A 115,343-nucleotide genomic window follows, 5' to 3' on the forward strand; every position below is an offset into this window, starting at 1 on the left:
AACTGACAAGCATTACGCCATTTATGGCGGCCTTTTTTATTCGGCGATTTTTTCATTTCCCTTTCCAAATAAAATTCCTGATGACAACCCGGCACGCTCTGTGCAGGATAGTTTTTTTATTTTCAGGGAATCACCATGAGTGCAAAAGCGGCAACGTTAGAGGGCCGGATACAACAGCACTGGGATCAACTCTCCAGCCATGAGCAGCGACTGGCCGACGTGCTGCTGGCGGCACCTGGCCAGCTGGCGATGAACACCGCGACCGAACTGGCACAGAGTGCCGGCGTTTCCAAAGCCACCACCACGCGTTTTTTCCGTCATCTCGGTTACGAAAGCTATGAAGCCGCCCGCCGTCAGGCGCGTGACATGCAGAGCAGCGGCTCACCGCTCTATCTGCAAGCCGTGCCGACCGCATCACCGCTCGCCAGCATCATGCAGCAGCACCTGGAAAAAGAGATCGCCAACCTGGTCAACAGCTATCGCACGCTGGACAGTGAACAGCTGCAACAGGCGGTGAGCGCCATTGCGCAGTCACGCCGCGTGGTGGTGATGGGCTGGCGTCACAGTCAGACCATTGCACAGCTGATTTACCGCGATCTGGTGCATATCCATCCCGATGTGCGCCTGTTGCCGCGTCCCGGCGATTCGCTGGCGGAGCATCTCGCCGCCCTGAATCAGCAGGATGTGGTGATCTGTGTTGGCCTGCGTCGGCGTATGCCTGCGCTGGAAGCGGCAATGAACGCGCTGGCAGAACGCGCCGTGCCGATGCTGTATATCGCCGACGTACTATCCGGTAAACCGGCGCGCCATGCGCAATGGGTAGTGCGCTGCCACACCGACAGTAGCCTGATGTTCGACAGCACCGCCGCGCTCTCGGGTGTTTGCAATCTGCTCTGTTCACTGGTGGCCCGACAAATGGGCAAAACCAGTAACGATTACCTCGCGCAGGTTGAAGCGTTGCACCAGTCCCTCGACGAACTCGAATAATGCCCCGTTCTGGCGCGCCATGCGCCAGCGTTCGCACTAAAAAGGTGCAATCATTCCCCCGTGTTATCAGTCCATTTTTGCCTGCGTGAAATCTAAGAAATTTAATTTTTAATTAAAGAAACATATGTTTCTCACTGATTTTATTCAGTAATACCCCTTGTACCTCAAAGGTGTTACCTGGAGGGTGAAAAAGCTGGCACAAAATATGCTCAGTAGAAAAAGACATTTCACCAACACCAGGGAAACACCACAATGAAAAAAACAGCACTGCTGATCGCCGCACTTCTCTCCGTTGGCACCATGGCGCAGGCGAAAGCCGACACCCTGAGTGACATCAAAAGCAGCGGCAAAATCACCGTTGGCATCGATCCAACCTTTCCTCCATACGAATACACCAATGATTCAGGTGAGATCACCGGCTACAGCGTGGCGATCATGCAATCCTTCGCCAAAGATCTCGGTGTGAAACTGGAGTTTCAGAAAACCGCCTTCAGCGGCATTTTGCCGGGCCTGATTTCTGGCTCGTTCAACGCCGAAGGCTCTTCCCTTAACATCACCGCTGAGCGTGCGAAAAAAGTGCTGTTCACCGTGCCTTACAGCAAAACCGTCAACGGTGTGCTGGTGCGCGAAAGTGAAGCCAGCACCTTCAGCGGCAAAACTCTCAGCCCGGAAAGCCTGTCCGGACTGCGTGGTGCAGTGAAAACCGCCAGCGTGCCCGAGCAGTTGCTGAAAGGCTTTAACGAGCAGCTGAAAAAAGAGGGTAAAAAACCCATTACCATCATCAACGTGGATTCGCTGGATCAGACCGTCAGCACCCTGATGACTAAACGCGCGGACTTCGTTTATGACGACATCTCGGTACTGGCGCCGGTGGCGAAAAAATACGCCGGTAAAGTGGCGCAGGTCGGCGAAGTCGGTCCTTCACAGTGGATGGGTTGGGCAACACGTAAAGAAGACGGCAGCCTGAATAAAGCCATCAGCGACCATATTCTGGCGATGCAGAAGGATGGCGAGCTGACCAAACTGCAGCAGCAGTATCTCGGCACCACCTTTACCGTGCCCGCCAGCGATTTCATTCCTCAGGAGTAATTATGTGCCAGTGCAATCTGACTGTGCCTGCGGGCCATGGCAAAACCTTCCGCGTGCGTAAGGGCCAGTTTATTACCGTGATTGACAGTGAAGGGCAGCAGGCGGCGGATTTCGTCGCCGTCAACGCCGATGATTTAAATGAAAAGCTGTCGCCGGTGCATACCCGCCAGCACTTGCGTTCGTTGTTCTTCAAACCCGGCGACGCGCTGTGGTCGAGTGAAAACCGCCCGATGCTGCGTATCCTGGCGGACAGCATCGGCATCCACGATGCGAACGTGCCAGCTTGCGATCGCACACGTTTCAGCGTCGATTTCGGTGTCGAAGGCCACCGCAACTGCGTCGATAACCTGCTGGAAGGGATGAAGGCCTTTGGCGTGACGTATTTCTCGTTACCTGAGCCGTTCAACCTGTTCCAGAACGGCCCGGTGACCGCCGATGGCCGGATGGAAGTCACCGATCCCAATAGCAAGGCAGGCGACAGCATTACTTTTGAAGCGCTGTGCGATCTGATTTGTTCGGTGTCGTCATGCCCGCAGGACATCATTCCCGGCAACGGTTTGCAGGTCACGCCGATTGATATCGTGGTGAGTGACGAATTTCACGCAGAGGAGATGAATCATGCTGTTAATGCGTGAAAGTTATGAAGAGACCGCTGAGCGCACGCTGGCACAAGCGTTCACGGTTGAACCGGGCAGCGTTGGGTCGATAAAGGTGCTGCGCGGCCAGTTGCTGCGCATCACGGCTCAAGCCGACGGCGCGGTGGCTTCTCTGTTTGGCTTCAGCCTTGCCGATCCGGCGGTGTGGTTGTCCGTGCATCACACTCGCGTGTTCAGCAACAGCTATCTGCTCGGCTCGGGCATGCGTCTGGTCAACAACCGCCGCCGCCCGATGATGGTATTAGGCAAAGACAGCGTGAAGCGCCATGACCTGCTGCTGCCAGCCTCCACCCGCGCATTCCTGGCGGAAAAAGGTTATCAGGGCGAAGGTTGCCTGGAAGCGGTGAGCGGCGAGCTGGCGCGATTGGGCATGGTGGTGCCGAAGCTACCAGACCCGATTAACCTGTTTATGCACGTCAAATTGACACGTGCGGGCGACATCCTGCCAGAGCCGAACCTAACTAAAGCCGGCGACAGCATTACCTGTCGCGTGGTGATGGACACCCAGTTCATCGTCTCGGCCTGCAACACCGGCATTGAGGGCAACGATCAACCCGCACCGCTGCTGCTGTCTGTAGCGGAAAACCTGCACGACTTTAACGCGGAGTAACGCATGGGGCTGGATCAACAGGTAGTGGCCGCGCTGCCAGAACTCGGACATGGCCTGCTGATGACGCTGCTACTGACCGTGCTGGCGTCGTTGGTTAGCGTGGTGATGGGGCAGCTTGGTTGCTTCCTGCAACTGCGTCGCGCCTGGATCTGGCGCGCCATCGGTCGACTGTACGTCAGCCTGATGCGCGGTACACCGGCCATCGTGCAACTGTTCGTAGTGTTTTTCACCCTGCCGCGTTTGGGGCTCGGCGGTCAGCCGATGCTTGCCGCCGTGATCGCCATCGGCCTCAACAGCGGCGCCTACGTGGCGGAGATTTTGCGCGTGAACCGTTCGCTGGTCACGCGTGGGCAACTCGAAGCGGCGCGGACCTTAGGTCTGAGCCGTTTCCTGACCTGGTGGTATGTGATTAACCCGCAGGTCATGCGCGCCAGTCTGCCGATGCTGGTCAACGAGTTCACTATTCTGCTGAAAACTACGCCGCTGGCATCGGTGGTGGCACTGACCGAGTTGACCTACGCCGGGCAAATTGTGATTGCGCGCACCTATGAAGCCACTCAGGTGCTGTTGTTAGTGGCGGCGGGATATCTGTTGATTGCCATGCCGTTGATTGCCGCCGCACGACGTCTGGAAGCCAAACGGAGGATCGCCTGATGGATTGGCAAGCTATTTTGACCTCCTTGCCTTCACTCGGTGACGGCATGATCGCCACGTTGAAGTTGTGCCTCATCGCCGCCTTTTGTTCTTTGGTATGGGGCGGGCTGATGGCGTTACTGCTGATGCGCGCTTCGCCGTTCTGGTTGCGCTTGCTCAACCTCTACAGCGGACTAACACTCGCACTGCCGCTGCTGGTGGTGATCTATTTGCTCTATTTTGTGCTGCCAGAGTACGACATCACATTGTCATCGCCGGTAGTGGGCGTACTGGCCCTGACGCTCTATTACGCGCCCTACATCGCGCAGGTTATCCGCTCGGCCATCGAGGCGTTGCCGAAAGGGCAATGGGAAGCGTGTCGCGTGCTGGGCCTGAGCCGCAGCGAGCAGTTACGCGATGTGGTGCTGCCGCAAACCCTGCCGCAGATGTTGTCGCCGCTGGTCGGGCTGATGATTGGGTTGATCAAAGACTCTGCGCTGCTGTCGATTGTCTCGGTGCAGGAGTTTATGTACGCCGCAAAACAGGCGATTTCGGATACCTACGCGCCGCTGGAGATCTATCTCACCGTGGCGCTCTGTTACTGGCTGCTCAACAGTCTGATCGACTGGCTGGCACGCGGCCTTGAATCTCGCATGACGCGCTATCGTCGCGGCATGCAGCATTAATCAGGAGAACACTATGTCGGCTGAATATCAGCATCGTGAAGCGATAACCATTCCCGCGCGCTACGGCAAAGCGGTGCGTTTGAAGAAAGGGGAAGCGGTGCAGGTGATCAATCTGCACGGTACGCAAGTGGTGGATTGCTGGGCGTACAACGCCGAAGACGTCACTGAATATATGTGTATGGAAGCGACGCGTGTGTGGAACCAGCGTCTCAATCCCAAAGTCGGTGACAGTTTTATCACCAGCCAGCGCCACCCGATTTTAACGCTGGTGGCGGATACCTCACCGGGCGTGCATGACTCCTTCATGGCCGCCTGCGATGCGCGTCGTTATGAGTTGTTGGGCTGCACCGAGTATCACCGCAACTGCCACGATAATCTGTTTGAAGGCATGCGTGAGTTAGGTGTCGAGCTGCCGCACGGCAATCTGGCGTCATTGAATATTTTTATGAATATTCAGGTGCAGCCGGACGGTATTACTCTGAAAACATTGCCGGTGGTGACCAAGCCGGGCGATTACATTGTGTTGCGCGCCGAGATGGATTGCTTCGTGGCATTCTCGGCCTGCCCGCAGGATATCGTTAGCATTCAGGGGCAGGGTGATAACACCCCGCGCGATGCCGAACTGCGTATTCTGACCGCCGGTTTCCCGCAGGTGCAGTTAAAAGGGGCTTGGGTGCCTGCGTAAGCGCCTTTTTCTTTCCCCTCTTCCACTGGAAGAGGGGAGTGATCCCGTTGAGGGATTGGCATTTCAGTGAAAGATAGCGGATTCAGACGCATCAGCGGGATCGAGACTCTCGGATGCTTTACGACTTAATCACCTGATCCAGCCACACCTGGAAACGTGCGTAAGGCACATACAGCGCCACATCCTTATACAAGGTCTTACCGCTTTTATTGTCGTCAATCGCGCTGCTGTAGCCGACAATCACCCCCGCCAGCGTATCGTCGCTGGCGTTGTACACCGCACCGCCTGACATGCCTTTCACTACACCGGCATTTGCGGCCACCACCACACAACTCGGTTTATTCCAGTCATTCGCCAGTGTGGTGTTGATTAAATTCTTGCCGCTTGAGGCCACCGGCATGGCCGAGATAAAGCTGTAACCGTATAGATTGATGTTGTCGCCAATATGGCTGTTGCGGAACGGTGGGGGCAGATTGGGTTCGGTGTTCTTGTGATACACCACAGCGATATCGCACTCAGGATGCCAGGCTTTCACCCGATACATGGAGTATTTCGCCACGTGTGCGGCCGTCAAACTGTATTCAGGTGTTAGTGGAATGGTGGTGCCCAGCGCGCCAATACCCAGCACGGTAGGAATGCCAGTCACGGTCATATCGACGCGTTTTGCGGCTTCTTTGCTGTACTCGTAGTGACCCACGGAGCAGCCACTCAGGCAACCCACTGTCAGTGCGATCAGCCATCGCATAGGTGTTCCCCCTGCATTTTTTGACACCGCATCACCGCGTAACTGGTTGAGGTATCGGCAATGCGCGCGCATCCTTTACTGATTGATTTCTCGCCGAAAGCTGAATTGCTGTGACAACGATCACAGCTGAATCAAGCGTAGCGTGAAAAGTGCCATCTGTCTCAGTGGTCAGCTGCAGTCACTTTCCCGCGCAGGGATTATTGCGTTGCAAGCAAAAATGCCTTGCAGCACAGAGGCTGGTTGAGCTGCCAAGCCTGTGCTTTAATCAGAATGTGACGCAGTTCAAATAATAAAACCCGTCATCGTTTGGGTTGCAGGTAAGTTGGCTGATATCGCTCACTCTAATCACTGATTTAAGCCAGCTCATCGGGATTGTCTCGTTTGCCCCTGCCTGCAACTCAAAAGAATGAGGGTATGCGTCCGTTGTAACCGCATTGCGTCCGCCGTGCGGCCCGCCTGTAAAACATTTTAGGAGAGTGTGTTATGCCTGTTGCATTACTGGCGCTGGCGCTGAGTGCGTTCGCCATCGGCACCACGGAATTCGTGATTATGGGATTGCTGCCGGAAGTGGCGGGCGATTTACAGGTGTCGATTCCTTCAGCAGGATGGCTGATCAGTGGTTATGCACTGGGCGTGGCCATCGGTGCACCGATCATGGCGTTGCTGACGGCGAAGCTGCCGCGTAAACGTACTCTGATTCTGTTGATGATCATCTTTATTATCGGCAACGTGCTGTGTGCGCTGGCGTACACCTATAACCTGCTGATGCTGGCGCGTGTGGTCACCGCACTGTGCCACGGCGCCTTCTTTGGTATCGGCTCGGTGGTGGCAGCGAGTCTGGTGGCACCCAGCCGTCAGGCATCGGCGGTAGCGTTGATGTTCACTGGCTTAACTCTCGCCAACGTGCTGGGCGTGCCGCTTGGTACCTGGTTTGGTCAGCTGTTTGGCTGGCGCGCCACCTTCTGGGGCGTGGCGATCATCGGCATCCTCGCCTTTATCGCTTTGATTGTCAGTCTTCCGACCAACAAAGAAGAGAAACCGGTGCATCTGGCGAGTGAAGTCAGCGCGCTGGCGAATGGCAAACTGTGGCTGTCGCTGCTGATGACGGTGTTCTTTGCTGCAGCGATGTTTGCGCTGTTTAGCTACATCGCGCCGTTGCTGTTGCAGGTGACGGGCATCACCGATCGCGGCGTGAGCTGGACGCTGTTCCTGATTGGTGCGGGCTTAACCGTCGGTAACATCCTCGGCGGTAAACTGGCCGACTGGAAAGTTTCCTTCAGCCTGATCCTCAGTTTTGTGCTGATCGCGGTGTTCTCGCTGCTGTTCAGTTGGACCAGCCACGCGCTGTGGCTGGCAGAAATCACGCTGTTCCTGTGGGCGATGGCGACCTTTGCGACCGTGCCCGGCTTGCAGATTAATGTGGTGCGCCACGGTAAAGACGCACCTAACCTGGTCTCCACGCTGAATATCTCTGCGTTCAACGTCGGTAATGCGCTCGGTGCCTGGGTCGGCGGCGCGGTGATCGATAAAGGCTACGGCCTGACGTCAGTGCCGGTCGCCGCCGCTGCACTGGCGGTGGTCGGTCTGGTCATCTGCCTGATCACCTTCCGTAAGTCGGGCGGGCAGGGCGAAGCGGTACGCGCTTAAGCCAGACGCTCAGCAATGCGTTGGTTAAAGGTGGCCACCTGCTGTTGCAGATGGTCGCAGAAGTGATCAACCAGCGCTGAGGCCGGGCGATGCTGTGGCCGCACCAGGCTCACGGTGAAGGGCACCGCAATACTGAACTTGCGCATCACCACACCGCTGTCGGCGTAATCCAGCGCCGTCAGCGGATTCACAATCGAAATCCCCACGCCAGCGCGCACCATCGCACATACGGAAGCCGCACTGTGCGTCTCCAGTACCAGACGACGCTCCACTTCTTGTTCATGAAACAGCGAATCTAACAGCTGACGATAGCTATCACTGCGCGACAAGCTGACGTAATTCTCCCCCTGAAAATCCTGCGGCGTCAGCACCTCACGCTGGCACAGCGGATGGTTTGGCGGCAGCACGCACACTTCATCGCAGGTCAGCAGCGGTACGCGCTCGGTGCCTGCCGGGGCATGCTGGGTTTCGGTCAGACCCAGATCGTAGCGCTGTGCCGACAGCCACTCTTCCAGCAGCGGCGACTCCTGCGGAATGATGTTCAGGCTGACCTGCGGATAGCGTTGCAGGAAAGGCTGTAGCAAGGGAGGTAACAGCGATTGCGAAAATACCGGTAAACAGGCAATCGACAGCTCACCCTGGCGGAACTGGCGCAAACCTTCGGCGGCATCCATGATGCGGTCTAAGCCGTACCACGAGCGTTGTACTTCTTCATACAGCCGTAAACCCTGCACCGTGGGCTGCAAACGTCCGCGCACCCGTTCAAACAGTTCCAGCCCCAGCTGCTGCTCCAGCCGCGCCAGCTCACGGCTCACCGTCGGCTGTGAGGTATGTAGCAATGCAGCCGCCTGCGTCAGGTTGCCGCTGGTCATCACCGCATGAAAAATTTCGATATGTCGCCAGTTAATTTTTGCCATAAATCCTCTCTGCAATTCCATATCATATTTGCATAGCTGACGCTAAAACAGATATTTTTCTGAATTGAACGGCTGTGGCTAAATAGTGGCAAAGACACAGGAGAATTAAGATGCCACGTCCACTGAACAACACCGAAACGGCACTGACTGCCGACAATTTATTGCCGCTGGCGCAGCGCTATGCTGGGCCATTCTGGGCTTACGATGCCGCGATTATTCAGCAGCGTATTGCGCAGTTGAGCGCCTTTGACGTGGTGCGTTTCGCGCAAAAAGCCTGCTCAAACATTCACATTCTGCGTCTGATGCGTGCCGCTGGCGTAAAAGTAGATTCCGTTTCACTGGGTGAAATTGAACGCGCCCTGGCCGCCGGTTTCCAACCGGGTGGCGAAGATATCGTCTTTACCGCTGACGTTTTTGATCAGCCAACCCTGGCGCGTATCGCGGAATTGAAAGTGCCGGTCAACGCCGGTTCCGTAGACATGTTGCATCAGCTTGGGGCTGTATCACCAGGCCATAAAGTCTGGCTGCGCATCAACCCGGGATTTGGTCATGGTCACAGCCAGAAAACCAACACTGGTGGTGAGAACAGCAAGCACGGCATCTGGCACAGTGATCTGCCGCTGGCGCTGGCGGCGATTCAGCAGCACGGCCTGAAACTGGTGGGCCTGCATATGCACATTGGTTCCGGTGTCGATTATGGCCACCTGCAGCAGGTGTGTGACGCGATGGTCGATCAGGTCATCGAATTTGGCCAGGATCTGGAAGCCATTTCAGCGGGTGGTGGTTTGTCGATTCCATACCGTTTCGGCGAAGAAGCCATTGATACGCAGCACTATTTCGGCTTGTGGAGTGGTGCGCGTGACCGCATCGCGGCGCATCTCGGTCATCCGGTGAAACTGGAAATTGAACCTGGCCGTTTCCTGGTGGCAGAGTCTGGCGTACTGGTGTCTCAGGTGCGTGCGGTTAAGGAGATGGGCAGCCGTCACTTTGTGCTGGTGGATGCCGGTTTCAGCGATCTGATGCGTCCATCCATGTACGGCAGCTATCACCATATTTCCGTGCTGCCAGCCGATGGTCGCGCGCTGAGCGACGCAACCGTTGAGAGCGTGGTGGCCGGTCCGCTGTGCGAGTCGGGCGATGTGTTCACCCAACTGGAAGGCGGTAAAGTCGAAACCCGTGCGTTGCCAGCCACGCAGGTCGGCGATTATCTGGTGTTCCACGATACCGGCGCGTACGGCGCATCGATGTCGTCCAACTACAATAGCCGTCCATTGATCCCTGAAGTGCTGTTTGAGAACGGCACATCACGTGAGATTCGTCGCGCGCAGACCATTCAGGAGCTGCTGGCGCTGGAGCTGATGTGATTAAAATTGTTGCGCTCAGCGAGGTGCCGCACCACGCCAGCCATATCACCGACTGGCTGTGGCAGGCGTTTGGCGAGGGAACATCCCGCGAATTTTACGACAGCATTGTGCGCAGCAGCCTGAACGGCGCCGAATATCCGGTGACTTTTGTGGCACTGGATGGCGATGTGCCGTTGGGCACGGTGGGATTCTGGCGCTGTGACTTGATCAGCCGTCAGGATCTCTATCCGTGGATTGCCGCGTTGTATGTGGATGAACCTGCGCGCGGCAATGGCTTGAGCGAAGCGCTGCAGCAGCATGTGTTGAATTATGCCCGCGAGCGCGGGCATGAAAAACTGTGGCTGTGGTCAACGTTTGGCGGCTACTACGAGCGCTTTGGCTGGCAGTATCAGTGTGACGCGCTGGAGTTCCCGGATGTGCGAGTGAAGGTTTATTCGCAGGCGTTATAACCCGGGCGGCATAAATGCCGCCCCTACGGTGTTTAGAGAGATTCGCACGCCAGATTGAGCATCGGGTCGATAGACGGGTATCCGCGCACCACATTTTTCATCGGATCGAGAGGCCGTTTTTCGTAGAGTGCGCATTAATGCGCACCGGAAAATCAACCTGGCCCACTCACCGAATGGCGTCTCACCAACGTCGGGCTAAACATGTTGGTCACCTCCGGCATCTCTGTGCCGTTGGCTAACGCCAGTGCCAGCTGCGCCGCCTGCTGCGCCATAGTGACAATTGGATAACGCACCGTGGTGAGTCGTGGACGCACATAGCGCGAGACCAGCACATCATCAAAACCAATCAGCGACATCTCTTCTGGCACGCGAATACCGTTGTCGCTCAGCACTGCCAGCGCACCGGCGGCCATCGAATCGTTGTAACAGGCCACGGCGGTGAACTGCTTACCGCGCCCCAGCAGCTCGGTCATCGCCTGCTCGCCACCGACTTCATCCGGCTCGCCCCACGCCACTAAGCGGTCGTTAGATGGTAAACCGTGCTCTTTCAGCGCATCGTAATAGCCCTGCAGGCGGTCTTCGGAGTCAGAAATCGGGTGGGTCGAGCAGATAAAGGCGATTTGCGTATGGCCTTGTTGGATCAGATGGCGTGTCGCCAGCCAGGCACCGTAACGGTCATCGAGCGCGATACAGCGCGACTCAAAGCCTTTCAGCAGGCGATTCAGCAGCACCATACCCGGCACCTGCTTCATCAGCACTTCTAAATCGGCGTCAGGAATTTTCTTGGCATGCACCACTAAGGCATCGCAACGATGCCGCATCAGTTGCTCAATCGCCTGACGCTCTTTTTGCTCAATGTGGTAACCGTTACCAATCAGCAGGAAGTTGCCGGTGGCACCTGCGACTTCATCGACAGCTTTCACCATCGCGCCGAAAAACGGGTCGGAAACGTCACCCACCACCAGACCAAGGGTTTCGGTGGATTGCTGCGCCAGCGCGCGTGCATTGGCGTTCGGGTGATACTGCAACTGCTCCATTGCCTGGGTCACGGCGAGGCGTGAACTCTCGCTGGCTTTGGGCGAATTATTGATGACGCGGGAAACGGTCGCGACCGATACCCCAGCCATGCGGGCAACATCCTTAATGGTAGCCATGCGGTTACTTGCATCCGGGAAAACGTTTACACATCCCATCAGTGTTACGGAAAACAGTACCTGTAGCAACCCGCGAGAATGCCAGCGCTGTCGCAAAAGTGCGGAAAATCAGGCGCTCACAGACTGGCTTTAGCCCTGCTATCGCCTCATGGTATGCTGCCAGCACGATTCAGACCTGCCTGCCGGACCCAATAACCATGAAAACACGCGTGCCACACCTGGCGCACTGGGGCGCATTTACTGCCGTCACGGAAAACGACCGCCTGATTGGCTGTGAACCCTTTTTTGCTGACGCCGATCCGTCGCCGATGCTCAACACCATCCCGGAACTGGTCTACTCGGATAAGCGTATCCGCCAGCCAATGGTACGTCGTTCATGGCTAAAGTCGCGTGAGAACAGCGATCGCACGCTGCGTGGTCGTGAAGATTTTGTCGCCGTGGATTGGGATACCGCACTGGATCTGGTGGCGGAAGAGAATCGCCGCGTGCGCGAGCGCTACGGCGCATCGGGTATTTTCAACGGTTCCTACGGCTGGTCATCGGCTGGACGCGTTAACCATGCGCGCACCCTGATCCGTCGTTTCTACTTCCAGGGCGGCGGCGGGGTGGACCAGCAGGGCAACTACAGCTGGGGCGCAGCGCAGTTCTTCCTGCCCTATGTGATTGGTACCTACATGCCGCTCACGGGCCGCGTCACCGACTGGCCGAGCGTGGTGGAACATGCCGACATCTTTATCGCCTTCGGTGGCCTGGCGCTGAAAAATGCCCAGGTGGCATCGGGCGGAGCCGGGCAGCACAGTCTGAAACCGGCGCTGGAGCAGTTGAGCGCTAAAGGCACACCGATCATCAACATCAGCCCAATGCGTGATGACTGCCCGGCGTTCGTCAATGCCGAGTGGATTCCGATTCGCCCGAACACCGATGTGGCGCTGATGCTGGCGCTCGGTTATGAGATTACGCGCCGCAATGCGCTGGACGAAAGCTTCCTTGCCAGCCACTGCACCGGCTGGCCGCAACTGCGAGAATATCTGTTAGGCGAAAGCGACGGTATCGCCAAAACGCCGGCATGGGCGAGTGCCATCACCGGGATTCCGGCGGCGCGTATCGCGTTGCTGGCACAGCAGCTGATTGGCAAACGCAGTTTTATCACCTGTTCTTACTCGGTACAGCGTGCTCATCGCGGTGAGCAGCCGTACTGGATGATGACTGCGCTCTCCTCGATGCTGGGTCAGCCAGGCTTGCCGGGCGGCGGTTTCTCCTTTGGTCACGGTTCGATGAACAGCGTCGGTAATCCGCGTCAGGAAGGGCCCGCGCCGATGATGAGCACCGGGCCGAATCCCGGCAACTTCTCGATTCCGGTCGCACGCATCAGCGATATGCTGCTGAATCCCGGCCAGCCTTACCATTTCCAGGGCGAAACCCTGCACTATCCCGATATCCATCTGGTGCACTGGGCGGGCGGTAATCCGTTCCACCACCATCAGCAGCTCAACCGCCTGGTGGAAGGCTGGCAGCGCCCGGATACCGTGATCGTGCAGGATATCGTCTGGACCCCGGCGGCGCAGATGGCGGATATCGTGTTACCCGCCACCACCACGCTGGAGCGCAACGACATCGGCGGCTCTTCACGCGATCGTTTTGTGTTTGCGATGCATCAGGCGGTGAAACCGCAGCACCAGGCGCGCAACGACTTCGATATTTTCGCCGATATTGCCGATCGTCTCGGTTATCGCGATGTCTTCACCGAAGGGCGAAATGAGATGCAGTGGATTGAACACCTGTATCAGCAGTGTGCGGTGGCGCACGCGCGCAAAGATATTCACTTCCCGGAGTTTGGTGAATTCTGGCAGCGCGGCTTTGTTGAGATCCCGGAAGGCGGCAAGCCGTACGTGTTTATGGATGATTTCCGCGCCAACCCGCAGGCCCATCCGATCCAGACCGCCAGTGGCAAAATCGAGCTGTTCTGCCAGACCATCGCCGATTATCAACTGGAAGATTTTGCCGGACATCCTGAATGGCGTGAGCCGCAGGAGTGGTTGGGCGCACCGATGAGCGAGGATTTCCCGCTGCATATGATCTCGATTCAGCCCTCGGATCGGCTGCACAGCCAGATGGACGCGACTGCCACGGTACAGGCGAATAAAACTGCCGGACGTGAAACCCTGTATATGCATCCGCAGGACGCCAGTGCGCGTGGGATTGTGGATGGCGACGAAATCGAAGTCAGTAATGCGCGTGGCCGTATGCTGGCCGGTGTGCGTCTGACCGATGGCTTAACGCCAGGTGTGGTGATTATCTCCACCGGCGCCTGGTTTGATCCCGGATTCGGCCGTGCCTGGCAGCCGTGGGACCGTGCCGGTAACCCCAATGTGCTGACGCTGGATATCGGCACCTCGTCACTGACGCAAGGCCCTAACGCCATGAGTTGCCTGGTGGAAATCAAAAAACACCTGATGTGAATGGGGTGCTAACAATCTCACCGCTGGTTACATTTTGCGGGTAACTGTTGCGTTTGAGAGATGGAGAACCGTCATGCCACCTTGCTACAGTCAGGGTCCCAGAGGTATTGATGGGTGAGCATCAAAAAGTTTTCTTGATTACACCGACCTGCGCAGATGCGCAGGTTTTTTTTGCCTGTCGCTCGCGCTAACGAACTGAAACACAGTTTTCCTGTCAACTCGCTTTACCTTTCTTTATAACTGCGGATAACAAGCTTGAAAAAACTGTTTATTGCAGCGGAATGCTATGCCCCGTATAAAAAAACTTCTGGGAAAAGACCAGATCAAAGCCCCATTTAACCCGTTTCGTTTTCGCCTGATTTGTCTGGGTGTCTTCAGTTGCATGGTGTTGCTGCTGATCTTCGTCGGCGACCTGCAACTGATTAAGCATCCGATGCTGGAGCACGAGGCCGATCAGCGTTCACTGCGCACCGTCACCTTACCTACCAACCGTGGCACCTTACTGGATCGTGATGGCCAGGCACTGGCACTGAGCGTACCGGCGCGTGATATCATCGCCGACCCGATGCGCGTGCTGGAAGCCAATCCCGACTTCACCAACGCCAAATGGACATATCTTGCCTCGGCGCTGAACTTACGTCCGGAAGAGTTGCGTGAGCAGATCACCGCGAACCCGAAAAAACGCTTCCTCTATCTTGGCCGTAAGATCGAACTGGGCATCGCCAAAGACATCGCCGAACTGCACCTGAAGGGCATCAGCTCGGTATACAACGACAGCCGCTTCTATCCAATGAGTGAAGCCGCTGCGCCGTTGATTGGCATTGTCGGAGCTGACAGCAATGGCCTGAACGGTCTGGAGAAAGGTTTCGACCACGTGCTGCAAGGCGAGCCGGGCAAAGAGGTTTATCGTCAGGACAAAGAGGGCAACATCGTTGCCATGCTTGATTACGAGCCGCCGAAGCAGCCGCCAACGGTACAGCTGAGTATTGATAAGTTTGACCAGTTCACCCTCTACAGCAAACTGCGCGATGGCGTGTTGCTAAATAAAGCGGATTCCGGTGCGGCAGTGCTGATCAAGATCGATACCGGTGAAATTTTGGCGATGGCATCTTATCCCTCATTCAACCCGAACAATTATGAAAACGCTACGCCAGCACAGATGCGTAACACCGCGATCAATGACAGCTATGAACCGGGTTCGACGGTCAAACCCCTGGTGGTGCTGGAAGGACTGGAGCGTCATTTAATCCGCCCTGACTCTGTGCTGGATACCTCGCCTTACACGGTAAATGGCCATTTGATTCGTGACGTTGGCCACTGGCCGCGACTGACGGTGACCGGTATCCTGCAAAAATCGAGTGATACCGGCGCCTCTCATATTGCGCTGGCGATGCCTGCCGACGCGCTAGTGAATACCTATCAGGCATTTGGTCTGGGCAAACCCACAGGATTAGGGCTGACAGGCGAAAGCGTGGGGTATTTCCCGCTGCATCGTCAGCGCTGGGCGGATATCGAACGTGCGACCTTTGCCTTTGGTTACGGCTTGCGTGTGACGCCGCTGCAAATCGCGCGTGAATACGCCACGTTAGGCAGCTATGGCATATACCGCCCTCTCTCAATTACCAAAGTGACACCGCCGGTGGTGGGCACACAGGTGGCGAATCCAGTGACCGCAGAAATCGTGGTGCATATGATGGAGAGTGACGTACTCCCAGGGGGATCGGGACTACGTGCCAACGTACCGGGCTATCGTCTGGCGACCAAAACCGGTACCGCTGAAAAAATGGGCCCAACTGGCAAATATGATGGTGGTTACGTTAACTACACCGCCGGGGTTGCGCCGGCCAGTCATCCTGAAGTGGCGCTGGTGGTACTCATTAATCATCCCACTGCGGGCGACCACTTCGGGGGTACGGTGGCGGCACCGACCTTTGGCAACATTATGGGGCCGGTGTTGAAGCATATGAACATTGCGCCTGACGCCATCTACAGCAAACCGAATTCGGATAAATCTTAGTAAAATCAGGATGTAACTGCCGCGAGGTGCTTTTCACACCTCGTTGCATTTCGCCGAACTCCGTTGCGATTTGCGGCTGTTTTCTCACACCACTTTCGGCGACGATAAAAGTCCCAGAGGTATTGATTGGTGTGAAGATCGGCTGCTGCGGCAGCAATACCTGTCCTCAGGTATTCACCCTGTTCGGTTGCACCGACCCACGCGGATGCGTGGGTTTTTTTTACCTGAAATTTACCGCTGAGCGAACTCGCTCACACCTCTTGTCTGAGTCTTAACACTTCCCCGCCAACATAAAAATATCTTGCTGTGTAACCTATGCGTAACGCACCGCGATGCCGCATTCCATTTCGGTTCGCCAGCCCCTTGCCGTGTTGGTAGCGCGGCTTTGGGGCGTTTTTTATTGCCATTCGTTGAGGTGTGTCCCGATGCCAAAAACCAAAGACCGAACGCCAAAAGGCGGGGGCCGCTCCTCGGCGTTTCAGTTACGCATTCATCCGGAGTTGCATGACCAACTGCGCGAAGTCACCGAAGATGAAAACATCACGCTATCGTGCTGGTTGAAAGATTTGGCGCGCCGCGAATTGCGTCGTCGCGGGATTGAGCCTAAAGGTTAGCGCGGTCGAGATGAAGGGGGAGCGTAATGAACCACTTTGCACTATCGGGTCGCGGCGCGATTCATCGCGGGAGTTGAAGTCATGTTGCCAGGGCAAAACGCACAATAAATTGCACCGCCATGTCGAAGAAAACCCGCAAAAAGCTAAATTTCACAGCCATTTATGGCACGAAAGGTTTACCATTTTCCTTTGGAAAATATATTTTACGCAACCTTAACAACCGCCTTATCACTCCCTCCCTACAATGATTTTTTGCATGTCATCACATCAGTGACTATCCCTCCTTTCATCCAGAGAAAAATTATGCGCCTGAAACTTCTTTCTGCCAGCGTGGTGTTTTTACTGGCAGCCTGTGACCAGGGCGGAGCAAAGCCCGCTGCATCCGCGACACCCCAGGTGGGTGTCATCGCCCTAAAATCTGAGCCCGTCACGCTGGTGACACAACTGCCTGGCCGCACCACGGCGGTCCGCACCGCGCAGGTGCGCCCACAGGTCAGCGGCGTGATCCAGAAAATCCTGTTTACCGAAGGCGGAGAAGTGAAAGCGGGCCAGCCGCTCTATCAGATCGATCCGGCAACCTATAAAGCCGCTTATGACAAAGCTATGGCGACCTGGCAAAACGATGCCATGGTGGCAAAACGCTATCAGCCGCTGGCTTCTGCCCATGCCATCAGCCAGCAGACTTACGACGATGCCGTCGCGGCCGAGCGTGAAGCACAAGCCGATGTGGAAACCGCTAAGGTCAATCTTGATTACACACTGGTGAAAGCGCCGATCTCGGGTCATATCAGCCGTTCGCTGTATACCGCCGGTGCCCTGGTGACTAACGGCCAGACCGACTATCTCGCCACCATCACTCAACTTGATCCGATCTATGTCGATGTCAGTGAGTCATCCACCGACTTGCTGCGTCTGCGTCGTGCATTAGCCGACGGCAAAATTGCCAAAGTGGATGACAACACCGCTGCGGTTGGCCTCTCTCTGGAAGACAACAGTCAGTACGGGCAGCAAGGCAAACTGGCGTTCTCGGAAGTGAACGTCGATACCGCCACCGGCACCGTGGTGCTGCGCGCCGTATTCCCGAATCCCCATAACGAGCTACTCCCGGGCATGTATGTGCACGCCAGCTTCCCGCAGGGTATTCAGCAGCAGGGGATTCTGGTGCCGCAGGAGTCGATCATGCATGACACCAAAGGCCAGCCGTATGTCTACGTGGTGAAAGGCGACAACACCATTGAGCAGCGCAGTATTCACACCGGCGAGATGATCAAAGGTGAATGGCTGGTGACGTCTGGGCTGAGTGAAGGTGAACAGGTCGTGGTGAACAATCTGCAAAGCGTGCGTGCTGGGGCGAAAGTCACTACCACTGCCGCCAGCACCAATGACACGCCATCCGCCAATGCCGTCAGTCTGTCGATGACCGACGCAGCGGCGCAATAAGGGGGCGGCATGTCGAAGTTTTTTATTGAACGTCCCATATTTGCCTGGGTTATCGCGATTATCGTGATGCTGGTGGGCGGGATTGCGGCCATCAGTTTGCCCGTCAATCAGTATCCCAATATCTCGCCGCCAGCGGTGTCGATCTCAGTGACCTATCCGGGCGCCAGCGCCGAAACCACGCAGAACACCGTGGTGCAGGTGATTGAGCAACAGCTGAACGGCCTGGATGGTTTGCGCTATCTGGAATCCAGCAGTGCCTCGGACGGCAGTGCGCAGATCATCGCCACCTTTAACCAGGGCATCAATCCGGATATCGCCCAGGTGCAGGTGCAGGACCGCGTCTCGCTGGCGGAATCACAGTTGCCAACCGACGTGACCCAGCAAGGGATCCGCATCCGTAAGTACCAAAAGAACTTTATGATGGTCATCGGGCTGATCTCTAAAGACGGCAAGCTGAGCAACGGCGATCTCGCGGATATGCTGGTGTCGAAGCTGGAAGATCCGATCTCGCGTACGCCAGGCGTCGGTGACTTTATGGTGCTGGGTTCGGAATATGCCATGCGCATCTGGCTCGATCCCGCCAAATTGTACAAGTACAACCTGATGCCGAGCGATGTCACCACCGCCATTGATAATCAGAACGTGCAGGTGTCGTCCGGTTCACTCGGCGGGTTACCGACCATTCAGGGCGCAAAAACGCAGGCTACGGTGCTGGGTAAAACCCGCTTCACCACCGTGCAGCAGTTTGAAAACGTGCTGTTGAAAGTGAACAGTGACGGTTCGCAGGTGCGTTTGAAAGACGTCGCCAGCGTGGCGCTCGGTCCGCAGAGCTACGGCATTGATGCCACCATGAACGGCAAACCAGCGGCAGGTATTGCGCTGCGCCTGGCCACCGGCGCGAACGAGTTGGATACCGCTAAAGCGGTGCGCCAGACCATTGCCGATCTGAAAGACTCGCTGCCGGATAATGTTGAAATTCAGTATCCGTATGACACCTCCCCGGTGGTCAGCGCCTCGATAGAAGAAGTGGTGAAAACGCTGATCGAAGCGGTGGTACTGGTGTTCTTCGTGATGCTGCTGTTCCTGCAAAACCTGCGCGCGACTCTGATTACCACCCTGGTGGTGCCAGTGGTGTTGCTCGGTACCTTTGGCATCCTGTCGGCCTTCGGTTACAGCATCAACACCCTGACCATGTTCGGTATGGTGCTGGCGATAGGGCTGTTGGTGGATGATGCCATCGTGGTGGTGGAGAACGTCGAGCGTGTGATGCACGAAGAACATCTCGATCCGAAAACCGCCACCATCAAGTCGATGCAGCAGATACAGGGCGCACTGTTTGGTATCGCGCTGGTGCTGTCAGCGGTGCTGCTGCCAATGGCGTTCTTCTCCGGCTCGACCGGGGTGATTTACCGCCAGTTCTCCATCACCATTGTGTCGGCGATGGCGCTGTCGGTGATCATGGCGCTGATCTTCACCCCTGCACTCTGTGCCACTCTGCTCAAACCTTCGGCGGCGGAGCACAAGACCACCGGTTTTGCTGGCTGGTTTAACCGTAAGTTCGACAGCGGCGCGATGCACTATACGCGCGGCGTTAACAACGTTATTTCCCGTCGCGGCCTGTTCCTGGTGATCTACCTGGTGATCGTCGGCGTGACGGGCTTTTTGTTCACGCGTGTGCCCACCACGTTCCTGCCTGCCGAAGATCAGGGTTTGATGATGGTGCAGATGACGCTGCCGGTTAACGCCTCTTCACAGCGTACGCAGCAGGTGATCAACGATCTCAATGACTATCTGCAGAAGAATGAGGCTTCGGTGGTCACCACCACCTTTGGCGTGGCGGGCTTTAACTTTGCGGGTCGTGGTCAGAGTAACGCCATGGCGTTTGTGCGCCTGAAGGACTGGAGCGATCGTACCCACAGCGGGCAAAGCGTGCAGGATCTGGCGAACCGTGTGATGGCGCATTTTGCCAACTACAAAAACGCCAAAATCTTCGCCATGGTGCCGCCTGCGGTCATGGAATTGGGTAACGCCACCGGCTTCGATCTCTATCTGCAGGATACGGGCGCGCACACCCATCAGCAGATGATGGATGCTACGCACCAGTTAATCGATCTGGCCAACAAAGATCCGCATCTGGCGCAGGTGCGCATGAACGGGCTGGAAGATGAGCCGCAGTATCAGCTGGAGATCAATGACGAGAAGGCCAGCGCGTTGGGCCTGAGCATGACTGACATCAACAACACACTGTCAGTGGCGTGGGGTTCCAGCTATATCGATCAGTTTATGTATAACGGCCGTGTGAAAGAGGTCTACCTGATGGGTAAAGCCGATTCACGCGTGACGCCATCCGATCTCGATAAATGGTACTTCCGCAACAGCAGCGGCACCATGGTGCCCTTCTCCGCCTTCGCCAGCGGCAAATGGGTTTACGGCTCGCCACACTTCGAACGCTTTAACGGCCTGACCTCTGAAGAGATCCTCGGATCGCCTGCGGCAGGGCAGAGTACCGGTGAAGCGATGAAAGCCGTGGAACAGTTGGCGAAGCAGTTGCCAAAAGGCTTCCGCGTGCAGTGGTACGGCATTTCCTATGAAGAGCAGGCTTCCGGCAACCAGACCACGCAGCTGTATATCATCTCGATTATGGTGGTATTCCTGTGTCTGGCCGCGCTGTATGAGAGCTGGTCCATTCCCTTCTCGGTGATCATGGTGGTGCCGCTCGGCATTCTCGGGACCATCAGTGCCGTGCTGCTGCGCGGCTTGCAGAACGACGTCTTCTTCCAGGTGGGCTTACTCACCACGGTGGGACTGGCGGCGAAAAACGCCATTCTGATTGTGGAATTCGCCAAAGAGTTGCACGAACGGGAAGGCAAAACGCTGGTCGAGGCAGCGGTGGAAGCCGCGAGGCTGCGTATCCGACCGATTATCATGACGTCGATGGCGTTTATTCTCGGCGTGCTGCCGCTGACTATCTCTAACGGCGCGGGCGCAGGCAGCCAGCACTCAATTGGTACGGCGGTAGCAGGCGGGATGATCACCGCCACTTTCCTCGCCATCTTCTTTGTTCCGATGTTCTACGTGGTGGTATCGCAGTTCTTCGCCCGAAAGAAAAAAGCATCCGCAGAGGTGACAACGCATGAACACTAAAACTTTCCGTATGGCGCTGCTGCCGCTGGCCATGGCGCTGGCTGGATGTACGCTGGCGCCCCATTATCAGCGCCCCGCAATGCCGGTAGACGCGAAGTACGATCAGCCCACGCCGGTGGGCAACGTGGCGGATCTGCCGTGGCAGAACTTCTTCACTGACGCCACGATGCGCAGCCTGATTCAGCTATCACTCGACAACAACCGTGACCTGCGGGTCGCGGCGCTCAATGTCGAAGAGGCGCAGCAGAGCGTCACGGTGCAGCGCGCGGCGTTAATGCCGTCAATCAATGCTACCGCCAGCCAGACCTCGGCGCATGAACCGGCCAACCTCTACAACACCAAGACCACCGGAGCGGTGACCTATCACGAACTTAACGCCGGACTGAGCGTCACTTCGTGGGAGCTGGACTTCTTTGGTCGCTTGCAGAGCCTGCGGGATGAGGCGCAGGAAACGTACCTGTCCACCGCCGCGACCGAACGCGCCACGCGCATCTCGCTGATTTCTGAGGTGGCAACCGCCTGGCTGACCTTGAGTTCGGATAACGATCTGCTGCATCTGGCGCAAAATACCGCCAAAAGTCAGCAGGAGTCGTATCGTCTGACGCAACTCAGCTATAACGGCGGGGCCAGTAGCGATCAGGATCTGGCGCAGGCAGAGAGCACCGTGCGGGCTGCCCAGGCGGATGTGGCAAGCTATACGCGTCAGGTACGTCAGGATGTGGATGCGCTGCGCTTGCTGGTGGGCACCGATCTGCCCGCCACCTTGCTGTCCCACGCGACGCTGGACGCCAACTGGCAGTTCCCGGCCACGCCGGCGGGCTTGCCATCTGATCTGCTGACGCGTCGCCCGGACATTATGGCGGCGGAACATAGCCTGAAAGCGGCGAATGCCAACATTGGCGCAGCGCGCGCGGCGTTCTTCCCGAGCATCACCCTGACGGCCTCTGGCGGCTCAACCAGCAGCTCGCTCGGCAGTTTGCTGGGCGGCGGCACCGGTGCCTGGTCGTTCGTGCCATCGATAGATCTCCCCATCTTTGACGGCGGCAAAAACGAGGCAAATCTCAACATCGCGCACATTGAGAAACGCATTGAAATTGCTGACTATGAGAAAGCGATTCAAACCGCCTTCAAAGAGGTCAATGATGCGTTGGCCGGTCAGGATACCTGGCAGGATCAGCTGACAGCGCTGCAACAGGAGGTCGGCGCCAACCAGCGCGATTACGACTATTCCGAAATGCGTTTTAAGCAAGGCGTAGACAATTATCTCAATGTATTAGTGGCCCAGCGATCGCTTTACAGTTCGCAGCAGTCGTTAATCAGTGCGCATCTGGGCCAGTTGAGCGAGAAAATCACCTTGTATAAGGCGTTGGGAGGCGGCTGGAAGGCCTGAGTGCCTTAACGTTACCCTTACGGTTTCTCCATGGAAATTCCATGGCACTTCAGCTGATAATACAAGCAGTGATGATTTCTTTTGAAATAATCCCCTGACATTGCAGGGGATTTTCCATTTTCCTGTTTATCTGAAGAGTCCGATGACAATTAATTCCCCTCGCAGATCGCGTTTCCACTGGCTGAAATGGCTACTCATTTTACTTGTTGTGTTGATCGTGGCTGGCGTGATTTGGCGCATAGTGGGCGGACACGGCGGTGCGCCGGGTGGTATGCCGCCAGGGGGAGGAAAGGGTGGTCATCGCGGGGGCGCAGGCGGCCCGCCGGGTATGGCGATGATGGGCGGCGGTGCCACGCTGGTGCATAGCGGTGTGGCCACCACGGCCAATGTGCCGGTGTATCTCAATGCGCTGGGCACGGTGATCCCGAATGCCAGCGTCACCGTCACCAGCCGTGTGGCGGGTCAGCTGGAAAAAGTCTTCTTTACCGAAGGGCAAAAAGTCGAGGCCGGACAGCTGCTGGCGCAGATCGATCCGCGCAGCTATCAGGCGACACTGGCGCAGTATCAGGGCGATCTCAATCAAAACCAGGCGTTACTGAAAAGCGCTGAGCTGACCTTGGCTCGCTATAAAAAGCTGGCGGCCCAGGACTCGTTGTCACGCCAGGATCTCGACACGCAAACGGCCACCGTTGGGCAGTACAAAGGTGCAGTGGCAGCCGATCAGGCGCAGATCGCCAGTGCAAAGCTGGATATTGAGTACGCGCGCATCACCTCGCCAGTCAGCGGCCGTGTTGGCCTGCGTTTGGTTGATCCGGGCAATATGGTGCAAACCACCGATACCACCGGCATTGTGGTGGTGACGCAGATGCAGCCCGCAGCCGTGACCTTCAGCGTCCCGCAAAGCAATATCGCGCAACTCACCAAAGCGCTGCACAATGGGCAGAGTTTGCCCGCAGTGGCTTTTGATCAGGACAATAGCACCCAGCTGGCTCAAGGCAGCGTGCAGTTCATCAGCAACCAGATCGATACCAGCACTGGCACCATTGAGCTGAAAGCCACTTTCCCGAATGAAGATGAATCGCTGTTTGCTAATCAGTTCGTCAACCTGCGTCTGCAAACCAACATCCTGAATAACGCCACGGTGATCCCGGCGCAGGCGCTGCAACTGAGCAGCGACGGCAGCTTTGTGTTTGTCATCAGTAAAGACAACACCGTGACGCGCAAAGCCGTGACTACTGGCCCGGCGTTTGGCGAAGATCAGCAGTCGATTCTGAAAGGCGTTGAGCCGGGCGATCGTCTGGTTACCGAAGGCATCGATCGCCTGACCAACGGCAGTAAAGTCTCTCTGGCCGATGACAGCAAAACTGCCACAGCGGCCAAAAAATGAATCCGTCTCGTCTGTTTATCCAGCGTCCCGTCGCCACCATCCTGCTGATGGTCGGCGTACTGATTTCCGGGATCTTTGCCTATAAGTTCCTCTCCACCTCGGCGCTGCCGCAGGTGGATTACCCGACCATTCAGGTCACCACCTTGTATCCTGGCGCCAGTCCGGATGTGATGGCGTCGTCCGTTACCTCGCCGCTGGAGCGCCAACTCGGGCAGATGGCGGGTCTGAGCCAGATGACGTCAACCAGTTCGGGTGGTTCCTCGATCATCACTCTGAAGTTCAGCCTCGATCTGTCGCTGGATGTCGCCGAGCAGGAAGTGCAGGCGGCGATCAATGCCGCCAACAACCTGCTGCCGAGCGATCTGCCCAATCCGCCGACCTATAAAAAGGTCAACCCGGCAGATACGGCGGTGATTACGCTGGCGGCCAGCTCGGATAACCTGCCGCTGACCCAGGTGCAGGATCTGGTGAACACCCGCGTGGCGCTGAAGCTGTCGCAGATAAACGGCGTCGGTATGGTGACGCTGGCGGGCGGCCATCAACCGGCAATCCGCGTGCAGATGGACCCGAAAGCGCTGGCGGCGCATAAGCTGTCGCTGGAAGACGTCAATACGTTGATCAGTAACAGCAACGTCAATGGCTCAAAAGGCGGCTTCGACGGCAAATATCACTCGGTGACCATCGACGCCAACGATCAGCTGCGCACCGCCGATGAGTACGGCAATCTGATCATCACCTATCAGAACGGTGCTGCACTGCGCCTGAAAGATATCGCGCACATCGAACAGGGGCCGGAGAACAGCTTCCAGTCAGCGTGGGCCAATAACAGTCCGGCAATTGTAATCAGCGTGCAGCGCCAGCCGGGTGCCAACGTGATTCAGGTGGTGGACAGCATCAAAGCGCAACTGCCAACCTTGCAGGCCGCGTTACCCGATGGCGTGAAGATGAGCATATTGTCGGATCGCACCCAAACCATTCGTGCTTCCATCAGCGACGTACAGTTTGAGCTGATGCTGTCGGTGGCGCTGGTGGTGATGGTGACCTTCCTGTTCCTGCGCAATGTGGCGGCGACGTTGATCCCAAGCGTGGCAGTGCCGCTGTCACTGATTGGCACTTTCGGCGTGATGTACCTGGCCGATTTCAGTCTGAACAACCTGTCACTGATGGCGCTGACTATCGCCACTGGCTTCGTGATTGACGATGCGATTGTGGTGGTGGAGAACATCTCTCGTCGGCTGGAAGAGGGCGAAACGCCGATGCAGGCGGCGCTGAAAGGGTCGCAGCAGATTGGCTTCACCATCATCTCACTGACCTTCTCGCTGATTGCGGTGTTGATCCCGCTGCTGTTTATGGGCGATGTGGTGGGGCGCTTGTTCCGCGAATTTGCCATCACACTGGCGGTGTCGATTTTAGTGTCGATGGTGGTGTCCCTGACACTAACGCCAATGCTGTGCGCTTACCTGTTGCAGCATATCCCGGAAGAGAAGCAGTCGCGCTTCTCGCGTAAGGGTGGGCAAATTTTCGATAAGCTGGTGCGCGGCTATGACCGTCTTCTGACCGTGGTGCTGAACCATCAGAAGTTGACGCTGCTGGTGGCGCTGGCAACCTTTGCGCTGACGGCGTTGCTGTATATCGCCATCCCGAAAGGCTTCTTCCCGACGCAGGATACCGGTTTGATTCAGGGTGTGACCGTGGCGTCGCAGGATGTGTCGTTTAGCGAGATGTCGAAGCGTCAGCAGGCGCTGGCGAAAGTGATTCTGCAAAATCCGTCGGTGGACAGTTTGTCATCGACCATTGGCATCGACGGCAGCAACACCAGCCTCAATAGCGGCCGCATCCAGATTAACCTCAAGTCATTTGATGAGCGTGATGATAAAGCCGATGTGGTGATCAAGCAGCTGCAACAGGCGGCACAACAGGTGGCGGGCATTCAGCTCTACTTGCAGCCAGCGCAGGATTTGACGGTCAACGATCAGGTCACGCCGAGCCAGTATCAATTTACCCTCGACGATGCTGACAGTGAAAATCTGGTGAGCTGGACGCCGAAGATGGTGGCGGCCCTGCAGCAGCGTCCGGAATTTAACGGCGTGGTCAGCAATCTGCAGGATCAGGGCCGTGTTGCCTACGTCGAGCTAAACCGCGACAAAGCGGCGCGTTACGGCATCACCGCTTCGGATGTGGATACCGCGCTGTACAACAGTTTCGGTCAGCGTCTGGTTTCCACCATTTTTACCCAGGCCAATCAATATCGCGTGGTGCTGGAAGTGGCGCCGCAATATCAGCAGTCGCCAGCGTCGTTTGATGATGTCTATCTGCCGGTGAGCAGTAGTTCAGGTACCTCAACCAGCAGCAGTTCGGGCACCACATCCAGCAACAGTTCGAGCAGCAGCTCAACCACCAGTACCGATAGCGACACCACCACCGGGATGGTGAAACTGACCTCGATCGCCACTATCCATCAGCGTACCGGTTCACTGATGCATATGCGTCTGAATCAGTTCCCGGCGGTGATGGTGTCGTTCAACCTCAACAGCGGCTACTCGCTGGAGGATGGGCAGAAAGCGATTGCGGAAGTGACACAGCAGTTGAATCTGCCGTCCAGCATCACGCTGCGCTATCAGGGGGAAACCTCGGCCTTCCAGAGCGCCACTGGCAACACGCTGTGGCTGATTCTGGCCGCGCTGATCACCATGTATGTGGTGTTGGGCATCCTGTATGAGAGCTTTATTCATCCGGTGACCATTCTCTCGACGCTGCCATCAGCGGCGGTGGGCGCACTGTTGACGCTGTTGCTGGCGGGCAGTGAGTTTAGTTTGATTGCGCTGATCGGGGTGATCCTGCTGATCGGCATCGTGAAAAAGAATGCGATTATGATGATCGACTTCGCGCTGGAGGCCGAAAACAAGCAGGGCATGAGTGCGCGTGATGCGATTCATCAGGCTTGTCTGCTGCGCTTCCGTCCGATCCTGATGACCACCATGGCGGCACTGCTCGGTGCACTGCCGCTGATGCTGGCCTCCGGATCCGGTGCCGAACTGCGTCAGCCGCTTGGTCTGGTGATTGTCGGTGGTTTGATTGTCAGCCAGGTGCTGACGCTGTTCTCTACGCCGGTGATTTATCTGTGGTTCGATGGCATCGCGCAGCGCGGCAAGCGCTATATGCAGCGTAAACAGCAGCAGGCGCGGAGCGAGTAATGAACCTCACCAGACTCTTTATCTTCCGCCCGGTCACCACGTTGCTATTAACGTTGTCGATCATGCTGCTGGGTCTGCTGGGCTATCGGCTGTTGCCGGTGGCCCCGCTGCCGCAGGTGGATTTCCCGACCATTATGGTCAGCGCCAGCTTAGCCGGTGCCAGCCCGGAAACCATGGCGGCCACGGTGGCCACGCCGCTGGAGCGTTCGCTCGGACAGATCGCGGGCGTCACTGAGATGACCTCGACCAGCTCGCAGGGCTCCACCAGCGTGATTTTGCAGTTTGATCTCGACCGCGATATCAACGGTGCGGCGCGTGATGTGCAGGCGGCGATCAACGCCGCACGCAGTCTGCTGCCGAGCGCCATGGAATCGCTGCCGACCTATCGCAAAGCCAACCCGTCCGATGCACCGATTGTGATGCTGGCGCTGACCTCTGCCACGCGCACGCCAGGTGAACTCTACGACCTGGCGGAAAGTAAAATCGAGCAGGCGATGGGGCAGGTGAAGGGCGTGGGTGAAGTGTCGCTGATGGGGAGTGCGTTGCCCGCCGTGCGTATCGATCTGCAACCGCTCAAGCTGGCGCAATACGGCATCTCGCTGGACACGGTGCGGGAAGCTATCGCCAACAGCACCACCAACAAACCCAAAGGCATTCTGCAGGGCAGCCAGCAATCATGGGTAGTGGACAGCAATGGTCAGTTGGATAAAGCGGCGCAGTATCAGGATCTGATCGTCAGTTATAAAGACGGTAAAGCGGTACGTCTGCACGATGTCGCCACCGTGTACGATTCGGTGGAAGATCAGTATCAGGCCGGTTTCCTCAATTCGCAGCCATCAGTCATGGTGGGCATTAAGCGCCAGGCCGGTGCCAACATGCTCGACACCATTGATGCCATCAAGGCGCAGTTGCCCGCGCTGGAAAAAGATCTGCCTGCGGATACCCAACTAAAAGTGGTGGTGGACCGTTCCCCGACGGTGCGTGAATCCCTTTACGACACCGAAGAAACGCTGCTGATCGCCATGCTATTGGTGATAGCCGTGGTGTTTGTGTTCCTGCGCAACGTGCAGGCGGTGGTGATCCCGGCGCTGGCGCTGCCGGTGTCGTTGATTGGTACCTGTGCGGTGATGTATCTGCTGGGCTACAGCCTTGATAACCTGTCGCTGATGGCACTGATCATCGCCACCGGCTTTGTGGTTGATGATGCCATCGTGGTGCTGGAAAACATCACCCGCCATATCGAAGAAGGTTTGAGTCCGCTGCGTGCGGCACTGAAAGGCGCGCAGGAAGTGAGTTTCACCGTGCTGTCGATGACCATGTCGCTGATCGCGGTGTTTATCCCAATCCTGCTGATGGGCAGTATTGTCGGGCGTCTGTTCCGCGAGTTTGCCGTGACGCTCACCGTGTCGCTGTTGATCTCGATGTTTGTTTCACTCAGCCTGACGCCGATGCTATGCGCGCGCCTGCTGAAGCCTAAACCGAAAGTCAGCAAGCGCCCCCATCCGCTGTATCAGTTTATTGAAAATCAGCTCAATGGCTTGCTGGCGGCCTATTCGCGTGGCCTGGCGTGGGTGATGGCGCACCAGAAGATCACCATGTTCAGCCTTGTGCTAACGGTATTACTGAACCTGTTCTTGTTCACCGTGGTGCAGAAGGGGTTCTTCCCCAATCAGGACACCGGGCTGTTGATGGGCGCACTGCGTGCCGATCAAAACATCTCGTTCCAGGCGATGAAACCGAAGATGCTGGAGTTCACTAAAATCATCCAGTCCGATCCGGCGGTGGACAGCGTGATGTCGTCGATGGGCAGCGGAATGTTTGGCTCGCGCAACAGCGCCAACTTCTTTGTGCGTCTTAAAGACTTTAGCGATCGCGATGCCACGGCCACCGAGGTCGCCAACCGGCTGAGCCTGAAGACCAGCCATATCGCCGGGGCGCAGATGTTCCTGATGGCGGCGCAGGATCTGCATATCGGTGGGCGCAGTGCTAACGCCACTTATCAATACAGCCTGCAGGCGGACGATCTGGATGTGCTGCGAGAGTGGACGCCGAAAGTCCAGGCCGCGCTGGCGGCGATCCCGCAGCTCAACAGCGTGGACTCTGATTCGCAAACCGGCGGCCAGGAAGTGGTGATCAATATCGATCGCGATCGTGCGCAACGGCTGGGCGTTAACGTGCAGATGCTGGATACCATGCTGAATAATGCCTTCAGCCAGCGCCAGGTCGCCACGCTCTATCACACGTTGAATCAGTATCATGTGGTGATGTCATTGCAGGACAGCTACACGCGCGATCCGGAGATTCTGAAAGAGCTGTATGTGATTAACGATAGCGGCGACCGTGTGCCGCTCTCTGCTTTCGCCAGCTTCAAGGGCGGTAATGCACCGCTCTCCGTGGCGCATCAGGGGCAATCGGCCACCAGCACCGTGGCCTTTAACCTGAATGATGGCGTGTCACTGGAGCAGGCGCAGGCGCTGATTAAGCAGGCAATGGCGCAGCTCGGCCTGCCGTCCACCATCCAGGCCGGTTTTGCTGGCACCGCAGCCGCCTTTGCGCAGCTGACCGCCACCATGCCGTGGCTGATTATTGCGGCACTGGCGGCGGTGTATATCGTGCTCGGCGTGCTGTATGAGAGTTATATCCATCCCATCACCATCCTCTCTACGCTGCCTTCTGCGGGGGTTGGCGCGCTACTCCTGCTATTGCTCACCAATACGCAACTGACGGTGATTGCCCTGATCGGCATCATTTTGCTGATCGGCATCGTGAAGAAGAACGCCATCATGATGATCGATTTTGCGATCCACGCCGAGCGCACGCAGGGGATGTCGCCGAAGCAGGCGATCACGCAGGCCTGTTTGATGCGCTTCCGCCCTATCATGATGACCACGCTGGCTGCCTTCTTTGGTGCTTTGCCGCTGGCATTGGGCAGCGGCGGTGATGCGGATTTACGCAGTCCGCTCGGCATTGCGATTGCAGGTGGTCTGGCGCTGAGCCAGTTGTTAACCCTGTTTACCACGCCGGTTGTTTATCTCTGGCTTGATAGTTTGAGTCGCGCCACTAAACGTCAGTGGCAGCGGTTGCGTCATGTGGAATCCTGATCGATGAAAAATGTCCTGAAATTTACCCCGATGGTGATGGCACTGTTGCTGGCGGGCTGCGCGGTGGGCCCGGATTATCAGCGCCCGACCATGACGATGCCGACGCACTTTAAAGAAGCCAAAGGCTGGCAGCAGGCCACGCCGCAGGATGAGCAGAGCAAAGGCGACTGGTGGTTGGTGTATCACGATGCCACGCTGGATAGCCTGTTGCGTCAGGTGAGCGTCTCCAACCAGAACGTGGCGAGCTATGCCGCGCAGTACCGTGAAGCGCAGGCGCTGACCTCACAATCTCGCGCGGCGTTATTCCCTTCGGTGAGCTACGACGCCAGCAGCACGCGCAGCGGCAGTCGGGCCAGCACCACCGGCCAGCGCAGCGTCAGCAATGCGCATGCCGCCGATCTCAGCGCCAGCTGGGAGCTGGATTTGTGGGGCAAACTGCGCCGCACACTGGAAGAGAACAAAGCCAGTGCGCAGGCGAGTAAGGCCGAGTTGGCGAATATCACGCTGAGTGCGCAGTCAGAGCTGGCACAGGATTACTTCCAGCTGCGCATCCTCGACGAGAAGATTGCCCTGTATCAGCGCAGTATCGATGCCTATCAGCGTTATCTGACGGTGATACAGAACAAGTACTCGGCGGGCAGCGAATCCCGCGCCACCCTGGCACAGGCGCAGATGCAGCTGGAGAGCGCACGCGCCTCGGCACAGGATTATCAGTGGCAGCGTGCCCAATCGGAACACGCCATTGCGCTGTTGCTGGGCCGTGCGCCGGCTGATTTCTCGCTGCCAGTGGCGAAGCTGGAGGCTAAGTTACCCGCCATCCCTCATAGCCTGCCTTCTGCGCTGTTGCAGCGTCGTCCGGATATTGCCTATGCCGAGCGGAATGTGTCAGCAGCCAATGCGGCGGTGGGTGTCGCCATCGCCGGTTACTATCCGGATTTGACCCTGAGCGCCAGCGGCGGCGTGAGTTCGTCGGCCATTAATAGCCTGTTCTCACTACCCAATCGCGTCTGGTCATTAGGGCCGGAGTTGAGCGGTACGCTGCTGGACTTCGGTGCGACCTCGGCCAAAGTGGAACAGGCACGCGCCGCCTATGACGCCAGCGTGGCGGATTATCGCCAGTCGGTGCTGACGGCGATGGGGGAAGTGGAAGATTATCTGGTGCAGCTTAATACGCTGCAGGGCGAAATTGCTTCACAGCAGCTGGCGACCAGTGCCGCCCAGGAGTCAGCCCGCGTGACGCGTAATCAGTATGATGCCGGGATGATTGATTACCTTGATGTGGCCACCACCGAAAACAGCAGTCTGAGCGAGCAGCAGAGTTTGTTGTCACTGCAGAGCACGCAGTGGGTAAGCAGCGTTGAGCTGATTGCCGCACTGGGCGGGGGTTGGCAGGGTTAAGTGTTATTCGTTCTGGCAGGGATGAGTTTTAGCAGCATAGATGAGGGTTGTTTTGCAGTTTAGAGCAGCTAAGTATGAGGCTGTTGATTCTGTTGTGGGCCTTTTGGGTGCGGAGTGGTGGGCTATAGCGTCTCTGTTCAGTGGACTGCTTTGGCGCGCGGATGGGCCATAGCCCCTCTGCGGCGGCCGGGCAGTCCTCGCGCCGCTGACGCGGTGCCTTCGGCTTCCACGTCGTGCCTACGGACCGTTCGGGTAAGGCCGTCCTGGCCAACCCGAACTGCCTGTCGCATCCATGCGACTGGCTCCTGGCCCAACGTAAAAGCCTCAGCGCTGCGGATAGCCCGGCCACCGCAGAGGGGCTTTGGCCTCAAGCATCGTGCCCTTTTTGAACCAAACACCGAGCATATGCACGATCAGGTTCCCTTCTACCTAAACTCACATAAGCCAATGTGCAGCCTGTTCTCTTTGGCGAAGCGCCCCCAGTCTGCGTCAGCACCTGTTTACCACCCCAGATTGCGCTCTCACCTTTAAGCCAGTGCAGCCATGACGGCATTAGCACTGAGCAGCATTTCACAATTATCAGCACCCCAACGGTAAATTTTTACAGGCTACACACCACACCTGCCTCAATTCCTCACCATAAATCACCGCGCCACTTGTCGAAAATCGCCAGATCCTGCAAGGTAAGCGCCATATTTAAACGCTGCTAAGGAGCTGGCATGCTTTTCACTGTTCTGCGTTTCCTGTTTCGCCTGTTATGGCGGGTGGAACTGCGTGGCGATCTCACCGCACTGCACAAAGAAAAAGTGCTGATCACCCCTAACCATATGTCTTTCCTTGATGGCATTTTGGTGGCGCTGTTTTTGCCGATTAAACCGGTGTTCGCCGTCTATTCCTCGATCAGCGATCAATGGTTTATGCGGCTCCTTAAGCCGATTATCGACTTCGTGCCACTCGATCCCACTAAACCGATGTCGATCAAACATCTGGTGCGCATGATCAATGAAGGTCGTCCGGTGGTGATCTTCCCGGAAGGGCGCATCACGGTGACGGGATCGCTGATGAAAATCTACAGCGGAGCGGGCTTTGTCGCGGCGAAATCGGGTGCGACCGTGGTCCCGATGCGCATTGAAGGCGCGGAGTACACGCCGTTTGGCAGACTGGCGGGGGTATTTAAGCGTCGCCTGTTCCCGCGCATCACTTTAAGCGTGCTGCCCGCCACGTTCATCCCGATGCCGGAAGCCAAACGCGCGCGCGATCGTCGCATCTTAGCGGGTGAGCACTTACATCATGTGATGATGGAAGCACGTATGGCGGTGCGTCCGCGTGAAACCTTGTTCGAAGCCTTTCTCAATGCGCGCCAGCGTTATGGCCTGACTAAACCCTGCATTGAAGATATCAACTTCAAACCGGACAGCTACACCGGGCTGCTGAAAAAATCGCTGGGCGTGGGGCGTATTCTCGAGCGCTACAGTCAGCAGGGTGAATATGTTGGCCTACTGCTGCCGAATGCCACGGTCACGGCGGCGGCGATCCTCGGGGCATCACTGCGCGGGCGCATCCCGGCGATGCTCAACTACACCGCGGGCGTCAACGGCATGCGCGCGGCGCTCACTGCTTCGCAGGTCAAAACCGTCTTCACTTCGCGCCAGTTTCTGGAGAAGGGCAATCTGGGGCATCTGCCGCAGGGCTTAACCGAAGTCCAGTGGATCTACCTCGAAGACCTCAAAGACACCGTTACCCTGAAAGACAAGTTGTGGATTCTGGCTCACCTGCTGATGCCGCGTCGTGCGCAGGTTCCGCAGCAGCCGGAAGAGGCGGCCATGGTGCTGTTCACCTCGGGTTCCGAAGGCAACCCCAAAGGCGTGGTGCACTCACATAAAAGCCTGTTGGCTAACGTTGAGCAAATTCGTACTGTGGCAGATTTCACCCCGCGCGATCGCTTTATGTCGGCGCTGCCGCTGTTCCATGCTTTCGGCCTCACGGTGGGCTTGTTTACGCCGCTGCTCACCGGCGCGCAGGTGTTCCTCTATCCGAGTCCGCTGCATTACCGCATCGTGCCGGAACTGGTGTATGACCGTAACTGCACCGTGCTGTTTGGGACGTCGACTTTCCTCGGCAACTATGCGCGCTTTGCCAATCCGTATGATTTTGCACGCCTGCGCTATGTGGTGGCGGGTGCAGAGAAGTTGCAGGAAGGCACGCGCCAAATTTACGCCGAGAAATACGGCATCCGTATTCTCGAAGGCTACGGCGTCACCGAGTGTGCGCCAGTGGTGGCGATCAATGTGCCGATGGCGGCGAAACCTCACACCGTGGGTCGTATTCTGCCCGGCATGGATTCACGTTTGATCTCCGTGCCAGGTATCGAGCAGGGCGGTCGTCTGCAACTGCGTGGTCCGAACGTGATGAACGGTTACCTGCGCGTGGAAAATCCGGGTGTCTTAGAGAAGCCCGTAGCGGACAACGGCGAAGGTGAAATGGAAGCCGGTTGGTATGATACCGGCGACATTGTTAGCTTCGATGAAGGTGGCTTCTGCCAGATTCAGGGGCGGGCCAAACGCTTCGCCAAAATCGCCGGTGAGATGGTGTCACTGGAAAGCGTCGAGCAGATCGCGCTGAAAGCCTCGGGTGAGAAGCAACATGCCGCCTCGCTGCGTCCTGATGGTCATCGCGGTGAAGCCTTAGTGCTGTTCACTACCGACAGCGCACTGAACCGCGAGCAACTGCTTAAAGCCGCGCGTGACATCGGCGCGCCAGAGCTGGCGGTGCCGCGTGACATTCGCTTTATGAAACAGCTGCCGCAACTGGGTAGCGGTAAACCAGACTACGTCAGCCTGAAACAGCTGGCCGAAGAGGAGCAGGCATGAGTCAGGCGGTTAATCCCGATTCACCGTTACTGTCACGCAATATGATGGCGGTGATCGTGGCGCAGTTTTTCTCCGCGTTTGGCGACAACGCGCTCCTGTTTGCCACGCTGGCGGTGCTGAAAAGTCAGCTCTATCCTGACTGGAGCCAGCCGATTCTGCAGATGATGTTTGTGGCCACTTACATTCTTCTGGCACCGTTTGTCGGGCAGATGGCTGACAGTTTTGCCAAAGGCCGGGTGATGATGTTCGCCAATAGCCTCAAGCTGCTGGGTGCGCTGATTATCTGCTTCGGCTTCAATCCATTCCTTGGCTATACGCTGGTGGGCATTGGTGCGGCATCCTACTCGCCGGCGAAATACGGCATCCTGACGGAGATTACACGCGGTGAAAGGCTGGTCAAAGCCAACGGCTTGATGGAGTCATCGACGATTGCTGCCATTCTGCTGGGTTCGGTGGCTGGCGGTATTCTGGCTGACTGGAATCTGCTTGCCGCGCTGGTTATGTGTGCACTCACTTACGCGCTGGCGGTGGTGGCGAATATCTTTATCCCTAAACTTATGGCGGCACGCCCGGGCCAGAGTTGGCAGTTTGGTGCCATGTTCCGCAGTTTCAGGGACGCTGCGCTGCTGCTGTGGCGTAACGGCGAGACGCGTTTTTCCCTGCTCGGCACCAGCATGTTTTGGGGCGCGGGGGTAACGCTGCGTTTCCTGCTGGTGCTGTGGGTGCCCGTCGCGCTGGGTATCACCGACAATAAAACGCCGACCACGTTAAATGCCATGGTGGCTATCGGGATTGTAATTGGCGCCGCCGCAGCGGCGAAACTGGTGACGCTACAAACCGTGCGCCGTTGCATGCCCGCCGGGATATTGATTGGCGTAATGGTGGTGGTGTTCTCACTGCAAACCAGCTTGCTGAATGCCTATCTGGTGCTGATGGTGATTGGTGCGCTGGGAGGCTTCTTTGTGGTGCCACTCAATGCGCTGCTGCAGGAACGCGGCAAAGAGTCGGTTGGCGCAGGTAACGCGATTGCGGTGCAAAACTTCGGTGAAAACATCGCGATGTTGGTGATGCTGGCGCTGTACACCATCGCGGTGAAGTTGGGTGCACCTGCGGTGGCAACCGGTATTGGGTTCGGTGGGATTTTTGCTGTGGCGATTGCGGTGCTGTGGTGGAAATCGCGCCGATAAGACGGTGCGTAGAAAAACCAGGTCACCAGTCATGGCGACCAGAGATCCGAAATGCGCGCCTTCACGGTACTCAGGCAAAAACCGCGTCATACGCCAATAGGGTGCGCATCCAGGCTCATCGGGCCAAAGTCTTAACCACCAGTCCATCCATGCTGCAGGTCGTTGCGACGCAAACCGTTGCGCCGCAACGATGGCATCCCGTTAAGGTGCCGGGTAAGTATACTGACGATGAATCGCTTCCAGTTCCTCTAACACATCGGCATTCAGCGTCAGGTTGAAACTCTCCACGTTAATCTTCAGCTGTTCCAGTGTGGTGGCGCCCAGCAGTGTACTCGCCACAAACGGCTGTTGACGCACGTAAGCCAGCGCCATCTGTGATGGATCCAGATTGTGCTTCTTCGCCAGACCAACATAAGCGGCAATCGCCTGATTCGACTGCTCACCACTGTAGCGGGTGAAGCGGCTAAACAGGGTGTTACGCGCACCGGCAGGTTTAGCTCCATTCAGATATTTGCCGCTCAGAGTCCCAAACGCCAGGCTTGAGTAGGCCAGTAGTTCAACCCCTTCATGCTGGCTGATTTCCGCCAGACCGACTTCAAAGCTACGGTTCAGCAGGCTGTACGGGTTCTGAATGGTCACAATACGCGGCAACTCGTGCTTCTCAGCCAGCTGCAGATAGCGCATCACGCCCCATGCAGTTTCGTTAGACACGCCGATGTAGCGAATCTTACCTGCGCGCACCTGCTCATTCAGGGCTTCCAGCGTTTCCAGCAGCGTCACGTTGGCGGTGGTTTCGCTGTACTGGTAGCCCAGTTTGCCGAAATAGTTGGTTTGACGTTGCGGCCAGTGCAGCTGGTAGAGATCGAGATAGTCGGTGTTCAGACGCTTCAGGCTGGCATCCAGCGCTTCGCGAATGTTTTTGCGATCCAGCGCCTGATTAGGGCGAATCGACGCATCTGCGCCGCGCACCGGACCGGCAATTTTGCTGGCCAGAATGATCTTGTCACGGCTGCCGCGCTTCTTCAGCCAGCTGCCAATGTACTGTTCGGTTAATCCCTGGGTTTCCGGGCGTGGCGGCACCGGATACATTTCAGCGGTATCAATCAGGTTGATGCCACTGCTAATCGCGTAATCGAGTTGCGCGTGGGCGTCGGCTTCGCTGTTTTGCTCACCAAACGTCATGGTTCCTAACCCCAGTTGGCTGACTTCCAGCGTACTGTGGGGGATGCGGTGATAATGCATTGCCGGCTTCCTTTTTTCATTATGAAAGGGAATGTTGTGTCCTCTGGGACTATATCCTGTGAAGCGGCGCGGAAGGAAGGGGGGAAAGTTCGGGAAATCGCCTGCACTGGGGAAAAAATCGTGCAGGCAATCGAATTTGGCACTTAACGCTCAATGATGGTGGAGACCTCATCACCATTGATCTGCATCACATGACCTTGATCGTCAGTGTACTGCACCAAACCTGTCTCTTTATCGATGGACGGTTTGCCATCAGTCTTAATCATACGGCCATCTTTGGTCGCCATCACGTAATCACTGCTGCAACCACTCAACGTCAGCGCGACCAGCATAACACCCACGACACTCACCAACCCTTTCATTCTTATCTCCCTCAACCTACTTCAACTGCAAAAGTGTAGTAATAAATGCTTTCGCTGGCTGACGTAATCGCATCATTCCTAAAATTAAAGGGCGAGATGCGCTCGCCCTTGACATCGTTAAGCCGCGCTTTTCTTGCTGCGCATCAGGTTCAGGCACTCCACGGCCATGGAGAAGAACATGGCAAAATAAATGTAACCTTTTGGTACATGGATGCCGAAACTCTCCAGAATCAGGGTAAAGCCGACCAGAATCAGGAATGCCAGCGCCAGCATTTTCACCGATGGATGACGTTCAACAAATTCACCAATGGCGCGTGCGGCAAACATCATCATCAACACGGCAATGACCACGGCAGCCATCATGATGAACAGATGATCGGACAAGCCGACAGCGGTGATCACCGAATCGAGGCTGAAAATAATGTCCAGCAACATGATCTGTACGATTGCGCCGAAGAAGGAGTGGACGTTGGTTTTGTGTTCACCTTCGCCGCCTTCAATGGTTTCATGAATCTCCATACTGGATTTCCACAGCAGGAACAGACCACCAAACAGCAGGATCAGGTCGCGCGCCGAGAAGCTGTGATCCATCAGGGTAAACAGCGGATTGGTGAGGCGGACTACCCAGGCGATGGACGCCAGCAGGCCCAGTCGCATCAGCATGGCGCCCATTAAACCGAGGCGGCGAGCTTTGTTTTGTTGGTGTTTCGGCAACTTAGCGACAACCAGCGACAGGAAGATAATGTTGTCGATACCCAAAACCACTTCCAGAATGGTCAATGTTCCCAGTGCCAGCCAGGCATTGGGATCAGCAATCCAGTCAAACATGAATCATTCAATCCTAAACGAAAATTAAACGGCGATTATACGCACCCGATACGCCTGACTTACAGTAGAAAATGGCGTGCCAGCAGCGGTCCGGTGAAGCTTTTCTTGAGATAAAAACCGCGCGGTAGCGTCATTATAGGTTCTCCACGCTCACCGATGGCTTCCGTCAGCGCTTTGCTGTTGGCCGCTTTCGGGCGGATCTGCAGCCAGGCGCCGTGACGGGCGGTAATGCGTTCCACCTGGCCCAGCACGATCATATCCATCAACTCTTCCCAGTCTTCACGCAACTGCTGATCTTCTTCTTCGCTCGGTTGCCATAACAGCGGCGATCCCACACGACGGTCAGCGAGGGGCAAAGCACGGTCGCCCTCAATCGGGATCCATAACACCCGCGCCAGCTTGTGGCGCACATGGCTGGTCTCCCAGGTTACGCCGCTGTTGCCAGTCAGGGGCGCAACGCAGACAAAGGTGGTTTCCAGCGGTTTGCCCAGCGCATCCACGGGGATGGTCTTGAGTTCTATACCGAGATGGGCGAAATCCTGCTCCGCTTTGCTACCCGCGCTGGCACCCAGGTGCTGCTCAATCAGCATGCCAACCCAGCCTTTATCCCGCCGCAAATCAGCCGGCACCGGTAAACTCAGCTGTGCTGCCAGTGCTGCAAACGTCTGGCCTGCCAGTTGTTGTGCGCGCTGCAGTAATTCAGCTTCATCTTGTGGTGGCGTCGGCAATAAAACGGGGGAATTCATGGCAAAACTCATATTGGTTAAAGGATGTACAGCGCTGGCGGGTGTGAGTTTTCCACATGTGCGCAGCGTGAATAACCGTGATAATAGCATGATTAAGCGTGCTTTTTTATTTGCATTGCCGGACGACAGTGAATGCTATGGCAAGGTTATCCCAGTTTGTTATCGACAATGAACAGGATCTCCAGCCTACTTATCCACAGAAAGGTGGGATAACCCCCCTTGCTGAACACCCCTGTTTCCATTTACAGCCTTGACTTTAGCGATTTGAACGCTTTTTTTCCTTTCTTTGACCAGGTTTAGGGCATTCTCTGTGGATAAAAGCGACGCTGGTGGATCTTTGAGCAGCGAATGGAACCTGAGGTTAATTAGAAAGTGATCCGCGTTGAAACAGCACTGTCATTTTTTCCTATCACTATGATTAATGGTGTTTTTAGTGCTATTCTTTATCTGCCTTATGAGAATTTTCCGAAGTGGTTATTCAACTCATTCCCGTGTTCTGCACAAAGCTATCCACAGAAAAGGTGAATAAGATCGCCCTGAAAACCACTCTGCTGTTTATAACTTGGCTAAACTCTGTGAGTTATCCTGTTTTTATACTGCTATCACCCCGGATATCCAGTGGTTTACCGCCTGTAAGGAGTGTGAAACAATCAGGCTATTCAAATTTAGCTTTGAGGTAGTCCAGTGATCGATGATGATGGCTACCGCCCGAATGTTGGTATCGTAATCTGTAACAGGCAAGGACAAGTGTTATGGGCCAGGCGCTTTGGACAGCACTCCTGGCAATTTCCTCAGGGAGGCATCAATCCGGGTGAAACCGCTGAACAGGCGATGTATCGCGAACTGTTCGAAGAAGTGGGTTTACACCGCAAAGATGTTCGAATACTTGCTTCAACCCGTAACTGGTTACGTTACAAGTTGCCAAAACGTTTGGTGCGTTGGGACACAAAGCCGGTGTGTATCGGCCAGAAACAAAAGTGGTTTCTTCTGCAGTTGATGTGTAGTGACGCGGAAATCAATGTGCAACACAGCAGCACACCTGAGTTTGATGGTTGGCGCTGGGTCAGCTTTTGGTATCCGGTGCGTCAGGTCGTCTCTTTCAAGCGCGATGTCTATCGCCGCGTGATGAAAGAATTCGCTGGCGTGGTGATGTCTATGCAGGAGAGTGCGGGGCAGCGTAACAACAATGCTGCTCATCGACGTAAAAGAGGATAGGCCACGCCCTTTATGCTCACTCAGTTGCGCGAAATAGTAGAGAAAGTGGCGAGTGCTCCGCGTCTGAATGAAGCACTCGACATTCTGGTAAACGAAATTTGCCTTGCGATGGAAACCGAGGTCTGCTCGGTTTATCTCGCAGATCACGATCGTCGTTGCTACTACCTGATGGCGACGCGCGGGCTGAAAAAGCCGCGCGGTCGCACTGTCACGCTGGCGTTTGATGAAGGGATTGTCGGGCTCGTCGGACGTTTAGCCGAGCCGATCAACCTTGCCGACGCGCAAAGCCATCCCAGCTTTAAATACATTCCCTCGGTCAAAGAAGAGCGCTATCGCTCTTTCCTCGGCGTGCCGATCATCAGCCGTCGCCAACTGCTTGGCGTGCTGGTGGTACAACAGCGCGAACATCGTCAATTCGACGAGAGCGAAGAATCATTCCTGGTGACGCTGGCCACGCAAATGGCGGGCTTGTTGTCGCAATCACAACTTGGTCAGCTGTTTGGTCAGTTCCGTCAGACGCGGGTCAAAGCCATCGCAGCGGCGCCTGGCGTGGCGGTCGCCCCCGGTTGGGTTGATGAAACTCAGCCGTTGCTGGATCAGGTCTCTGCGGCCTCGACGCTGGATGTGCAGCGTGAACGCGAGCGTCTGGTGCTGGCGATGGGCGAGGCCGGCAATGAATTTCGCCGCTTCAGCAAACGCTTTACTGCCAGTGTGCAAAAAGAGAGTGCGGCGATCTTCGATCTCTACTCGCACCTGTTAACCGATGCCCGTTTGAAAAAAGATCTGTTTGCCGAGATCGATCGCGGATCGGTTGCCGAGTGGGCGGTCAAAACGGTGATCGAGAAGTTCGCGGAACAGTTTGCCAGCCTACAGGATCAATATTTACGTGAGCGCGCGGGTGATTTGCGCGTGCTCGGGCAACGTCTGCTGTTTCACCTCGACGATACGCTGGTGGGGACGAATGCCTGGCCTGAACGCTTCGTGCTGGTGGCGGATGAACTCACCGCGACCACGCTGGCAGAGCTGCCACCGGAGCGTTTAGCTGGTGTGGTGGTACGCGACGGTGCGGCCAATTCCCATGCGGCCATTCTGACGCGCGCGATGGGCATTCCCACCGTCATGGGTGCGGATATCATCCCTGCACAGCTCAACAAACGCCTGCTGATTGTCGATGGCTACCGCGGCGAGCTGTTAATCGATCCTGAACCTGTGTTGGTGCAGGAGTATCAGCGTTTGATCAGCGAAGAAAACGCGCTGAGCAAAATGGCTGAAGGTGTGGTGGAGCAACCCGGCGAGCTGAAAAGCGGCGAACGGGTGCAGGTGATGCTGAACGCGGGCCTGAGCCCTGAACACGAACAGAAGCTGGATAACTGGGTGGATGGCATCGGCCTGTACCGCACAGAGATTCCGTTTATGCTGCACAACGGCTTCCCGTCGGAAGAGGAGCAGGTCGCGCAATATCAAGGCATGCTGCAACTGTTTTACGATAAGCCGGTGACGCTGCGTACGCTGGATGTCGGCGCGGATAAACAGCTGCCTTACATGCCGATCAGTGAAGAGAATCCTTGCCTCGGCTGGCGTGGCATTCGTTTGACGCTCGACCAGCCAGAGATCTTCCTGGTGCAGGTGCGCGCCATGCTGCGTGCGAACGTGGCATCAGGCAATCTCAGCATTCTGCTGCCGATGATCAGCCATATCGATGAGATTGACGATGCGCGTCGTCTGATCGATCGTGCCGGTCGCGAAGTGGAAGAGATGCTGGGTTATGTGATCCCGAAGCCGCGTATTGGCGTGATGATCGAAGTGCCTTCCATGCTGTTTATGATCCCGCATCTGGCGGATCGTGTGGACTTTATCTCCGTTGGCACCAACGATCTGACGCAGTATTTGCTGGCGGTGGATCGCAACAATACCCGGGTGGCGAATCTCTACGATCCTCTGCATCCGGCGATGCTGCGCGCGCTGCAAAGCATTGCCTATGAAGCCCGCCAGGCCAAACTGGAACTCTGCCTGTGTGGTGAAATGGCGGGTGATCCAATGTGCGTGGCGCTGCTGGTGGGCATGGGTTATCACCATCTCAGCATGAACGGCAAAAACATTCCGCGCGTGAAGTATCTTTTGCGTCACCTCGATCACGAGGAAACGCAAAAGCTCAGTGAAAATGGCGTGGCGGCGCATACCGCTTCTGAAGTGCGCCATCTGGTATCCGCGTTCATGGAGCGACGTGGACTGGGCGGTTTGATTCGCGGCGGTCGTTAACAGCGTTTACATTTCCGCGGCAATTGTGAAAAGCGGCTGTGCTATCATGCGCAGCCTTTTATGGTATGACCCCTTAGCCAGACCCGTTTCAGGGCAGAAAAAACGATGGTGAAAGATGACTAACGGCTACATTTCGTTTCCCCAATTCGATCCGGTAATTTTCTCCATCGGACCGATTTCGCTTCACTGGTACGGTTTGATGTATCTGGTGGGCTTTGTATTTGCTATGTGGCTGGCGGTGCGCCGTGCCAACAAACCCGGCAGCGGCTGGAAAAAAGAAGAAGTGGAAAACCTGCTGTATGCGGGCTTCCTCGGCGTGTTCCTTGGTGGCCGTATTGGTTACGTGCTGTTCTATAACTTGCCGCTGTTCCTCGATAATCCACTCTATCTGTTCAAAGTCTGGGATGGCGGTATGTCGTTCCACGGTGGCTTGATTGGGGTGATCGTGGTGATGCTGGTGTTTGCGCGCCGTACCAAACGCACCTTCTTCCAGGTGTCCGATTTCATTGCTCCGCTGATTCCGTTTGGTTTGGGTGCCGGTCGTCTCGGCAACTTCATCAACGGCGAGCTGTGGGGCCGTGTCGATCCCAACTTCAAATTCGCCATGCTGTTCCCGGGATCGCGCAGTGAAGATATCGCGCTGGCGGCGAACAATCCGCAATATCAGCAGCTGCTGAGCACTTACGGTGTGTTGCCGCGTCATCCTTCGCAGCTGTATGAGCTGTTCCTCGAAGGCATCGTGCTGTTCATCATTCTCAACCTGTTTATTCGCAAGCCGCGCCCGATGGGCAGCGTCTCTGGCCTGTTCCTGATTGGCTATGGCGCTTTCCGCATCATCGTCGAGTTCTTTCGCCAGCCGGATGCCCAACTGGGCCTGTTTGAAGGTGGCATCAGCATGGGGCAGATTCTCTCCATCCCGATGATTCTGGCCGGTGTGATTATGATGATCTGGGCGTTCCGTCGTCGTCCGCAGCAACAAACTCGTGAGGTAAAATGAAACAGTATCTGGATTTAATGCAACATGTGCTGAATGAAGGCGCAGAGAAAGCCGACCGAACCGGTACGGGCACCCTGTCGATTTTCGGCCACCAGATGCGTTTCAATTTGCAGGACGGTTTTCCACTGGTCACCACCAAGAAAGTGCACCTGCGTTCCATCATTCATGAGCTGCTGTGGTTCCTGAAAGGCGAAACCAACATCAGCTACCTGAAAGATAACAAGGTGACGATTTGGGACGAGTGGGCTGATGAGAATGGCGATTTAGGTCCGGTCTACGGCAAGCAGTGGCGCAGCTGGGGCAGTGCGTCAGGTGAAGAGATCGACCAGATTAGCAAAGTGATTGAGCAGTTGAAGCGCGATCCCGATTCACGCCGCATCATTGTATCGGCATGGAACGTGGGTGAACTGGACCAGATGGCGCTGGCACCGTGCCATGCGTTCTTCCAGTTCTACGTGGCGAACGGCAAGCTCTCTTGCCAGCTCTATCAGCGCTCCTGCGATATCTTCCTCGGCCTGCCGTTTAATATCGCTAGCTATGCTCTGCTGGTGCATATGGTGGCGCAGCAATGCGATCTGGAAGTGGGTGATTTTGTCTGGACCGGTGGCGATACTCATCTGTACAGCAACCACCTGGAGCAGGCGCAGTTACAGCTAACGCGCGAGCCGCGCCCGCTGCCGAAGCTGGTGATCAAGCGTAAGCCTGCTTCTATCTTCGACTACAACTTCGAAGATTTTGAGATCGAAGGTTACGACCCGCATCCGGCCATTAAAGCGCCAGTCGCGGTGTAAACTGACTCGCATCAACCCTGAAGCCCTGCCACTGTGCGGGGCTTTTTTTTTATCTCTGTTATCTGCATCCGCCTCACAAAAATTTGTCTCTTCATGTACCGAGTGAAAATAGCCTGCGCGACGCTTTCGATCCTGCTTGATGTTGCCTTGTTACCCGCCGTGAAGACGCGCATCTTTATCGCCATGAACAAACACGCAAACCTCGGTTTCACCTTGCCGGAACTGCTATTGGTGATGGTGATCGCTGGCATACTCAGCCTCGGCGCCCTGCACAGTTGGCAGCGCTGGCAGCAGCATCAGCAGCTGCGCGATAGCGTGCAGCAACTACAGGGTTTTCTGTTACGGCTGCGCGCCCATGCGAACTGGCATAACAGCGATCTCAATTTGTGGTTGATTCCCGGCGAACGCGGCTGCCTCGGCGTGGGGGTAAAACCGTCGGAGGGCTGTGAGCTGCCTTCACGCTGGAGGTTAGCGCCGCCGCACACCGGGGTGCGCTTCAGCGCGATCATCGGTGAGCCGGGTTTCTTTGGGCGGCGTGACGTGGCGCGGCCTGGCAGCATTGAGGTTGAAAGCGCGGTCGGTCGCTGGCGGGTGATTATCTCTGCACGAGCACGCCTTCGCGTCTGTCAGGCGGGAGAAAAAGGGTGCGAATAGCGGAGGCCGGCTTCAGCCTGTTGGAGATGCTGATTGCGCTGGCGGTAGGGGCAATATTAATGGTCAGCGTGGGCCGGTTCTTGCCGCTGCTGCTGGAACAAAATCTGCGCCTGCAGCAGCGTGTGCAGTTGCAACAGGAGCTACAGCAGCTTTCCCATACGCTGCAAAAGGCGTTACAGCGCGCGGGATATTGTCGCGGGCAATGCAGTGGACCGGCGCTCACGCTCGCTGCTGGTGGCAGCTGTGTCCTGCTGCGCTGGGATGAAAACAGCAATGGGCGCTGGGAAGATGTGGGCAGCAGTGACAGTGACTTTTACGGCTATCGATTGCGCAGTGGGCAACTGGAAATGCAGCGCGCGGTGGATAGCTGCAACGGCAACGGTTGGGAGCGCCTGACCGATCCCGCTTTTCTCACGATTGAGCATTTCAACGTGGTGCGGCAAGGAACCCGGTTAGTTCTCCATCTGACGGGTCGAGCGGGTGCGCAAAGCCTGCAGGTTGAGCACTGGATTGAAGGACGAAATTTATGAGTCAGCACGGCAACAGTACGTTGGGCATGGTGTTGATGCTGTTACTGCTCGGCAGTCTGACGCTTCATGCCACGCGCACGCAGTTGTCACAGGGCATGGTGCTGGTGGCCGATACACAGCAGTATCATCAAGATTTTGCGCAAGCACAGGCTGCGCTGCAATGGGGGCTGATGCAGAGTTGGCCTGCAGCGTCCGGTTGGCAATGTCAGCAACAGTCCGTACACCAGTGGTTAAGCTGCTTATTACATACGGAGGAGGGTAATGCGCTGTTATCGGGTCAGGATGAAAAGAGTGAACTCCGCCTCTGGCAATGGGTCTCGCCACGCAGCCATCGGCTGCATCCCCGGGCGCACGGCTGGATTGACTACTGTCCATTGTCTAAACCGGAGCACTGCCAGCCGCAGGAAGGATCAGCAGGGCTTTAGCCTGGCTGAAACGCTGGTGGCGATGCTGCTACTGGCGATGACCATCAGCACGCTGTTGCAATACCATCGAGCGCTGGCCTTTGGGTTTAGTCAACAGTGGCAGCAGCGCCAGGCGTGGCAGGTTGCCGGGCAAGCCTTGCTGGGGCGTGAGGTGGCGGGCTGGCACATCGAGCGTCAGCAGCAGAGTGTGGGCATAGGATGCGTGCTGGAGCGCATCACGGTGACGGGCTCGCAACAACGCAGCGCCAGCCTGGCTCAGCTCAATTGTCACTAAGGTGACCTCGGCGATAGGCATCGTTAGCGATACAGGGTAGAGTGACCAGGCTGCGCTGTTTTCCCTCTCAAGGAGATTTATGTTCCGGGTTTACCACTCCAATCAGCTTGATCTGTTGAAAAATCTGGCAGGTATTCTGATTGAAAACCAGCCGCTGAACGATGCGTTCGCGGCCGAACAGGTGCTGGTGCAGAGCCCCGGCATGGCGCAGTGGCTGCAGATGGAACTGGCAAACAGTTTTGGTATTGCAGCGAACATCGACTTTCCGCTCCCTGCGACCTTTATCTGGAACATTTTTGTCAAAGTGCTGCCCGGCATTCCAGAGGAGAGCGCTTTCACCAAATCCAGCATGAGCTGGAAATTGATGCATCGCTTGCCCACCTTGCTGGAGCAGGAGGCGTTTCAGCCGTTGCGTCACTACCTCAATGATGACGATGACAAGCGCAAGCTGTATCAACTCAGCGCCCGCGTTGCCGATCTGTTTGACCAGTATCTGGTGTATCGATCTGACTGGCTCAACAGTTGGGAGCGCGGAGAACTCATCGACGGCTTGAGCGATGCCCAGCAGTGGCAGGCCCCGCTGTGGCGCGATCTGGTGGCGTTCACCGAACAATTGGGCCAGCCGATGTGGCACCGTGCCAACCTATATGCGCGCTTTATCCACGCGCTGGAGCAGGCAACGACGGCACCAGCGGGGTTGCCGCAGCGCGTGTTTATTTGTGGTATCTCTGCGTTGCCGCCCGTCTATTTGCAGGCTCTGGAAGCGCTCGGCCGCCATATCGATATTCATCTGCTGTTTACCAATCCCTGCCGCCACTACTGGGGCGATATTCAGGATTACGCGTTCCTCGCGAAATTGCAGAGCCGCAAGCGTCGCCGCATGCAGTCTGAAGAGGCACAGCCGCTGTTCCGCGATCCCGAAGCAGCACCGACGCTGTTCAACGAACTCGGCGAGCAACAACTCACCAATCCGTTATTGGCCTCCTGGGGCAAACTCGGGCGCGATAACCTGTTCCTGCTCAGTCAGATGGAATCCGCCGCCAACGATATTGATGCCTTTGTTGAGATGCCGCAGGACAGCTTGCTACACAGTCTGCAAGCCGATCTGCTCAACCTGGATGACCACGCCGTGATCGGTTTGCACGCCGATGAACTGGGTAACAGCCACAAAAAACGGGTGCTCGATCCTGACGATCGCACCATCACGCTGCAGGTGTGTCATAGCGCTCAGCGTGAGGTGGAAGTGTTACAGGATCATCTGCTGGCGCTGATGGAGGCCGATCCCGATCTTAAACCGCGCGACATCATCGTGATGGTGGCGGATATCGATAGCTACGCGCCATTCATTCAGGCGGCGTTTGCCAGTGCGCCTGCGGATCGTTATCTGCCGTTTGCCATCTCGGATCGCCGCGCCAGCCAGGCACATCCGGCAATTCTGGCCCTGCTGAGCTTGCTGGCATTACCGGACAGCCGTTTCGCTTCTGAAGAGGTACTGGCGCTGCTGGAAGTCCCTGCGCTGGCGCAGCGCTTTTCGGTGGATGAAAGCGGTCTGCGCCTGCTGCGTCGCTGGGTGATGGAATCCGGTATTCGCTGGGGGCTGGATGATGCCAGCGTCGAAGCATTGGCACTGCCCGCCACCGGCCAACATACCTGGCGCTTTGGTTTACAGCGAATGCTATTGGGCTACGCACTGGAAAGTCGTAACGGTGACTGGCAGGGCATTCTGCCTTACGACGAATCCAGTGGATTGATTGCCGAACTTGCCGGACATCTGGCCGAATTACTCTCTCGCCTCGAAGCATGGCGCACCCGATTGGCCGGCGAGCGTACGCTGCCAGAATGGCTGCCGCTGTGCCGTGAGCTGATTGACAACTTTTTCAACGGCGATGCCGAAAGTGACGCGGCGTTACTGCTGGTTGAAACCCAGTGGAAACAAATTATTGAACAGGGCATGCAGGCTGACTATCAGCAGCCGATTCCTGTGACCTTATTACGTGATGAGTTGCGCTCGCGCCTTGATCAGCAACGTATTAGCCAGCGCTTCCTTGCCGGGCCGATTAACTTCTGTACCCTGATGCCAATGCGTTCCATTCCGTTCAAAGTCGTCTGTTTGCTGGGGATGAACGATGGCGTCTATCCACGCACGTTGGCGCCGCTCGGTTTTGACCTGATGCAGCAGCAGGCACGCAAAGGCGATCGTAGCCGCCGTGATGATGACCGCTACCTGTTCCTGGAAGCCCTGATTTCTGCACAGCATCAGCTCTACATCAGCTATATCGGTCGTGCAATCCAGGACAACACCGAGCGTTTTCCCTCCGTGCTGGTGACGGAGTTGGTGGATTATCTTGGTCAGAGTTTTTGTCTGCCAGGCGATGAAGCGTGCGAACCCGACGTCAGCGAGCAGCGTGTTCGTGAACATTTACAGAAGCTCCACAGCCGCATGCCCTTTGCAGCTGAGAACTTCCGCCCTGACGCTTACGGCCAGAGCTTCGCGGCAGAATGGTTGCCCGCTGCCACCGGCAGTGGCGTGGCGCAGCCAGACTTTGTGCAACGGTTGCCGCCACTGCCGCTGGAAACGCTCTCGCTGGAGCAATTGCTGCGCTTCTGGCGTCATCCGGTACGGGCCTGGTTCCAGCAGCGGCTGGGCGTGGCTTTCTGGATGGAAGAGAGCGAATTGCCGGACAGCGAGCCGTTTGCCCCGGATAGTCTGGAGCGTTATCAAATCAATGCTCAGCTACTGAATACCCTGGTCAACGGTGATGATCCCGCGCAGCTTTATGCACGTCATCGTGCAGCAGGCAATCTGCCATATGGTGCTTTTGGGGAACTTTTCTGGCAGAGCCAGACCGAAGAGATGCAGGAAGTGGCCGCCGAAGTGAGTGGACAGCGCCAGCCCGCAGAGAGTTGGGAAATCAATCTGCCGTTGAATGGGGTGCAGTTGACCGGCTGGTTAACCCAGGTACAAGCTGATGGATTGTTACGCTGGCGTCCGGGTGTGCTGAACATGAACGATGGCCTGCTATTGTGGCTGGAGCATCTGGTGTACTGCGCGTTAGGCGGCAAAGGAGAAAGCCGCATGTACGGGCGCAAACAGAGCCGCTGGCGTTTTAAAGCCATCGACGCTGAACCCGCGCTGTCCCTGTTGAGTGAATACGTGGCGGCTTATCAGGCGGGGATGATGGAACCGCTGATGTTGTTGAACAAATCGGGTGGCGCCTGGCTGGATGCCAGTTTTGATCGAAAATCCGGACAGTTGCTGGACGATGACGCCACGCAGAAAAAAGCATTTAACAAATTGCTGCAAGCCTGGCAGGGTGGTTTTCAGGTGGAGGGCGAAGGCAGCGATCCTTATTTGCAGCGCCTGAGCCGTACGCTGGATGATGAGGCGGTGCAGCTGATTGTTGCCGCCGCTCGCCAGTGGTATTTACCGGTGCGCCTTGCGCATCAAGATGATGAATAGCAATCGGGTAACGCCGCTTTTGCGGGTGTTCCCAAAATCATAAAAAGTTGTCTATTGCGCCGCTGGGCACACAGCCAGCGGTAAAGGGTAAAGAAAGGGGTTTAAATGCGGATTTACGCACGCTGGATTGGAGCGCTGCTGCTGAGCATGCTGGCGCTGAATGCCTTTGCCGATAGCGATCGCGGCTGGCAGCCCATCAATGAAACGATTCGAAAAAGCGATCACGATCCGCGCAGTTATCAGGCCATCACGCTGACTAACGGTATGACGGTGTTGCTGGTGTCGGACAAAGAAGCGCCTAAATCACTGGCCGCACTGACGTTGCCTATCGGCTCGCTGGACGATCCCAATCAGCAGCTTGGGCTGGCGCACTATACCGAACATATGGTGTTAATGGGCTCAAAACGCTATCCGCAACCGGATAATCTGGCCGAATTCCTGAAAAAGCACGGCGGCAGTCACAATGCCAGTACCGCGTCTTATCGCACCGCGTTCTATCTGGAAGTGGAGAATGATGCACTGCAACCGGCGGTGGATCGCCTGGCCGATGCTATTGCAGAGCCTTTGCTCGATCCGGTCAACGCCGATCGTGAGCGTCATGCAGTTAATGCAGAACTCACTATGGCGCGTTCGCGCGACGGCCTGCGTATGGCGCAGGTCGGGGCGGAAACCCTGAACCCAGCGCATCCAGCTTCCCGCTACTCAGGCGGCAACCTTGATACGCTGCGCGATAAGCCAGACAGCAATTTGCATCAGGCCTTGACGGATTTTTATCACAGCCACTATTCCGCCAATCTGATGAAAGCGGTGATATACAGCAACAAATCGCTGCCAGAAATGGCCGACATTGCGGTCCAGACTTTTGGACGAGTGGCTAACCATCAGGCCATCGTGCCGAAAATCGAAGTGCCGGTGGTAACCGATGCGCAGAAAGGCATCATCATCCACTACGTGCCCGCCCAACCGCGTAAACAGCTGAAAGTTGAATTCCGCATCGCCAACAACAGCGACCACTTCCGCAGCAAAACCGATACGTTGATCAGTTACATCCTGGGCAACCGCAGTAAAAACACCCTTAACGACTGGCTGCAAAAGCAGGGGCTGGCCGACGGTGTGAATGCCGGTGCCGATCCGATGACGGACCGCAACAGCGGCGTGTTTGCCATCACGGTCTCCCTGACCGACAAAGGCCTGGCACAGCGTGATGAAGTGGTGGCGGCGATCTTTAGCTACCTCGACATGCTGCGTAGTAAAGGCATCGATAAGGGCTATTTCGATGAGGTGTCGCATGTGCTGGCGCTGGATTTCCGCTATCCGTCGATCACCCGTGACATGGATTACATTGAATGGTTAGTGGATACCATGCTGCGCGTGCCGGTGGATCATACGCTGGATGCACCTTATCTCGCGGATAACTTTGATCCGGCGGCGATCAAATCTCGTCTGGATGAGATGACACCGCAAAATGCCCGCATCTGGTATATCAGCCCAAATGAGCCGCACAACAAAGAAGCCTATTTTGTGAATGCGCCTTATCAGGTCGATAAAATCAGTGATGCACAGTTCAGTGACTGGCAGCAGCGCGGCGCGCAGATCCAACTGTCGATGCCGACGCTGAATCCGTACATCCCTTCTGATTTCTCCATTATGCCTGGCGATGGCAAAACGTATACGCATCCGGTGGCGCTGACCGACGGTGACAGCATGCGCATCTACTGGATGCCAAGCCAGTTCTACGCCAGTGAACCAAAGGCAGCCATTACTCTGGCACTGCGCAACAAAGCGGCAATAAGCGACGCGCGTCAGCAGGTGTTGTTTGGTCTGAATGATTATCTCTCCAGCGTGGCGCTGGATGAGCTGAACTCGCAAGCGTCAGTGGGGGGGATCAGTTTTTCTACCGGTGAAGATGACGGCATTGTGTTCAGCGCCAGTGGTTTTACCCAGCGTCTGCCGGAGTTACTGAAAAAACTGGTTGAGGGCTATGCCAGCTTCCAGCCGGACGCACAGCAACTGGAACAGGCGAAATCCTGGTATCTGGATCGACTGGAAGCAGCCGAGAAGGGCAAAGCCTTCGAGCAGGCGATTCAGCCGATGCAGATGCTGTCACAGCTGCCGTATACCCAGCGTGAGACGCGCCGCAAGTTGGTGAAAGACCTGACGTTGAAAGACGTGACGGATTACCGTGATGCCTTACTGCGCAACGCCACGCCGGAAATGATGGTGGTGGGCAACCTCTCCGCCGATCGCGTTAAACAGCTGGGCACCGATCTGCAACAGCAGTTGCACAGCGATGGTCACAGTTACTGGCACAGCGATTACGTGGTGATCGATAAAGCCATGAAGGCCAACCTGCAAACCGCAGGAAGCAGCACGGATTCTGCACTGGCAGCCCTCTACGTGCCACTGGGTTACGACGAGTATCAAAGCATGGCCAACAGCACCATGTTGAGCCAGATTGTCCAACCCTGGTTCTATAACCAACTGCGCACCCAGGAACAGCTGGGCTATGCGGTGTTCTCGTATCAGATGCCGATTGGTCGCCAGTGGGGGATTGGCTTCCTGCTGCAAAGCAACAGCAAGCAGCCGGCCTATCTGATGCAGCGCTTTGAGGCGTTTTATCCGCAAGCTGAGCAACGCCTGCGCGATATGAAACCGGAAGATTTTGCCCAGTATCAGCAGGCGCTGATCAACGACTTAAAACAGCGCCCGCAAACTCTGGATGAAGAAGCGAATCGCTACAGTCGTGACTTTAACCGGCAGAATTTTGCTTTCGATACGCGTGAAAAAGCCATCGAGCAGATTCAAAAGCTCACGCCGCAGGGCGTGGCCGATTTCTTCCATAAAGCGGTGCTGGAACAGCAGGGCATGGCGATGATTTCGCAGATTGGCGGCAGCCACGATGGCGCCACCAAAGATGATTATGCACCTCTGCCAAGCTTCACAACCTGGGATCAGGTGGAGAAGCTACAGCAATCCCTACCGGTTAAGAGTGACGCGCAATGAGCCTGATTCAGCCGCCAGAACCGCTTAATCCGCTGACGCTGCCGTTGCGTGGCGAGCGGCTGATTGAGGCGTCTGCCGGAACCGGCAAAACCTTCACTATTGGTCTGCTTTATCTGCGGCTTTTGTTGGGGCTGGGCGGGCAAAATGCCTATGCCCGGCCACTGTCGGTCGAAGAAATTCTGGTCGTGACCTTTACCGAGGCGGCCACCGCAGAGTTGCGCGGACGTATCCGTGCCAACATCCATGAGCTGCGGCTGGCCTGCATTCGCGGTACCAGCCGCAATCCGATGCTGATGCAGTTGCTACAGGAGATGCCGCAACCAGCAGAAGCGGCATCGCTGCTGCTGGCTGCAGAGCGGCAGATGGATGAAGCGGCGATCTTTACCATCCACGGCTTTTGTCAGCGCATGCTCAATCTCAACGCCTTTGAATCCGGCATGCTGTTTGAACAGCAGCTGATTGAAGATGAACAGCAACTGCTGCGTCAGGCCACTGCCGATTTCTGGCGTCGCCACTGTTATCCACTCTCGCTGGATATCGCCCGCGTGATTGTCAGTGAGTGGAATGGCCCGGAGCAATTGCTGGCGACGTTGCGGCCATGGCTGCAAGGCGAATCACCTCACCTACGTTTAGCGCCCGCTGACGACGAAACGCTGACGATGCGCCACAACGAAAACCTGGCGCGCATTAACGCGATGAAAGCCGAGTGGCGCGCGGTGGGTGAAGAGGTGCTGACGCTGGTGGGACAGTCCGACGTGGACAAACGCAGCTACAGCAGTAAAAATCTGCCGGTGTGGGTGAGTAAAATCAGTTTCTGGGCACAGAGTGAAACCCTGGATTACCAGGTACCCGCAGAGCTGGCGCGCTTTGGTCAACGGGTGCTGGAGGAGAAAACCAAAAAAGGCCATCCTCCGCACCATGCCCTGTTTGCGGCCATCGACCTGTTTCTGTCCCAGCCCATTTCACTGCGCGATTTGCTGATTGCGCGCGCGCTGGTGGACATCCGCGCCGCCGTGCGGAAAGAGAAACGCCAACAGGCGCTGCTGGGTTTTGATGATCTTCTGAGTCGGCTGGATGATGCTTTACAGCAGCCAGCAGGAGATATGCTGGCGCAGGCGATTCGTCAGCGTTTCCCGGTGGCGTTAATTGATGAGTTTCAGGATACCGATCCGCAGCAATACCGCATTTTCCGTACGCTCTACGGCAATCAGCCTGACCATGCATTGCTGTTAATTGGCGATCCAAAACAGGCTATTTACGCCTTTCGTGGCGCAGACATCTTTACCTATATTCGCGCGCGCAATGAAGTGAGCGCACATTACACCCTGGACACAAACTGGCGCTCTTCGCCAGCGATGGTGGAGAGCGTCAATCAGCTGTTCACTCGGCTCGATTCGCCCTTTGTCTTTGATGCCATCCCTTTCTTGCCGGTGCGCTTCGCTGAACCGAATCAGACGCTCTCACTAACCCTTGATCACCAGGAGCAAGCGGCACTGCGTTTTTGGCTGTTGCCGGGAGACGGGTGCAGTGTAGGCGATTATCAGCAGGCGTTAGCACGACAGTGTGCGGCTGATATCAGCCACTGGTTACAGGCAGGGCAGCAACAGCGTGCATTGCTGGGTAGAGCGGCCGCGCAGCGCCCAGTGCAGGCATCGGACATTACGGTGCTGGTGCGAAGCCGCAACGAAGCCAATCTCATCCGTGAAGCACTCAACCAGCTTGGCATTCCCTCGGTCTATTTATCGAATCGCGACAGCGTGTACACCACGCCGGAAGCGCGCGAGTTGCTGTGGTTATTGCAGGCGGTACTGGCACCCGAACAGGAGCGCATGCTGCGCACGGCGCTCGCCACCTCGCTGTTTGCCTTTGATGCGGCACAGTTGGATGCATTGGATCAAGATGCGCGCGGCTGGGATGAACTGGTAGAGACCTTTGCCCGCTGGCAACTGCTGTGGCAGCAGCGTGGCGTATTACCCATGCTGCGCCAGCTGATGCAGGAACGTCAGTTGGCAGAAAATCTGCTTGCCTCAGAAAATGGCGAACGCCGCCTGACCGATTTGCTGCATCTGGGCGAGCTGATGCAGGAGGCAGCGGCACAGCTCGATAGCCCGCATGCATTGGTGCGCTATCTGGCGCAGCAGATTGCCAGCCCGGACAGTCAATCGTCCAGCCAGCAGTTGCGTCTGGAAAGCGATCGCCATTTGGTGCAGATCGTCACCATCCATAAATCTAAAGGACTGCAATATCCGCTGGTGTGGCTGCCGTTTGCCGCCGGGTTCCGCGAGGCGGATACCGCGCTGTATCACGATCGCGACAACTTTGAAGCGGTGCTGGATCTGCAGGCCGATGATGCAAGCCTGGCGATGGCCGAGCAGGAGCGTTTGGCCGAAGATCTGCGCTTGCTGTACGTGGCACTCACCCGTTCGGTGTATCACTGCAGCGTCGGCGTGGCACCGCTGTTTCGCGGTACGCGTAAAAAAGAAGGTGAGAGCGATCTGCACAAAAGCGCTCTGGGCCATCTATTACAGCGCGGTGAAGCGGCGACAGCGGAACAACTGGGCGCTTTACTCAATCAGCACAATGTCGCGGGTACCGAGGTGATGTACGTGCAGGATCTGGGGGCCGAACGCTGGCAAGCGCCTGATCCCGCTCATGACACATTGGCTGCCCGCACCGTTAGCCGCACGCTGGTGGAACCCTGGCGCGTCACCAGCTACTCCGGCTTGCAGCAACACGGTAGCCAGCGACTACTTGATGTGATGCCGCGTTTCGATCTGGAAGCCGCAGGCGAAGAACAGCAGGAAGAGATCGCTGAAGCCGCAATGACGCCGCACCATTTTCCACGCGGCGCCGCACCAGGGACTTTCCTGCATGAACTGTTCGAATCACTCGATTTTCCTCAGCCTCCCACGGCGGCATTGCTGGAGCAGCATCTGCAGCAGAATGGGTATCCATTGTACTGGCAACCGATGCTGACTGATTGGATCGCGCGCGTGGTGAGCACGCCGCTCAACGATCAGGGGATACAGCTCGGTCAGGTACAGGCCAGCGATCGACTCGTGGAGATGGGCTTCTACTTGCCGATTGACGGTTTGCTGACCGCGAATGATCTGGATGCGCTGATCCGTCAGGATGCTTTATCGTCCGATGCGCCGCCGCTCGATTTTCGTCAGGTGCAGGGCATGTTGAAAGGCTTCATTGACCTGGTGTTCCGCTGGCAAGGCAAATACTACCTGCTGGATTACAAATCCAACTGGCTGGGCGACAGCCACGAAGCTTATACGCCAGCAGCGATGAGACAGGCGATGATCGACCACCGCTATGATTTGCAATATCAGCTCTACACGCTGGCGCTGCATCGCTATCTGCAACATCGCCTGGCAGATTATGACTATGAGCAGCACTTTGGCGGCGTGTTTTATCTGTTCCTGCGTGGCATGGATGGCACTTCACCGGCCAACGGCGTATTCCACACACGGCCAACTCTGGATTTTGTTTCACAACTGGATAGCCTGTTTCGCGGGCAGGGAGCCACGGCATGAATGGCATTACAGCGCTATTGCAACAGGCGGTTGAGCTGCGTTTACTGCGTTCACTGGATGTTCAGTTCGCACTGTTACTGGCGGATGACACGCAGCCAGCACGCCTCCTTGCGGCTGCCTGTCTCAGTGCGGAAGCGGGTGAGGGGCACGTCTGTTTACCGCTGTCACAGTTGAGCCGTGAAGGGTTATTCAAGGGCCGTCACCCTGAACTGGCGCAGGCCATCTGGCTGGCGGCGGGCGAACCGCAGGACTGGACGCAAATTCTGGCTGGCTGGCCTGCTCTGAGCGACAGCAACAACGAGCAGGCAGCACCGATTGTACTAACCGAAGGCCGTCTTTATCTGCATCGTCTCTGGCACCATGAAGGGCAGGTGGCGCGTTTCTTTCAGGCGCAGTCTGCTCCGCAGGCATTTCCTGATGGAGAGGTGCGTGCTGTACTGGATAACCTGTTTGGTACCGAGCCAGATGACTGGCAAAAAATCGCGGCGGCGGTGGCGCTAACGCAGAAAATGGCGGTGATCTCAGGCGGCCCCGGCACCGGGAAAACCACCACCGTGGCAAAACTGCTGGCGTCCTTGATTCGCCTGAGCCACGGCGCGCTGCGCATTCAGTTGGCAGCCCCGACCGGCAAAGCGGCGGCGCGTTTAACCGAATCGCTCGGTAAAGCGTTGCAAAAACTGCCGGTCAGTGACATTGAGCGCCAACGCTTCCCTGCGGAAGCTACCACGCTGCACCGTTTGCTCGGTGCCCAGCCCGAAACCCAGCGCTTGCGCTATCACGCCGGTAACCTGCTGCATCTGGATGTGCTGGTGGTGGATGAAGCCTCAATGGTTGATTTGGGCATGATGGCCAATCTCATCGCCGCACTGCCACCCCAGGCGCGCGTGATTTTTCTTGGTGACCGCGACCAGTTGGCGTCAGTAGAAGCCGGTGCGGTACTGGGCGATATTTGCCGCTGTGCGGAAGCGGGATACAGCGTCGCGCGTGCCGCCCAGCTGAGTGCGTTAACCGGTTGCCAGGTTGAAGGCCACGATGATGACAGCGCGCCAGCCGTGCGAGACGCCATCTGCTTATTACGCAAGAGCTATCGCTTCGATGCTAACTCGGGCATCGGCAAGCTGGCGGCTGCGGTCAATGCAGGCGAGCCAAAGGCGGTTGAGGCTGCATTTAACGCGGGCTTCAGCGATATATCACGCCAGCCACTCAATGATGGCGAGGCCTATCAGGCAATGCTGAATGATATCGCGGAAGGCTACCGTCCGTTCCTGCGGCTGGTGAGCCAGCGAGCACAGCCCGCAGAGATACTGCACGCATTTGGGCGATATCAACTGCTGTGCGCACTGCGAGAAGGGCCGTTTGGCGTGCAGGGATTGAATCAGCGTATTGAGCAAAAACTGATGCAGCTGCAGCTGATTCGTCGTCCACAGGGTGGCAGCCGCTGGTATCAGGGGCGCCCGGTGATGGTGACACGCAATGACAGTGCACTTGGGCTGTTTAACGGCGATATCGGGATGACTTTGTTAGATGACGAAGGGCTACTGAAGGTTTTCTTCCCGTTACCCGATGGCAGCATTAAAGCGGTGCAGCCGAGCCGGTTACCGGCGCATGATACGGCCTGGTCGATGACGGTGCATAAATCGCAGGGGTCGGAGTTTGACCATACTGCACTGGTGATGCCGGCGCAGTTTTTACCGGTGCTCACTCGCGAACTGATCTACACCGCCATTACCCGTGCGCGCAAGCAGTTAACGCTCTACAGCGATGAAAGCGTGTTTCGCCGTGCGGTGCAGTTACGCACCCAGCGCCGCAGTGGATTGCTGGATCGGTTAAGCGGGGGAGTCATTCTGAGCAAGAGTTGAGGTCGGTAAAGAAACCGACCTCAGGTCAATGCAGATGTTTTATTGGATGCGCGTGGATGCGCATCCTTACAACGTTATCAGTCAAATGCGTTGGGCAATTCCAGACCTTCTAGCGCAGCCTGACATTCTCTGCTCTTCTGCCGCATTCACCGCCGTTAGCGCAAATCCGCCATCAGCACTTTCGAACGGCGCTGATAGTTATACATCTGCTTCTTACTCTCCGGCAGTGATTCAATATCAACCGGCGTAAAGCCGCGTTCCTGGAACCAGTGAATACTGCGGGTGGTCAGCACAAACAGCTTCTTCAACCCCATCTGGCGTGCCTGCAGCGCCACACGCTCCAGCAACAGCTCGCCGCGTGAAGAGCTGCGGTAATCGGGATGCACCGCTACGCAGGCCATTTCACCAATTTGCTCATCCGGGAAAGGATAGAGCGCGGCACAAGCGATGGTCAGATTGTCGCGCTGAATAATGGTGAATTTGTCGATCTCCATTTCCAACTGCTCGCGCGAACGACGCACCAGAATGCCTTGCTGCTCCAGCGGGCGAATCAATTCGAGAATGCCGCCAATATCGTTGATGGTGGCGCGACGAATCTGCTCAGCGGACTCCATCACAATCTGCGTACCAATACCGTCACGCGAGAACAGTTCCTGAATCAATGCGCCATCTTCCTGATAACTGATCAGGTGGCTACGACGTACGCCGCTGCGGCAGGCTTTCACCGCGCCACGCAGGAAACGCACGGTGCCCGACAGGAAATCACCGTCGTTTTCTATCTCATCAATACGTGCCTGCGCTTCGTTGGGGAACAACTCAGAGATAATGGTGCCTTCGCGGTTGGTGACGCCTTGTTCAGAGCAGAAGCCAATCATTTTCTCGGCTTTTAGCTTGATCGCCAACTGCGTGGCCACTTCTTCGGATGTCAGGTTAAAGCTTTCACCCGTCACCGACACCGCGACTGGGCCGAGCAGCACAATGGCATCATTATCCAGCTGACGATGAATGGCTTCTTCATCGATACGACGAATACGGCCGCTGTGGCAGTAGTCCACGCCATCATCGACGCCCAGCGGCTGGGCAATAATAAAGTTACCGCTCACCACGTTGATGTGCGCGCCTTGCAGTGGGGTGTTATTCAGGCTCATCGACAGTCGCGCGGTAATGTCGAGTTGCAAACGTCCGGCGGCCTGCTTCACCAGTTCCAGTGATTGAGCATCAGTAACGCGCGTATGTTTGTGGTAAATCGGTTCCAGCTGCTGTTGCGCCATGCTGGCATCAATCTGCGGTCTGGCACCATAGACAACCACCAGGCGAATGCCGAGACTATGCAACAAGCCAATGTCGTTAACGATGTTGGAAAAGTTCTCATGCTCGATAGCTTCGCCGCCAAGCATGATGACAAAGGTCTTGTCACGGTGGGCATTTATATAGGGAACGGTATGGCGAAAACCCTGAACCAGTTCAGTACTACGTTCCTTCACGGCAAACCCTCTATGAATGTTTATTCGTAATTTGTGTATTTTTATGCTCTTTTGCCGACTATTGCAAGCGCCGGGCCTGACGTTACTTTACGATTTTCCTGATGCAACCCATGCTAACAGCCTGCATTATCTGGTTTTTCTGGCAAAACAACCCACGGCTTGCTAAGCAAAGTTTTCGCCTTCCTTTCGTCAATTGACGATATTTTAGACACTACACGGCAGTTGGAGCGGCATGTCTCAGGCTTTTACACGACGACGATTATTGCAGGGCGCAGGTGCGCTCATGCTATTAAGCGTAACGCGAACCGGGCTGGCAGCCAGTCAGCATATTGTGGCGGTGCGCATCTGGCCTTCGTCAACATACTCCCGCGTGACGCTGGAATCGAATGTTCCCCTAAAGTACAAACAGTTCACTTTGAGCAATCCCGATCGCCTGGTGATCGACATCGATAACCTGCATATCAATCCGGTTCTGAAAGGGGTGGATAAGCAAGTGCGCGTTGACGATCCCTATATCAAACATGCGCGAGTTGGCCAGTTTGATGCCAACACGGTGCGCGTGGTGCTGGAACTGAAGCGCAACGTTGCACCGAAGATCTTCACGCTGGCACCGGTTGCGGGCATCAAACATCGCTTAGTGGTCGATCTCTATCCGAGCCAGCCCTCGCCGGAAGAGGATCCGCTACTGGCGTTACTGAACGATTACAACCAGGGCGACCTTGAGCGCGATCAGCCGGCGCAAGCGCCTTTACCGGGCAAAGCGGGGCGCGATCGTCCGATCATCATCATGATCGATCCTGGCCACGGCGGCGAAGATCCCGGCGCGCATGGCAAATACAAAACGCGTGAGAAAGACATTGTGCTAAAGATTGGTCGCTACCTGAAGGCGTTGATCGACAAAGAGCGCAACATGAAAGCCTATATGACGCGTAACGAGGATGTGTTTATCCCGCTACGCGTGCGGGTAGCGAAAGCGCGTAAACAGCGTGCCGATCTGTTTGTCTCGATTCATGCCGATGCCTTTACCAGCCGTGCGGCGCGGGGTTCGTCGGTGTTTGCGCTCTCGACCAGCGGTGCAACGTCTACGGCTGCACGCTTCCTGGCGCAGACCCAGAACGAATCAGATCTGATTGGTGGTGTAAGCATGAGCGGTGACCGCTATCTGGATCACACCATGTTCGACATGGTGCAGCGGCAGACCATTAGCGATAGCCTGAAATTCGGCAAAGAGGTGTTATCGCGTATGGGTCACATCAATCATCTGCATAAACGCACGGTGGATCAGGCGGGGTTTGCGGTGCTCAAAGCCCCGGATATTCCATCGATTCTGGTGGAGACTGCGTTTATCAGCAACGTCGAGGAGGAGCGAAAGCTGCGCACACCGCGTTATCAGCATCAGGTGGCTGAGGCGATTCTGCATGGGATTAAAGCGTATTTCGATAAAGGTGCGGTGCTGGCGCGTCGCTAAGAAGAGGGCGGCCGCTGTGCCGCTTTTTTACGGGAAGCCAAAAACAAAAAAACACCCGTTAAGGTGCTTATCTGTAATTGGTTGCGGGGGCCGGATTCGAACCGACGACCTTCGGGTTATGAGCCCGACGAGCTACCAGGCTGCTCCACCCCGCGTCCGTCTGCCGCGTTAAGCGACTTTTCACATTGTATTCTTCTTTAGACAATTGGTTGCGGGGGCCGGATTCGAACCGACGACCTTCGGGTTATGAGCCCGACGAGCTACCAGGCTGCTCCACCCCGCGTCCGTGGATGCGCACTATACTCTCGACGCGCGGCGATGCAACCTCTTTTTGTGTTAAAGCCTTAAATTTACAGCCAGTTGGTGATTAATAGTGCCATTGGGCGATTAATTGTACAGATGTGAGCGCGGTATCTCGTGGCGGATTTCATTCTCTCTGCCCCTTTGCTATCGTCGCGGTGCAAATAACCGAGAAAAAGAGAAAGTGATGAAAGGACATTGGGCGAAGTATGCACTTACTGGCGCGTTTCTCGCGCTGTTAGCGGGTTGTAGTTCGAAACCGACTGACCGTGGTCAGCAATATATCGATGGCAAGCTGGAGCAACCGCTCGGGCTGGTCAATGAACCGAATGCCAAAGGGCGTCCGGTGAATGGCAGAGATTTTGGTGTGCAGATCCAGCAGATTCAGAGTGCCTCAAGCGGCTTATACAGTCGCAACACCGGCACTTACAGCGCCATCCAGAACTGGTTGCTCTCCGGCGCGGATACCCGTCAGCTGAGCCAGTTTGGCCTTAACGCTTATCAGATGGAAGGCACTGATAACTACGGTAACGTGCAGTTTACCGGCTACTACACGCCAGTGGTGGAAGCACGCTACACGCGTCAGGGAGAGTTCCAGTATCCCATTTACCGCATGCCACCGCGCACACGCGGTCAGAAGTTGCCGAGCCGTGCTTCTATATACAGTGGCGGACTTGATGATCGTTACGTGATTGCCTGGAGCAACTCGCTGATCGACAACTTTATGATGGACGTGCAGGGCAGCGGTTACGTTGACTTCGGTGACGGTCGTCCACTGCGCTTCTTCGGCTACGGCGGCAAAAATGGCTGGGCCTACCACAGCATCGGCAAAGAGCTGATCGATCGCGGTGAAGTGAAGCGTGAAGATATGTCGATGCAGGCGATTCGTCAGTGGGCACAAGAACATACGCCGGAACAAGTGCGTGATGTGCTGGAAACCAACCAATCCTTCGTGTTCTTTAAGCCGGAAGAGTACGTGCCGGTGCGCGGTGCCAGTGCGGTGCCGCTGATTGCCAAAGCCTCGGTGGCATCCGATCGTTCATTGATTCCCGCAGGCACGGCATTGTTAGCGGAAGTGCCGCAGTTGAACGAGAAGGGCAAATTTAACGGCAAGTATGAGATGCGCCTGATGGTGGCACTGGATGTGGGTGGGGCGATTAAAGGCCAGCACTTCGACATCTATCAGGGTGTCGGTCCGGACGCTGCGCACCTTGCCGGATTCTACAACCACTATGGCCGCGTTTGGGTGCTGAAAGCCGCGCCTGGAGCAGGACAACCGCTGTTTAGTAATCCGCAAAATGGCAATAATGGTTCACTGATTATCGGGGCGAATTGATATTCTTCTCTGCGGCAAATCAGCGGGAGTATTCAGCTGATTTGCCATGGGTCGACAGTCTTCGCGATCCAACGCGTCCATCACTGTTTCTGTAGGGTGCGCATTCATGCGCACCGCATCAAAAGGTTTGATATGAAAGTAGTCAGCGATGCCTGGCGGCAACGTTTTGGCGGTACGGCACGTCTGTATGGGGAAGAGGCGCTGCAGCGTTTTGCCGACGCCCATTTTTGTGTGATTGGTATAGGCGGTGTCGGTTCGTGGTCTGCCGAAGCGTTAGCGCGCACCGGGATTGGTAAAATCACGCTGATCGATATGGACGACGTCTGCATTACCAACACCAATCGCCAGATCCACGCTCTGCAAGGCAAAGTAGGACATGCGAAAACCGAGGTGATGGCGGAGCGTATTCGCGCCATAAATCCTGAGTGCGAAGTCATCTGTATTGATGATTTCATCACGCCGGATAACACCGCTGAGTTACTGTCAGCGGGTTTCGATTACGTGATTGATGCGATTGACAGCGTGCGCCCGAAAGCGGCGTTGATTGCCTGGTGTCGCCGTAACAAGATTCCGTTGATCACCACTGGCGGTGCGGGCGGGCAGATCGATCCGACGCAGATTCAGGTCAGCGATTTAGCCAAAACCATTCAGGATCCGCTGGCGGCGAAACTGCGTGAGCGTCTGAAAAGTGATTTTGGCGTCATCAAGAACAGCAAAGGCAAGCTAGGGATTGATTGCGTATTTTCCACTGAGGCACTGGTCTATCCGCAGTTGGATGGCAGCGTCTGTAGTTCGAAAAGTACCGCTGATGGCCCCAAACGCATGGACTGTGCGGCGGGCTTCGGTGCGGCCACTATGGTGACCGCCACTTTTGGTTTTATCGCAGTCTCGCACGCGTTGAAAAAATTCCTTGCACGCGCGGCGCGTCAGGCGGCTTGATGTGTCCGCGCGTGGCGCTGCACTGCATCTGCTAACGCCTTTAAACCACTGCTGCGCGAGGCGCTAAGCTGCGCACGCAGGCCTAAGGTATCAAACAACGCCAGCGGATCTTGTGCTAACAGATCCGCTGGCGTTTTGCCTTCAACCGCCGTCAGCAGCACCGCCAGCAAACCGCGTACGATGCGGCCTTCACTGTCACCGTAAAAGTGCAGCGTGCCGTTCGGCAGCCGTTGGCTGCTCAGCCAGACACGATTTTCGCAACCGCTCAGCTCAATAGCTGCCGTCTTCACCTCATCTTCCAGAACGGGCAACTGGCGGCTGAGCTGGATCAACTGGCGATAGCGATCTTCCCACTGATGAAAATGGGTAAACTTTTCGGTCAGGCTGGCTTCAGTAATCACATCGCCAAAAGGATGTGGGCCGATCAGGGTAGTCATAACGTTATTCACTCAACAGGTCTACGGCATGATGCATGGCGCGCACCAGCGCATCCACATCCTGCAAATTATTATAGGGCGCGAATGACACGCGCAAGGTGCCGCTGACACCCAGTGCCGCCATTAATGGCTGGGCACAATGCTGTCCGGCGCGCAGGGCGATGTCTTGTTCTGCCAGCAGCGTGACAATATCGCTGTGGTGAATCTCCGCGATATCAAACGCCAGCAGACTGGCATTACCACAACGAAAACTGCGGAAGCCGGGAATCTCGCTTAATTGCTCTTCGGCGAGGCTGGCCAGTTGCTGGCTCCACATCTCTGCTTTCTCAGCGTGGTGATGCGACAGCCATTCCAGCGCCGCGCTTAGGCCCACCACACCAGCCACATTGGGTGTGCCTGCTTCGAACCGCCATGGCACCGCCTGCGGTGTAAAGCCATCGAAGTCGACGTGCGTCAGCATTTTGCCGCCGCCTTGCCACGCATCCATCTCGTCCAGCAACTCGGCTTTGCCATATAGCGCGCCAATGCCCATTGGGCCATACAGCTTATGCGCGGAGAAGGCATAAAAGTCGATGTCCAGCGCCTGAACGTTGGGGGGAGCATGCACCACGCCCTGTGCGCCATCTACCATCACTTTGGCGCCAACATGATGCGCCAGGGTAATTGCCTGTGCCAGATCCGGGCAGCCACCGGTGACATTCGACATTTGCCCAATCGCCAGCAGCTTAGTGCGTGCATTAAGTAGATCAGGCAGCAAGCGGATATCGGGTAGACGATCTGCACCAATCGGCCATTTCACCACCTTCGCGCCAGCAGCTTGCGCCACCATTAACCACGGCACCAGATTGGCGTGATGCTCCGCCTCGCTCACCACAATCTCATCACCGGGTTGTAAGCGCGGTGCCAGCCAGCTGTTGGCTACCAGATTGATAGCCTCCGTGGTGCCACGCGTCCAGACAATCTGGCGGTCATCACCCGCCTGCAGCCATTTGGCCACCCGGCCGCGCGCTTGTTCATACTTCTCCGTCAGGTCGCGTGCTGATTTGAACTGGCTGCGATGCACGGTACCTGCGCTCAAGCTATAGAACTGCGACGTGGCGTCGATCACCGCCTGAGGCTTCAGGGCAGTGGCTGCGCTATCAAGATAAACGCCCGCATCGCTTAATGCAGGAAACTGCGCACGGAAGGCGGTTGGGGAGAAGATGGTCATACGAAACCCACTGTGTTCAATTTTAGGACCAGGCTGAAACCCGGCCGATTCGCTGGCAAAGCTGGAAAAGCGCGTTATGCTAATTATTGCAAGGTTTGAACCGCAACCCGCATAACGAATCGACCTTAACCAGTCGATTTCACTTTTTGCTGCCTCTGGTCAGCGCTTGCGGGTGGTTTAATGCAATCAATCTGCAAGGAGATAGAAGATGAAAAAACTCGCCGCAGTGCTGGCCGTGTGTACCATGGCCTTTACCCTGGCTGCTTGTTCCAGCAATTATGTCATGCATACCAATGATGGTCGCACCATTGTAGCGGACGGGAAACCGAAAGTTGACGATGAAACCGGTATGATCAGTTATAAAGATGCCAATGGCAACGAGCAGCAGATCAATCGTACAGATGTGAAAGAGATGGTTGAGATGGGTCAGTAAGCAGCAAGCCAAAAAATTTCTCGGAGAAATTTCTACGTCGCTTCAGTGACGGCCCTAATGGGGTACACAGGGATGTGTAGGACAAAAAAAAGCACCGCAATTTGCGGTGCTACATAAAATCACTTGGACAGACAGGGTAAATCTACAGGAATTAAAAGTTTGATCTGCAATCGTCAGATCAAAATGCAAACACAACATCACGACCACAAGCCAAAAGCTCTCCAAAAGTCTGCGATCTCTCGCACGTTTCCAGAAATCTTTTCGTTCCGGCTCAGGAAGTGCGGCAACTATAGGTATTTGCTGGAGCTTCCTCAACGGACAAATTATAATGTCTCGGATTAAAATAACTAATACGTAACGACCTTGTATAAGTCGGACTGTTACCTTGTGAATCCGCTGATGGAAAACCATGTCTAAACGCCTTCCACCGCTTAATGCTTTACGCGTCTTCGACGCTGCAGCCCGCCATTTAAGCTTTACAAAAGCCGCTGAAGAGCTGTTTGTCACCCAGGCAGCTGTTAGCCACCAGATTAAATCTCTGGAAGATTTCCTCGGTCTTAAGCTATTTCGACGGAGGAATCGTTCGCTTTTACTGACAGAAGAAGGTCAAAGCTACTATCTGGATATTAAAGAGATCTTCTCGGCTATCAACGATGCGACGCGTAAACTTCAGGCGCGCAGCGCGAAGGGTGCCTTAACCGTCAGTCTGTTGCCCAGCTTTGCCATTCAATGGCTGGTGCCACGTCTTTCCAGCTTTAATATGGCTTATCCGGGCATCGATGTGCGTATTCAGGCGGTGGACCGTGATGAAGAGAAACTGGCCGATGATGTTGATGTGGCGATTTTCTATGGGCGCGGTAACTGGCCGGGCCTGCGCGTCGAGAAACTGTATGCCGAATATTTGCTGCCGGTCTGCTCGCCCATGTTTCTGACTGGCGACCATCCGCTTAAAACGCCCGCCGATCTGGCGCACTTTACGCTGCTGCATGATGCTTCGCGCCGCGACTGGCAATCCTATATCCGTCAGCTAGGATTGCAGCACATTAATGTGCAGCAGGGGCCGATCTTCAGCCATAGCGCGATGGTGCTTCAGGCGGCGATTCACGGCCAGGGCGTGGCGCTGGCGAATAATGTGATGGCGCAGAGTGAAATTGAAGCTGGACGGCTGGTCTGTCCATTTAATGACGTGTTAGTCAGTAAAAACGCTTTTTATCTGGTTTGTCATGACAGCCAGGCAGAACTGGGTAAAATAGCCGCCTTTCGTCAGTGGATCCTGGAAAAAGCCGCAGCTGAACAAGAAAAATTCCGCTTTCGCTACGATCACTAACGCGTTGAGTGCTGCACAGTGATGTGCAGTTTCATCCTGAGGAACAATGAATGTCCAGTCGTGCCATGTTTGTGTTTGCCGCCATCAGCGGATTTCTGCTGGTGGCCTTTGGTGCTTTTGGGGCACACGTGCTGAGCAAATCGCTCGGCCCGGCGGAAATGGCGTGGATCCACACCGGTCTTGAATATCAGGCCTATCACACATTGGCGGTGATCGGTCTGGGTGCAGCCATGCTGCGCCGCGCCAATATCTGGTTTTACTGGAGCAGCGCCGCGCTGGCGCTCGGCACCGTGTTATTCAGTGGCAGCCTTTATTGCTTAGCGCTGTCGCACTTGAAGTTTTGGGTTTTTGTTACGCCAGTGGGAGGATTGTTTTTCCTGATTGGCTGGTTCTTGATGTTGATTGGCGCATTGCGTCTTAAACGAAAGGCGGATCGCCATGAATAAAGTTTTACTCTATTGCCGTCCTGGCTTTGAGAAAGAGTGTGCGGCGGAGATCAGTGCCAAAGCCGCTGAGCGCGAAGTATACGGTTTTGCCCGTGTTAAAGATGATTCCGGCTACGTGCTCTATGAGTGCTATCAGCAGGAAGATGCGGAAAAGCTGATTCAAACACTGCCGTTTGCCGAGCTGATTTTTGCCCGTCAGATGCTGGTGGTAGGCGAACTGCTGCGCGATTTACCGCCAGAAGATCGTATTACCCCGATTGTCGGCATGTTAACGGGTGTGGTGGAGAAGGGCGGTGAGCTGCGCGTTGAAGTGCCGGATACTAATGAAGCGAAAGAACTGACCAAGTTTTGCCGTAAGTTAACCGTGCCGCTGCGCGCCAGCCTGCGTGAGAGTAAAATCCTGCTCAACTACGAGTCGCCAAAACGCCCAGTGATACATGTGTTCTTTATTGCTCCGGGTACCTGCTATGTCGGTTATTCGCTGCCAGAGAACAACTCCCCGTTCTATATGGGGATACCGCGCCTCAAGTTCCCGTCGGATGCGCCAAGCCGTTCAACGCTGAAACTGGAGGAAGCCTTTCATGTCTTCATTCCGGCCGATGAGTGGGATGAGCGTTTGGGCAGCGGCATGTATGCCGTGGATCTGGGTGCTTGCCCTGGCGGCTGGACTTATCAACTGGTCAAACGCAGCATGTGGGTGTACGCCGTAGATAACGGTCCGATGGCGCCCAGCCTCATGGATACCGGGCAAGTCACGCACTGCCGTGAAGATGGTTTCAAATACCGCCCATCGCGCAATAACATCAGCTGGCTGGTGTGTGACATGGTGGAAAAACCCGTTCGCGTCGCCAGTTTGATGACGGAGTGGCTGGTCAATGGCTGGTGCCGTGAAGCAATCTTCAACCTCAAATTGCCAATGAAAAAGCGTTATGAAGAGGTCACGCAAAATCTGGCTATGATGGATGCGGCGTTGAAAGAGAAGGGAGTGAATGCCCAGATTCAGGCGCGCCAGCTGTATCACGACCGTGAAGAGATTACCGTGCATGTGCGTCGGCTTTGGGCAGCAGTAGGCGGCCGTCGCGACGAACGCTAAATTTCCCGTCATACTTCGCGCCACAGGTGCGTTGGCTACGTTTATACGCCCCAGTCACATACTGATGTATGGTCCCGGGGACTCACGCACTTGCCGATCCTGCTTCATACTTTGCACTACAGCGGCGTTGGCTGCGTTTGTTCGCCCCGGTCACATACTGGCGTATGCTCCCGGGGACTCACGCGCTTGCCGCCTTGCTGTAGCACAAATTATTTCGCAGGATCTCTCGCGTTATACTCGTAGCAGCACAATTTTTTGCACTTACCACTTACCACTTACCACTTACCACCTATCTAGAGATTCGCGTGTTTATGTGGCAGAGGGTGCTGCACCCGTCATTCAAGCCTTATACCGCAACGTATTTAAATTCCCCTGCAAGACCAAATCGCGTTTAAGCGTTGAGACCTGGCGGCAAATCTCAGCTATCTGCTGATGATCGCGCAATTTTTTCTGCCACTTTTCAGGAATCTGGTCGAACTGCTGATAAATCGCTTCAAGGGTGCCGAACTGCGTGATTAAATCGCGGGCGCTTTTGGGGCCAATGCCGGTGACGCCGGGAATTTTGCTGCTGCTGATGCCGCACAATCCCCAGTAATCAGGTAATTGTGCAGGCGTGACGCCAAACTCGTGCTCGATGAAAGGCACGTCCAGCCAGCGTTTCTGGAAATAATCACGGATGCGGATATTCGGCGCTAAAAGCTGGCAATAGCCTTTGTCGGTGGAGACGATAGTTGCCTGATGTCCGGCATCGGCCATTTTCACCGCCAGCGTGGCGGCAAGATCGTCAGCTTCATCCAAATCAGCGACCCAGCAACGCACGCCGACAGCCTCGAAGGCTTGCTGGATAACGGGCATCTCCATCTGCAAATCATCCGGCATCGGTGGGCGGCCCGCTTTGTAATCGGGTAGCAGCTGATGTCGCCAGCCAGGGTGACGATCGTGGCTATCAAATACCGCGACGACGTGCGTCGGTTGCGTGTGGCCTAATAGCTGATGCAGCGCTGCGATGCAGGCTTCGCGGCAGGGCGTGCCTTGCACGGCATGCAAACGGCGGATCAGGTTCAGCGCATCAACAATCAGAAGATGAAACGACATAGTGATAGTGGCAGCCCGCAGGCTGCCTTCCTGATGGGTTATTTAATGATTTCGTAGCAGGGGATGTAGGCGCTGCCTGGCAACTTCATACGCTGCTGGGCGACGAAGCCCTGCAGCAGTTCATCCATGCGATGCATAATGTCGGCGTCGCCGTGCAGTTTGTAAGGCCCCTTCTCGCGGATCTCGCGAATGCCAACCTCTTTAACGTTGCCGGCAACAATACCAGAGAAAGCGCGACGCAAATCTGCAGCCAGTTTTTCCGCTGGCTGGTTCGGGAACAGTTTCAGGTTAGCCATGTTTTCGTGCGTCGGTACAAACGGTACCTGCAACTCTGGCGCGATGCGAATCGACCAGTTAAAACTGTAAGCATCGCCAGTTTCGCGACGATACTCTTTGACCTGCGGCATGGCCTTCTTCATCAGACGTGCCACTTCAGCAGCATCATCAATGATGATCTTGTAGTGCTTACGTGCGGTTTCACCCAGCGTATTAACGATGAAATCATCCAGCACCCGGAAGTAGTCGGCGCTCTCTTTCGGGCCGGTGAGAATCAGCGGCAGGACCTGGTCGCTGTTGTGTGGATTCATCAGGATCCCCAACAGATACAGCAACTCTTCTGCGGTGCCGACACCACCCGGGAAGATCACGATGCCATGGGCAATACGTACAAACGCCTCAAGACGCTTTTCGATATCCGGCATGATGATCAGTTCATTCACTAGCGGATTCGGTGGCTCAGCCGCGATAATTGACGGTTCGGTCAGGCCAATGAAACGACTGTCGTGGTAGCGTTGCTGTGCATGACCTACTGCGGCACCTTTCATCGGCGCTTCCATCACGCCAGGCCCACAGCCGGTGCAGATGTTGAGTTCACGCAGGCCCATTTGCGTGCCGACATTGCGGCAATACTGATACTCCACTGCGTTAATCGAGTGACCACCCCAACACACCACGGTATTGGGATATTCACCAATGTGCAGCGCACGCGCGTTACGCAGAATTGAAAACACCTGATTCGTGATGTGAGCGGAATCGTCAGCGTTTTTCTGATCGCTGCGCTCAAGCTGGCCATTCACAAACAGAATATCGCGTAGCACGGCAAACAGGTTGGCCTGCAATGAGCGGATAATGCGGCCATCAACAAAGGCTTCTTCCGGCGGATTAATCAGTTCGAGTTTGACGCCGCGCTCACGGCGCAGCACGTTGATGTCGAAATTTTCAAAACGGGAGAGCAGTTCCTGACTACTGTCGGTCTGGCTGCCGGAGTTGAGCACCGCGAGTGAGCAGTTGCGAAAAAGCTGGTAAAGGTCGCTGCTGGCCGTTTGCTTCAGCATGTCGACTTCCAACTGGGAGAGCAGATCCATTGAGCCAAGCGGGCTGATATGTGTAATCAAGAGAACTCCTTTACACGCAAATGCGTGACGGGTGACGCTGCGCTTAACTTGCTGAACGCAGTGACGAAAATCCTTCGGAACGCAGGTTTAAACCTTAGCGCCTTTGACAGAGTAACGTTGTCCGCAGTGAATGCTCAAGTGGAACCGCGCATCCGTGCTGCGGCCTGCGAGGCGTCTCGCAATCTGTTACTGACGTACCAGGCGGGAAAACCCAGGAGAGAAGGGAACGTTGCTGCGCCACGGATTAATATCCAGTCCACCACGGCGCGTATAACGAGCATAAACGGTCAGGGATTCTGGTTGGCAAAAGCGTTGAATGTCGTTGAAAATGCGCTCAACGCACTGTTCATGGAACTCATTGTGCTGACGGAATGAGATCAGGTAACGCAGCAGGGCTTCACGATCGATACGTGGGCCTTTGTAGCGAATCATTACGGAACCCCAATCAGGCTGATGGGTGATCAAACAGTTGGATTTCAGCAAATGGCTCACCAGCGTTTCTTCCACCACTTCACTGCCCGCAGCCTGCGCTAAATAATCGGCGTTAAATGCATAGTCGTGAATCTCGATATCCTGCTCGTCGATGACATCGCCATTGAAATGGCCGATTGGCTGGCCTTCCACTTCGCCCAGACGGAACAGTGCCACGCTGACTTCGCCATTAGCGCAGGCGCGCAGATCACGTTCGAGTGTCTGGCGCACGTCGCCCCAGTCCGCGAAACGCGTCTGGTTAAAGCTGTTAAGATAGAGCTTAAAGCTCTTGGACTCGATCAGGTTTTCGCTATCAGCGCGCAGCACCACTTCGCCCACCGCCACCTGCGGCACGCCCTTGCTGTTGAGCCAGGAGAGTTCGTACAGCGTCCAGATATCTGCGCCCTGGAACGGCAGATTATCCGGGTAGAGCCCCAGCGGTTCGCGATTCAGGCTGCGCGGCACCGATTGCAGCAGCGTGTTATCGTAACGATCAACATAAGCCGTGGGCTTACCTAACGTCAGGCCGCTTAACGCCTGATCGCGGTTTTCAGAAGACATATCGGTTACCACTAAATTCCATCAAAGTGGCTAAGTGTAACCGATCACAAGCGAGAAGAAGAATGATGCAACAAACCGCAGACGCCCTGCGTGAGTTTACCGCCCGTTATGTGCAACATTGGCAGCAGCAGGCTGGACATCTGCCGGCAAGCACGGATCTACTGGGGGTGCCATCCCCCTGTATTGTCAGCACACTGGATGATCGTGTGTTGTGGCAACCACAACCGTTCACCTTGCCAGCCACGCTGGAAGCGGTTGAGCGTGCACTGGATATCCAGTTGCAATCGGAAATCAGTGCTTTTTACACGTCGCAGTTTGCCGGGGATATGACCGCAACCTTTCAGCAGCAGCCGATTACCTTGTTACAGGTGTGGAGCGAATCAGACTTTACCCGCTTGCAGGAGAATCTGATTGGACATCTGATCATGAAGCGCCGCTTAAAACAGAGTCCAACATTATTCATTGCGACGACTGAATCGGAGCAGGATGTGATTGCTCTGTGTAACCTTTCCGGTGAAGTGATTCTGGAACAGCCTGGTAGTAAAAAGCGTCAGGTACTGGCTGCGAGCATTAAGATATTTCTTAATGATTTACAACCGGTTAGTGCCTGAGTGACAGACTTCGCTGGCGAGGCTTGTAAGAGATCTCTCACATTAGGTGTGAGAGATCGCTAGATCATTTTGCAGCCATCCGGAAAACAAGGATGTAAAAATATTGTGAATCATAAGCTTATGGCATCACTCCTAAAATTAGTAGTGTGAGAAATCTATTAACGCGTCTTACTAACTTGTTATTACGATGGTTTCTGACAGAATAGTCACTACTGGCAGGATGCTGGGGATGAAGAGACATTCAGGAGAATGTCAGCCAGGAGGCAGGAACGTAACGGAGTTTACGGCACATGGAAGGCTTCTGGATGAAGCAGGACACTCAGGATTGAGTCAGGGACACCTCCAGGACGGAGAATGAGAGCCACGCGGATTGTGGTGGGCCAGGATGCTAAGGATAACTGTCACGATGACAGGCAATGGAAAGCAGAGGACGAGTTGTCATGGATGAGCAGGGAGCACAGCGGTGGCGGGAATGCTGCGAACGAAACCGGGAGCACTGTAATCACAGTGCTCCCTTTTTTTATGCCTTTTTTGCACGTTGAACGACTAATGGTATGCTTGCCGCCCAATTTTTCTCTGGAGGTGGCGTATGTCGTCGCACATGATTATTCAACAGCTGCAGCAGATCGAAGCGGTGATGCGCGAACACGGCCACTGGCAGACGCAATCCCCTGAGCCGGCAGCCTTCGCCAGTACCGAGCCTTTTTGCCTCAATACCATGGAGCCGCTGGAGTGGCTGCAGTGGGTACTCATCCCACGTTTCCATGCGTTAATCGAAGCCGGTGCGCCGCTTCCGCAAAATTTCTCTGTAACGCCTTACTATGAAGTGGCGTTACCTGCCACCACACCCGGCCATGCGGTCCTGTTGCTGACATTAGGCCAGTTCGATGCGCTTTTTCAGGACCCGACCTCTTAATGCTGGAAATCCTTTATCAAGATGAATGGCTGGTCGCCGTCAACAAACCGTCCGGCTGGCTGGTGCATCGTAGTTGGCTCGATCGCGACGAAAAAGTGGTGGTGATGCAAACGGTACGCGATCAAATTGGTCAGCACGTATTTACCGTGCATCGCCTCGATCGCCCCACCTCCGGCGTGCTGTTAATGGCGCTCTCCAGCGAAGTGGCGCATTTACTGTCGCAGCAGTTCGAGCAGCATAAAATGCAGAAGACCTACCACGCAGTGGTACGAGGTTGGCTGGATGGCAGCGCGACGCTAGACTACCCGCTGGTCGAAGAGCTGGATAAGATTGCCGATAAGTTCGCGACTCAGGAGCGTACCGCGCAGCCTGCCGTCACTGATTATCGCTCACTGGCGCAAGTAGAAATGCCGGTGGCGATCAGCCGTTACGACAGCGCGCGTTATACCCTGGTGGAGATGTCGCCGCATACCGGCCGTAAACATCAGCTTCGCCGCCATATGGTGCATCTGCGTCACCCGATTATTGGCGATAGCGCCCATGGTGATTTGCGGCAGAATCGGGGTGCAGCAGAGCACTTTGGTATGAATCGATTGATGCTGCATGCCAGTGCGCTGAGCCTGACGCATCCGGTCACCGGAGAACCTCTGGTGATTCGCGCCGGGCTCGATCGCGTCTGGCAAGGCATGCTGCAACAGTTTGGCTGGCAGGATCAGATCCCTGAGGTTCCCAGGGTTGAGTTTGCCGACGAGGCAGTCCAGGATAAGCCAACAGAATAAAGGAGCGGCAAGATGGCAAAGATTGGCATTTTTACAGGTACGGTTTACGGCAATGCATTGCTGGTGGCGGAAGAAGCGCAGCCGGTACTGGAAGAGCAGGGCCACGAAGTTAAAGTTTTTGAGGATGCCTCACTGGCGGATTGGCAGGCTTACAGCCAGGAGGTCATTCTGATTGTCACCTCCACCACTGGACAGGGCGACTTCCCGGACAATATTGCCCGCTTGTATGTGCAGGTACGCGATGAAGTGGGGTATCAGCCAGCGTTGCGCTACGGCGTGATTGCGCTGGGTGACAGCAGCTATGAAAACTTCTGCGGCGCGGGCAAAACTTTTGATGCCACCTTGCAGGAACAAAGCGCCAAACGCATCGGTGATGTGTTGCTGGTGGATGCCACTGAAGATCCAGAACCTGAGTCAGTGACCACGCCGTGGCTCGAGAGCTGGGGTAAACTGCTGTAATTCTGCCTTCGCGTTGGCTCTTGCAAGCGACCATAAGCAATCTAAAGAGCCTGAAAATGAGGTGATGATTTTTCAGGCCTCCCAGATTGTTCCCCTCTCCGATGTTGGGAGAGGGGCAGATGACCATCAGGTCACCGGTGCCGGATTAAACACCGCCAGCTGATTGCGAATGCCCCAGCGATCGGACCAGGTTTGTTTGCGACCACTGGCGATATCCAGAATCAACTCAAACAACCGCCAGCCCACCTGTTCAATACTCTCCTCGCCGGTGGCAATAGTGCCCGCATTGATATCCATCAAATCGTGCCAGCGTTCTGCCAGGGCATTGCGCGTCGCCATTTTAATCACCGGAATCGCAGCCAAACCGTAAGGTGTGCCGCGTCCAGTAGTAAACACCTGCAAGGTAATACCTGACGCCATCTGCTGGGTGCCGCAGACAAAATCACTGGCCGGTGTCGCCGCGTAGATTAAACCGCGTTGAGTCGGGCGCTGTCCGGGTGACAGCACTTCTACAATCGCACTGCGTCCTGATTTGGCAATCGATCCCAGCGCTTTCTCCACCACGTTCGCCAGCCCGCCTTTCTTGTTACCCGGCGAGGGATTGGCGCTGCGGTCGGTTTGGCCCTGGCTGAGATAATCGTCATACCACGCCATCTCTTCCAGCAGACGTTTACCCACATTTTCATCTACCACGCGCGGCGTCAGCAGATGTATTGCATCACGCACCTCGGTGACCTCAGAAAACATCACGGTGGCGCCGCAGCGCACCAGCAAATCCGAGGCGAAGCCGACAGCCGGATTGGCCGTCACGCCGGAAAACGCATCGCTGCCGCCGCACTGCGTGCCAATCACCAGTTCTGATGCCGGGCAGGTCTCGCGCTGGCGCAGATTCAGTTTTTTCAGATGGCGCTCAGCCACCTGCAGAATTTCATCGACCATCGCGCCGAAACCGACATGCCGTTCATCCTGCAAACGCACAATGTCATGATCATCCAGCGAGATGGCCTGTACATCCGGCGTGCCGGTCAGCAGACGCTCCGGCTGTAATTTCTCGCAGCCGAGACTGACAATCATCACTTCGCCCCCAAAATTGGGGTTCAACGCGAGGTTATGGATAGTGCGAATCGGCACCACCGCAGCGGGCGCATTAATCGCCACACCACAGCCATAAAGATGATTCAGTGCCACCACGCCATCGACGTTGGGATAGCGTGGCAGCAGATCGCGCTCGATCATTTGCACCACGTAATCCACTACGCCAGCGACACAGTGCACGCTGGTGGTGATACCGAGCAGATTGCGTGTTCCTACGCTGCCATCGGCGTTGCGATAACCCTCAAAGGTGTAACCTTCGAGCGGTGGCAGAGCGGGGGGCACATTGTTCGCCAGTGGCAAACTGTTGAGCGGAGGCGCTTCGGGTAGCGCCACCAGAGATTCTTCAATCCAGCTCCCTTGCGCAATCGGGCGCAAGGCGGTGCCAATCACTTCGCCGTAGCGCAGGATGACGCCATTTTCAGGAATATCCACCAGCGCCACTTTATGTCCCTGCGGGACATGTTCCGTCAGCTGCAGGCCATCTTCAAAGCGAGTGCCAGCCGGCAATCCCTGGTTGTTGACCACGATCGCCACGTTGTCGGCATCGTGTACTTTTATATAAAGCGGTTTCTCTGTTAGCGGTCGGTTCATTGCTCACCTTCCAGTGCGTCGCGCTGTGCATGGCAGCGCGTTGTAAATGCTTCTATCACGTCATCATTTTTTGCCAGCCTCAGTATATGCAGGGGTATTGGCCAACGCATTGTGCAACTGACTGGCTTTTGGTGGTTTTAATCGCGGAGTTTGGTTCGTTTATCCAAATACAAGTGAACAGACTCACAAAGCGCAGGTTAGCTGGCTGCTTATTAATCAATTCATGGGTGAAAAATCAGGTTCCGTGAGCTACGCCGCAGGGATATGTGCAATTGCCATAAAAACAGCATGAATCAATGCTCATCATCATGCTTTCTTCCAATGCCTCGTGGTGGGGCTGTTCCTATACTGATTCTCGTTCTTCAACGTTTGGTTATTCGTCACGACGCATCATCGTTTTGCCATAACAACAATCGCCGTGTTTAACCCGACATCATTCTGATACCCAACGCGATGTGTATGCAGTCAGAGTGGATGTAGCGTTCGCTATATTTCAGGAGTGCATCATGAATAGTTTCAGCCAGACAGCGGAAGCGGTGCAAAAACGCACCAACGCCCGTTACTGGATTGTGGTGATGTTATTTATCGTCACTTCATTCAACTACGGTGACCGTGCAACCATTTCGATTGCCGGTTCCGCGATGTCTAAAGATATCGGCCTCGATTCGGTCGGTCTGGGATATATCTTCTCCGCCTTCTCATGGGCTTACGTTATTGGACAAATTCCTGGCGGCTGGCTGCTCGACCGCTTTGGCTCAAAACGCGTTTACTTCTGGAGTATTTTCCTCTGGTCGCTGTTTACTCTGCTGCAAGGCTTTGTTGACCTGTTCAGTGGCTTCGGCATCGTGATCTCACTGTTCCTGCTGCGCTTTCTGGTTGGTCTGGCGGAGGCACCTTCCTTCCCGGGTAACAGCCGCATTGTGGCAGCCTGGTTCCCGGCGCAAGAGCGTGGCACCGCCGTCGCGATTTTCAACTCGGCACAGTATTTCGCCACGGTGATCTTCGCACCGATCATGGGCTGGCTGGTGGCGGAAGTGGGCTGGGCGCACGTGTTCTGGTTTATGGGCGGTCTGGGCATCATCCTCAGCTTCGTCTGGCTGAAGTTCATGCATGATCCGAACAATCATCCGGGCGTGAATAAGGCTGAGCTGGAGTACATGGAACAGGGCGGCGCGCTGATCAATATGGATGCCAAAAAAGCCGACCGCAAAGTGAGCTGGGATGAGAAGTGGTATCAAATCAAACAGCTGCTCTCGACTCGCATGATGTGGGGTATCTATCTCGGACAATATTGCGTTAACGCACTGACCTACTTCTTCATTACCTGGTTCCCGGTGTATCTGGTACAAGCGCGCGGCATGTCGATTCTGAAAGCAGGCATGATCGCCTCGATTCCCGCTATCTGTGGCTTCCTCGGTGGTGTGTTAGGTGGCGTGATTTCCGATTACCTGATGCGCAAAACCGGTTCGCTGAATATTGCGCGTAAGACGCCAATTGTGGTCGGCATGCTGCTCTCCATCAGCATGGTGATGTGTAACTACACCGAAACTGAGTGGGTAGTGGTGCTGTTTATGGCGCTGGCGTTCTTCGGCAAGGGCATCGGTGCGCTGGGCTGGGCGGTGATGGCAGATACCGCACCGAAAGAGATCAGTGGATTGAGCGGTGGCTTGTTCAACATGTTCGGCAACTTCTCCGGCATCGTCACGCCCATTGCTATCGGCTACATCATCGCCGCTTCCGGTTCTTTCGAAGGTGCGCTGATTTATGTCGGTATCCACGCCTTTGTCGCTGCGTTTAGCTTCCTGTTCATTACGGGTGATATCAAACGTATTGAACTGAAACACCGAGCATAAGGACGAACTATGAATACGCAAAGTAGCCCGGTGATCACCGATATGCAGGTGATTCCGGTGGCCGGTTACGACAGCATGTTGCTGAACATTGGTGGAGCGCACAGCGCCTGCTTCACCCGCAACATCGTGGTATTGACCGACAGTGATGGTCATACCGGCGTCGGTGAAGCGCCGGGTGGCGAAACCATTTACCAAACCCTGGTAGAGGCGATTCCACAGGTCAAAGGCCAGCAGGTAGCGCGCATGAACCGCCTGGTGCAGCAGGTGCACAAAGGCAATCAGTCGGCGGATTTCGATACCTTCGGCAAAGGGGCCTGGACCTTCGAACTGCGCGTCAACGCGGTGGCGGCGCTGGAAGCCGCACTGCTGGATTTACTGGGCCAATGTCTGGGCGTGCCGGTGGCAGAACTGCTCGGGCCGGGACAGCAGCGCGATGAAGTCACGGTACTCGGTTATCTGTTCTATCTCGGCGATCGTCGCAAAACCGATTTACCGTATCTGACGGGCGAAGGTGCCAGCCATGACTGGTATCACCTGCGCCATCAGGAAGCCTTAACGCCGGAAGCGGTGGTGCGCTTAGCCGAAGCGGCGCAGGACAAATATGGATTCAAAGATTTCAAACTGAAGGGCGGCGTGTTGCCGGGTGAGCAGGAGATTGAATCCGCTGCCGCGCTGAAAAAACGCTTCCCGGATGCACGTATCACTGTCGATCCCAATGGTGCCTGGACGCTGGATGAAGCGATTGGCTTGTGCAAAGGCATGGGTGATGTGCTGACCTACGCCGAAGATCCGTGCGGTGCCGAACAGGGTTATTCCGGCCGTGAAGTGATGGCGGAGTTCCGACGCGCCACTGGATTGCCGGTCGCAACCAATATGATCGCCACCAACTGGCGCGAGATGAATCACGCGGTGATGCTCAATTCGGTGGATATCCCGCTGGCCGATCCGCACTTTTGGACGCTGAGCGGTGCGGTGCGCGTGGCGCAACTGTGCGACGACTGGGGCTTAACCTGGGGTTGCCACTCCAACAACCACTTCGACATTTCGCTGGCGATGTTTACCCACGTTGGTGCTGCCGCACCGGGCAAACCCACCGCTATCGATACCCACTGGATTTGGCAGGAAGGCGATCAGCGCCTCACTAAAGAGCCGCTGCAAATCCGCAACGGCAAGATTGCCGTGCCGGATAAACCCGGTCTCGGTGTCGAGTTGGATTGGGATCGTCTGCATCAGGCCAATGCCCTATACAAATCTCTGCCGGCAGGTGCGCGTAATGACGCCACCGCGATGCAGTATCTGGTTCCCGGTTGGTCATTCGACCGCAAGCGCCCGGCCTTCGGTCGCCGTCATGCATAAGGAGCAGGAAATGAGTCAGACCCCGAAAATTACATCGCTGCAGGTCATTCCGGTGGCGGGTCACGACAGCATGTTGCTGAATTTGAGCGGTGCACATTCACCGTTCTTCACCCGTAATATCGTCATCATCAAGGATAACGCGGGCCACACTGGCGTCGGGGAGATTCCGGGCGGCGAAAAGATTCGTCAGACGCTGGAAGATGCTGCGGCGCTGGTGGTGCAAAAAACCGTAGGCGAGTACAAGAACATCCTCAATCTGGTACGCAGCACCTTTGCCGACCGCGATTCCAGCGGACGCGGCAATCAAACCTTTGACCTGCGTACCACCATCCATGTGGTGACCGGCATTGAAGCGGCACTGCTGGATCTGCTCGGTCAGCATCTGGGCGTCAACGTCGCCTCGCTGCTCGGTGATGGCCAGCAGCGCGATCGCGTGGAGATGCTGGGTTACCTGTTCTACGTCGGCGATCGTAAGAAAACCTCGCTGCCTTATCAGAGCCAGGAAGATGAGAAATGCGACTGGTATCGCCTGCGTCATGAAGAGGCATTGACGCCGGATACCGTAGTGCGTCTTGCCGAAGCCGCCTATGAAAAATATGGCTTCAACGATTTCAAACTCAAAGGCGGCGTGCTGCGCGGTGGCGAAGAAGCCGAAGCCGTCACTGCACTGGCGAAACGCTTCCCGCAGGCACGCGTGACGCTCGATCCTAATGGCGCCTGGTCGCTGAATGAAGCGATTCTGCTCGGTAAGCAACTCAAAGGCGTGCTGGCGTATGCGGAGGATCCGTGTGGCGCTGAGCAAGGTTACTCTGGCCGTGAAGTGATGGCGGAATTCCGTCGCGCGACTGGCTTGCCAACGGCCACCAACATGATTGCCACCGACTGGCGTCAAATGGGCCACACGCTGTCGCTGCAATCGGTGGATATCCCGCTGGCCGACCCGCATTTCTGGACCATGCAAGGTTCGGTGCGCGTGGCGCAGATGTGCCACGACTTCGGCCTGACCTGGGGTTCGCACTCCAACAACCATTTCGATATTTCGCTGGCGATGTTCACCCACGTGGCCGCTGCTGCGCCAGGCGCCATTACCGCCATCGATACCCACTGGATTTGGCAGGAGGGCAACCAGCGCCTGACCAAAGAGCCGTTCCAAATCAAAGGCGGCATGGTACAGGTGCCGCAGAAACCCGGTCTCGGCGTCGAGCTGGATATGGATCAGGTGATGCAGGCCAACGCGCTGTATCAGAAACACGGTTTGGGCGCGCGTGATGATGCGCAAGCGATGCAGTACCTCGTGCCGAACTGGACTTTCGATAACAAGCGTCCGTGCCTGGTGCGCTAATGTTTCCGGCGCTCCGTGCGGGCGCCTGTTGTAACCGACTGGAGTAATCACAATGAGCAATGCCTGGCCGAACACTTTTCGTCGCCGTTTACTGGCAGGGGAAACCCTGATTGGTAGCTGGTGCGCGCTTGCTAGCCCGATTTCCACCGAAGTTCTGGGCCTGGCGGGCTTTGACTGGCTGGTGCTGGATGGCGAGCACGCGCCAAACGACATCACCACCTTTATCCCGCAGTTGATGGCGCTGAAGGGCAGCCACAGTGCGCCGGTAGTGCGTCCGCCGTGCAATGAGCCGATTATCATCAAACGCCTGCTGGATATTGGTTTCTATAACTTCTTGGTGCCGTTTGTGGAGACCGAGGAAGAGGCGATTCGCGCCGTAGCGTCAACGCGCTATCCGCCAGCGGGCATTCGCGGCGTGTCGGTTTCGCATCGCAGCAACATGTACGGCACGCTGCCGGATTACAACGCCACCATCAATGACAACATCACCGTGTTGGTGCAAATCGAAACTCAGCAGGCCGTGGATAACATCGACGCGATCGCTGCCGTTGACGGCGTGGATGGCATTTTTGTCGGCCCGGGTGACTTGTCTGCCGCACTCGGCTATCTCGGCCAGCCTGCGCATCCTGAAGTGTTGAAAGTGATTAAACACATTTTTGAACGTGCCAAAGCAGCAGGTAAACCCAGCGGCATTCTGGCGCCGGTGGAAGCTGACGCACATCGTTATCTGGAATGGGGTGCCACCTTCGTTGCTGTGGGCAGCGATCTGGGTGTTTTCCGCAACGCCACGCAGGCGCTGTGCGACAAATTTAAGAAATAACTGACGAAGGGGAAAGGCAATGAAAATTGGATTTATCGGCCTCGGTATTATGGGCAAACCGATGAGTAAAAACCTGGTGAAAGCCGGTTATTCGCTGGTGGTGCGTGACCACAACGTTAGCAACGAAGCTGAACTGGTGGAACTGGGCGCCACCGTGGCGAAAACGCCAAAAGAGGTCGCCGAACAGGTTGATGTGGTGATCACCATGGTGCCGAACTCACCGCAGGTGAAAGAGGTTTGCCTCGGCGCCAACGGGATTATCGAAGGCGCGAAGCCTGGCCTGATTGTGATCGACATGAGTTCGATTGCGCCACTGGCCAGCCGTGAAGTGCACGATGCGCTGGCAGAAAAAGGCATCAAGATGCTGGATGCGCCGGTCAGTGGTGGCGAGCCGAAAGCGATTGAGGGCACGCTGTCCGTGATGGTCGGTGGCGATAAAGCGGTATTCGACCAATGCTACGACATCATGAAAGCCATGGCGGGTTCCGTGGTGCACACCGGTGATATCGGTGCAGGCAACGTGACCAAGCTGGCGAACCAGGTGATTGTGGCGCTGAACATCGCGGCGATGTCCGAAGCGCTGTCGCTGGCAACCAAAGCCGGTGTAAACCCAGAACTGGTCTATCAGGCGATTCGTGGTGGGCTGGCAGGCAGCACGGTACTTGATGCCAAAGCGCCAATGGTGCTGGATCGTAACTTCAAGCCGGGCTTCCGCATCGATCTGCACATCAAGGATTTGGCGAATGCGCTGGACACTTCACACGGCATTGGCGCGCATCTGCCGCTGACGGCTGCGGTGATGGAAATGATGCAGGCACTGAAAGTCGACGGTAAGGGCACTTCTGACCATAGTGCGCTGGCTTGCTATTATGAAAAATTAGCTCAGGTCGAGATCACCCGGTAGTTTGCCTGTCCGGTGTCTGCGGATGCCGGACTGCTCACTGCTTTAGCAGGACGGAATTCCGTCACCCATCGCGCTCGGATTGCCTATGAAAATTGTCATCGCACCGGATTCATATAAAGAGAGTTTGTCTGCCCTGGAAGTGGCTGCGGCGATTGAAGCGGGATTTAGCGAGATTTTTCCCGACGCCGAATACGTGAAAATACCGGTCGCCGACGGTGGTGAAGGCACGGTAGAAGCCATGGTGGCGGCGACGCAAGGAAGTATTGTCAGATTAACCGTGACCGGACCGCTCGGCGCGCCGGTTGAAGCTTTTTACGGATTATCCGGTGATGAGCGCAGCGCATTTATCGAAATGGCGGCAGCCAGCGGTCTGGAACTGGTGCCGGCCGCGCAGCGTGACCCGCTGATCACCAACTCTTATGGCACCGGCGAGCTGATTAAAAACGCGCTCGATCGCGGTGTTGACCACATCATTATTGGTATTGGTGGCAGCGCCACGAACGATGGAGGATCCGGCATGATGCAGGCGCTGGGCGCTCGCTTGCTGGACCAGCAGGGCAATGAGATTGCCTTTGGCGGCGGCGCACTGCCGCAGCTGGCGCGGATTGAAATCGATCAGCTGGATAAACGTATTCAGCAGTGCCGCATAGAAGTGGCCTGCGATGTTACTAATCCTTTGACCGGTGAAGAGGGTGCCTCGGCGATCTTTGGTCCACAAAAAGGAGCCACGCCGGAACTGGTGCAGCAACTGGATAACGCGCTGGCGCATTACGCTGAGATTATCCATCGCGATTTAGACATTGATGTGCTGCACATTGCGGGCGGCGGAGCGGCGGGGGGCATGGGCGCGGCACTGCATGCGTTTTGCCAGGCCGAGCTGCGTCGCGGTATTGAGATCGTCACGGAAGCCCTTGGGTTAGCGGATCAGGTGCAAGATGCCGATCTGGTGATTACCGGCGAAGGGCGCATTGATAGCCAGACGATTAACGGCAAAGTGCCGATTGGTGTGGCGAAGGTGGCGAAGCAGTTTAACAAGCCGGTGATTGGCATTGCGGGCAGTTTAACCGCAGATGTTGGCGTGGTGCATCAGCACGGGCTGGATGCGGTATTCAGTGTGCTGTTCAGCATTGGCTCGCTGGAGGATGCATTAGCCAATGCGGCGCAAAATGTGCGACTGACCGCGCGCAATGTGGCGGCAACGATCAAGGTGGGGCAGGCCTTATAGATGCGGCTGATCGCGCGCAATGTCGTGGCAGTGAACAATGTGGGGCTGGCCTTACAGGCGCGCCCCTCTCATCCTAACCCTCTCCCGTTATCGGGCGAGGGGGACTGTTGGTTGCGATGATGGAGGCGACGAGTCATTCTTGACCTGGATCGATTAACTCTCTTTGGTGAGTGGCAGAGGGCATGAAACGTTCCCTTATCCCACGCCCAACACTTTCCTGGCCTCACGCGCCACGTTCGCCATCTCATCACTCAATTCCAGCAATTCCGGCTCCAGCGCTTCGATATCACTCTCCTGATGCAGACTCTTCTCCAGCTGCTGACACAGCTGTTTCAGTCTGGGCACACCGCTGTAGCTGGCGCTGCCGTGCAGCTTATGGATGATCTCGCGCAGGCCATTAACATCATTACTGGTCATGGAACTCTCCACGCGCGCCTCCACTTCCGGCAGGAAATCCAGCAGCATCTGCAGCAGATCGCGCGCCAGATCCGGTTTGTTGGCGGCCTGACGCAGTGCCAGCGCCCAGTCGAGCGACGGCGCAACATCTGGCAGCGGTGTGGGTGCCGCCGTTGGGTTCGGGGCATAACGCTGCAACAGCTGGCTCAGTTTGCCTTCGTCAATCGGCTTCGCCAGATAATCATTCATCCCGGCACCAATCAGCTGCTGGCGCTCGCCATCCAGTGCATGTGCAGTGACCGCGACAATCGGGGTATTCGCATGCAGCGGCAGGCTGCGAATGATTTCACTGGCGCGAATGCCGTCGATATCCGGCATCTGGATATCCATTAAAATCACATCCAGCTTGTGTAACCGCGCCTGGCGGATGGCCTGTTCCGCGTTGTCGCACAGAATGATGTGCTGAACCTGCTCCTCCAGCAGCGCACCAATTAATTTCAGATTGGCAGGATTGTCATCCACCGCCATCACCGTCAGCGGCTGGCGGGTACTGTGCGGTAAGGCATCGTTATGCAAACTGTGTAAATCCAGCAGCATCGGCAACAAGCGCGTCAGTGAGACGGGTTTGGCGATACAGCCGGCGATGCCACGTGCGCGCAAATCGTCGGCGAACAGCATCATCTCGCTGGGCAGCGCCAGCAGTACCGAATCGGCATGCGCGCGCAGCCGCTGAATTAACGCATCCGGCAGCGTGGCAGGGTGAGGATCGTTCACCGGCAATCCCATCAACAACAGCGGGAAGCGGGTATCCGGCAGCGCTTCCAGTGAAGTGAAATGCTGAACCTGCAGCGGCGTGATGCTGAGCATCTCCTGCACCGCTTTCGCCACCGCAGCATGGGGTTCGATATAGGCTAACGGGATGGCACGCAGATCTTCCAGCATGCGCGGGATGGGCGGCGCGTTGGGATTGAGATCGAGATGAACGTGCACCCAGAAAGTGGATCCCTGATTTTGACGGCTGTGGAATGCAATCTCTCCGCCCATCTCCGACACCAGTTTTTGCGTGATCACCAGACCCAAACCGGTGCCGCCGTGGCGGCGGGAAATACTCGCATCGGCCTGACGAAACGCCTGGAACAGCTGTGACTGTTGCTGCTCAGAAATGCCAATGCCGGTGTCGTGTACCTGAATTTCCAGTTCAACGCGCGTGGTGCTCAGGCTACGCAGCTCAACACGCAAATCGATGTGCCCCTGCTCAGTAAACTTAATGGCATTACCAATCAGGTTAATCATGATCTGCTGTAAACGCAGCGGGTCGCCAATCACATTATCCGGCACCTGTTTTTCCAGACAAACGGTGATCTCCAGCCCTTTGTCATGTGCTGAAGGTGCCAGCAGCACCAGGGTTTCATCCAGCGTGGCGCGGAGCGGGAAGGGGATCGATTCCAGCACCAGCTTGCCGGCTTCGAGTTTCGAGAAATCCAGCACATCGTTGATGATGCTCAGCAGGTTATTGGCCGAGCGCTCAATAGTGCTCATATAATCGCGCTGGTTGGTGCTCAGTCCGGTTTTCAGCATCTGACGGGTAAAGCCAATCACTCCGTTGAGCGGTGTTCGTAATTCATGCGACATATTGGCGAGGAATTCGGATTTGATACGCGCCGCTTCCTGCGCGCGCTTCTTCGCTAAATCCAGCTCGACGTTTTGAATCTCCAGCTGTTCCAGGGTTTCACGCAGATCGTAGGTGGCCTGATCGATATTCTGCTGCATCTCTTCGTGATAGGCAGTGAGCGACATCGCCATGGCATTGATGCCGTTTTTCAGAATGCTCAGTTCGCCCAGCATGTAGCCATCAACGCGGCTGTCGAGTTGGCCGCGACGGATGCGGTCCACGGTGGAAACCATGTTCCGAATCGGCCCGGTGACGTCGCGCATCAGACGATAGGCAAACAGCATGGCGATGCACAAACAAAACAGTAAGAGCAAAGTGGCCACAAACACCTCTTTGTACTGCTCCAGCCGCACCGATTGCAGATCGAGTTCAATTGCCACATACCCCAACGGATTCCCCGCGGGTTTGGCATCTTCACCGGGCAGTTCGTCTACGGAATAGCGTTCGGAGATAATCGGGGTTCGCAGCACCATCAAATTGCCGTGGCGCTCCACCGATACACCATCTTCCAGCGTCGAGATGTCTTCTTTTTGCAATAACGCGAGGTTTTGGTTGTTGTTCGAGGTGACGTAGATGTGATTGTTGTTGTCGAAAATGGTAATGGCACGGACAATATCGGAATGACGACGATGCAGCAGGCTGACCAGCTCGCGAATCGCATCACGATTGTGCCAGGTCATGCCGTATTCGCTGGAGACAGCCAGCGGTTCAATAATGTTCGAACCGGCATCGCGCACCTGATGTTGTAATTCGTTATAACGGTGCACCACGAAGAAGGTACTGAGCAGCAGACCAATCATTAACGTTGGCGCCAGTATCAAAATCATCATTCGCGCCCGCAGGCTATATTTGGTCATAATTGTGGCCTGGCAACTCCTGGCATTGATATCCCTGTGCACAATCCGCTTGCGATGGCACACCCCATTAATTTAGAGAATTCACAACACTATGGCGCAATTTTACTCCGCAAAACAGCGTGTGGCGACAAAGCAGCGTATTACCGTCACTATCGAAGACCTTGACCCCTTTGGACAAGGTGTTGCGCGCCATAATGGCAAAGCGATGTTTGTCAGCGGCGCACTGCCGGGTGAACAGGCCGAAGTCATGGTCGTGGAAGATAAACGTCAGTTCTCGCGGGCCAAAGCCAAAAAGATTACTCAGCCGAGCGCACAGCGGGAAAAACCGCGCTGCGTGCACTTTGGTGTCTGCGGTGGATGCCAGCAACAGCATGCCGCGATCGCGTTACAGGAGGAGAGTAAAGCACGTGCGCTGAGCCGAATGCTGAGTCGGGATGCGCCTTTGCCGGTGCAGGTAAATGAGATCATCCGTGGCAACACCTGGGGCTACCGCCGCCGCGCTCGCCTGGGACTGCAATGGCAGCCTAAACAGCAACGTTTGCTGATGGGTTTCCGCCAGTCAGCAACCAATGATTTAGTGGCGCTAAGCCAATGCCCCATTTTGGTGCCCGAGCTTGAGGCGTTACTCCAGCCATTGCACCACTGCCTCAGCACCCTGCAGGCCGCACGGCGATTGGGCCATGTCGAGTTAGTGCTGGCGGACAATGGCCCGGTAATGGTGCTGCGTCATCTTGATGCATTGTCCGCAGGCGATCGTGCAAAACTGGAACGCTTTTCGCATGAGCATCAGCTGATGCTCTATCTGGCCGACGGCGGCGACACTTTGCAGCCGCTGGGGGATTATGCACCGTTCTACCAATCGTTTGATTTGAAACTGACTTTCAGCCCGCAGGATTTCATTCAGGTGAATGATGGCGTGAATCAGCAGATGGTGGCAAAAGCCATTGAATGGCTCGATTTACAGCCCGAAGATCGGGTGCTGGATCTGTTTTGCGGTATGGGTAATTTCACTTTGCCTGTAGGAAAGTTCGTACAAAATGCTGTGGGTGTGGAGGGTGTTGCAGCTTTAGTCCATCAGGCAGCGTATAATGCTGAGCTGAATAATCTTAAAAATGTCCGCTTTTTCCAGCACAACCTGGAAGAAGACGTTGCCCACCAGCCGTGGGCAGCGCAGGGATTTAACAAGGTGTTACTGGATCCAGCACGTGCTGGGGCCGCGGGTGTGATGTCGCATATCGTTAAACTTGCGCCACAACGCGTGGTCTATGTTTCCTGTAACCCAACAACACTTGCGCGCGACAGTCAGGCATTACTGTCGGCGGGCTACCATTTGGAAAGGGTCGCGATGCTGGATATGTTCCCTCATACCAGTCATCTCGAGTCCATGGTGCTGTTTAGCAAAGCATAAGCGGCGTTTTCGTCGTTATGGCAGGAGAGGATATGGTTGCGGTTAGAAGTGCGCATTTGAATACGGAAGGGGAATTTGCCCTCGACCAGTGGATCGCCAGTTTAAATATCAATAATCCGCAATCCTGTCAGCGATTGGCGGATACCTGGCGCTACTGTGAAACCGAAACGCACAACCATCCAGATCAGGCTCTGCTGCTGTGGCGCGGTATTGAGATGGTGGAAATACTCACCATGCTCAGTATGGACAACGATAGCCTGCGTGCGGCCTTACTGTTCCCGCTGGCCAACGCGGATGTGGTCAGTGAAGAAGAGCTGGAAAAGTCGTTCGGCAAAGGCATTGTCTCGCTGGTACACGGCGTGCGCGATATGGACGCGATCCGCCAGCTGAAAGCCATCCACAATGATTCGATGGCCTCCGAGCAGGTGGATAACGTGCGCCGCATGCTGCTGGCGATGGTGGAAGATTTCCGCTGCGTGGTCATCAAGCTGGCAGAGCGTATCGCCCACCTGCGTGAAATGAAGGATGCACCAGAAGACGAACGTGTGCTCGCTGCCAAAGAGAGCACCAACATCTATGCGCCGTTAGCCAATCGTCTGGGTATCGGTCAGCTCAAATGGGAGCTGGAAGATTACTGCTTCCGCTATCTGCACCCTGATGAGTACAAACGCATCGCCAAACTGCTGCATGAACGCCGTATTGACCGCGAAGGTTACATTGATAACTTCGTGAGTAACTTACGTGCAGAGATGCAGAAGGAGGGCGTGCGTGCTGAAGTCTATGGCCGCCCGAAACATATCTACAGTATCTGGCGCAAGATGCAGAAGAAGTCGCTGGCGTTTGATGAGCTGTTCGATGTGCGCGCGGTACGCATCGTGGCGGAACGTTTGCAGGATTGCTATGGCGCCCTGGGCACCGTGCACACGCTGTATCGCCATCTTCCCAGCGAGTTCGACGACTACGTTGCCAATCCCAAACCCAACGGTTATCAATCCATTCACACGGTGGTGCTCGGTCCGCAGGGCAAGACGGTAGAGATCCAGATTCGTACTCGCCAGATGCATGAAGATGCGGAGTTGGGCGTGGCCGCGCACTGGAAGTACAAAGAAGGCCCGACTTCCAGCAACGCGCGCGGTGCGGCAGGGCACGAAGAACGCATTGCGTGGCTGCGTAAGCTGATTACCTGGCAGGAAGAGATGGCGGATTCCGGCGAGATGCTGGAAGAGGTGCGCAGCCAGGTCTTTGACGATCGGGTGTACGTGTTTACCCCGAAAGGCGATGTGGTCGATCTGCCATCCGGTTCAACACCGCTGGACTTCGCTTATCATATTCACAGTGATATCGGCCATCGCTGCATTGGTGCCAAGATCAGCGGCCGTATCGTGCCGTTCACCTATCAATTGCAGATGGGCGATCAGATTGAGGTCATTACCCAGAAGCAGCCGAACCCGAGCCGCGACTGGCTAAACCCGAACCTCGGCTATATCACCACCAGCCGTGGCCGTTCAAAAATTCATGCCTGGTTCCGCAAACAAGATCGCGACAAGAACATTCTGGCTGGCCGCCAGATTCTTGAAAGCGAGTTGAGCCAGCTGGATATCAGTTTCCGCGATGCAGAAAAAATTCTGCTGCCGCGTTATAACGTCAGCTCGCAGGATGAGCTACTGGCGATGATTGGCGGCGGTGATATTCGCCTCAATCAGATGGTCAACTTCCTGCAGGCCAAGCTCAACAAGCCGAGTGCGGAAGAGGAAGATCGTGAAGCGCTGCGCCAGCTGACGCAAAAATCACATCAGCCTTCCTCTGCGCGCAGAGAGAGTGGGCGCGTGGTGGTGGAAGGTGTGGGCAATCTGCTACACCACATTGCGCGCTGCTGCCAGCCGATTCCGGGTGACGATATTGTGGGCTTTATCACCCAGGGGCGCGGAATTTCCATTCACCGTGCCGACTGTGACCAGCTCAGCGAACTGATCTCCCATGCGCCTGAGCGTATTGTCGATGCGGTGTGGGGCGAAGATTACTCGAGCGGCTATTCGCTGGTGGTACGCGTCACTGCCAACGATCGCAGCGGGTTATTGCGCGATATCACCACCATTCTGGCGAATGAGAAGGTTAACGTACTGGGTGTTTCCAGCCGCAGCGACACCAAAAAGCAGCTGGCAACCATTGATATGGATATCGAAATCTATAACCAGCAGGTGCTGGGTCGCGTGCTGGCGCGTCTTAACCAGGTGCCGGATATCATCGACGCACGCCGTCTGAACTGATGTGGTCAGGCCGCCATGAAAGGGCAGCCAGGCATTTACTGTACGCCCGAAATGGCACGTCTTCGTTGTTTTGGGTGCAGGGTATGGCCATCAATGACGTGTCGACCTGATTTCGGTACGCCTCAGGGTCGCCATTTTGGCGACCTTTTCCATTTTTAACCCCTAAGGATTTCCCCATGACCGCCCTGAATCGTCTGCTCACCATCATGCAAACCTTGCGCGACCCGGAACGTGGCTGCCCGTGGGATCGTCAGCAGACCTTCGCCTCCATCGCCCCTTACACGCTGGAAGAGACCTACGAAGTGATCGACGCGATTCAGCGCGAGGACTTTGATGATCTGCGCGGTGAACTGGGCGACTTGCTGTTTCAGGTGGTGTTTTATGCGCAGATGGCCGATGAGCAGCAGCGTTTCAATTTCGATGACATCTGCAACGCCATCAGCGACAAGCTGGAGCGCCGTCATCCGCATATTTTTGGTGATGTGCAGGCTGAAACCACACAGGAAGTGCTGAAAAACTGGGAAGCGATCAAACACAGCGAGCGCGCAGAGAAGTCACAGCATTCGGTGCTGGATGACATTCCAAAAGCCTTGCCTGCACTGATGCGTGCTCACAAAATCCAGAAGCGCTGTAGCACGGTGGGTTTCGACTGGAACAACCTGGGGCCAGTGCTCGATAAAGTGCATGAAGAAATCGATGAAGTGATGCACGAAGCGCAGCAGGCGGTGGTCGACAATGACAAGCTGGAAGAGGAGATTGGCGATTTGCTGTTTGCCACCGTCAACCTTTCTCGTCATTTGGGCAGCAAGGCCGAAATCGCCTTACAAAAAGCCAATGATAAATTTGAGCGTCGCTTCCGTCAGGTTGAATCCATCATCAGCGGGCAGGGACTGGCGATGCAGGATGCGACCCTGGATCAAATGGAAGCCGCCTGGCAGCAGGTGAAATGCAGTGAGAACAAAGACTAAGCGGTTATTCTTTAAATCGTCGATTATTCCTGCATTGCGCATAAATTGTCCGCTTGAGCTTACTCGATTCAGCCAGGCGGCAACTTTGTGACGCACATCAACATTTCACCCTCGCCTATTCGCTATGTTATCGGCTGCAATGCGGGGGGGTGATGTGATTCATCAATTGTGGCTGAGGACGACTTCGGGTATACTATTTTCCCGTCTTGGTTATTCCACCGTCTTTAAACCTAAACTCTCAGGTTCAGCATGACAACGAATTATATTTTTGTGACCGGCGGGGTCGTATCCTCTCTGGGCAAAGGCATTGCCGCAGCCTCCCTCGCAGCCATCCTTGAAGCACGTGGTCTGAATGTGACCATCATGAAACTCGATCCGTACATTAACGTCGATCCGGGTACCATGAGCCCAACGCAGCACGGTGAAGTATTTGTTACCGATGATGGGGCCGAAACCGATCTGGACTTGGGTCACTACGAGCGCTTCATCCGTACCAAAATGTCGCGCCGCAACAACTTTACGACCGGTCGTATCTACTCAGAAGTGCTGCGCAAAGAGCGTCGCGGTGACTATCTGGGTGCCACGATTCAGGTCATCCCACACATCACCAACGCCATCAAAGAACGCATTATTGAAGGCGGCGAAGGTCATGATGTCGTGCTGGTGGAAATCGGCGGTACCGTAGGCGATATCGAATCCCTGCCTTTCCTCGAAGCGATTCGCCAGATGGCCGTTGATGTGGGCCGTGAACACACCATGTATATGCACCTGACTTTGGTGCCGTATATGGCCGCTGCAGGCGAAGTGAAAACCAAGCCAACCCAGCATTCAGTGAAAGAGCTGCTGTCGATCGGTATCCAGCCTGATGTGCTGATCTGCCGTTCTGACCGTGCTGTGCCGGCCAACGAACGTGCGAAGATCGCTCTGTTCTGTAACGTGCCAGAGAAAGCGGTTATTTCCCTGAAAGATGTGGATTCCATCTACAAGATTCCTGGCCTGTTGAAATCACAGGGTCTGGATGACTATATCTGTAAGCGTTTCAATCTGAGCGCACCGGAAGCGAACCTGGCCGAATGGGAACAGGTTATCTATGAAGAAGCCAATCCGGGCGGCGAAGTGACCATCGGGATGGTCGGCAAGTATGTCGAGCTGCCAGATGCTTACAAATCAGTGATTGAAGCACTGAAGCACGGTGGCCTGAAAAATCGTGTGACCGTGAACATTAAGTTGATCGACTCGCAGGATGTGGAATCACGCGGTGTCGAAATTCTGAAAGATCTGGATGCTATCCTGATCCCGGGTGGCTTCGGCTACCGTGGTGTGGAAGGTAAAATGCTCACGGCGCAATACGCGCGTGAGAACAACATCCCTTACCTTGGTATCTGCCTGGGTATGCAGGTTGCGCTGATGGAATTCGCACGCAACGTGGCCGGGATGGCAGACGCCAACTCAACGGAATTTGTGCCAGACTGTAAGTACCCAGTGGTCGCGCTGATCACTGAATGGCGTGATGAAGAAGGCAACGTTGAGCAACGTACTGAGCAGAGCGATCTGGGCGGCACCATGCGTCTGGGTAGCCAGCAGTGCCAGCTGACGCCGGAAAGTAAAGTGCGCCAGCTATACGGTTCTGACGTGATTACTGAACGTCACCGTCATCGTTATGAAGTGAACAATCTGCTGTTGAAGCCGATTGAAGCGGCGGGTCTGCATATTGCGGGCCGTTCCGGCGACGACCAGCTGGTGGAAATCATCGAACTCCCAAACCATCCGTGGTTTGTAGCTTGTCAGTTCCACCCGGAATTCACGTCGACCCCGCGTGATGGTCATCCGCTGTTCGCTGGCTTTGTTAAAGCCGCGCAGGAGCACCAGAAGCGGTTAGCGAAGTAAGAGTTTAACGAACAGCGCGCGAACTTTTCGCGCGTTGTTTGTCTTAGGATTGACTAACTTGTACTGAGGAAAATCGAATGTCCAAAATCGTAAAAGTCATCGGTCGTGAAATCATCGACTCCCGTGGCAACCCGACTGTAGAAGCAGAAGTGCATCTGGAAGGCGGTTTCGTTGGTCTGGCTGCTGCGCCATCAGGTGCTTCAACCGGTTCTCGCGAAGCACTGGAGCTGCGTGACGGTGACAAATCTCGTTTCCTGGGCAAAGGCGTGACCAAAGCGGTTGCCGCTGTTAACGGTCCTATCGCTGCTGCGGTAACCGGTAAAGATGCCAAAGACCAGGCGAACATCGATAAGATCATGATCGAGCTGGACGGTACTGAGAATAAATCCAACTTCGGCGCTAACGCCATTCTGGCGGTTTCGCTGGCAGCAGCTAAAGCGGCTGCGGCTTCTAAAGGCCTGCCACTGTACGCGCACATCGCTGAACTGAACGGCACCCCAGGCAAATTCTCTATGCCACTGCCTATGATGAACATCATCAACGGTGGTGAGCACGCGGATAACAACGTTGATATCCAGGAATTCATGATTCAGCCTGTTGGCGCGAAAAACGTGAAAGAAGCCATCCGTATGGGTTCTGAAGTTTTCCACAACCTGGCAAAAGTGCTGAAAGCCAAAGGCATGAGCACTGCGGTCGGTGACGAAGGTGGCTACGCGCCTAACCTGGGTTCTAACGCCGAAGCGCTGGCTGTTATCGCTGAAGCGGTAAAAGCAGCAGGCTACGAGCTGGGCAAAGACATCACCCTGGCGATGGACTGTGCAGCGTCTGAATTCTACAAAGACGGCAAATATGTGCTGGCTGGCGAAGGCAACAAAGCCTTCACCTCTGAAGAGTTCACACACTTCCTGGAAGACCTGACCAAACAGTACCCAATCGTGTCTATCGAAGACGGTTTGGACGAGTCTGACTGGGCGGGCTTCGCTTACCAGACCAAAGTATTGGGCGACAAAATTCAGCTGGTAGGTGACGACCTGTTCGTGACCAACACCAAGATCCTGAAAGAAGGTATTGATAAAGGCATCGCTAACTCCATCCTGATCAAATTCAACCAGATCGGTTCTCTGACCGAAACGCTGGCTGCAATCAAGATGGCAAAAGATGCAGGTTACACCGCGGTGATTTCACACCGTTCAGGTGAAACTGAAGATGCGACCATCGCTGACCTGGCGGTCGGTACTGCAGCAGGCCAGATCAAAACCGGTTCTATGAGCCGTTCTGACCGTGTTGCTAAGTACAACCAACTGATTCGTATCGAAGAAGCGCTGGGCGACAAAGCCCCGTTCAACGGTCTGAAAGAAGTTAAAGGCCAGTAAGGGTCTGTTGATGTGGCCGGATTGGCCGCATCATCGCTGATAAAGCCCCGCCTCGTGCGGGGCTTTTGCTTTTTTGGCACGAAGCAGCTGTGAACCGGCGGTGAAAATCTGCCATAATCTGCGCCTCGAATTTTAGACGTGAGTAAAAAATGTTCTACCCGATTAACGAAATGTTCCAGACCCTGCAGGGCGAAGGATTTTACACCGGTGTTCCGGCGCTGTTCATCCGCTTACAGGGATGTCCGGTGGGCTGTAGCTGGTGTGATACCAAGCATACGTGGGAAAAACTGGCCGATCGGGAGACCTCGCTGGGCGATATTCTGGTGAAAACCGTGGAGAGTGATGCCTGGGGCAGTGCCGATGCGGCGATGCTGATTGAGACTATTCAACGTCAGGGCTGGACTGCACGCCATGTGGTGATCACCGGTGGCGAACCGGCTATTTTTGATTTGCGCCCGTTGACCGAGGCGTTGGAAGCAGCCGGTTTCGAGTGCCAGATTGAGACCAGTGGTACGCATGAAGTGCACTGTTCTGACAGCACCTGGGTGACGGTCTCACCGAAGGTGAATATGCGCGGTGGTTACGATGTGCTGCCACAGGCGTTGCAGCGTGCCGATGAAATTAAACATCCGGTGGCGCGTGAGCGAGATGTGGAAGCTTTGGATGGGCTGCTGGCAGGCTTGCACGATGACAAGAAGCGCATCGTGGCGCTGCAACCGATCAGTCGTGGCGATGCCGCCACCAAACTGTGCATTGAGACCTGCATTGCGCGTAACTGGCGTCTTTCGATGCAGACACATAAGTATTTGAATATCGCCTGATGAATTCGGTGCGCATCAATGCGCACCCGGCGAAATTTGCACCGATTCCGCAAGGTCGCCGTTTATGGCGACCTTGTTCAAGCCCGTACCGGTGCAGCCGAACGTATTACTGCTTCGCTTTATACGCGTCGAACGCCTGTTTGATCTCAGCTTTGGCTTTCGCCGCATCCTCAAAACCATTCAGCTCAACTTTTTTACGACCATCTGGCAACTGCTTATACACGCGGAAGAACGCCTGCAGACGCTCCTGCTCCATCTTCGGCAGGTCTTTCATCTCTTTGATGTCGTCATAGGTTGGATCGATTTTGCTGGTTGGAACCGCAACAATCTTGTCGTCCACTTCGCCGCCATCAATCATTTCCAGCACGCCAATCGGACGCAGTTTGATCAGCGTGCCCGGTTGCAGTGGCGCGCGAGTGTAGAAGATCACGTCCAGCGGATCGCCATCACCGCCCAGCGACTGGGTCAGTGAACCGTAGTTCGCCGGATAGGCAACCGGCATCGACTGGAAACGGTCAGCAACTATAAAACCGGTTTTCGCATCGGTTTCGTATTTAATCATCCCGCCTGCAGGAATCTCAGTCACGGCATAGAACTCATCCGGGACTTTATCCGGCTGCGGAAAATCCAGTACGTTTTGCGCCTGAACGGCAGCAGAGGCTGAAACAAGCAAAGCAATGACAGAAAGGCGTTTAACGAAGTTCATTGTTGATTCTCTTGATCTTTAATGAAGGAGACAACAACGTAGAGGGGACAGATGACAGCGAGATGAAGTGAACGTAAAGAAGCGTATAGCAGGAAAGTCAGGCTGCACAGCGGCAGCCCGTTAACCGTGATTAACCTTTATAAGTACACCCAGCGGTACAGGTTTCTTTGATCATCACTGCACTCAGTTCTGGCAGGATCGGCTTCATCTGATCCCAAATCCATTTTGCCAGCACTTCGCTGGTGGGATTTTCCAGGCCTGGAATATCATTCAGATAGTGATGATCGAGACGATCATAAATCGGCATAAACGCCGCTTTCAGTTCGGCAAAATCCATTACCCAACCGGTATGCGCATCCACTTCACCGGTGATTTCTAATCGCACCAGGAACGAATGGCCATGCAGACGACCACATTTATGCCCTTCAGGCACATGCGGCAGGCGGTGGGCAGATTCGAACTGGAACTCTTTAAACAGCGTGGTAGACATAATGGCTCTCAGACTTAAAAACCGCCGAATTCTACCTGAATCACAGATTTTTCGCACCCGCTTACGATGAAAAGGGCATTTTGCGCACGCCCATGCCGCAACAAGTTGATTAACGTATTGAATAAACGCATCTTTATTTACCACTTTTGCCGATTAACATTACCCGAAAAACCACTTAGTCATTTTGGTTATTAATTATGTCGAAGGCGTATTTAATCGTTAATATACAGCCCGGTAACCTACCCACTCTTCCGCCATATATCGGTCCGGACTTCAGACACTGGAATTTTTAACGCGATGACGACTCAGGCACCAGGTTCAATGCTTCCGCTTAATCCGGAGCAACTCGCGCGCTTACAGGCAGCGACCACGGATTTTAACACCACTCAGATGGCCTGGCTTTCCGGCTACTTCTGGGGCATGGTCAACCAGACGCCGGGCGCCGTTGCCGCACCTGCGCCGGTGCAGGCCGAGGTGCCAACCATCACGCTGATCTCCGCATCGCAGACCGGTAACGCACGTCGCCTGGCTGAACAGCTGCGTGACGACCTGTTGGCCGCTAAGCTGAGCGTTAATTTGGTGAACGCCGGGGACTACAAGTTTAAGCAAATCGGTCAGGAGAAATTACTGGTTGTTGTCACTTCCACTCAAGGTGAAGGTGAGCCACCAGAAGAAGCCGTGGCGTTGCACAAATTCCTGCTGTCGAAAAAAGCGCCGAAATTTGCTGCTGGCGCCGCGTTTGCGGTGTTCGGCCTCGGCGATACCTCTTACGAATTCTTTAGCAAAGCCGGTAAAGATTTTGATGAGCGCCTGGCGGAACTGGGTGCAGAACGCCTGCTGGATCGTGTTGATGCCGATGTGGAATACAAAGAGCAAGCTGCGGCCTGGCGTCAACAGCTGACCGAGATTCTGAAAGCGCGTGTGCCAGGTGAGCCTTCAGTGGTGGCGGCCGTGACGGCTTCCGGTGCAGTGAATGACATTCACAGCAGCCCTTACACCAAAGAAGCGCCGCTGACCGCCAGTTTTGCTGCTAACCAAAAAATTACCGGTCGCGATTCGGATAAAGATGTTCGCCATATCGAAATCGATCTGGGCGATTCTGGTCTGCGCTATCAGCCGGGCGATGCGCTGGGCGTGTGGTTTGAGAATGACGCCGAACTGGTGCAGGAACTGCTGCAACTGGTGTGGCTGAAAGGCGATGAGCCGGTTGAGGTTAACGGTGAAAACCTGCCGCTGGCTGAAGCGCTGCAAAAGCATTATGAATTGACGGTGAACACGCCGCAGATCGTTGAGCAGTATGCTGCGCTGTCACGTAATGATGCGCTGCTGGCGCTGTCGGGTGATAAACCGAAATTACAGAGCTATGCGCAGAGCTTCCCGATTGTTGATATGGTGCGTCAGGCACCCACTGAACTCAATGCAGAACAGCTCACTGGTCTGTTGCGTCCTCTCACACCGCGCCTCTATTCGATTGCTTCATCGCAAGCGGAAACGGATACCGAAGTACATATTACTGTCGGTGCGGTGCGTTACGAGATTGATGGTCGTCAGCGCGGCGGCGGTGCTTCAACCTGGCTGGCAGATCGAATCGAAGAAGAGGGCGATATCCGCGTGTTCATCGAACACAACGACAACTTCCGCTTGCCGGCGAATCCGGAAACCCCGGTGATCATGGTCGGCCCCGGCACGGGCATCGCGCCGTTCCGTTCCTTTATGCAGCAGCGTGATAACGACGGCGCAGGCGGCAAAAACTGGCTCTTCTTTGGTAATCCGCACTTCACCGATGATTTCCTCTATCAGGTGGAATGGCAGAAATACGTCAAAGACGGCTTGCTGACCCACATTGATTTAGCGTGGTCACGTGACCAGGCTGAGAAAATATACGTACAAGATAAAATCCGCGCCAAAGGGGCGGAAGTGTGGCGCTGGATTGAAGAAGGCGCGCACCTTTACGTCTGCGGCGACGCTAATCGCATGGCGAAAGACGTTGAGCAGGCATTACTGGATGTGGTGGTCGAACACGGCGGCATGGATCGTGAAACGGCTGACGAATTTTTAAGTGAGCTGCGCATTGAGCGCCGTTATCAGCGAGACGTTTACTAATGAGCGAAAAACATCCTGGACCGCTGGTCGTTGAAGGCAAGCTGACCGACGCAGAGCGTCTGAAAAAACAGAGTAACTACCTGCGCGGCACCATTCTCGAGGATCTCGATGATGGTCTGACAGGCGGCTTCAGTGGCGATAACTTCCTGTTGATCCGTTTCCACGGCATGTACCAGCAGGACGACCGCGATATTCGTGCGGAGCGTGCGGCGCAGAAACTTGAGCCGCGCCACGCGATGATGTTGCGTTGCCGCCTGCCGGGCGGGATTATCACGCCAACGCAATGGCTGGCGATTGATAAGTTCGCCACCGATAAAACCATTTATGGCAGCATCCGTCTGACTAACCGTCAGACCTTCCAGTTTCACGGCATTCTGAAAAAGAACGTGAAGCCAACGCACCAGATGCTGCACGAAGTTAGCCTCGATGCATTGGCAACGGCGAATGACGTTAACCGTAACGTGCTCTGTACCTCAAATCCGGTCGAGTCGGAACTGCATCAGGAAGCCTACGAGTGGGCGAAAAAGCTCTCCGAGCACCTGCTGCCGCAAACCCGCGCATACGCTGAGATTTGGTGGGATAAAGAAAAAGTTGCCACGACGGATAAAGAGCCGATTCTGGGCGAAACCTATCTGCCGCGTAAGTTCAAAACGACCGTAGTGGTGCCACCGCATAACGATGTCGATCTGCATGCGAATGACCTGAACTTCATCGCTATTGCTGAGAACGGCAAGCTGATTGGCTTTAACCTGTTGGTTGGCGGTGGGTTGTCGATCGATCACGGTAATAAAGCGACTTATGCGCGTACTGCGAGTGAGTTTGGCTTCCTGCCGGTAGAGAAGATCCTTGATGTGGCGGCTGCGGTAGTGACCACGCAGCGCGACTGGGGTAACCGTACCGACCGTAAGAATGCCAAAACCAAGTACACGCTGGAACGTGTGGGTGTCGAGACCTTCAAAGCGGAAGTTGAAAAGCGTGCTGGCCTGACGTTTGAACCGATTCGTCCTTACGCGTTTACCACGCGTGGTGACCGCGTTGGCTGGGTGAAAGGCATTGATAAGAAATGGCATCTGACGCTGTTTATTGAAAACGGCCGTCTGCTGGATTATCCAGGCCGTCCGCTGAAACGCGGCATCGCCGAAATTGCCAAAATTCACCAAGGCGATTTCCGCCTGACTGCTAACCAGAATCTGATCGTAGCCGGTGTGCCGGAGAAGCAAAAAGCGCAGATCGAAGCTATCGCCCGTGAACACGGTTTGATGGAAGCGGTGACGCCGCAGCGTGAAAACTCAATGGCCTGTGTGGCTTTCCCAACCTGCCCATTAGCGATGGCCGAAGCCGAACGCTTCCTGCCTTCGTTTGTGACCAAGGTCGAAGAGATCATGCATAAGCATGGCGTCGGTGAAGAGCACATAGTGCTACGCGTTACCGGTTGCCCGAACGGCTGTGGCCGTGCTTTGCTGGCTGAGTTAGGTTTGGTGGGTAAAGCACCTGGCCGCTACAACTTACACATTGGCGGCAATCGCATGGGTACACGCATTCCACGCATGTACCGCGAGAACATCAACGAAGGCGAAATTCTGGCCAGCATCGACGAATTAGTGGCGCGCTGGGCAACCGAGCGTCAGGCCGATGAAGGCTTCGGTGACTTCGTGATTCGCGCTGGCATCATCAAAGCCGTGGTGGATCCCGCCCGTGATTTTTGGGACTCGGAGGCAGTATGACGGTACTTGATCTCGCAGCACTGAATAGTGGCAGCAAAGTCGATCGCATCATGGCATTGGCCGAAAGCAACGTGCAGCTGGAGAAACTCTCCGCTGAGCAACGCGTGAGCTGGGCGCTGGAGAATATGCCGGGCGCGTTTGTGCTGTCCTCCAGCTTTGGTATTCAGGCGGCGGTTCTGCTGCATATGGTAACGCAGCAGAAACCGGATATGCCGGTGATCCTGACCGATACCGGCTATCTGTTCCCGGAAACTTACCGCTTTATTGATGAGTTGACTGAGAAACTCAATCTCAATCTGCAAATCTTCCGTGCTGAGACTTCTCCAGCATGGCAGGAAGCGCGCTACGGCAAACTGTGGGAGCAGGGCGTCGAGGGGATTGAGCAGTACAACCAGATCAACAAGGTCGAACCGATGAATCGCGCGCTGGAAACCCTGGGTGCGCAGACCTGGTTTGCGGGTCTGCGCCGTGACCAGTCAGGCAGCCGCGCCAGTTTGCCAGTACTGGCGGTGCAGCGCGGCGTGTTCAAGATTCTGCCGATCATTGACTGGGATAACCGTCAGGTGCACCAGTACCTGAAACAACATGGCCTCAAGTATCATCCGCTGTGGGATGAAGGCTATTTGTCAGTGGGCGATACGCACACCACTAAGAAGTGGGAGCCGGGCATGGCAGAAGAAGAAACTCGCTTCTTTGGCCTGAAGCGCGAGTGCGGATTGCACGAAGGTTGATGCATCAATAAAAGGGTAGCGGCGTGATTTATCGCGCCTCCCTGTAGCGCCTCTAACGCTGACAGGTACACGATAAATCGTGCCGCTACTATGTCGTCCTTAAATCCCTTTTAACCCTTCAAACGCCTCCGCTGCACGCGTCACGTTCACTTTGGTCACGTCATAATGCGCCACCGCGACAAAAGGATCTTCCGCGAGGATAGTATCCAAACGGGCGCGATCCATCTCCTTCACCAGCACCATGCCGCCGGTGCGCGGATCTTTACGGCCTGCTGCAATAAAGTCACCGCTGTCAAAGTAACGATCCAGCCACTCAATGTGTGGCGCCAGCAGCGCATCGGCTTCTTCTGCCGGACGGAAATAGTTGAGATACACCACGTACATAGCAAATCCTTAAGTTGTTGGGTTAGCCAGCTCGGTGACCAGCGGCAGTAAGATCTTCATGCTATCGCGCGTGCGTTGCGTAATCCGGCCCGGTAGCCAGCGATCCAGATAATTGAGGTTATCGCGGTCGGTTTGATGGCGTACGTTGCCCTCCGGGAAGTGGCTACTGTGCGCCCGCTGCTGCTGTCCGTCTTTATTACCCAGCGCCCAGTTGGCGGCAGTGACATCCAGCAGCGGCATGCCGGCTTTATCAAAGGGATTCACGCCCGGATAGTCGCGTGCCGTCAGCGTGTGGCTGGCGGCGGAAATACCGTAGCGATGTGCAAGCTGCACGGCGCGTGCGCTGGTCTGCTTGCGTACCGCAGAGGGCGTATTGGCACCACTGTTAAAATAGAGGTGATCGCCGACGATCAGGCTGTTGAGATCAATCACCAGCAGCGTGTTCTTTTTCTCCTGCGCGCTCATGCGCGACAGGTAGTCATCCATCCCGTGCAGCCCGGCTTCACCAGCGCTAAGCGCGACAAAGCGCACGCCGTAGTGCAGTGGCGTTTTACTCAGCTGTTGCGCCAGTTCCAGCATCACACCCAGACCGGACGCATTGTCGTCCACACCTTGTAAACGCAGGCCGCCCAGATTGCTATCCGCTTCATGGCGGCTGAGTGGCGTCCAGGTGTCGAGATGCGTGACGATCAGGATTTCTTGTGGTACCGCACCGCTGCGCGCGGCGATCACCGACGTGGCGGAGACTTTACGTGCGCGGGTTTCGCCCTTGCGCTCTAACCAGTTGTAGCTGGTATTGAACTGGCGGGTATTACTCTTGTAGCCAAGCTCGGTGAATTGCTGCTGCAAATAGTCGGCCGTCATCAGCTCAGCAGGGCTGCCGCTCATACGGCCAGGGAAGTAGGTGGCGATGTGGCGTAGCTGCTGTTCGGCAAAATGCCCTGGCGCGTAGCTTGCAGCATGGGCAAAGAGAGGCAAACCGCCCGCGATCAGTGCAGCCAGCACGGTGCGGCGGAGAGTGGCAAACATAGTAATTGTCCTTTTATGTCATCCTGTGATGCTAAAAAAATTCCGGGTTAGTATGAAACTGTGACCGCGATTGCACAATTTGAATTGCTCCGAAACACCAGCAATATCATTTGTTAAGCACAAATTGTTATCAGCAATCCTGGGGCGTTATTCCATTCGGTAACTACTAATGCCAATTCGTAATTTCATCTGCCAGAAGGTGGGAAAGTATAGTCGCGTTAACTTATTGTAAAACTAACAAGGTTAACGTGGATTATCTGCCTCTCTTTGCCGATCTCAAAAACCGTCCGGTGCTGGTTGTTGGCGGTGGTGAAATCGCGGCGCGTAAAATCGAACTGCTGCGACGTGCCGGCGCGCGCGTGCGGGTAGCAGCGCGCGAACTCGGCCATGAGTTGCAGGCGCTGCTGGAAATCGACGCCATTGAGTGGATTGCACATCACTTCGATCCAGCTCAGCTGGATGGCGTATTTTTAGTTATCGCTGCCACTGATGATAACGCGCTCAATGCGCAAATCTTTGACGCCGCCAATGCCCGCCACAAGCTGGTCAACGTCGTCGACGATCAGCCCAAGTGCAGTTTTATCTTCCCTTCAATTGTCGATCGCTCCCCGTTAGTGGTGGCGATCTCCTCTAGCGGTACCGCGCCGGTGTTGGCTCGTTTACTGCGTGAAAAAATTGAGTCGTTGTTACCTGCCAATCTCGGTCAGATGGCTGAAGTGGCGGGGCAGTGGCGTGACAAGGTTAAACAGCGCTATCACAGCATGTCGGAACGTCGTCGTTATTGGGAGCGGGCATTTAACGGTTTGTTCGCCAGCCAGATGTCAGCCGGTAACGTCAATGAAGCCCGCCGCACGCTGGATCGCGAGTTAGAGAACAGCAGCGACAATCAGGGTGAAATCACGCTGGTGGGTGCGGGTCCAGGTGATAGCGGTTTACTGACGTTACGTGGCCTGCAGGTGATGCAACTGGCGGATGTGGTGCTGTATGACCATCTGGTGAGCGACGAAGTGTTAGAACTGGTGCGCCGTGATGCCGACCGCATCTGCGTCGGTAAACGCGCTGGAGCACACTCCGTATCTCAGGAAGAGACCAATGCGATGCTGGTCGAGCTGGCGCAGCAGGGTAAACGCGTGGTGCGTCTGAAAGGTGGCGATCCCTTTATCTTTGGTCGCGGCGGCGAAGAGTTGCAGGCGGCGAAGGCAGCGGGCATTCCTTTCCAGGTGGTGCCGGGCATTACCGCAGCGGCGGGTGCCACCGCCTATGCCGGGATTCCGCTAACCCATCGCGATCACGCGCAGAGCGTGCTGTTTGTCACCGGCCACTTACGCAGTGATAGCGAAGGCATCGACTGGCCAACTCTGGCGCGTGCGCGTCAGACCTTAGCGATTTATATGGGCACGTTGAAAGCGGCAGAAATCGCGGCGGGCCTTATCGAACACGGACGCGCGGCTTCCACGCCAGTGGCAGTAATTGGCTGTGGCACGCGACAGGATCAGCAAGTGCTGACCGGAACATTAGATCAACTAGAGGCGCTGGCAGTGGCCGCGCCCACGCCAGCACTCATCGTGATTGGCGAAGTGGTGAATTTACACGGGCAATTAGCCTGGTTCCAACATTCGGCACAGCAGGGGGCTCGCGAGTCCGCCGTTGTCAATTTGGCTTGAGGAAAAATTATGGACCAAAATCGTCTTACTCATCTGCGCCAACTGGAGGCAGAGAGTATCCATATCATCCGCGAGGTGGCGGCCGAGTTCAGCAACCCGGTGATGATGTACTCCATCGGTAAAGACTCCTCGGTGATGCTGCATCTGGCGCGTAAGGCCTTCTATCCTGGCACGCTGCCATTTCCGCTGCTGCACGTTGATACCGGCTGGAAATTCCGTGAAATGTACGAGTTTCGCGATCGCACTGTGAAAAACATGGGCGCGGAACTGCTGGTTCACCGTAACCCGGAAGGCGTGGCGATGGGCATCAACCCGTTCGTCCACGGTAGCGCCAAGCACACCGACATCATGAAAACCGAGGGCCTGAAGCAGGCGCTGAATAAGTACGGTTTTGATGCTGCCTTTGGTGGTGCACGTCGTGACGAAGAGAAGTCACGTGCCAAAGAGCGTATCTACTCGTTCCGCGACCGTTTCCATCGTTGGGATCCGAAAAATCAGCGTCCAGAGCTGTGGCATAACTACAACGGCCAGATCAACAAAGGTGAAAGCATTCGCGTGTTCCCGCTCTCCAACTGGACCGAGCTGGATATCTGGCAGTACATCTTCCTGGAAAACATCGAAATCGTGCCGTTGTACCTTGCTGCGCCGCGTCCGGTGTTGGAGCGCGATGGCATGCTGATGATGATTGATGACGATCGCATTGATCTGCAGCCTGGCGAAGTGATCAAACAGCGTATGGTGCGTTTCCGTACCCTCGGCTGCTGGCCGCTGACCGGTGCTGTCGAATCCGAAGCGCAAACGCTGCCGGAGATTATTGAAGAGATGCTGGTCTCCACCACCAGTGAACGCCAGGGACGCGTGATTGACCGCGACCAGGCCGGTTCGATGGAAATGAAGAAACGTCAGGGTTATTTCTAAGGAGACGCAGATGAATACCGTAATTGCACAACAGATTGCCGATCAGGGCGGAGTCGAAGCCTGGCTGACCGCGCAACAACACAAAAGCCTGCTGCGTTTCCTGACCTGCGGTAGCGTCGACGACGGCAAAAGTACGCTGATTGGTCGCCTGCTGCACGATACCCGTCAGATTTATGAAGATCAGCTCTCTTCGCTGCACAACGACAGCAAGCGTCACGGCACCCAGGGCGAGAAACTCGATCTGGCGCTGCTGGTGGATGGCCTGCAGGCTGAGCGTGAGCAGGGCATCACCATCGACGTGGCATATCGCTACTTCTCCACCGAGAAACGCAAATTCATCATCGCGGATACGCCGGGACATGAGCAGTACACCCGTAACATGGCGACCGGCGCATCCACTTGTGATCTGGCGATTCTGCTGATCGATGCGCGCAAAGGCGTGCTGGATCAGACTCGTCGTCACAGCTTTATCTCGACGCTGCTGGGTATTAAGCATTTGGTCGTCGCCATCAACAAGATGGATTTGGTGGATTACAAGCAAGAGACTTTTGAACAGATCAAACAGTCTTACCTCGATTTTGCCGGTCAGTTGCCGGAAGATCTCGATATTCGCTTTGTGCCGATGTCTGCGCTGGAAGGCGATAACGTGGCGACGCCAAGTGTGACCATGCCATGGTACAGCGGCCCGACGCTGCTTGACGTGCTGGAAACCGTGGAACTGAACCGCGTGGTGGATCATCAGCCGATGCGCTTCCCGGTGCAGTATGTGAACCGTCCAAACCTCGATTTCCGTGGTTATGCCGGTACGCTGGCATCAGGCACGGTGCAGGTGGGACAGCGCGTGAAAGTGCTGCCATCCGGCGTTGAGTCAACGATTTCGCGCATTGTGACCTTTGATGGTGATTTGCAGGAAGCGGCAGCGGGTGAAGCCATTACGCTGGTGCTGAAAGATGAGATCGACATTAGCCGTGGCGATCTGCTGGTCGATGCCGCTGCTGAGTTGCAAGCGGTGCAATCTGCCACGGTTGATGTGGTATGGATGGCAGAACAGCCGTTGCAGCCGGGTCAAAGCTACGAAGTGAAGATTGCCGGTAAGAAAGCGCGGGGTCGTATCGAGAAGATCATCCATCAGGTTGAGATCAACACGCTGGAAAAACGTGCGGTGGAAAGCCTGCCGCTGAACGGTATCGGCCTGGTCGAAATCACGTTTGATGAGCCGATGGTACTGGATGCGTATCGCCAGAACCCGGTCACGGGCGGCATGATCTTTATCGATCGTCTGAGCAATGTCACGGTCGGTGCGGGGATGATCAATCAACCGCTGACTGATGTGCGCGGGCAAGCCGGTCAATACAGTGAATTTGAGCTGGAGTTGAATGCACTGGTGCGTCGTCATTTCCCACACTGGAATGCGCGCGACCTGCTGGGTGGCAAGTAATGGCCCAACACGACGAAAACGTGGTGTGGCATGACCATCCGGTGACCCGAGAAGAGCGGGAACAGCAGCACGGCCATCAGGGCGTGGTGCTGTGGTTTACCGGGTTATCAGGCTCGGGAAAATCCACCGTGGCCGGTGCGCTGGAGCAGGCGCTGCATCGCGCTGGCGTCAGCACCTATCTGCTGGATGGCGATAACGTGCGTCACGGCCTGTGCCGTGACCTCGGCTTTAGTGATGACGATCGTAAAGAGAACATCCGGCGCGTAGGAGAAGTGGCGAAACTGATGGTGGATGCCGGTTTAGTGGTATTAACCGCCTTTATTTCGCCGCATCGCGCGGAGCGTCAGATGGTGCGTGATTTGCTTGGTACCGGGCAGTTTGTCGAGGTGTTTGTCGATACGCCGCTGGCCGTGTGTGAAGCGCGTGACCCCAAAGGTTTGTATAAAAAAGCGCGTGCCGGTGAGCTGCGCAATTTTACCGGTATCGACAGTGTTTATGAGGCGCCAGACGCGCCGGAAATCCATCTTGATGGCGAACAATTGGTTACAAAACTGAGTGCCCAATTGTTAGACCTCCTGCGTCACCGCGATATCATCAGATCCTGAACCGACAGCGGCAAATCTCATCAGGTTTGCCGCGTTTAAGCGTCAACAGGATCTCTATGCAGAACGTTACCCCCATGCTGGCACGTAAAGATGAACGCACCCCGGATGAGTCCCGCTCATCATTGCCGGGCGGCGTGATTGGCTTTCTCTCGTACTGGTGCGCGCTGGCGATTCCGTTCATGCTCTACGGCTCCAATACGCTGTTCTTCTTTCTCTACACCTGGCCTTTCTTCCTCGCGCTGTTACCGGTTTCGGTGCTGATTGGCATCGTGCTGAGCTTAATGATTCGTGGGCGCTTGTTCTGGAGTGGGGTGATCACCGCGATTGTTGTTGTCTTCCTGTTCTGGCTGCTGTTCTCATTTCTCTCGGGTTGGTAGTCCGATCCTGATGTGCAAACGCATCGGCAGGTTACAAAACTTTACCTGCCGTCCCGCTTTTAGCCTTGCCGTTTTTTGTACAGACAATCGTCTGCTGCTGGCATTTTCACTGTCACTGTGGAGTCCTGTGCGAAGTTATGGGATGATTGGGCCGTTTTTCAGGGGGCGGGGATGGGAAAACTGACGTTACTGTTGCTCGTGCTGCTGGGATGGCTCCAATATTCCTTGTGGCTGGGTAAGAACGGTATTCATGACTATACGCGCGTCAATGAAGACGTCGCGTCGCAACAGGCGAATAACGCCAAACTCAAAGCACGTAACGATCAGTTGTTTGCCGAAATTGATGACCTCAATGGCGGTTCAGAAGCAATTGAGGAACGTGCACGTAATGAACTGGGTATGATTAAGCCCGGTGAGACTTTCTATCGTCTGGTGCCAGACCAGAATAAACGTAACGCGCAACAAGCTGCGCAAAATCAACAACGATAAACCATGAACAACCTCTCTTCCCTTGCGGATGTGATTGCCGTGGTGCCTGCCGCAGGCGTGGGCAGCCGTATGCAGGCTGCCTGCCCAAAACAGTATCTGACCATTGGTCAATTAACTCTTCTTGAACACAGCGTTGCGCGCTTGCTGGCTCATCCAGCCGTTAAACAAGTGATCGTGCCCATCAGTCCTGATGATGGCTGGTTTGATTCGCTGCCACTGGCGCAGGATTCACGCGTACTGCGCGTGACAGGTGGCGACACGCGAGCGGAGTCGGTGCTGGCAGGTTTGCAGGCAATTAAACATAGCGAATGGGTACTGGTGCACGATGCCGCGCGGCCATGCTTACACCCGGATGACCTGGCACGCCTGCTGGCGGTTCGTGAGCACAGTAAAGTCGGGGCGATTCTGGCGGCACCGGTGCGTGACACCATGAAGCGTGCTGAACCCGGTAAAGCGGCGATTGCGCATACCGTTGAACGCGAAGATCTCTGGCACGCACTCACGCCACAATTTTTCCCGCATCAGCTGCTGACGGCGTGTTTAACGCGAGCACTTCACGAAGGCGCTACCATTACCGATGAAGCGTCGGCGCTGGAATATTGCGGCTATCATCCAGAGCTCGTTAGCGGACGCAGCGACAACATTAAGGTGACGCGGCCAGAAGACCTGGCGCTGGCGGCCTTCTATCTAACCCAGATTCAGTTAAAGGAGAGCGCATGATGCGTATCGGTCACGGTTTTGACGTTCACGCTTTTGGCGGCGAAGGTCCGTTAGTGATTGGCGGGGTGCGTATTCCCTTCGAACACGGTTTTATTGCCCATTCAGATGGCGATGTGGCCCTGCATGCATTAACGGATGCGCTGCTCGGCGCGGTGGCGATGGGCGATATCGGTAAGCTATTCCCGGACACCGATCCCGCCTTCAAAGGGGCGGACAGCCGTGGCTTGCTGCGTGAAGCCTGGCGTCGCATCCAGCAGAAAGGTTATCGCATTGGTAACGTCGACGTGACCATCATCGCGCAAGCGCCGAAAATGCTGCCGCATGTGCCGCAGATGCGCGTCAACATCGCCGAAGATCTGGGCTGCCATATGGATGATGTCAACGTCAAAGCGACCACGACCGAGAAGCTCGGCTTTACCGGCCGTGGCGAAGGCATTGCCTGTGAAGCCGTGGCGCTGCTGGTGAAGGCCGATTAAGTATGAGTGAACTGCTTTACCTGCACGGCGTTCCGAGCGCCACCGGCGTGATCAAGGCCAATCCCGAAGATTTCGTGGTGATTGAAGACCTCGGCTATCCCTATGATGGCGAAGGCGAGCAGGTGCTAGTGCGCATCCGCAAGATCGGTTGCAATACGCGCTTTGTCGCTGAAGCAATCGCGAAATTCCTCGGCGTGCATCAACGTGATATGAGCTATGCCGGGATGAAAGACCGCCATGCGGTGACCGAGCAGACGCTGTGTTTCCGCGTGCCGGGTAACGCGATGCCGAATTTGGGCGGTTTCCAGCTGGAAGGCGTGGAAATTTTGCAGGTGATCCGCCATAAGCGCAAATTGCGCACTGGCGCGCTAGCAGGTAATGCGTTCCGCTTGGTTGTGCGTCAGATTTCGGATCGCGCTGAAGTGGAAGCGCGCTTGCAGCTTATCCAGCAAAGCGGCGTGCCTAACTACTTTGGTGAACAACGCTTTGGCCGCGGCGGTAATAACCTGACGCAGGCAAAATTGTGGGCAGAAGATAAGTTCCGCCCGCGCGATCGCAGCATGAAAGGTATTTTGCTGTCCGCTGCGCGCAGCCAGCTGTTTAATCAGGTCACCAGTGCGCGGTTGCAGCGTGATGGCGTGTTGGATCAGGTGCAGGCGGGCGATGCGCTGCAGCTGGCCGGACGCGGCAGCTGGTTTGTGGCGCAGGCGGAAGAGTTGGCGGAATTGCAGCAGCGTGTGAATCATCATGAATTGCGCATCACCGCGCCGCTGGCCGGTCGAGGTGAGCTGGGCCCCCAGGGGGACGCGCTGGCCTTTGAGCAGGCTAATCTCGCACCTGCTGCGGATTTGCTGGCGCTGCTGGAGCGTGAACGCGTTGACGCGGCACGCCGCGCTATGCTGGTGGTGCCGAAAGATCTGCGCTGGAACTGGTGGGATGACGTGACGCTCGAGATGCAGTTTTGGCTGCCAGCCGGGAGTTTTGCCACCAGCGTGGTGCGCGAACTGCTGAGTAACGGTGCCGCTGCGCCTATCAGCGAGGAATAACCCCACTTTACCCGGCCTTAACGCCGGGTAAATCTTTGCTCCGGCTGCGTAATGTTGCGGCAAACGCCGGAAGTTCCGTGATTTACGCCTACCACTTCCCGCGCCTCACCGCTAGAATGCAAACATCTTCGTCTCGCCAGATCTTCTTTATTCGGCACCCTAACAGCGGATGCCAGGCGAGTTGAGGGCCAGTTGAATGAACAAAGGTCAGGAACAGATGCGGATATTGCTCAGCAACGACGATGGAATTCATGCCCCCGGCATTCAGACGCTGGCTCGCGCACTGCGTGAGTTTGCGGAGGTGCAGGTTGTCGCGCCCGATCGCAATCGAAGTGGCGCATCAAATTCCCTGACGTTAGAAACCCCGCTACGTACCTTTACCCATGAGAATGGTGACATCGCTGTACAGATGGGTACGCCGACGGATTGCGTGTTTCTCGGGGTTAACAAACTGATGCAGCCACGTCCGGATATTGTGGTTTCAGGGATCAACGCCGGCCCCAATCTGGGTGATGACGTGATTTACTCTGGCACCGTGGCCGCCGCAATGGAAGGGCGCCATCTCGGACTGCCCGCGCTGGCGGTTTCACTCAATGGCCATCTACACTATGCCACCGCAGCGGCGGTGACCTGCACACTGCTGCGTGCGCTGTCCCGTGCACCGCTGCGCACCGGGCGTATCCTGAATATCAACGTGCCTGATCTACCGCTATCGGAAATTAAAGGTTTTCGTGTGACACGCTGTGGCAGCCGTCATCCTGCCGATCAGGTGATTTGCACGGAAGATCCGCGCGGCCATACGCTGTACTGGATTGGTCCACCGGGGGATAAACTGGATGCGGGCCCCGATACCGACTTCGCGGCGGTGGATGCAGGTTATGTGTCGCTAACGGCACTGCATGTCGATCTCACTGCACATGCGGCACAAGAAGTATTACGCGACTGGTTAATCGAGGCTGAGGTAAATCTGGCATGGTGAACCGCCGCATCGAAACGCTGTTAGAGCAGCTGCGTGCCCAGGGAATTCACGATGAGCACCTGCTTAAAGCCATCGCCGATGTCCCGCGTGAACGCTTTATCGATGAGGCGTTTGAACATAAAGCCTGGGAAAACGTTGCGCTGCCGATTGGCAGTGGGCAGACGATTTCACAGCCCTACATGGTGGCGCGGATGACCGCGTTACTTGAACTGAACCCGGAATCTCGCGTGCTGGAAATCGGCACCGGTTCGGGCTATCAGACCGCTATTCTGGCCCATCTTGTTAATCACGTTTATTCCGTGGAACGCATCAAAGGGTTGCAGTGGCAGGCCAAGCGCCGCCTGAAACAACTCGACCTGCATAATATTTCGACGCGCCATGGCGACGGCTGGCAAGGCTGGGCAGCGCGTGGCCCGTTTGATGCCATCATTGTCACCGCTGCACCCCCTGAAATTCCGACTGCGCTGATAGCGCAATTAGGTGAGGGTGGCAAAATGGTGCTGCCAGTAGGCGAAGATCAGCAGGTCTTAAAGCGTTTACATCGCCAGGGTGATGAATTGATTGAAGAAATCATCGAACCCGTCCGCTTTGTGCCGTTAGTTCAGGGCGATCTGGCCTGAGCCATTGCTACGTAAATCTTCACAACTGTTACATGGCATGGCGCAGTTGATATTGTTACTATCCTTGTTAATCAATGTGAAAGACCGTATTTCGCCTGTTGCGCAGTGAATAATGCGGTCACATCCACGACACAGTTACATCCAGGTTTGCCATAACGGGGGATCAATGAGCACGGGAAGCACAGTATTTCAATTACGCCGTTTGGCGGCACTTTCACTGGTAGGTTTTTGGCTGGCGGGCTGTAGCTCAGGCGACAACACGCAGGCTCCGATTAGCCAGATTGGCGGCGGCGGGGACAGCGGTATGATGTCCTCAGGCGGCGGCATGACGTCTGCACCCAGCAGCGGTGGCATGCTCTCATCGCAGAACAGTACCGTACCCGCCATGCCACACGGCGGAATGTTAAGCGGCGGTACACCATCGGCTGCACCCTCCGGTGGAATGGTTAGTGGCAATAATAATGTTGTCACGCAAAATGGTCGTATCGTGTACAACCGTAATTATGGGAATATTCCTAAAGGCAGTTACGGTGGTGAGACCTATACCGTCAAACGTGGCGATACCCTGTTCTATATTGCCTGGATTACCGGCAATGACTTCCGCGATCTGGCGCAACGCAACAACGTCGCGGCCCCGTATGGCCTGGAAGCCGGGCAAGTCCTGCAGGTTGGCAACGGTAATGGCCAGACCATCACCGGTGGCAATGCGATAACCGCAGCGGACGCCACGCAGGGCGGGGTGCCGGTTGCATCCAACCAGACGCAAATTAAATCTGCCCCTGTTGCACAGCAACCTGTTATTACGTATTCTGATGATTCGGGTTCGACAGGCGGTAAAATGCTGCCGTCGAAAGGAGCAAATAATGTGGCAACGACCACAGCTCCGGTTACCGCACCGCCTACAGTCAGCAGCACGACTAACAGCACAACCCCAGTGGGAAGCTGGCGTTGGCCGACTGATGGGAAGATCATCGATAACTTCTCCGCTGCGGAAGGCGGAAACAAAGGGATCGATATCGCCGGTTCGCGTGGACAACCTGTTGTCGCCACTGCTTCAGGAAGGGTGGTATACGCAGGCAACGCGCTCCGTGGGTACGGTAATTTAATCATCATCAAACACAATGATGATTATCTGAGTGCTTACGCCCATAACGATTCCATGCTGGTCCGGGAACAACAGGAAGTTAAGGCGGGGCAAAAAATCGCTACCATGGGTAGTACCGGAACCAGTTCGGTTAGATTACATTTTGAAATTCGTTACAAGGGGAAATCCGTAAACCCGTTGCGTTATTTACCGCAGCGATAATCCGGCAGAACCTTAGGTGTTCTGCCCTTGGATCACGGGTAGGAGCCGCTTATGAACCAGAATACGCTGAAAGTTAATGAGTTACATGAAGATGCGGAATTCGAGGAGAACGGAGCTGAGGTTTTTGATGAGAAGGCTCTCGTTGAGAACGAACCTGGTGATAACGAAGTAGCTGAAGAAGAGCTGTTGTCACAGGGTGCGACGCAACGCGTTTTGGATGCGACGCAGCTTTACCTTGGTGAGATCGGTTACTCTCCACTACTGACGGCGGAAGAAGAAGTGTTCTTCGCTCGTCGTGCACTACGTGGTGACATTCCTTCTCGCCGCCGCATGATTGAAAGTAATTTACGCCTGGTGGTGAAAATTGCCCGTCGTTATAGCAATCGTGGTCTCGCACTGCTGGATCTGATTGAAGAGGGTAATCTCGGCCTGATTCGTGCCGTGGAGAAGTTTGACCCAGAACGTGGGTTCCGTTTCTCAACATACGCCACCTGGTGGATTCGTCAGACTATTGAACGGGCGATCATGAATCAAACCCGTACTATTCGTCTGCCGATCCACATCGTTAAAGAGTTGAATGTTTATCTGCGTACCGCGCGCGAACTTTCGCACAAGCTTGATCATGAGCCGAGTGCTGAAGAGATTGCCGAGCAGTTAGACAAGCCGGTTGATGATGTAAGCCGTATGCTGCGTCTCAACGAGCGTATTACCTCGGTTGACACACCGCTGGGTGGAGATTCCGAAAAAGCGCTGCTGGATATCCTGGCCGATGAAAAAGACAACGGCCCGGAAGACACCACGCAGGACGATGATATGAAACAAAGCATCGTTAAGTGGTTGTTTGAATTGAATGCCAAGCAGCGTGAAGTGCTAGCGCGTCGTTTCGGCCTGTTAGGCTATGAAGCGGCAACGCTGGAAGATGTGGGCCGTGAGATCGGGTTGACCCGTGAGCGCGTCCGTCAGATTCAGGTTGAAGGTCTGCGTCGTCTGCGTGAAATCCTGCAGACTCAGGGCCTCAACATTGAAGCACTGTTTCGCGAATAAGCTGTAACCGGCAATAAAAAACGGTGACCCAGGGGTCACCGTTTTTTTGTGCGTTATCGGGCCGTTACGCTAATGAGCGGCGTCATTACCCGCCGATCATCAGAAGCGAACTAAACCAACGTTTTAAGGCGGTAAATCCACTCCAGCGCCTGTTTTGGCGTGAGGCTATCCGGGTCCAATGCTTCCAGCGCGTCTACGGCTGGCGATGTTTCTGCCACCAGCAGCTGCATTTGCGACCCTTCTACAGTGGATGCCGCTGAACTGCCGGAGAGCGCTTCCAGCTCTTTCAGCTTGTTGCGCGCACGTTTGATCACGTCTTTCGGCACGCCCGCTAACGCAGCAACTGCTAAACCATAACTTTTGCTGGCTGCGCCATCTTGTACGCTGTGCATAAATGCAATGGTATCGCCATGCTCCATGGCATCAAGATGCACATTCACTACGCCTTCCATTTTTTCCGGCAGGGTCGTCAGTTCGAAGTAGTGGGTGGCAAACAGCGTCATTGCTTTGATGCGGTTTGCCAGACTCTCCGCACAAGCCCATGCCAGCGACAGCCCATCGTAGGTCGATGTGCCGCGACCGATTTCATCCATCAACACCAGGCTGTTCTCCGTGGCGTTGTGCAGGATGTTGGCCGTTTCCGTCATCTCAACCATAAAGGTTGACCGTCCAGACGCCAGGTCATCAGCCGCACCGACGCGAGTAAAGATGCGATCGATGGGACCCATTATGGTTTCTTCGGCTGGCACATAGCTGCCAATCCACGCCATCAGCGCAATCAATGCAGTCTGACGCATGTAAGTGCTTTTACCGCCCATATTGGGGCCGGTGATGATCAGCATGCGTCGTTGATTTGACAACGATAGCGGGTTAGCAATAAACGGCTCTTT

94 protein-coding genes and 2 tRNA genes (1 of these 96 running past the window's edge) are annotated in these 115,343 nt (G+C 55.7%); 74 read left to right on the forward strand and 22 right to left on the reverse strand.

What is annotated here, in order from left to right; all coding sequences use genetic code 11:
* Nucleotides 1-135 precede the first annotated feature (135 nt).
* From VI01_RS19745 to VI01_RS19775, 7 genes are all read left to right on the forward strand, one after another.
* Nucleotides 136-987, forward strand: coding sequence for a MurR/RpiR family transcriptional regulator (locus VI01_RS19745; protein WP_038645024.1), 852 nt, complete (start codon nucleotides 136-138; stop codon nucleotides 985-987).
* A gap of 252 nt (nucleotides 988-1,239) precedes the next feature.
* Nucleotides 1,240-2,076, forward strand: a complete 837-nt coding sequence (locus VI01_RS19750; protein ID WP_045816377.1) for a transporter substrate-binding domain-containing protein — start codon at nucleotides 1,240-1,242, stop codon at nucleotides 2,074-2,076.
* Nucleotides 2,077-2,078: 2 nt separating this feature from the next.
* Nucleotides 2,079-2,711 (forward strand): DUF1989 domain-containing protein, encoded by a 633-nt coding sequence (locus VI01_RS19755; protein ID WP_038645028.1) that lies wholly within the window; start codon nucleotides 2,079-2,081, stop codon nucleotides 2,709-2,711.
* Nucleotides 2,695-3,342 carry an urea carboxylase-associated family protein gene (locus VI01_RS19760; RefSeq protein ID WP_045816378.1) on the forward strand — a complete coding sequence of 216 codons (648 nt, stop codon included), beginning with the start codon at nucleotides 2,695-2,697 and terminating at the stop codon, nucleotides 3,340-3,342. Before VI01_RS19755 ends, VI01_RS19760 begins: the two co-directional genes overlap by 17 nt.
* 3 nt (nucleotides 3,343-3,345) lie before the next feature.
* Nucleotides 3,346-3,996 (forward strand): amino acid ABC transporter permease, encoded by a 651-nt coding sequence (locus VI01_RS19765; RefSeq protein WP_038645032.1) that lies wholly within the window; start codon nucleotides 3,346-3,348, stop codon nucleotides 3,994-3,996.
* Nucleotides 3,996-4,661, forward strand: a complete 666-nt coding sequence (locus VI01_RS19770) for an amino acid ABC transporter permease (RefSeq protein WP_038645034.1) — start codon at nucleotides 3,996-3,998, stop codon at nucleotides 4,659-4,661. The genes VI01_RS19765 and VI01_RS19770 overlap by 1 nt, the downstream gene beginning before the upstream one ends.
* 13 nt (nucleotides 4,662-4,674) lie before the next feature.
* On the forward strand, nucleotides 4,675-5,346 hold the full coding sequence (locus VI01_RS19775) for a DUF1989 domain-containing protein (RefSeq protein ID WP_038645037.1): 672 nt from the start codon (nucleotides 4,675-4,677) through the stop codon (nucleotides 5,344-5,346).
* A 118-nt stretch (nucleotides 5,347-5,464) separates the two neighbouring features.
* On the opposite strand, the gene VI01_RS19780 is transcribed toward VI01_RS19775, so the two are convergent.
* Nucleotides 5,465-6,091: a hypothetical protein gene (locus VI01_RS19780; RefSeq protein WP_045816379.1), complete on the reverse strand. Its 627-nt coding sequence runs from the start codon at nucleotides 6,089-6,091 to the stop codon at nucleotides 5,465-5,467.
* Between the two features lie 483 nt (nucleotides 6,092-6,574).
* On the opposite strand from VI01_RS19780, the gene VI01_RS19785 reads away from it, so the two are divergent.
* A complete protein-coding gene (locus VI01_RS19785) occupies nucleotides 6,575-7,738 on the forward strand; it encodes an MFS transporter (protein WP_045816380.1) in 1,164 nt (387 codons plus the stop codon).
* On the opposite strand, the gene VI01_RS19790 is transcribed toward VI01_RS19785, so the two are convergent.
* Entirely contained in the window at nucleotides 7,735-8,655 is a 921-nt protein-coding gene (locus tag VI01_RS19790) for a LysR family transcriptional regulator (RefSeq protein ID WP_045816381.1), read from the reverse strand. The genes VI01_RS19785 and VI01_RS19790 overlap by 4 nt on opposite strands.
* Before the next feature lie 110 nt (nucleotides 8,656-8,765).
* Between VI01_RS19790 and lysA the strand changes: the two genes are divergently transcribed.
* Nucleotides 8,766-10,019: a diaminopimelate decarboxylase gene (gene lysA / locus VI01_RS19795; RefSeq protein WP_045816382.1), complete on the forward strand. Its 1,254-nt coding sequence runs from the start codon at nucleotides 8,766-8,768 to the stop codon at nucleotides 10,017-10,019.
* Entirely contained in the window at nucleotides 10,016-10,468 is a 453-nt protein-coding gene (locus tag VI01_RS19800) for a GNAT family N-acetyltransferase (protein ID WP_045816383.1), read from the forward strand. The genes lysA and VI01_RS19800 overlap by 4 nt, the downstream gene beginning before the upstream one ends.
* Before the next feature lie 152 nt (nucleotides 10,469-10,620).
* Here the strand turns inward: VI01_RS19800 and galR are convergent, their stop codons facing one another.
* A complete protein-coding gene (gene galR / locus VI01_RS19805) occupies nucleotides 10,621-11,622 on the reverse strand; it encodes an HTH-type transcriptional regulator GalR (protein WP_034823157.1) in 1,002 nt (333 codons plus the stop codon).
* A 197-nt stretch (nucleotides 11,623-11,819) separates the two neighbouring features.
* Here galR and VI01_RS19810 point away from each other — a divergent pair, with 197 nt between their 5' ends.
* The 12 genes from VI01_RS19810 to lplT all read left to right on the forward strand — a co-directional run bounded on the left by VI01_RS19810 (nucleotide 11,820) and on the right by lplT (nucleotide 35,823).
* Entirely contained in the window at nucleotides 11,820-14,081 is a 2,262-nt protein-coding gene (locus VI01_RS19810; protein WP_045816384.1) for a molybdopterin-dependent oxidoreductase, read from the forward strand.
* A gap of 286 nt (nucleotides 14,082-14,367) precedes the next feature.
* Nucleotides 14,368-16,098, forward strand: coding sequence for a penicillin-binding transpeptidase domain-containing protein (locus VI01_RS19815; RefSeq protein ID WP_045816385.1), 1,731 nt, complete (start codon nucleotides 14,368-14,370; stop codon nucleotides 16,096-16,098).
* A 425-nt stretch (nucleotides 16,099-16,523) separates the two neighbouring features.
* Nucleotides 16,524-16,712 carry a hypothetical protein gene (locus tag VI01_RS19820; protein ID WP_045816386.1) on the forward strand — a complete coding sequence of 63 codons (189 nt, stop codon included), beginning with the start codon at nucleotides 16,524-16,526 and terminating at the stop codon, nucleotides 16,710-16,712.
* 303 nt (nucleotides 16,713-17,015) lie between these two features.
* Nucleotides 17,016-18,152, forward strand: a complete 1,137-nt coding sequence (locus tag VI01_RS19825) for an efflux RND transporter periplasmic adaptor subunit (RefSeq protein WP_045816387.1) — start codon at nucleotides 17,016-17,018, stop codon at nucleotides 18,150-18,152.
* A gap of 9 nt (nucleotides 18,153-18,161) precedes the next feature.
* Nucleotides 18,162-21,296 (forward strand): efflux RND transporter permease subunit, encoded by a 3,135-nt coding sequence (locus VI01_RS19830; RefSeq protein ID WP_045816388.1) that lies wholly within the window; start codon nucleotides 18,162-18,164, stop codon nucleotides 21,294-21,296.
* Entirely contained in the window at nucleotides 21,286-22,686 is a 1,401-nt protein-coding gene (locus VI01_RS19835) for an efflux transporter outer membrane subunit (protein WP_045816389.1), read from the forward strand. Before VI01_RS19830 ends, VI01_RS19835 begins: the two co-directional genes overlap by 11 nt.
* Nucleotides 22,687-22,828: 142 nt before the next feature.
* Nucleotides 22,829-24,073 carry an MdtA/MuxA family multidrug efflux RND transporter periplasmic adaptor subunit gene (locus tag VI01_RS19840; RefSeq protein ID WP_045816390.1) on the forward strand — a complete coding sequence of 415 codons (1,245 nt, stop codon included), beginning with the start codon at nucleotides 22,829-22,831 and terminating at the stop codon, nucleotides 24,071-24,073.
* Nucleotides 24,070-27,267: an efflux RND transporter permease subunit gene (locus VI01_RS19845; protein WP_045816391.1), complete on the forward strand. Its 3,198-nt coding sequence runs from the start codon at nucleotides 24,070-24,072 to the stop codon at nucleotides 27,265-27,267. The genes VI01_RS19840 and VI01_RS19845 overlap by 4 nt, the downstream gene beginning before the upstream one ends.
* Nucleotides 27,267-30,368, forward strand: a complete 3,102-nt coding sequence (locus VI01_RS19850; RefSeq protein ID WP_045816392.1) for an efflux RND transporter permease subunit — start codon at nucleotides 27,267-27,269, stop codon at nucleotides 30,366-30,368. The genes VI01_RS19845 and VI01_RS19850 overlap by 1 nt, the downstream gene beginning before the upstream one ends.
* A 3-nt stretch (nucleotides 30,369-30,371) precedes the next feature.
* Complete coding sequence (locus VI01_RS19855) at nucleotides 30,372-31,766, forward strand: efflux transporter outer membrane subunit (RefSeq protein ID WP_045816393.1); 1,395 nt, start codon at nucleotides 30,372-30,374, stop codon at nucleotides 31,764-31,766.
* A 719-nt stretch (nucleotides 31,767-32,485) separates the two neighbouring features.
* The gene (gene aas / locus VI01_RS19860; RefSeq protein WP_045816394.1) at nucleotides 32,486-34,636 is read left to right on the forward strand and encodes a bifunctional acyl-ACP--phospholipid O-acyltransferase/long-chain-fatty-acid--ACP ligase; all 2,151 of its coding nucleotides are present in this window, start codon (nucleotides 32,486-32,488) and stop codon (nucleotides 34,634-34,636) included.
* Entirely contained in the window at nucleotides 34,633-35,823 is a 1,191-nt protein-coding gene (lplT, locus tag VI01_RS19865; protein WP_045816395.1) for a lysophospholipid transporter LplT, read from the forward strand. Before aas ends, lplT begins: the two co-directional genes overlap by 4 nt.
* 201 nt (nucleotides 35,824-36,024) lie before the next feature.
* On the opposite strand, the gene VI01_RS19870 is transcribed toward lplT, so the two are convergent.
* The 4 genes from VI01_RS19870 to mutH all read right to left on the reverse strand — a co-directional run bounded on the left by VI01_RS19870 (nucleotide 36,025) and on the right by mutH (nucleotide 39,001).
* On the reverse strand, nucleotides 36,025-37,065 hold the full coding sequence (locus VI01_RS19870) for an NADP(H)-dependent aldo-keto reductase (RefSeq protein ID WP_045816396.1): 1,041 nt from the start codon (nucleotides 37,063-37,065) through the stop codon (nucleotides 36,025-36,027).
* 143 nt (nucleotides 37,066-37,208) lie between these two features.
* A complete protein-coding gene (locus VI01_RS19875; protein WP_045816397.1) occupies nucleotides 37,209-37,427 on the reverse strand; it encodes a YgdI/YgdR family lipoprotein in 219 nt (72 codons plus the stop codon).
* A gap of 117 nt (nucleotides 37,428-37,544) precedes the next feature.
* Nucleotides 37,545-38,255 carry a TerC family protein gene (locus VI01_RS19880; protein ID WP_045816398.1) on the reverse strand — a complete coding sequence of 237 codons (711 nt, stop codon included), beginning with the start codon at nucleotides 38,253-38,255 and terminating at the stop codon, nucleotides 37,545-37,547.
* A 59-nt stretch (nucleotides 38,256-38,314) separates the two neighbouring features.
* Nucleotides 38,315-39,001 (reverse strand): DNA mismatch repair endonuclease MutH, encoded by a 687-nt coding sequence (mutH, locus tag VI01_RS19885; protein WP_038645086.1) that lies wholly within the window; start codon nucleotides 38,999-39,001, stop codon nucleotides 38,315-38,317.
* On the opposite strand from mutH, the gene VI01_RS25450 reads away from it, so the two are divergent.
* The 13 genes from VI01_RS25450 (at nucleotide 39,000) to recD (ending at nucleotide 58,010) form a co-directional block, all read left to right on the forward strand.
* Entirely contained in the window at nucleotides 39,000-39,173 is a 174-nt protein-coding gene (locus VI01_RS25450) for a hypothetical protein (protein ID WP_156102778.1), read from the forward strand. The genes mutH and VI01_RS25450 overlap by 2 nt on opposite strands.
* Before the next feature lie 512 nt (nucleotides 39,174-39,685).
* A complete protein-coding gene (gene rppH / locus VI01_RS19890; RefSeq protein ID WP_034823115.1) occupies nucleotides 39,686-40,216 on the forward strand; it encodes an RNA pyrophosphohydrolase in 531 nt (176 codons plus the stop codon).
* A gap of 12 nt (nucleotides 40,217-40,228) precedes the next feature.
* Nucleotides 40,229-42,475, forward strand: a complete 2,247-nt coding sequence (gene ptsP / locus VI01_RS19895; RefSeq protein ID WP_045816399.1) for a phosphoenolpyruvate--protein phosphotransferase — start codon at nucleotides 40,229-40,231, stop codon at nucleotides 42,473-42,475.
* A gap of 115 nt (nucleotides 42,476-42,590) precedes the next feature.
* Nucleotides 42,591-43,472 carry a prolipoprotein diacylglyceryl transferase gene (gene lgt / locus VI01_RS19900; RefSeq protein WP_034823111.1) on the forward strand — a complete coding sequence of 294 codons (882 nt, stop codon included), beginning with the start codon at nucleotides 42,591-42,593 and terminating at the stop codon, nucleotides 43,470-43,472.
* The gene (thyA, locus tag VI01_RS19905) at nucleotides 43,469-44,263 is read left to right on the forward strand and encodes a thymidylate synthase (RefSeq protein WP_045816400.1); all 795 of its coding nucleotides are present in this window, start codon (nucleotides 43,469-43,471) and stop codon (nucleotides 44,261-44,263) included. The genes lgt and thyA overlap by 4 nt, the downstream gene beginning before the upstream one ends.
* Nucleotides 44,264-44,365: 102 nt before the next feature.
* Nucleotides 44,366-44,917, forward strand: a complete 552-nt coding sequence (locus VI01_RS19910; protein WP_369801888.1) for a prepilin-type N-terminal cleavage/methylation domain-containing protein — start codon at nucleotides 44,366-44,368, stop codon at nucleotides 44,915-44,917.
* Nucleotides 44,908-45,447, forward strand: a complete 540-nt coding sequence (locus VI01_RS19915) for a prepilin peptidase-dependent protein (RefSeq protein ID WP_045816402.1) — start codon at nucleotides 44,908-44,910, stop codon at nucleotides 45,445-45,447. Before VI01_RS19910 ends, VI01_RS19915 begins: the two co-directional genes overlap by 10 nt.
* Nucleotides 45,444-45,872 carry a DUF2509 family protein gene (locus VI01_RS19920; protein WP_045816403.1) on the forward strand — a complete coding sequence of 143 codons (429 nt, stop codon included), beginning with the start codon at nucleotides 45,444-45,446 and terminating at the stop codon, nucleotides 45,870-45,872. The genes VI01_RS19915 and VI01_RS19920 overlap by 4 nt, the downstream gene beginning before the upstream one ends.
* Nucleotides 45,808-46,146: a prepilin-type N-terminal cleavage/methylation domain-containing protein gene (locus VI01_RS25455; protein ID WP_231647074.1), complete on the forward strand. Its 339-nt coding sequence runs from the start codon at nucleotides 45,808-45,810 to the stop codon at nucleotides 46,144-46,146. Before VI01_RS19920 ends, VI01_RS25455 begins: the two co-directional genes overlap by 65 nt.
* Nucleotides 46,147-46,225: 79 nt before the next feature.
* Nucleotides 46,226-49,606: an exodeoxyribonuclease V subunit gamma gene (gene recC / locus VI01_RS19930; protein WP_045816404.1), complete on the forward strand. Its 3,381-nt coding sequence runs from the start codon at nucleotides 46,226-46,228 to the stop codon at nucleotides 49,604-49,606.
* 105 nt (nucleotides 49,607-49,711) lie between these two features.
* Nucleotides 49,712-52,609 carry a pitrilysin gene (gene ptrA / locus VI01_RS19935; RefSeq protein ID WP_045816405.1) on the forward strand — a complete coding sequence of 966 codons (2,898 nt, stop codon included), beginning with the start codon at nucleotides 49,712-49,714 and terminating at the stop codon, nucleotides 52,607-52,609.
* Nucleotides 52,606-56,151 (forward strand): exodeoxyribonuclease V subunit beta, encoded by a 3,546-nt coding sequence (recB, locus tag VI01_RS19940; RefSeq protein ID WP_045816406.1) that lies wholly within the window; start codon nucleotides 52,606-52,608, stop codon nucleotides 56,149-56,151. Before ptrA ends, recB begins: the two co-directional genes overlap by 4 nt.
* The gene (gene recD / locus VI01_RS19945) at nucleotides 56,148-58,010 is read left to right on the forward strand and encodes an exodeoxyribonuclease V subunit alpha (RefSeq protein ID WP_045816407.1); all 1,863 of its coding nucleotides are present in this window, start codon (nucleotides 56,148-56,150) and stop codon (nucleotides 58,008-58,010) included. The genes recB and recD overlap by 4 nt, the downstream gene beginning before the upstream one ends.
* A 155-nt stretch (nucleotides 58,011-58,165) precedes the next feature.
* Here recD and argA read toward each other — a convergent pair whose 3' ends face one another.
* A complete protein-coding gene (gene argA / locus VI01_RS19950) occupies nucleotides 58,166-59,494 on the reverse strand; it encodes an amino-acid N-acetyltransferase (protein WP_045816408.1) in 1,329 nt (442 codons plus the stop codon).
* A 232-nt stretch (nucleotides 59,495-59,726) separates the two neighbouring features.
* Between argA and amiC the strand changes: the two genes are divergently transcribed.
* Entirely contained in the window at nucleotides 59,727-60,962 is a 1,236-nt protein-coding gene (gene amiC, locus VI01_RS19955) for an N-acetylmuramoyl-L-alanine amidase AmiC (RefSeq protein ID WP_038645103.1), read from the forward strand.
* 78 nt (nucleotides 60,963-61,040) lie between these two features.
* On the opposite strand, the gene VI01_RS19960 is transcribed toward amiC, so the two are convergent.
* Nucleotides 61,041-61,117, reverse strand: a tRNA-Met gene (locus VI01_RS19960).
* Nucleotides 61,118-61,168: 51 nt separating this feature from the next.
* A tRNA-Met gene (locus tag VI01_RS19965) sits at nucleotides 61,169-61,245 on the reverse strand.
* Nucleotides 61,246-61,449: 204 nt separating this feature from the next.
* Here VI01_RS19965 and mltA point away from each other — a divergent pair.
* Nucleotides 61,450-62,598: a murein transglycosylase A gene (gene mltA / locus VI01_RS19970; protein WP_034823090.1), complete on the forward strand. Its 1,149-nt coding sequence runs from the start codon at nucleotides 61,450-61,452 to the stop codon at nucleotides 62,596-62,598.
* 132 nt (nucleotides 62,599-62,730) lie between these two features.
* Nucleotides 62,731-63,537 carry a tRNA cyclic N6-threonylcarbamoyladenosine(37) synthase TcdA gene (tcdA, locus tag VI01_RS19975; protein ID WP_045816409.1) on the forward strand — a complete coding sequence of 269 codons (807 nt, stop codon included), beginning with the start codon at nucleotides 62,731-62,733 and terminating at the stop codon, nucleotides 63,535-63,537.
* Here tcdA and csdE read toward each other — a convergent pair.
* Nucleotides 63,525-63,974: a cysteine desulfurase sulfur acceptor subunit CsdE gene (csdE, locus tag VI01_RS19980; RefSeq protein WP_045816410.1), complete on the reverse strand. Its 450-nt coding sequence runs from the start codon at nucleotides 63,972-63,974 to the stop codon at nucleotides 63,525-63,527. The genes tcdA and csdE overlap by 13 nt on opposite strands.
* 4 nt (nucleotides 63,975-63,978) lie before the next feature.
* Nucleotides 63,979-65,184, reverse strand: a complete 1,206-nt coding sequence (gene csdA / locus VI01_RS19985; RefSeq protein WP_045816411.1) for a cysteine desulfurase CsdA — start codon at nucleotides 65,182-65,184, stop codon at nucleotides 63,979-63,981.
* 208 nt (nucleotides 65,185-65,392) lie between these two features.
* On the opposite strand from csdA, the gene VI01_RS19990 reads away from it, so the two are divergent.
* The 4 genes from VI01_RS19990 (at nucleotide 65,393) to rlmM (ending at nucleotide 68,483) form a co-directional block, all read left to right on the forward strand.
* A complete protein-coding gene (locus VI01_RS19990) occupies nucleotides 65,393-65,617 on the forward strand; it encodes a YgdI/YgdR family lipoprotein (protein WP_034823084.1) in 225 nt (74 codons plus the stop codon).
* A 409-nt stretch (nucleotides 65,618-66,026) separates the two neighbouring features.
* Complete coding sequence (locus VI01_RS19995; protein ID WP_045816412.1) at nucleotides 66,027-66,944, forward strand: transcriptional regulator GcvA; 918 nt, start codon at nucleotides 66,027-66,029, stop codon at nucleotides 66,942-66,944.
* Between the two features lie 50 nt (nucleotides 66,945-66,994).
* On the forward strand, nucleotides 66,995-67,390 hold the full coding sequence (locus VI01_RS20000) for a DUF423 domain-containing protein (protein WP_034823080.1): 396 nt from the start codon (nucleotides 66,995-66,997) through the stop codon (nucleotides 67,388-67,390).
* Complete coding sequence (gene rlmM, locus VI01_RS20005) at nucleotides 67,383-68,483, forward strand: 23S rRNA (cytidine(2498)-2'-O)-methyltransferase RlmM (protein ID WP_045816413.1); 1,101 nt, start codon at nucleotides 67,383-67,385, stop codon at nucleotides 68,481-68,483. The genes VI01_RS20000 and rlmM overlap by 8 nt, the downstream gene beginning before the upstream one ends.
* A gap of 339 nt (nucleotides 68,484-68,822) precedes the next feature.
* On the opposite strand, the gene xni is transcribed toward rlmM, so the two are convergent.
* The 3 genes from xni to queF all read right to left on the reverse strand — a co-directional run bounded on the left by xni (nucleotide 68,823) and on the right by queF (nucleotide 72,004).
* Complete coding sequence (xni, locus tag VI01_RS20010) at nucleotides 68,823-69,578, reverse strand: flap endonuclease Xni (RefSeq protein ID WP_045816414.1); 756 nt, start codon at nucleotides 69,576-69,578, stop codon at nucleotides 68,823-68,825.
* A gap of 38 nt (nucleotides 69,579-69,616) precedes the next feature.
* Nucleotides 69,617-70,972 carry a nucleotide 5'-monophosphate nucleosidase PpnN gene (ppnN, locus tag VI01_RS20015; protein WP_034823077.1) on the reverse strand — a complete coding sequence of 452 codons (1,356 nt, stop codon included), beginning with the start codon at nucleotides 70,970-70,972 and terminating at the stop codon, nucleotides 69,617-69,619.
* 186 nt (nucleotides 70,973-71,158) lie between these two features.
* On the reverse strand, nucleotides 71,159-72,004 hold the full coding sequence (gene queF, locus VI01_RS20020) for an NADPH-dependent 7-cyano-7-deazaguanine reductase QueF (RefSeq protein WP_045816415.1): 846 nt from the start codon (nucleotides 72,002-72,004) through the stop codon (nucleotides 71,159-71,161).
* Nucleotides 72,005-72,066: 62 nt separating this feature from the next.
* On the opposite strand from queF, the gene syd reads away from it, so the two are divergent.
* From syd to VI01_RS20040, 4 genes are all read left to right on the forward strand, one after another.
* The gene (syd, locus tag VI01_RS20025; protein ID WP_045816416.1) at nucleotides 72,067-72,615 is read left to right on the forward strand and encodes a SecY-interacting protein; all 549 of its coding nucleotides are present in this window, start codon (nucleotides 72,067-72,069) and stop codon (nucleotides 72,613-72,615) included.
* Between the two features lie 589 nt (nucleotides 72,616-73,204).
* Complete coding sequence (locus tag VI01_RS20030; RefSeq protein WP_038645122.1) at nucleotides 73,205-73,531, forward strand: YqcC family protein; 327 nt, start codon at nucleotides 73,205-73,207, stop codon at nucleotides 73,529-73,531.
* Nucleotides 73,531-74,310, forward strand: a complete 780-nt coding sequence (gene truC / locus VI01_RS20035) for a tRNA pseudouridine(65) synthase TruC (protein WP_045816417.1) — start codon at nucleotides 73,531-73,533, stop codon at nucleotides 74,308-74,310. Before VI01_RS20030 ends, truC begins: the two co-directional genes overlap by 1 nt.
* A gap of 12 nt (nucleotides 74,311-74,322) precedes the next feature.
* Nucleotides 74,323-74,769 (forward strand): flavodoxin, encoded by a 447-nt coding sequence (locus VI01_RS20040; RefSeq protein ID WP_045816418.1) that lies wholly within the window; start codon nucleotides 74,323-74,325, stop codon nucleotides 74,767-74,769.
* 126 nt (nucleotides 74,770-74,895) lie between these two features.
* On the opposite strand, the gene garD is transcribed toward VI01_RS20040, so the two are convergent.
* Nucleotides 74,896-76,455: a galactarate dehydratase gene (gene garD, locus VI01_RS20045; RefSeq protein ID WP_045816419.1), complete on the reverse strand. Its 1,560-nt coding sequence runs from the start codon at nucleotides 76,453-76,455 to the stop codon at nucleotides 74,896-74,898.
* 506 nt (nucleotides 76,456-76,961) lie between these two features.
* Between garD and VI01_RS20050 the strand changes: the two genes are divergently transcribed.
* The 6 genes from VI01_RS20050 to VI01_RS20075 all read left to right on the forward strand — a co-directional run bounded on the left by VI01_RS20050 (nucleotide 76,962) and on the right by VI01_RS20075 (nucleotide 83,955).
* On the forward strand, nucleotides 76,962-78,308 hold the full coding sequence (locus VI01_RS20050; protein WP_038645129.1) for an MFS transporter: 1,347 nt from the start codon (nucleotides 76,962-76,964) through the stop codon (nucleotides 78,306-78,308).
* A 9-nt stretch (nucleotides 78,309-78,317) separates the two neighbouring features.
* Nucleotides 78,318-79,664 (forward strand): enolase C-terminal domain-like protein, encoded by a 1,347-nt coding sequence (locus tag VI01_RS20055; protein ID WP_038645131.1) that lies wholly within the window; start codon nucleotides 78,318-78,320, stop codon nucleotides 79,662-79,664.
* 10 nt (nucleotides 79,665-79,674) lie between these two features.
* Entirely contained in the window at nucleotides 79,675-81,006 is a 1,332-nt protein-coding gene (gene gudD, locus VI01_RS20060; RefSeq protein WP_045816420.1) for a glucarate dehydratase, read from the forward strand.
* A gap of 52 nt (nucleotides 81,007-81,058) precedes the next feature.
* The gene (gene garL, locus VI01_RS20065) at nucleotides 81,059-81,826 is read left to right on the forward strand and encodes a 2-dehydro-3-deoxyglucarate aldolase (protein ID WP_045816421.1); all 768 of its coding nucleotides are present in this window, start codon (nucleotides 81,059-81,061) and stop codon (nucleotides 81,824-81,826) included.
* 19 nt (nucleotides 81,827-81,845) lie between these two features.
* Entirely contained in the window at nucleotides 81,846-82,730 is an 885-nt protein-coding gene (gene garR, locus VI01_RS20070; RefSeq protein WP_034823058.1) for a 2-hydroxy-3-oxopropionate reductase, read from the forward strand.
* 85 nt (nucleotides 82,731-82,815) lie between these two features.
* A complete protein-coding gene (locus VI01_RS20075; protein ID WP_045816422.1) occupies nucleotides 82,816-83,955 on the forward strand; it encodes a glycerate kinase in 1,140 nt (379 codons plus the stop codon).
* Nucleotides 83,956-84,150: 195 nt separating this feature from the next.
* Here the strand turns inward: VI01_RS20075 and barA are convergent, their stop codons facing one another.
* The gene (gene barA, locus VI01_RS20080) at nucleotides 84,151-86,880 is read right to left on the reverse strand and encodes a two-component sensor histidine kinase BarA (protein ID WP_045816423.1); all 2,730 of its coding nucleotides are present in this window, start codon (nucleotides 86,878-86,880) and stop codon (nucleotides 84,151-84,153) included.
* Between the two features lie 91 nt (nucleotides 86,881-86,971).
* On the opposite strand from barA, the gene rlmD reads away from it, so the two are divergent.
* From rlmD to queE, 6 genes are all read left to right on the forward strand, one after another.
* Nucleotides 86,972-88,288 carry a 23S rRNA (uracil(1939)-C(5))-methyltransferase RlmD gene (gene rlmD, locus VI01_RS20085; RefSeq protein WP_045816424.1) on the forward strand — a complete coding sequence of 439 codons (1,317 nt, stop codon included), beginning with the start codon at nucleotides 86,972-86,974 and terminating at the stop codon, nucleotides 88,286-88,288.
* A gap of 32 nt (nucleotides 88,289-88,320) precedes the next feature.
* Nucleotides 88,321-90,555, forward strand: coding sequence for a GTP diphosphokinase (relA, locus tag VI01_RS20090; protein WP_034823050.1), 2,235 nt, complete (start codon nucleotides 88,321-88,323; stop codon nucleotides 90,553-90,555).
* 176 nt (nucleotides 90,556-90,731) lie between these two features.
* Complete coding sequence (mazG, locus tag VI01_RS20095) at nucleotides 90,732-91,523, forward strand: nucleoside triphosphate pyrophosphohydrolase (protein ID WP_045816425.1); 792 nt, start codon at nucleotides 90,732-90,734, stop codon at nucleotides 91,521-91,523.
* 249 nt (nucleotides 91,524-91,772) lie between these two features.
* Complete coding sequence (gene pyrG / locus VI01_RS20100) at nucleotides 91,773-93,410, forward strand: glutamine hydrolyzing CTP synthase (protein ID WP_034823046.1); 1,638 nt, start codon at nucleotides 91,773-91,775, stop codon at nucleotides 93,408-93,410.
* Between the two features lie 77 nt (nucleotides 93,411-93,487).
* Entirely contained in the window at nucleotides 93,488-94,783 is a 1,296-nt protein-coding gene (eno, locus tag VI01_RS20105) for a phosphopyruvate hydratase (RefSeq protein WP_034823037.1), read from the forward strand.
* 149 nt (nucleotides 94,784-94,932) lie between these two features.
* A complete protein-coding gene (queE, locus tag VI01_RS20110; protein WP_038645147.1) occupies nucleotides 94,933-95,604 on the forward strand; it encodes a 7-carboxy-7-deazaguanine synthase QueE in 672 nt (223 codons plus the stop codon).
* Nucleotides 95,605-95,710: 106 nt separating this feature from the next.
* On the opposite strand, the gene VI01_RS20115 is transcribed toward queE, so the two are convergent.
* On the reverse strand, nucleotides 95,711-96,310 hold the full coding sequence (locus VI01_RS20115; protein ID WP_045816426.1) for an inorganic diphosphatase: 600 nt from the start codon (nucleotides 96,308-96,310) through the stop codon (nucleotides 95,711-95,713).
* A 130-nt stretch (nucleotides 96,311-96,440) separates the two neighbouring features.
* A complete protein-coding gene (gene queD, locus VI01_RS20120; protein ID WP_176505758.1) occupies nucleotides 96,441-96,803 on the reverse strand; it encodes a 6-carboxytetrahydropterin synthase QueD in 363 nt (120 codons plus the stop codon).
* 294 nt (nucleotides 96,804-97,097) lie between these two features.
* Between queD and cysJ the strand changes: the two genes are divergently transcribed.
* Genes cysJ through VI01_RS20135 form a run of 3 tightly spaced genes read left to right on the forward strand, consistent with a single transcriptional unit; the run spans nucleotide 97,098 to nucleotide 101,358 of the window.
* Entirely contained in the window at nucleotides 97,098-98,903 is a 1,806-nt protein-coding gene (cysJ, locus tag VI01_RS20125) for an NADPH-dependent assimilatory sulfite reductase flavoprotein subunit (protein WP_038645151.1), read from the forward strand.
* Nucleotides 98,903-100,627: an assimilatory sulfite reductase (NADPH) hemoprotein subunit gene (gene cysI / locus VI01_RS20130; protein ID WP_045816427.1), complete on the forward strand. Its 1,725-nt coding sequence runs from the start codon at nucleotides 98,903-98,905 to the stop codon at nucleotides 100,625-100,627. Before cysJ ends, cysI begins: the two co-directional genes overlap by 1 nt.
* Entirely contained in the window at nucleotides 100,624-101,358 is a 735-nt protein-coding gene (locus VI01_RS20135) for a phosphoadenylyl-sulfate reductase (RefSeq protein WP_045816428.1), read from the forward strand. Before cysI ends, VI01_RS20135 begins: the two co-directional genes overlap by 4 nt.
* A gap of 99 nt (nucleotides 101,359-101,457) precedes the next feature.
* Here the strand turns inward: VI01_RS20135 and VI01_RS20140 are convergent, their stop codons facing one another.
* Both VI01_RS20140 and VI01_RS20145 read right to left on the reverse strand, forming a co-directional pair.
* A complete protein-coding gene (locus VI01_RS20140; protein ID WP_038645154.1) occupies nucleotides 101,458-101,742 on the reverse strand; it encodes a YciI family protein in 285 nt (94 codons plus the stop codon).
* Between the two features lie 9 nt (nucleotides 101,743-101,751).
* Nucleotides 101,752-102,771, reverse strand: a complete 1,020-nt coding sequence (locus tag VI01_RS20145) for an aminopeptidase (protein ID WP_045816429.1) — start codon at nucleotides 102,769-102,771, stop codon at nucleotides 101,752-101,754.
* A gap of 248 nt (nucleotides 102,772-103,019) precedes the next feature.
* On the opposite strand from VI01_RS20145, the gene cysG reads away from it, so the two are divergent.
* The 13 genes from cysG (at nucleotide 103,020) to rpoS (ending at nucleotide 114,453) form a co-directional block, all read left to right on the forward strand.
* Complete coding sequence (cysG, locus tag VI01_RS20150; RefSeq protein WP_045816430.1) at nucleotides 103,020-104,435, forward strand: siroheme synthase CysG; 1,416 nt, start codon at nucleotides 103,020-103,022, stop codon at nucleotides 104,433-104,435.
* Between the two features lie 9 nt (nucleotides 104,436-104,444).
* Entirely contained in the window at nucleotides 104,445-105,353 is a 909-nt protein-coding gene (gene cysD / locus VI01_RS20155) for a sulfate adenylyltransferase subunit CysD (RefSeq protein WP_034823008.1), read from the forward strand.
* A gap of 10 nt (nucleotides 105,354-105,363) precedes the next feature.
* Complete coding sequence (gene cysN / locus VI01_RS20160; protein ID WP_045816431.1) at nucleotides 105,364-106,791, forward strand: sulfate adenylyltransferase subunit CysN; 1,428 nt, start codon at nucleotides 105,364-105,366, stop codon at nucleotides 106,789-106,791.
* A complete protein-coding gene (cysC, locus tag VI01_RS20165) occupies nucleotides 106,791-107,396 on the forward strand; it encodes an adenylyl-sulfate kinase (protein WP_045816432.1) in 606 nt (201 codons plus the stop codon). The genes cysN and cysC overlap by 1 nt, the downstream gene beginning before the upstream one ends.
* 56 nt (nucleotides 107,397-107,452) lie before the next feature.
* Complete coding sequence (locus tag VI01_RS20170; protein ID WP_045816433.1) at nucleotides 107,453-107,773, forward strand: DUF3561 family protein; 321 nt, start codon at nucleotides 107,453-107,455, stop codon at nucleotides 107,771-107,773.
* Between the two features lie 171 nt (nucleotides 107,774-107,944).
* Nucleotides 107,945-108,262 (forward strand): cell division protein FtsB, encoded by a 318-nt coding sequence (ftsB, locus tag VI01_RS20175; RefSeq protein WP_007893240.1) that lies wholly within the window; start codon nucleotides 107,945-107,947, stop codon nucleotides 108,260-108,262.
* A gap of 3 nt (nucleotides 108,263-108,265) precedes the next feature.
* Complete coding sequence (gene ispD, locus VI01_RS20180) at nucleotides 108,266-108,982, forward strand: 2-C-methyl-D-erythritol 4-phosphate cytidylyltransferase (protein WP_045816434.1); 717 nt, start codon at nucleotides 108,266-108,268, stop codon at nucleotides 108,980-108,982.
* Nucleotides 108,982-109,458 (forward strand): 2-C-methyl-D-erythritol 2,4-cyclodiphosphate synthase, encoded by a 477-nt coding sequence (gene ispF / locus VI01_RS20185; protein ID WP_045816453.1) that lies wholly within the window; start codon nucleotides 108,982-108,984, stop codon nucleotides 109,456-109,458. Before ispD ends, ispF begins: the two co-directional genes overlap by 1 nt.
* Nucleotides 109,459-109,460: 2 nt before the next feature.
* A complete protein-coding gene (truD, locus tag VI01_RS20190) occupies nucleotides 109,461-110,504 on the forward strand; it encodes a tRNA pseudouridine(13) synthase TruD (RefSeq protein WP_045816435.1) in 1,044 nt (347 codons plus the stop codon).
* Nucleotides 110,505-110,721: 217 nt separating this feature from the next.
* Nucleotides 110,722-111,483: a 5'/3'-nucleotidase SurE gene (gene surE, locus VI01_RS20195; protein WP_045816454.1), complete on the forward strand. Its 762-nt coding sequence runs from the start codon at nucleotides 110,722-110,724 to the stop codon at nucleotides 111,481-111,483.
* Nucleotides 111,477-112,103 carry a protein-L-isoaspartate(D-aspartate) O-methyltransferase gene (locus VI01_RS20200; protein WP_038645170.1) on the forward strand — a complete coding sequence of 209 codons (627 nt, stop codon included), beginning with the start codon at nucleotides 111,477-111,479 and terminating at the stop codon, nucleotides 112,101-112,103. The genes surE and VI01_RS20200 overlap by 7 nt, the downstream gene beginning before the upstream one ends.
* A gap of 166 nt (nucleotides 112,104-112,269) precedes the next feature.
* Nucleotides 112,270-113,409 (forward strand): murein hydrolase activator NlpD, encoded by a 1,140-nt coding sequence (nlpD, locus tag VI01_RS20205; protein ID WP_038645172.1) that lies wholly within the window; start codon nucleotides 112,270-112,272, stop codon nucleotides 113,407-113,409.
* A gap of 51 nt (nucleotides 113,410-113,460) precedes the next feature.
* Nucleotides 113,461-114,453 carry an RNA polymerase sigma factor RpoS gene (rpoS, locus tag VI01_RS20210; RefSeq protein WP_034822992.1) on the forward strand — a complete coding sequence of 331 codons (993 nt, stop codon included), beginning with the start codon at nucleotides 113,461-113,463 and terminating at the stop codon, nucleotides 114,451-114,453.
* Between the two features lie 110 nt (nucleotides 114,454-114,563).
* Here rpoS and mutS read toward each other — a convergent pair whose 3' ends face one another.
* Nucleotides 114,564-115,343, reverse strand: partial view of a DNA mismatch repair protein MutS gene (mutS, locus tag VI01_RS20215; RefSeq protein ID WP_369801889.1) — the 3' portion only. The gene runs 1,782 nt beyond the window's last position; only the last 780 of its 2,562 coding nucleotides appear in the window; the start codon falls outside the window, past its right edge; it ends in the stop codon at nucleotides 114,564-114,566.

The sequence above is a fragment of the Pantoea sp. SM3 genome, from assembly GCF_000963995.1.
GTDB classification, from domain to species: Bacteria; Pseudomonadota; Gammaproteobacteria; order Enterobacterales; family Enterobacteriaceae; genus Pantoea; species Pantoea rwandensis_B.

Excerpts from the sequence above, each read along its gene's own strand:
- queE (WP_038645147.1), top strand. The coding sequence starts at position 94,933 with ATGTTCTACCCGATTAACGAAATGTTCCAGACCCTGCAGGGCGAAGGA.
- truC (WP_045816417.1), top strand. The coding sequence starts at position 73,531 with ATGCTGGAAATCCTTTATCAAGATGAATGGCTGGTCGCCGTCAACAAA.
- VI01_RS19780 (WP_045816379.1), bottom strand. The coding sequence starts at position 6,091 with ATGCGATGGCTGATCGCACTGACAGTGGGTTGCCTGAGTGGCTGCTCC.
- csdA (WP_045816411.1), bottom strand. The coding sequence starts at position 65,184 with ATGACCATCTTCTCCCCAACCGCCTTCCGTGCGCAGTTTCCTGCATTA.
- garL (WP_045816421.1), top strand. The coding sequence starts at position 81,059 with ATGAGCAATGCCTGGCCGAACACTTTTCGTCGCCGTTTACTGGCAGGG.
- VI01_RS19830 (WP_045816388.1), top strand. The coding sequence starts at position 18,162 with ATGTCGAAGTTTTTTATTGAACGTCCCATATTTGCCTGGGTTATCGCG.
- recB (WP_045816406.1), top strand. The coding sequence starts at position 52,606 with ATGAGCCTGATTCAGCCGCCAGAACCGCTTAATCCGCTGACGCTGCCG.
- VI01_RS20170 (WP_045816433.1), top strand. The coding sequence starts at position 107,453 with ATGCAGAACGTTACCCCCATGCTGGCACGTAAAGATGAACGCACCCCG.
- nlpD (WP_038645172.1), top strand. The coding sequence starts at position 112,270 with ATGAGCACGGGAAGCACAGTATTTCAATTACGCCGTTTGGCGGCACTT.
- VI01_RS19850 (WP_045816392.1), top strand. The coding sequence starts at position 27,267 with ATGAACCTCACCAGACTCTTTATCTTCCGCCCGGTCACCACGTTGCTA.
- mazG (WP_045816425.1), top strand. The coding sequence starts at position 90,732 with ATGACCGCCCTGAATCGTCTGCTCACCATCATGCAAACCTTGCGCGAC.
- VI01_RS19880 (WP_045816398.1), bottom strand. The coding sequence starts at position 38,255 with ATGTTTGACTGGATTGCTGATCCCAATGCCTGGCTGGCACTGGGAACA.
- amiC (WP_038645103.1), top strand. The coding sequence starts at position 59,727 with ATGTCTCAGGCTTTTACACGACGACGATTATTGCAGGGCGCAGGTGCG.
- VI01_RS19815 (WP_045816385.1), top strand. The coding sequence starts at position 14,368 with ATGCCCCGTATAAAAAAACTTCTGGGAAAAGACCAGATCAAAGCCCCA.
- VI01_RS19870 (WP_045816396.1), bottom strand. The coding sequence starts at position 37,065 with ATGCATTATCACCGCATCCCCCACAGTACGCTGGAAGTCAGCCAACTG.
- recC (WP_045816404.1), top strand. The coding sequence starts at position 46,226 with ATGTTCCGGGTTTACCACTCCAATCAGCTTGATCTGTTGAAAAATCTG.
- ptsP (WP_045816399.1), top strand. The coding sequence starts at position 40,229 with ATGCTCACTCAGTTGCGCGAAATAGTAGAGAAAGTGGCGAGTGCTCCG.
- eno (WP_034823037.1), top strand. The coding sequence starts at position 93,488 with ATGTCCAAAATCGTAAAAGTCATCGGTCGTGAAATCATCGACTCCCGT.
- VI01_RS19990 (WP_034823084.1), top strand. The coding sequence starts at position 65,393 with ATGAAAAAACTCGCCGCAGTGCTGGCCGTGTGTACCATGGCCTTTACC.
- lplT (WP_045816395.1), top strand. The coding sequence starts at position 34,633 with ATGAGTCAGGCGGTTAATCCCGATTCACCGTTACTGTCACGCAATATG.
- VI01_RS19840 (WP_045816390.1), top strand. The coding sequence starts at position 22,829 with ATGACAATTAATTCCCCTCGCAGATCGCGTTTCCACTGGCTGAAATGG.
- mutH (WP_038645086.1), bottom strand. The coding sequence starts at position 39,001 with ATGAATTCCCCCGTTTTATTGCCGACGCCACCACAAGATGAAGCTGAA.
- garD (WP_045816419.1), bottom strand. The coding sequence starts at position 76,455 with ATGAACCGACCGCTAACAGAGAAACCGCTTTATATAAAAGTACACGAT.
- VI01_RS19755 (WP_038645028.1), top strand. The coding sequence starts at position 2,079 with ATGTGCCAGTGCAATCTGACTGTGCCTGCGGGCCATGGCAAAACCTTC.
- VI01_RS19785 (WP_045816380.1), top strand. The coding sequence starts at position 6,575 with ATGCCTGTTGCATTACTGGCGCTGGCGCTGAGTGCGTTCGCCATCGGC.
- VI01_RS20145 (WP_045816429.1), bottom strand. The coding sequence starts at position 102,771 with ATGTTTGCCACTCTCCGCCGCACCGTGCTGGCTGCACTGATCGCGGGC.
- truD (WP_045816435.1), top strand. The coding sequence starts at position 109,461 with ATGAGTGAACTGCTTTACCTGCACGGCGTTCCGAGCGCCACCGGCGTG.
- relA (WP_034823050.1), top strand. The coding sequence starts at position 88,321 with ATGGTTGCGGTTAGAAGTGCGCATTTGAATACGGAAGGGGAATTTGCC.
- VI01_RS19760 (WP_045816378.1), top strand. The coding sequence starts at position 2,695 with ATGCTGTTAATGCGTGAAAGTTATGAAGAGACCGCTGAGCGCACGCTG.
- VI01_RS20050 (WP_038645129.1), top strand. The coding sequence starts at position 76,962 with ATGAATAGTTTCAGCCAGACAGCGGAAGCGGTGCAAAAACGCACCAAC.
- VI01_RS19995 (WP_045816412.1), top strand. The coding sequence starts at position 66,027 with ATGTCTAAACGCCTTCCACCGCTTAATGCTTTACGCGTCTTCGACGCT.
- lgt (WP_034823111.1), top strand. The coding sequence starts at position 42,591 with ATGACTAACGGCTACATTTCGTTTCCCCAATTCGATCCGGTAATTTTC.
- VI01_RS19745 (WP_038645024.1), top strand. The coding sequence starts at position 136 with ATGAGTGCAAAAGCGGCAACGTTAGAGGGCCGGATACAACAGCACTGG.
- VI01_RS19875 (WP_045816397.1), bottom strand. The coding sequence starts at position 37,427 with ATGAAAGGGTTGGTGAGTGTCGTGGGTGTTATGCTGGTCGCGCTGACG.
- garR (WP_034823058.1), top strand. The coding sequence starts at position 81,846 with ATGAAAATTGGATTTATCGGCCTCGGTATTATGGGCAAACCGATGAGT.
- gudD (WP_045816420.1), top strand. The coding sequence starts at position 79,675 with ATGAGTCAGACCCCGAAAATTACATCGCTGCAGGTCATTCCGGTGGCG.
- VI01_RS20140 (WP_038645154.1), bottom strand. The coding sequence starts at position 101,742 with ATGTACGTGGTGTATCTCAACTATTTCCGTCCGGCAGAAGAAGCCGAT.
- queF (WP_045816415.1), bottom strand. The coding sequence starts at position 72,004 with ATGTCTTCTGAAAACCGCGATCAGGCGTTAAGCGGCCTGACGTTAGGT.
- VI01_RS19820 (WP_045816386.1), top strand. The coding sequence starts at position 16,524 with ATGCCAAAAACCAAAGACCGAACGCCAAAAGGCGGGGGCCGCTCCTCG.
- ptrA (WP_045816405.1), top strand. The coding sequence starts at position 49,712 with ATGCGGATTTACGCACGCTGGATTGGAGCGCTGCTGCTGAGCATGCTG.
- recD (WP_045816407.1), top strand. The coding sequence starts at position 56,148 with ATGAATGGCATTACAGCGCTATTGCAACAGGCGGTTGAGCTGCGTTTA.
- ftsB (WP_007893240.1), top strand. The coding sequence starts at position 107,945 with ATGGGAAAACTGACGTTACTGTTGCTCGTGCTGCTGGGATGGCTCCAA.
- xni (WP_045816414.1), bottom strand. The coding sequence starts at position 69,578 with ATGTCGTTTCATCTTCTGATTGTTGATGCGCTGAACCTGATCCGCCGT.
- mltA (WP_034823090.1), top strand. The coding sequence starts at position 61,450 with ATGAAAGGACATTGGGCGAAGTATGCACTTACTGGCGCGTTTCTCGCG.
- VI01_RS20030 (WP_038645122.1), top strand. The coding sequence starts at position 73,205 with ATGTCGTCGCACATGATTATTCAACAGCTGCAGCAGATCGAAGCGGTG.
- VI01_RS20200 (WP_038645170.1), top strand. The coding sequence starts at position 111,477 with ATGGTGAACCGCCGCATCGAAACGCTGTTAGAGCAGCTGCGTGCCCAG.
- rlmD (WP_045816424.1), top strand. The coding sequence starts at position 86,972 with ATGGCGCAATTTTACTCCGCAAAACAGCGTGTGGCGACAAAGCAGCGT.
- cysC (WP_045816432.1), top strand. The coding sequence starts at position 106,791 with ATGGCCCAACACGACGAAAACGTGGTGTGGCATGACCATCCGGTGACC.
- VI01_RS25450 (WP_156102778.1), top strand. The coding sequence starts at position 39,000 with ATGGCAAAACTCATATTGGTTAAAGGATGTACAGCGCTGGCGGGTGTG.
- ispF (WP_045816453.1), top strand. The coding sequence starts at position 108,982 with ATGCGTATCGGTCACGGTTTTGACGTTCACGCTTTTGGCGGCGAAGGT.
- lysA (WP_045816382.1), top strand. The coding sequence starts at position 8,766 with ATGCCACGTCCACTGAACAACACCGAAACGGCACTGACTGCCGACAAT.
- cysN (WP_045816431.1), top strand. The coding sequence starts at position 105,364 with ATGAATACCGTAATTGCACAACAGATTGCCGATCAGGGCGGAGTCGAA.
- VI01_RS19765 (WP_038645032.1), top strand. The coding sequence starts at position 3,346 with ATGGGGCTGGATCAACAGGTAGTGGCCGCGCTGCCAGAACTCGGACAT.
- tcdA (WP_045816409.1), top strand. The coding sequence starts at position 62,731 with ATGAAAGTAGTCAGCGATGCCTGGCGGCAACGTTTTGGCGGTACGGCA.
- VI01_RS19775 (WP_038645037.1), top strand. The coding sequence starts at position 4,675 with ATGTCGGCTGAATATCAGCATCGTGAAGCGATAACCATTCCCGCGCGC.
- VI01_RS20040 (WP_045816418.1), top strand. The coding sequence starts at position 74,323 with ATGGCAAAGATTGGCATTTTTACAGGTACGGTTTACGGCAATGCATTG.
- VI01_RS19855 (WP_045816393.1), top strand. The coding sequence starts at position 30,372 with ATGAAAAATGTCCTGAAATTTACCCCGATGGTGATGGCACTGTTGCTG.
- VI01_RS19770 (WP_038645034.1), top strand. The coding sequence starts at position 3,996 with ATGGATTGGCAAGCTATTTTGACCTCCTTGCCTTCACTCGGTGACGGC.
- VI01_RS19845 (WP_045816391.1), top strand. The coding sequence starts at position 24,070 with ATGAATCCGTCTCGTCTGTTTATCCAGCGTCCCGTCGCCACCATCCTG.
- cysI (WP_045816427.1), top strand. The coding sequence starts at position 98,903 with ATGAGCGAAAAACATCCTGGACCGCTGGTCGTTGAAGGCAAGCTGACC.
- aas (WP_045816394.1), top strand. The coding sequence starts at position 32,486 with ATGCTTTTCACTGTTCTGCGTTTCCTGTTTCGCCTGTTATGGCGGGTG.
- galR (WP_034823157.1), bottom strand. The coding sequence starts at position 11,622 with ATGGCTACCATTAAGGATGTTGCCCGCATGGCTGGGGTATCGGTCGCG.
- VI01_RS19810 (WP_045816384.1), top strand. The coding sequence starts at position 11,820 with ATGAAAACACGCGTGCCACACCTGGCGCACTGGGGCGCATTTACTGCC.
- barA (WP_045816423.1), bottom strand. The coding sequence starts at position 86,880 with ATGACCAAATATAGCCTGCGGGCGCGAATGATGATTTTGATACTGGCG.
- VI01_RS19825 (WP_045816387.1), top strand. The coding sequence starts at position 17,016 with ATGCGCCTGAAACTTCTTTCTGCCAGCGTGGTGTTTTTACTGGCAGCC.
- ispD (WP_045816434.1), top strand. The coding sequence starts at position 108,266 with ATGAACAACCTCTCTTCCCTTGCGGATGTGATTGCCGTGGTGCCTGCC.
- VI01_RS20000 (WP_034823080.1), top strand. The coding sequence starts at position 66,995 with ATGTCCAGTCGTGCCATGTTTGTGTTTGCCGCCATCAGCGGATTTCTG.
- cysJ (WP_038645151.1), top strand. The coding sequence starts at position 97,098 with ATGACGACTCAGGCACCAGGTTCAATGCTTCCGCTTAATCCGGAGCAA.
- VI01_RS19790 (WP_045816381.1), bottom strand. The coding sequence starts at position 8,655 with ATGGCAAAAATTAACTGGCGACATATCGAAATTTTTCATGCGGTGATG.
- rlmM (WP_045816413.1), top strand. The coding sequence starts at position 67,383 with ATGAATAAAGTTTTACTCTATTGCCGTCCTGGCTTTGAGAAAGAGTGT.
- VI01_RS20135 (WP_045816428.1), top strand. The coding sequence starts at position 100,624 with ATGACGGTACTTGATCTCGCAGCACTGAATAGTGGCAGCAAAGTCGAT.
- VI01_RS19920 (WP_045816403.1), top strand. The coding sequence starts at position 45,444 with ATGAGTCAGCACGGCAACAGTACGTTGGGCATGGTGTTGATGCTGTTA.
- VI01_RS19835 (WP_045816389.1), top strand. The coding sequence starts at position 21,286 with ATGAACACTAAAACTTTCCGTATGGCGCTGCTGCCGCTGGCCATGGCG.
- cysD (WP_034823008.1), top strand. The coding sequence starts at position 104,445 with ATGGACCAAAATCGTCTTACTCATCTGCGCCAACTGGAGGCAGAGAGT.
- VI01_RS19750 (WP_045816377.1), top strand. The coding sequence starts at position 1,240 with ATGAAAAAAACAGCACTGCTGATCGCCGCACTTCTCTCCGTTGGCACC.
- VI01_RS20055 (WP_038645131.1), top strand. The coding sequence starts at position 78,318 with ATGAATACGCAAAGTAGCCCGGTGATCACCGATATGCAGGTGATTCCG.
- csdE (WP_045816410.1), bottom strand. The coding sequence starts at position 63,974 with ATGACTACCCTGATCGGCCCACATCCTTTTGGCGATGTGATTACTGAA.
- surE (WP_045816454.1), top strand. The coding sequence starts at position 110,722 with ATGCGGATATTGCTCAGCAACGACGATGGAATTCATGCCCCCGGCATT.
- thyA (WP_045816400.1), top strand. The coding sequence starts at position 43,469 with ATGAAACAGTATCTGGATTTAATGCAACATGTGCTGAATGAAGGCGCA.
- pyrG (WP_034823046.1), top strand. The coding sequence starts at position 91,773 with ATGACAACGAATTATATTTTTGTGACCGGCGGGGTCGTATCCTCTCTG.
- VI01_RS20115 (WP_045816426.1), bottom strand. The coding sequence starts at position 96,310 with ATGAACTTCGTTAAACGCCTTTCTGTCATTGCTTTGCTTGTTTCAGCC.
- syd (WP_045816416.1), top strand. The coding sequence starts at position 72,067 with ATGATGCAACAAACCGCAGACGCCCTGCGTGAGTTTACCGCCCGTTAT.
- rpoS (WP_034822992.1), top strand. The coding sequence starts at position 113,461 with ATGAACCAGAATACGCTGAAAGTTAATGAGTTACATGAAGATGCGGAA.
- VI01_RS20075 (WP_045816422.1), top strand. The coding sequence starts at position 82,816 with ATGAAAATTGTCATCGCACCGGATTCATATAAAGAGAGTTTGTCTGCC.